This window comes from Novosphingobium sp. (assembly GCF_031424035.1).
Lineage (GTDB): Bacteria > Pseudomonadota > Alphaproteobacteria > Sphingomonadales > Sphingomonadaceae > Novosphingobium.
In genome coordinates, this window is the sequence record NZ_JANPGP010000050.1 from 1 (window position 1) to 85433 (window position 85433).

The following is an 85433-nucleotide window of genomic DNA, read 5'->3' on the forward strand; positions in this document are numbered from 1 at the left end:
CAGACAATCGAGGAGCCTCACAGTGACCGCCGTTCGGAAAAATAACCCGGCAGCCGGCTATGACGGACCGCCAGACTACCGCGTCATCGGCCGCCATGACCTGTTTCCCCAGACCAGCCACGACGAGATCGAGCGGGTCAACTACCTCGCCCAGATGAACCGCCACCTTGCCGCGCGGGTCGTCCCCGGCGTGCGCGCCGCGTACGATTCGCGGGTCGAGCCAAAGTTCGAAGCCGCCAATGGCCGAAAGATCGGCAGCCGCAACGAAGCGCGCAAAGCGATGCTGGAGGACCCGGCGTTCCAGACGTGGTCGGCGCTGCGCCGCATGACCATGGAACAGCGCCAGCAGGCCGGCCGCTGGACCGTGATCCGCCAGCGCGAAGAACTGAACGAAAAGGCCCGCGAACTGACCGAGGGCGACCCACGGCTGGTGCTCAAGCCCGGCTTGCCCGTGCCGCGCTATGTCGCCGCGATTGACCATCACTGCATGCCCGGAGGCTATACCAAGGAATATTGCCCCGGCGACGTCACCAACGGCGCGAATTACGATCACGCTGGCTTCGTCACCACCAGCGGGCTGCTGGGCGCCTATTCGGACGGCGGCGGCATGGCCGTGGTCAACTGGGTGAAGCGCAACCTGCCGGACTTCAAACCAAAGAAGATCCTCGAACTAGGCGGCACGGTCGGGCACTCCACCCTGCCCATCGCCCGCGCCTTTCCCGATGCCGAAGTGACCGTGCTTGATCTCGGCGCACCAGTGCTCCGCTATGGCCTTGGCCGCGCGAAGTCGCTGGGCGTGGGCAATGTCCGCTTCGTTCAGGGCGATGCTGAGAACATGGCGGAATTTGCCGATGGCAGCTTTGACTGGATCCAGACGACGATGTTCCTGCACGAACTGTCGTTCAGCGCGATGCGCCGCATCTTCGCCGAAACGCGCCGCCTGGTCAGCCCCGGCGGGGTCGTCATCCATGTCGAACAGCCGCAGTATACTGCCGACATGCCCTATTTCGAACAGGCGATGCGCGATTGGGATGCGTTCTACAACAACGAGCCTTTCTGGAGCCGGATGCACGAAATGGACCTTGATCAGGCCATGATCGATGCCGGGTTCCAACGCGACTGGCTGGTCCACGGCGATGTCTTCGGCGTGGTTGACCGCGACATTTTCCCTGACGCCCAGGAAGACGAAACCGAAGACTATGGCCGCAAGGCCGCCTGGCACGTGATCGGAGCTATCGTACCATGAGCTTTAACGACGCATTGAGCGAAGCCGGGGCAAAGCCCGCTGGCAAGCGCCCGTGGTTCCTCGACAACCGCGAAGCCGAACGCGTGCTCGCCATCACCATGGCCGTGGCGCAGGAACTGGCCGTTGCCCGCCAGCGGGTCGATACGCTGGAACGGCTGCTTGCCGCCAAGGGCGTGATCGAACCCGGCGAGATTGACGCCTTCCGCCCGGACGGTGACGCGATGACTGAGCGCGCGATGTGGAACCAGGAATATATCGCCCGCATCCTGCGTATCGTCCAGCAGGAGAACGAAGCTTCGGTCATGCCTGACGAGGCCACCTCTGGCGAACTCGTCGAGGAACTGGCGGTCACCTGATGACTTTCGAGTTCTCTGTGCCCGTACTGGTCGTGGGCGGCGGCGCATGTGGATGCGTCGCCGCACTGGCCGCGCGCGATGCCGGGGCCGAAGTGCTGCTGATCGAGGCTGATGCCCGTCCGCTGGGTTCGACCGGCATGACGCTGGGGCTGGTCTGCGCGGCGGATACCAAGGCGCAGGCGGCGGCAGGAATTGAAGACAGTGCCGATGCCTTTTTCGAGGACATCATGGCCAAGTCGCGTGGGCTGGCGAACCCGGTGATCGCACGCGCGCTGGCGGAACAATCCGGCCCGGCGCTCGACTGGCTGGCCCAGACGCACGATTTCCCGCTGGAGATCGATCTCGGTTTCCGTCCGGCTTACGGCAATCGCACGTACCGGATGCACGGCTGGCCGGGGCATGGTGGTGAAGATCTGGTTGGCCTGCTGCATCGCCGCCTTGCCGAAGCGGGAGTAGACGTGTTGCTTCAGGCGAAACTGGCCGATGTAGTGGCGGACGAGAACGGCAAGGTTCTGGGCGCGGTGATCGAACGTCCCGGCGGTGATCTGGAACGCGTCGGCTGCGACACGCTGATCCTCGCCTGCGGGGGCTTTGCCGCCAACCGCGCCATGCTGGTGCGCTATATTCCCGAGATGGCGGACGCGCGCAACAATGGCCACGAAGGTAGCCAGGGCACCGGCATCCGCATCGGCGAGGCACTGGGCGCGGCTATCGGCGACATGGGTTCCTATCAGGGCTATGCCATGCTCACCGACCCACAAGGCATCAGCGTTTCACCGCAAGTGCTGGTCGAAGGCGGGGTGCTGGTGAACTCTGCGGGCCTCCGCTTCACCGACGAGACCAAGGACATCGCCGGTATGGTCCATCCGGTGATGGCGCAGGATGGCGGCACGGTCTGGACAATCTACGACGAGCGGATCGAGGAGGCGACCGCCTATACCCCGGACATGCAGGCCCTGAATGCCCTTAACGCGGCGAAGCGGGCAGCCAGCGCCGAAATCCTGGCAGCGCAGATCGGCGTTCCAACAGAAGCCTTGTCCGCCAGCCTGGCCGATGCCTGTTCCGCCCGCAACAAGGGCGCAGCGGATTCAACCGGGCGCGTCTGGGGCGAGGAATTACCGCCGCACGGTTCGCTCCGCGCGCTCAAGGTGGTCGGCGCGATCTACCACACGCAGGGGGGGCTGGAGATCGACGGTCACGCACGGGTGCTGCGGCCCGATGACACGCCCCTGCCCAACCTGTTCGCCGGCGGAGGTGCGGCGCGCAGTGTTTCAGGGCCATCCTCATGGGGATACCTGCCCGCGATGGGCCTGTGCACCGCCGTCACGCTCGGTCGGATTGCCGGAATGTCGGCTGCCAAACAGGCACTTCATCCGACAGACAGATAATTGCAGGCCAATTGCGGTCATTTCGCGCCGGCCGTTCCAAGCCGGACCACGATGACTATCCTCTCTCCCTGCCCGCCCGACCTGCGCGACCGCTTTGCTCAACTTGTCGGTTCCGAAAACTGCCGCGACGACGAAGCCAGCCTTCGCCTGTTCAGCGAGGATATCTGGGCAGTGAGCGATCACGTCGCCTCGCTGATCGTCGCTCCCGAGACGACCGAGCAGCTGGCTGACGTGGTCGCCCTCGCCCATGTGGAAGGCCTGCCGATCTCGCCGCGCGGTGCCGGCATGGGCTATACCAGTTCCTACGTGCCGGCCGCGCCGAAGACGATTTCCATCGACACGACCCGCATGGACAAGGTGCTGGCGATCAGCCCTGAGGACATGACGGTGACGGTGCAGGCTGGCTGTTCATGGCTGGCGCTTAACGAAGCGCTCAAGCCGCATGGCCTGCGCACGCCGTTCTGGGGGCCTATGTCGGGCATCGCATCGACCATCGGCGGCGGGCTTTCGCAGCTCAACGCCATGTTCGGCGCGGGCCATTACGGCACGTCGAGCGAATCGATGATCGCGCTGACCATGGTGCTGGCCGATGGCCGCACCCTGCGCACCGGCGCGCGCGGGGCGGATGGCGATACGCCGTTCTATCGCCACTATGGACCGGACCTCGCCGCGCTGTTCTGCGGGGATAGCGGCACACTGGGCATCAAGGCCGAGGTCACCATGCGGCTGATCCGCACCCCCGCATTCGAGGATTGCGCCAGCTTCTCTTTCGGCACCGGCGAAGCCATGCTGGAAGCCCTCGCCGAGATCGCCCGCGCTGGCCTTGCCGCCGAAACCTGCGGTTTCGACCCCGGCCTCGCCCGCGTACGGATGAAGCGCATGTCGCTGGCTCAGGACGTCAAGACGCTGGGCAAGGTGATCGCCAAGGAAAAGAACCTCGGCAAAGGCCTGCTCGCCGCCGCCAAGGTGGCATTTGGCGGGCGCGATTTCATCGACGATGGCGACTATTCGATGCACATCGCCTGCGAGGGCCGCAGCAAGGCCGGCGTAGCGGATGACATCGCGCAGGTCCGCGCCATCGCCGCGCGCTTTGGCGGCACGGAAACGGCGAACACCATCGCCAAGGTCATCCGCGCCATGCCCTTCCCGCCGCCCAATTCGATGCTCGGGCCGGAAGGCGAAAGCTGGGCGCCGGTCCACGGCCACGTATCGCTCTCCAACGCGCCAAAACTGCTTGGCCGGATCGAAGCCTATTTTGCCGAAATGCAGCCGCGTTTCGATGCGCTTGGCATTTTCACCGGCTTCCTGTTCACCTCGCTGTCGACCAATGCGCTGACCATCGAGCCAGTGTTCTTCTGGCCCGAAGGCTACCGCCCGGTCCACGCCGCCATGGTTGAGCCTTCGCACCTTGCCCGGCTGAAACAGATGGGCAGCGCGCCTGAAGCTACCGCGCTGGTCACCGAAGCGCGCGATCATATCAAGGCGATCTGCGCCGAATTCGGTGCCGCCCATTTCCAGATCGGCCGCGCCTATGACTGGCGCCGCAGCCGCGACGAGGCATTCCGCGACGTGATCGACGCGGTGAAAGCGGTGGTCGATCCCAAGGGTCTTTTCAACCCCGGCGGGCTGGGCTTCCCGAAATGAGTGATAGCTACCGCGCGCTGAGAATGGATCGGCACGCCGACACGTTTCGCGCGGCGACCGATATCGTCACCCTGCCCGTCACCGCGCCCGGCCCGGGTGACGTGCGGGTGCGCAACCTGTGGTGCGGGATCAACGCGATTTTCGACACGCAGATTGCCCGCGATGCCGTGGACTACGTCAAGATCGGCCTGCCGACCTTCACTGGAGTCGAAGCGCTCGGCGTGGTCGAAGCCGTGGGCGCAGGCGTTGACAGTTTGGCCTTGGGCGATGCCGTTGTCACCACGCGCTTTACCGGTGGCTACCGCGAGGAAAACACTGGTCCGGCGGCGAACTTCGTGAAGGTCCCGGACGCACGCCCGGAATGGCTGGTGCTGGCATCGACCGGCGTTTCAGCGCTTGTCGCGATGGAGCAGATTGGCGAGATCAAGGACGGCGAAACGGTCGCCGTTTCGGCGGCGGCGGGCGGGCTAGGCCATCTGCTCATTCAGCTTGCGGTGCTGCGCGGCTGCCATGTCATCGGCATCGCCGGAGGGCCGGAGAAGTGCGAATTCGTCCGCGCGCTGGGTGCCGCGCGAGTGATCGACTACCGCTCGGAAGACGTCGCGCAGGTGCTGGCGAGCGAATATCCGAAAGGCATCGATCTCGCGTTCGACACGGTCAGCGGTGCGATTCACGACGCCTTCCTTGCCAACATCGCCAATCATGGCCGGCTCGTCGTCGCGGGCGCTGCCTCCGACCTTGATGGCAAGCCCGAACTGGTCACCGCCCCGCGCATTGCCCACGCGATCTACTACAAGAGCGCATCGGTGCGCGGCTTCATGAACGGGCTGCTCACCGCGCACTGGCCGGAAGCGCGTGCGCGGCTGTTCGATATGTTCCGGCAAGGTCAGATCAAGGTCTGCCTCGACGCCGGCCAGTTTGACGGCCTTGAAGGCATACACGATGCAGGGGAGCACCTGCTCTCGGGCAAGTCGATGGGCAAGGTCCTCGCCCGCATAGCCGCGCCATGACCGGCCCTCGCACCCTGTTCGACAAGATCTGGCAAGCGCACGAAGTGTGCGTAACCGCGTCCGGGGCGAGCCTTATCGCCATCGACCGGGTGTTCCTGCACGAACGCACTGGTGCGGCGGCGCTCAAATCAATGGCTGCTGCGGGGCGTCCAGTTCGCGATCCGGCGCGGGTCTTCGCGGTCATGGACCACATTGTCGATACTCGGCCCGGACGCGGCGATCAGACGCAGATGCAGGGCGGACAGGCCTTCATCTCCGAGACGCGCGCGGCTGCCCGAGCCGCCGGAATTACGCTGTTCGACGTGACCGATCCCGATCAGGGTATCACTCATGTGATCTCGCCCGAACTCGGCATTGTCCTGCCGGGGGCGACGCTTGTTGCGCCCGATAGCCACACCTGCACGCAAGGTGCGCTCGGCGCGCTGGCCTGGGGCATTGGATCGAGCGAAGCGGAACACGCGATGGCGACCGGCGTCCTGCGGCTGAGCCATCCCGGTACGATGCGGGTCAGTTGGACCGGAATGCTCGCGTCCGGGGTGACCGCCAAGGACATGGCGCTGCACCTGATCGCCGCACACGGATCTGCCGGCGGGAGCGGTCTGGCACTGGAATTTGCCGGGAGTGCCGTGCGCGCCCTCGACATCGAAGCGCGGATGACGCTGTGCAACATGGCAACCGAGTTTGCGGCGATGACCGCGATCATCGCGCCAGACGAAACCACCTTCGCTTGGCTTTCGGGACGGCGCTATGCTCCGGCGTCATTCGATCATCCCCATTGGGCCGGCCTCTTCTCTGACGACGAAGCGTGTTTCAACGCCGAGATTTCCATCAATGCCAGCACTATTGCCCCAATGGTCACCTGGGGTACCAGTCCTGAACAGGCGATCGCCGTAGACGGCACGGTCCCGCAAGGTCCGGCACGCGCGCACGACTACATCGGCATTGCCGCAGGCCAGCCGATCAAAGGCGTGCCCATCAATGCCGCTTTCCTCGGCTCGTGCACCAACGCCCGCCTGTCTGACCTGCGACGCGCCGCCATGCTGCTTAAGGGCCGCCGGATCGCGCCATCGATCCGCAAGGCGCTGGTCGTTCCCGGCAGCTCCGCAGTGAAGCGCGCGGCGGAGGCCGAAGGGTTGCATCACCTGTTTCAGGCTGCCGGTTTTGAATGGCGAGAGAGCGGCTGTTCGCTCTGCTTCTACGCCGGCGGCGAAGGTTTTGAACCGGGCAGCCGGACAATTTCCAGCACCAACCGCAATTTCGAAGGTCGCCAAGGCCCGGGCATCCGCACCCACATCGCCAGCCCCGAAACCGTCGTCGCCTCAGCGCTGGCCGGCGCGATTGCCGATCCGCGGGAGCTGGCGGCATGATACCCTTCACCACGCTCACCTCGCGCGCTATTCCGATCCTGCGCGACAATATCGACACCGATACGATCATCCCCAGCCGCGAGATGAAGAGCACCGGACGCACCGGTCTGGCGGACGGGCTGTTCGCACCGTGGCGCTACATCGAGGGCCGGACACCCGATCCCGCCTTCGCGCTCAACCAACCGGGATATGCCGGCGCGCAAGTCATCGCCGGCGGCGCGAACTTCGGCTGCGGATCGAGCCGCGAGCACGCCGTCTGGGCGCTGGCCGAATGGGGCATCCGCGCGGTGATCGCTCCAGGCTTTGCCCCGATCTTCGCCGGCAATTGCCTGCGCAACGGACTGCTGACCATCGCACTTCCCGCCGAAGCCGTAGCCAAGCTGGCAGGCCAACAGGTGGCCATCGACTTGCACGCCCAGACCGTCACTTGCGCCGGGGAAACATGGGCCTTCGACATCGGCGATGAGGCCAAGGCCATGCTGCTCGAAGGGCTCGACGCGATCGATCTGACGCTCAAATCCCTCCCTCAAATCGAAAGCTGGACCGCCCGTGACCGCGCTGCCCGGCCGTGGGTATATCTGACATGACCGCAATCCTCGTTTCCGAAGTCGGCCCGCGCGACGGGCTGCAATCGATCGACCGGGCGATGCCGCTCGAAGCCAAGAAGGCGTGGATCGCCGCCGAAGCCGCTGCCGGTGTGCGCGAGATCGAGGTGGGCAGCTTCGTGCCGCCATCGCTGCTGCCGCAGATGGCCGACACGGCCGCGCTGGTGGAGTTCGCGCGGTCGATCCCGGGGCTCAATGTCGTCGCGCTGGTGCCGAACGCCAAGGGCGCGGCGCGGGCAGCGCAGGCCGGCGTTCACGCCATGTCGATCCCCTTTTCGATGAGCGAAACCCATTCCTTGCGCAACGTCCGCAAGGACCATCCCGCCATGCTCGCCGAGATTACCGATGCCGCGTGCATCGCCAAGGACGCCGGCATTCACTTCGCCGTCGGCCTCGCCACCGCCTTTGGCTGCACCATCGAAGGAGCCGTTCCGGAAGCCACCGTCCTGCGCCTTGCCGAAGCCGCCGTGGCGGCGGGCGCGCAGGAACTTAGCCTGTCAGACACCACCGGCTATGCCGATCCGGCGCAGGTCAAACGGCTGGTGCGCGCGGTGAAGGCGGCCGTGGGCGGGGACATGCTGACAACGCTCCACCTGCATAACACGCGCGGGCTTGGTCTCGCCAACGCGCTGGCGGGGCTGGACGAAGGCATTACTACGATTGACGCCTCGCTCGGCGGTCTGGGCGGCTGTCCCTACGCGCCGGGGGCCTCGGGCAATCTGGTGACTGAGGACCTCGTGCTGATGCTCAATGCGATGGGCATCGAGACCGGCATCGATCTCGACAAGCTGCTGGCGGTGCGTGCCATCCTTGAAGAGGCGCTCCCGGGCGAGCCACTGTACGGTTTCACGCCGCTGGTCGGTCCGATGCTCGATTATCCCGAAAGGATCGCTCGATGACTGCCCCCACCCCGCTCGCCGGTATCCGGGTGATCGAATTCACCCATATGGTCATGGGGCCAACTGTGGGCCACATCCTTGCGGGGCTTGGCGCCGAAGTGATCCGCGTAGAACCCATCGGCGGCGATGCCACGCGGCGGCTACTTGGGTCAGGCGCGGGCTATTTTTCGATGTACAACCGGGGCAAGCAATCGGTCTGCCTCGACCTCAAGTCACCCGAAGGACCAGCCGTAGCCAAGGACCTTGCCGCCGGGGCCGACGTGCTGGTGGAGAACTTCCGCCCCGGCGCGCTCGACCGGTTGGGATTGGGCTGGGGCGCGCTTTCGGCGATCAACCCGCGCCTGATCTATTGCTCCGAAAAGGGCTTTCTGCCCGGCCCCTATGAAGAGCGCACCGCGCTTGATGAAGTGGCGCAGATGATGGGCGGCCTTGCCTATATGACCGGACCGCCGGGGCGGCCTCTACGCGCTGGCGCCAGCGTGGTTGACGTCACCGGTGGCATGTTTGGCGTAATCGGCGTTCTCGCCGCGATCGAGGAGCGGCACCGCACCGGCAAAGGCCAGAAGGTCGTCGCCAGCCTGTTCGAAACGACGATCTACCTCGTCGGCCAGCACATGGCGCAGTTCGCCGTCACCGGGAAAGCCGCCGCGCCGATGCCCGCGCGCATCTCGGCTTGGGCGATTTACGACGTGTTCGAGACGCGCGACGAGCCGGTGTTCATCGGCGTGGTTACCGATGCCTTGTGGAAGAAGTTCTGCGAGCTTTTCGCGCTTGATGACCTGTGGGCCGATGAAAGCCTGCGTGCCAACAACCAGCGCGTGCTCGCCCGCGATCGCATCTTGCCGCAGATCCGCGAGATAGTTGGCGCGATGACCCGGGATGAAGTGGTTGCCAAGCTGGAAGGCACCGGACTTCCGTTCGCGCCCATCGGCAAGCCCGAGGACATGTTCGACGATCCGCAACTGGCTCATGGCGGGCTGGAACCGGTCACACTCGACACCGGCGCGCAGACTTACCTGCCAACAATCCCGCTCGAAATGGATGGCAAGCGTCCCGGCGGCGACGTCACCCTGCCGCTACCCGGGGCCGACAGCCGCGTCGTGCTGACCGCACTCGGTTATCCGGCGGACAAGATCGACGCCCTGCTCGCCAGCGGGGCCGTGCAATCAACCTGACCTAGGAGAAACGCGATGACTGACAGCAATGACGAGATGTTCCTGCTTGGCCGCCGCGCCTTGATGATCGGTTCCGCTGCCGCAGGGGCGGCCAGCGCGATGCCAGCGCTCGCCGCCGCGCCAACTTCCGGGCTCATGCGAGAGCAGGGCATTCCCGCCGACCTTGCCTCGCGAGCGGCCATCGTCCGGCGGATGCGGCACCGCACCGATTCCGGACTGGTGTTCTGGTGGTTCCGCGGGCGCAATTATGCCCAGCAAGGTGCCAATCTAACCCCGATGTGCGAGCTGATCTTCGGCGCCATCGCCAAGATCATTCCCAACGCCGACGGTTCGATGGACATCGTCCAGTTCGAGCTTGGCTTCCGCACCGCGCCGGATTCAGGCGAACGCGCGGAGAAGCTGCGCAACCCGATCACCGGTGATTTGATCGACGTGCCCTTTGCGCCGGTCGGCCCGACGCGGGTACATTATTCGGCCGACAATGTCGTGCAACTGCCGCCCCAGATCGGGGGGTCGACATTTACCGCCGAACACGTGCCCGAACTCTTCTACCGCATGGGCGACCAGGTCTGCTTCCAGACTCACACCAAGGCCCGCTCGATTGTTCCGGGCGTGACCGACCGGGTGCTCAACGACATGAGCATGATCTGCAGCCCGGCCGCCGAAGCGCTTGACCCGCGCCGCAAGATAGCCCGTGCTTGGGCGCATGGCAGTGACGTTACCGACTATGCACGCTGGTGGAAGATGCCGGCCGGCATGGGGAGCCAGACCCTGCGCAGCGTCGGCGAAAAGGTCACGCGCTATGCCGACATGCCGGCAGATTGGCGCGCCATGGTTGCCAAGGCCGATCCCAAGATGGCTGCCGATCCGATTTCCGTTCTGGAACGCGCAGCGACCACCTACAAGAACTGAACCAGACAGCTGGACAACAAAAAGCCGGCCCTCCTTTTCGGGAGGGCCGGCCTTTTTGTGTGCGCCGTTCGGATCAAATCGGCTTTACGGTTCCCAGGAAGCAGATGCCTGAGATCGTGATCCAGTACACATAGGCCATCAGGCGGCCGTAAAGGAATTCCCGCTCAAGCGCGGCTTCCACTTGCGGGTTCGGACCCATGGCGAGCACACGGAAGCGCGCGGTCCACTGGCGCATGATCCAGCGCAGGCCAAGGCCAATGCACAGGGTGAAGCCATAGAGCGTAAACTTGAGCGAATACCAGCGCATACCCTCTCCCGCTTCGAACGGACCGTGGCCCAGCAGCGAGGAGATGCCGACGACGAAGATCGTCGGGATCAGCACCCAGCGGATTTTCTCGTCAAGCTTGGTCAGCATGATGCCGGTATCCGTTTCACGCTTGATGAAGGCGCCCCAGCACAGCGCCAGCCAGCCGGCGACAAACAGCCACATGAAGGTCAGGAACGACCCGCCATAGGGCTGAATGCCATAGATATTGCCCATGTGCAGGCCGAGTGGCAGCAGCATTATGATGCCGGTGCGCGCCAGAACATCAATGCGATAGGCGGTTTCCATGTGACGCCGCCGTTCGTCCATCGAAAGCGAGCGGTTGATCACGTTGAAGCTGGTTTGGAACACACCCCATTCGCCGCCCAGCCAATAGACCATCGCGATAATGTGGACCCAGCGCAGGATGAGCACTTCTTCCATGGCTATTCCCCCTGTTTATTTCTCAGAATTCTGCGAGCAGTCGGCCGAGCCCCTGCACCTTGTCGGTAATCCCGCAGGCACGCAGGCCGTGCCAGTAGGTCGCCGTGTTGATCGCAAGCACCGGCTTGCCGAGTTCGGTTTCCTTTTCGGCGGCGAGATCGACCATCGACAGGTTCGTGCCGACCTGGACGATGGCATCGACGTCCGGACCATCGAGATAGGCGATCACTTCGCGCAGCCGCTCAGGCGTGACCTTGGCGATGTCAGTCCAGCACCTGCACTCCAGCGGCACGTCGCGTACCACCGAAAAGCCAGATTCCTCCAGGAAGCGCCGTACTTCGGCGTTCGCCACCGGATAATAGGGTGAGACAAAGCTGACCGTCTTGACGTTGCCATAGGCTTTCAGCGCCGCGGCAATCGATTCCGCCCCGGTCGATGCGCCGATGCCGGCGACGTCCTCGACCTTGCGCTTGAAATCGAGCGAGCCCTGAACGCCGCCGTAAAAGGTGATCGCCGACATGCCGAGCACGAGATAGTCCGGCCGGCAGGTCATCACCGACCGCACCGCGTCCATCGTATTTTCAGCGATGGCAGTGGTGCCGGCAATGAAATCATCGTTGTTCAGCGCCACCGGATCTTCAACGAAGATCCGCGAGAAATGGTTGGTCACACCTTCGGGGCGCATCCTTTCCATGTCTGGCTGGACAACGGTGTTGGTCGAAGGGGCAATAACCCCCAGCATCCGGCGCCAGCCGAGTACGTCACCCATCACGATTATTCCTTGGCTTTCGGGCGATCACTGAATGGCCGCGGCTTGCGCCAGGCTTTCAAACATCGCCTGCTTGAGCATGTATCCGCGGCGCCGCTCATCATCGGCCTTGATCGCTTGCATGGCGTCGCGCCGCTTGCGATGCGCCTCATCAGAGCCGCCCGAAATGTAGGCCATGTTCTCGATCGTCTGGGCCTGAGTGAAGGCGTGAGTCACTGTGCGGCGCTGGCGGTCGTATAGTTCAAGCGCGCCATTGGGTTTGCCGGACCGCAGCGACGGTTCTAGCTTTTCGAACAGATTGAAGGCATCGTGGACGCCCGAATTCATGCCGAACCCGCCGAGCGGATTGTTGAGATGCGCGGAATCGCCAGCCAGGATGACCCGCCCCGTAAGGAACGATTTCGCAACCCGCTGGTGCACACGGTACAGCGTGCGATGCTGGGTCTGGACTGCTGAACCATCTCCGACAAGTCGATCGAAAATGCCGTTCTTCACCTTGTCCGAACGCAATTCCTCGTCACTTTGCGAAGCGTCGGTTGGCACCAGAACGCGCCATACCGAAGGCACGCGTAGCAGCACCAGCCATTCTTCCGGATCGCTGACGTAGTTGACGTAAGCGAGGTTTTTCAGGTGGTCCGCCAATTCATATTCGGTCGACAGGCAAAGGAACCGCTCGGGGTAGGTAAAACCATCGAATTCGATGCCCAGCCACTTGCGAACAATTGAATTCGCGCCGTCAGCCGCGATCAGGTAATCGCAGCGCAGCTGGTCGATCCCGGTCATCGTCTCAACCCACAGGTCGACGCCGTTATCGTCCTGTTCGAAGGTCAGCAGACGGCTGTTGAAACGCACCTGAGCGCTTTGGTGCTTTGCCAGACCATCGGCCAAAGCCCGCGACAGGTGGTACTGTTCGCACTGGATGCGGAATGGGTAGCGCGTGACATCGCTGAGTTCGCTCATATCAAACTCGATCACTTCGCCCGACTTGCGATCACGCCAGTGGTAGATCGGCGCTTGCAACCCGCGATCAAGCAGCATCGGCGTGATGCCGATCTGGTCGAGCATTTCCAGCGTTGGCGGATGGAATGTCGAAGCGCGCAAATCCTGGGCGCAATTTTCGCCAGCTTCGAGTACAACGACGTCGTAGCCGGACTGCGCGAGCAGCGTTGCAACGACGGTGCCAACAGGCCCCGCCCCGACAATTGCAACTTGGCACCTATCAAATGACATTCAGGCGAACTCCACCCAACTCTCTCGTCCTCCGGCTATGAACCGGCCCCGCCGGGCAAGACGGAAGAAGCAAAAACTATCCGCCTTGCGGTGATTGCACTTGGCGCAGGCCGGAATTTGACTGTCGCAAGGCAAGGAATAGACCCGATTATCCGCCTGCCGGAGAGCAATATGCGACGCTTGATGCTTGCCCCCATCGCCCTACTGTCCTGCGCTGCACATGCGGAGCCTTCGGCGGAGGAGATCTATCTCGAGAGGTTCGCAACATACCTCAAGGATGCGGGTAATTTTCCCTATGCGCCGATGGAACGGTTGCCCGGAGCCGGGAACTATCGACCATTGCCGGTAGCGACGCATCCTGCCATCGCGCTGGCATCGCTCGAACAGGCGCGCGGCTATGCTGTAGCCAATCGATCAACTGCTTATCTGGTCTGGCATGATGGCAAGATAGAAGATGCGTGGTTTGCCCCCGGCATCAATGCGCGCACACCGCTGGTATCTAAATCGCTTTCCAAGCCGCTGACCGCGATTGCCGTCGGGCGGGCGATCCAGCTCGGCAAGATCACGTCGCTTGACCAGCCGCTTTCAGAAATCCTGCCGGAACTTCGCGGCAAGCAGAAGGGACGCATACTGGTGCGCCACTTGCTCGACATGCGTTCGGGCATGCTCGATCAGGGCTTCAGCACTGATCCCGACCATCCGCTCAACCGTTGCTACCTGAGCACTGAACATGGGAGCTGCATCATCGACACATACCCGATGATCGCCGAGCCAGGCACGCGCTATGCCTATGCCAACGCGCCGAGCGACATGGTGGCGCTGGTGATCGAACGAGCGACCGGGCGGCGCTATGGCGAATTCATTGCCAATGAAGTGGTCCGCAAGATCGGCGCACTGGGCGGCGATATCTGGGTCGACCGCCCGGGCGGTCTGGCTCATTCGGGCTGCTGCACACTGATGCCGGCCGAAACGTGGTTGCGCCTTGCAGTCCTGCTGATCGATGATGGCAAATGGAACGGCAAACGCCTGCTGCCCGCCAATTTTGTTGCCACAATGCGAAAGGGCACTTCGCAAAACCCCAGCTTTGGCCTCGGCATATGGATCGGGGAACCCTTTCGCCAGCGTCGCGGTTTCGGTGCGCCGGGCGCGGCCGGCCCGCAGGTGCTGCATTCACAGCCCTATCTCGACCCGGACATGTTCCTGTTTGACGGTAACAACAACCAGACCGTGCACATTTCACCGAAGAACCGGATCATCGTGCTGCGGATGGGTCCGAACCCGCCCGCGAGCCCCGAGTGGGATAACTCGGTGCTGCCGAACCTGCTGATCCGAGGGCTGGCTGGTGGCGGTCAAGGAAAGCCTTGAGATCGCGGGTGAACAGATCCGGATTTTCCCACATGGGAAAGTGGCCTAACTGAGGATATTCAATCAGTTCAACCTTGGTATTGGTAAATCGCTTTACGGACGCCTCCGCGCCTTGCGAAATCACCGTGTCATAGCTGCACCATTGCAGCAGCACTGGCACGCGCACACTTTCCGCCACGGCGCCCACGTCGCTGGTCTTGAACAGCTTGGCATTGGCGGCGATGTATTGTGCTTGCCGGTTAAGCGCGCCGGGGAGGTTGTTCATGTCGCGCATGCGCTCGGCGATCTCGGGTCGGGGAGTAAAGCTCGGCGGGGTCGTATCCTTCAGCACCAGCCGCCAGAATTCCTTGTGCCGCCAGTCGGGGACCAGGTTCTTGTGAAAGGCCAGCATCGCCTTCAGCCGCCAATCGACCTTGCGCGTCTGGCTCGGCCGTTCAAGGGGCAACATCGAAAACGCCATCACCGTGGCATGACCGGGATAGCGCCGGTTATAATCCAGCGCGACGTTGCTGCCGTTGGACGTGGCCACGACAGCGAACTTGTCATGCCCCAGTGCCGTCATCAGGCCGTTCATCAGGTCGGCAGCCCGAGGGGTGGTATATTCGCCCTTCGGGTCCGGGCCGGAGAGGCCGTAGGGCGGCCAGCTGAACCGCACGATCCGGTAACTGCCCTTGAGCCGCGCGGCGACATCATCCCATTCGGCCAGATCGACAATGCTGCCGTGAAGCAGCACCACAACCGGGCCATGCCCTTCCTCGACGACATGGATCGGCACACCGTCAATAGTGACAAACTTCGAAGGCGGCCCGGCCCAGCGTTCTATCGCCGCCGATCGGTCCGTCGCGCCAAGGCCGGCGCGCAAGGCGAGGACACTTCCCGCTGCCAGCAGCAGCAGGACGATGACGACCCGGCCAAAAGCCTTCATTCTGGCAAGCCTAATGTGGCCCGCAGGGTGGTCCCCGAGTAAGACCGACGCAGCCGTCCGCGCTCTTGAAGGATCGGCACAACCTGATCGACGAACAGCGCCAGTTCACCCGGCATGTAGGCGGGCTGCAGTGTGAACCCGTCGCAGGCACCGGCATCAATCCATTCGATCATCATCGTCGCCAGCTTTTCGGGCGTGCCGCGGAACACGTTGTGGCCGCGCGGGGTGCGGACATAGCGGGCCGCGAAAGCGCCAAGGCCGAGTCCCTCGCTGACCGGACCGGCCAGAGCGCGAGCAATGTCGTCCCTTGGCAACAGTGTTCCGGCGAGGATGTCCGCTTCGGGGATGGGACCATCGGGATCGAAGGACGTCAGGTCAAAGCACAGCGATTCCGAGAGATATTCGATGCACAATGCTTCGTCGGCAAGCGCTAGCAGCGCCTCGTCCTTGGCTATCGCGGCTTCCTCGCTGTCAGCCAGAATGAACGACAGCCCCGGCATGATCCGCACGCCATCGGGATCGCGGCCAGCCTCGGCAATGCGGCGGCGCAGGTCTGACCGGAAAGCGATGCCTGCCTCGATTGTCGCTGCCGGGCAGAAGATCGCCTCGGCCGTGCGCGCGGCAAAGTCCCGACCGTCGCCCGACTGGCCAGCCTGAACCAGCACCGGGCGGCTCGCCGCATCCCAGGCATCGCAGCAATCGCTGACTACCTGCGCGGCGTGGGAATAGCGCACTGACTTGTCTGGCAAGTCGGGCTCGCCGAAATTGGGCGCGGTCGCCGGGTGGGCGGTGGTGACGATGTTCCACCCGGCCCGCCCGCCAGTGATCCGGTTCAGCGTGCCAAAGCGTTCGACCAGTTCTGGGACGTCGTTGTAGGTTGTCGATACCGTCGCGACGAGGCCAATGTGCCTGGTCACCGAACCGATCGCCGCCAGCAGGCTGACCGGATCAAGCGTCGGCATCGCCAGCCGCTCAGGCGTGCGCCCGCCCGCGCCGCGCGATTGCAGCTGGTCGCCATAGACGATGGCATCGATCATCCCGCGCTCGGCCAGCGCGCCGACCTTGCGGTAATAGTCCATGGTGAAGACGCCCGCCGGGTCCGCATCTTCATGTCGCCAGCCGCTGGGGTAATGACCGATGCCTTGCAGGAAAGCCCAAAGGTGGATCTGCGCGCTCATGCTGCCAACTCCGTCAGACCAAGCCTTGACCGCAGGGTGGTGCCATCACGCGGCGGCGCTTTGGCAAGGACGGCAAGTTCGGCGAGCGGATCGACCAGATCGATGTGACCGGCGCTCAGTCCAAGGTCCAGATCGACCTTGGCGATGCCCGGAATCGCGCCGGGCAGCCGCACCAACAGGGGATGGCCCTGCGGCGGGCGCATGGCATTGACCGGGCCGGCAACGTTGAAGAACGGCCCTTTGTAATTCGGCACCTTCACCTTCGATGAATCGAGATAGTGCCCGCTGGCCTTGTCGATGATCAGCGTATCGGCACCCCAGCCATCCCACAGCGCCTGCGCCGCGCGGACCATGTCTTCGGCCATGCCAGCCGGCGCGCCCGCTGCGACCGGGGCCCAGCCGGACAGGCCGGCGCTCAGGAAATCGATGGCGGAGAGCGCACGGGCAACGTGGAACGGGTGCGACAGCGAAGCGGGCACACAGGCTACGATGCCCAGCGCCGAAACCCTCGGCGCGGCCCAGGCGGCAATCACCAGCGCATCAAACGTCAGAGCGCCTTCGCGGCCCAGCACCAGCAGGTCGATCCCGGCAGCTTCCGCCCTTGTCAGCACCTCACCGGCAAAGCCCGGATCGTTCATCCGGATATCGCTAACCGCCGCGCTCAGGACTGCTTTCATCATATCACAATCACCGTTTCATGTTCTGAATGAATGCATTGCGCGCCATCGCTGGTAATCAGCATGAGGTCTTCGCAGTGCGCCGAGCCGCCAATCCCGGTGTCGAGCACCGGGCAATCGACTGAAATCACCATGCCTTCTTCAAGCATCAGGTCGGGCTTGCGCCAGAAGCCGCCGTGGTCCTCGCCCGGCTCGTCGGTATGGGCCAGGCCGACCGAGTGCGGGCCGAAACCGATCTGGGTTTCATAGCCGGCGGAACGCACGGCCTTTTGCCCGATCTCGACGATTTCCGAATAGCGCAGCCCCGGTTTGAGCTTCTCGCGTATCGCCTGCCACGCCAGCCCCGACGCCTCCGCCGCACGGCGCGCAGACTTGGGCGGGTCGCCGATAAAGACAGTGCGGGCGAAATCACCATGATAGTTCAGGAAATGGCTGACCCCGTCGAGGAACAGCGTCTGCCCATCCGCCAGTTCGGCGCGCGACAGGTCGGATGAGACGCGGTCGACATTAAGGAATACCGAGGTGTTGCCGCGCCTTGCCGCCTCTGCCCGAAACAGCGCCTGCAGCTCGCAATGCCGTGCCCCTGCCCGCGCTGTCTGCGCCGCTGCGATCAAGGCCTGCGCGTTGGCCTCGGCGGCGCGGGCCATCAGCGCCTGTTCGAGCGGCGATTTGATGAGGCGGATCTCGCGCACGATGTTGTCAGCCGGAACCGCCGCGCCGGGATGGTCATGGCGCGCCATCACCGCCGCAATCACCGGATCATCGAAGCCCACTCGCCCGCGCCAGAGGCCAATGCCTTTCATCGCACTGACCAGTGCAGCGCCGACATCGCGGAAGGCATCGCGTCCCGGCTCGACCACGGCGAGGACTTCGGCCCGGTGCACCTCAAGCGCGCTCAAAGGCGCTTCTCCGCTGTCAGGGCACATCGGGAAGGGATTGCCGGGTTCAAGGTCGCCCGCGTCACCAAGTTCACCGTAGAGCCAAGGCTGCACATCGCTGCGCTGCCGCCCATCGGCCCAGGTGTAGTAATAGAGGAACCGGCTGGTCACGAGGCCCCATTCGTCCGGGTGTTCCCGCGTCAACAGCGCGAACACGCCCGGCGGCTGGCCTATCCGGGTGCGGGCGATTGCCGGCCAGTGGCCCAGCGCGTGGAAGACGTTGACCGGCTGGCCAAGTACCAGCCCATCGAGCCCATGCCGCTCCATGACCTCGACCGCGCGAGCGAGGTTGATCGGCCCTTCACGCTCAAGGGCGGCGTACAACGCTTCGTCGGTGGATAAGAGGCGGGTCATGTCTGCACTATCACGCCGGCCCAGTGGACCTGACTGTGCAGGCCGCGCGCCTATCCGCCAGATGGACAAGCCCGCCAGCAGGCCCGCTCTCCCCCGCCCTTTGTCTAGCTTCCGATGATGAGTGATGGTGCAGGCAGCGCAGTGATCGAACGGGCCTTCGTACGGCTGGACGAAGGGCAGCTCCACTTGCGCCGCCTGCCCGCAAGCGGACCGGGAACGCCGCTGGTGCTGCTTCATGCTTCGCCGGCGTCATCGTGGTTCATGCAAGGGCTGATGATCGCGCTGCGGGCGGCGGGCCATGACGGCGAGATCATTGCGCCCGACACGCTGGGCAACGGGGACTCACCCGCGCCCGCAATTACAGACCCCGACATTCCCTATTTCGCTGGATCGGTCGCGCGGCTTGGTTCGGCGCTCGGGTTTGAACGCGTGGACGTTTACGGCACGCATACCGGCGCCCGGATCGCTTGCGAGCTGGCAGCCGGCCATCCCGGTCTGATTCGCCGCGTCGTGCTCGACGGGATCACCGAATATCCCGACGAATTCCGTGAGGAGGTGATCGCCAATTACGCCCCCACCGTGGTGCCTGACGAATATGGCCGCCACCTGATCTGGGCATTCAACTTTTGCCGCGATCAGGCGCTGTATTTCCCGCATTTCCGCAAGTCGCCTGAAACCCGGCTGGGCGGAGCCATGCCGCCGCCCGAGGTGCTGCACCGAATCACGCTCGACGTGCTCAAGGCGCTGGACACCTATCCGCTGCCCTACATCGCCGCCTTCCGTTACCGCGCGTTCGAGCGGATGCCCGCCATCACTGCACCGGTCCTGCTGTTCCGGCCCGAGAACGAACTGGCCCTGCTCAACGCCTCGGTCGCCCGCGCGCTCGATCTGCTGACCGATGCCTGCGACGTCGCTGTGCCGGCTGGCGATACCCCCAAGGCCGAAGCCATCGTCCGCTTTCTGAAGGAAACCCCATGACCGAGCGCCTCAGCCTGAAGACCTGCCTTGGCTTCAGCGTGGGCACGGTTGGCGTGTCGATCATGCTCAACGCGGTCACGGCCTATTATCCGGCCTTCATGTCAACCGTGATGGGGCAATCGCCCGAGATTGCCGGGTTCCTGCTGATGGCGTCCAAGCTGTTCGATGCACTGATCGATGTCGCAGTCGGCACCATGAGCGACCGCACCCGGTCTCGCTGGGGCCGGCGCAAGCCTTGGCTACTGGCCGGCGGTATCCTTTCGGCTGCCAGCTTCCTGATGATCTTCTCTCCGCCCGCGCTGAGCCAGGGCGCGGTCATGGCCTACATGGTTGCGGCATTGCTTCTCTACAGTCTCGCCTATTCGCTGTTCAACGTGCCCTACATGGCGCTTCCCGCCGAACTGACCGACGGCTTTCATGACCGCACGCGCCTGATTTCATGGCGCACCTTGTTCGTGTCAATCGGGCAGCTGTTGTCGATGGCCGGCACTGCCGCCCTGATCGAGCGCGGCGGCGGCGGGGCGGCTGGATATGCGACGATGGGCCTGGTCATGGCGCTGATCATCGGCGGGGCCATGACGGCGACCGCGCTCGCCATCCCGGTCACCGGGAACGCGCCGCCCCGCGCCGGGAAGCACATGCCGACATTTGGCCAGCTCCGCGCCATCGTCGCCAACCGGCCTTACATGATGCTGCTGGGCGCCAAGGTGTTCCAGTTCCTCGCCTTCGCTTCGATTGCCTCGTGCGGGTTACTTTACCTGCTCAACGTATTGGGCGTGGGCTATGGCGGCCAGATCGTCCTCGCGGTTACGCAGAACGTGGTTCAGGCGCTCAGCCTGCCGCTGTGGGTGCGGCTCGGCCGGCAGAAGGGCAAGCGCTTTGCTTATCTCTGCGGTGTCGTGCTGTTCTGCCTTGGCGCCCTGTCATGGCTCACGGCAACGCGCGACATAACGACAATGGGCATCGTCCTGCGCGGTGTGCTTAGCGGCGCGGGATCGGGAGCAATCATCCTCATGTCGATCTCGATGCTGGGCGACACGCTGGCCTATGACCGTTTCATAACCGGCGAGGGGCGCGAAGGCTTGCTTTCCTCCACCGTGGCAGTGATTGAAAAGACCAGCTTTGCGCTGGGCGTCGCGGTGCTCGGCCTGTTCCTCAAGGCGTTCCACTACGTCCCGACCTTCGGCGGCAAGATCGTCGAACAACCCGAAAGCGCGGTCATGGCGCTGAAGTTGGGTTTCGCCGTAGTCCCTGCGGCGCTCTACGCGATAAATGCACTGTTTATCGTTCGCTACGATCTCGACGAAGCAAAGCTCATCCAAGCCAAGGAGAATGCCGGTGCATGATCGCCGAAGCCTGATCGAAGGGGCGGCACTGCTCGCAATGCTGGGCCTGTCCGAAGGCGCATCGGCACAAGGGATCAAGCCGGCCTTCCCGCTCGATTTCCGGGGCACGGGCAAGATTCCGTGGTTCAAGCGGATCTTCCATCTCTATTCCGGAAGCGATGGACTGACCCGGATCGAAAACCTGCCCACCAATGCCCCGTTGTCAGGCGAAATTGGCCAGTTCCTGCGACGCAGTGCCGAGCGGGTTTCGATTGGCGGCACTTCGGCAGGCGCGGGATTCGATTTCCACGTTGCAAACCAACCGACCTTGCTGATTCCGATATTCGGTTCAATGCTGGTGGGACTGCATGATGGCTCGCTCCACGAATTTGGCCATGGCGACATGCTCTATGCCGAGGATTGCACCGGCAAGGGACATATCTCGCGGTCGGGGCCACGTGGCTCGTTCGTGGTGCAGGTGCAACTGCCCAAGAAGCTGTGCCCCGCCGTTGGCAGCAGCGACCGCGCGAAGCTCTGGAGCGACTGATGCTGCTTAACCGTACCCGCGCCGACGCGCTGATGGACCGCGATGGCATCGCCGCGATCATCGCGTCCTCGGCCGTGAATACCTATTACCTGTCGTCATGGGCGACCGATGCATCATGGGGCTTTGGCGACATCGCGCTGGCCGTCCTGCCGCGCAATCATGACCTTGAAGCCGCCGTCCACACGGTCGAAATCGATACCGGCCAGCCGCAACAGGGCTCCGGCACCTGGATGCGGATCGTGCGGGGCTATGCGCGCCGGTCCGGGATTGGTGCTGGCGGTGTTCAGGGCGTGATGACCAGTCAAGGTCTGCCGCAGAATCATCCTGAGGCAATCGCCGCCTACCTCGCCGAAATCGGGCTCGCCAATTCTCGCATCGCCTTTGACGATCTCGGGCTTGGCCAATCGGTCAAGGCTAAACTGGGCGGCATCAAAGTGGTACCCGCCCGCGAACTGATCCGCGACATCCGAATGATCAAGACCGCCGAAGAGGTCAGCCACCTGCGCGCAGCCGGACGCAAGACCTCGCTTGCGCTCGAGGTTTCCGCAGAGGCACTGGCAGCAGGCGCGACCTGCGCCGAGGCCGAGCGCACTTTCCATGCCGCAGCATCCGCGATCGGCGGCAAGGGCAAGTTCCTGCTGATCACGCCTTATCGTCCCGGCACCGGCAGACTTGAAAAGAACGCCGCGCTTCTTCCCGGTGACTGCGTGACATTCGATGCCACGGCGGAATTTGCCCATTACACCAGCGATATCGGGCGCACCGCCGTGATTGGTGAGCCGAGCGCTGACCAATTGCGCTGCTACAACGCGATCCGCAATGGCTGGCAGGCGGCGCTGCACGAATTCCGCGAAGGGCAGCATTCCACTGCGGTCGAAAAGGCGGTGACCACGGCCATCCAGCTTGCTGGCAATCCCGAATTTCGTGGCTGCTCGATCCATTCGGTCGGGCTGGAACACACTGATCACCCGCACCCGGACGGCGGCCTCCATCACTTCGATCTGGCCGAGGGAATGGTGCTGAGCTGCGATCTGCCCTGGATCGGGCCCAACATCGGCAAATTCCATTACGAAGATCTGGTCTGGATCGGCCCGAACGGCCCCGAACTGCTTAACGAAACCGACCCGCGCCTGATTTCCTGCATCGACGGAAGGACCCAGCGTGTTGGCTGAACCCGCAGCGCCTTATCCCGGCCCCACCCGCGCGCTATGGCCGATGGTCCTGCTGTTCTGGTCAGCGGTCCTCTATTCTATCGACAAGGGCATCGTCGGCGTTCTGGCCGAACCGATCCGCGCCGAACTGGGGCTCAGCCTCGGACAAATGGGGCTCCTTCTCGGCCTCGCCTACGTCCTGCTGAGCGGCGTGCTCGGGCTTGGTCTGGGATATCTGGTTGACCGCGCCGGACGGATCAAGCTGCTGGCAGGCTGCATCTTGCTGTGGAGCCTTGCAACGATCGCCTGCGGTTTTGCGGAAAGCTTCCGCTCGCTGTTTGTGTTTCGCATGCTCGTCGGCCTCGGCGAAGCAGGGCTGGCCCCTGCCGCCGTCTCGTTGATTGCCGACTACTTCAGCCCCGGGCAGCGCGGGCGCGCGCTCAGTGCTTACCTGATCGGCGCCAGCGTCGGTTCCGGCCTGTCGTCGATTTTGCCAGGCTGGATCGTCGGCCAGAACTGGCAAGTTTTTGGCCTGCTGCCGTGGCGCAGCGCTTTTGTTGTTTGCGGGTCGCTTGGCCCGGTGGTGGCCCTTCTGCTGCTGGGCATGAAGGAGCCGCCGCGCCGGCAAGCGCAGGGCGAAACAAGCCTGCTGAGGCTCAATGAAAAGACCGGCTGGCTGATCGCCCGCCGCCGCCAGATTGCGCCGCTTTTTGCGGGCTTCTGCCTGTTCTACATTGCCCTCATCGGCATCACGGCATGGACGGCCGCCTTTCTCGCCCGCCGCTACGGCGTTTCGTTGCCACAATTCAGCGGCACACTGGGCCTCATGCTGTTTGCGTCCGGAATGGGCGGCTACCTGCTGAGCGGGATCATCGTCGATTCCCCGATCGGACGCGGTTCGCGCGGGAAATTGACCATTCTTGCCATCCTGCCGATATTTGCCCTGCCCAGCGCCTTCGCCACATTCGCGCCCAATCCCTCGGCCGCGATTGCGCTCCTCGCGGCGATCGGACTGGCTATGCCAGCGGTCAATATCGCGACCAATGCCGCCATTCAGGACCTCATGCCCAACACCATCCGTGGCTTCACCCATACCTTGCTTGGCCTGTGCAGCGCCCTTGTCGCCGGTGCGACCGCGCCGTGGCTGATGGCCACCGTCTCTGCGGATCTTGGGCAGGCCTTCATTCTGGTCGGCGTTCCGGCTCTGCTGGCGTCCTGCCTGTCCTTCCTATTCGCCCTTCGCACACTGGAGTCCCAATCATGACAAGCCGCCGGATGGTCCTGGCCACCTTTATCCATAACAGTGGGGCGCATCCCGGCGGATGGCGTTATCCCGGTGCGGGCTCTTGCGATCAGCACGATTTCGAACACTACCTCAGCCTTGCCCGAACGGCCGAGCGCGGCAAGCTGCATGCCTTCTTTTCGGGCGACCAGCAGGGCTTTCCGAACATCAAGGGCAAGGACGCCTTTGCCGCAACCGACTACGCCGGAAAGCTTGAGCCGACGACGCTGCTGTCCGCGCTCTCGGTGCTGACCAGCGACATCGGCCTGATCGGCACGCTCTCCACATCGTTCAACGAACCCTATTCAGTTGCGCGCCGCCTCGCCTCGCTCGATCACATCAGCAAGGGTCGCGCCGGTTGGAACGTCGTGACCAGCGCTGGCAATGCCGAGGCGCGCAATTTCGGTCTCGAAAGTCTGCCCGAACATGACTTGCGTTATGAACGGGCCGAAGAATTCGTTGATCTGGTCCGTCATCTCTGGGATTCGTGGCAGGACGGCGCGGTGCTGCGTGACAAGGCTGCAGTGCAATATTTTGACCCCGCCAAAGTCAGGCAAATCAATCACAAGGGCCGCTTTTTCAACGTTGCCGGGCCGCTCAATATCGGCCGCCCACCGCAGGGCCATCCGGTGCTGGTCCAGGCTGGCGGATCGACCACGGGCCGCGCCCTCGCCTCGCGCACGGCTGACATGATCTTCACGGCGCAAAGCTCGAAGGAAAAGGCCCAGGCGTTTTACAGCGAGACCAAGGAACAGGGGCGCGGTTTCGGGCGCAATCCCGACCATATGACAATCCTGCCATCGGTCCAGCTTATGGTCCGTTCGACCGAAGCCGAGGCCAAAGCGGCCGAAGCCGAATTGATGTCACTGATTCCGCCTGCGTTGGCGTGGTCGACCCTGCAAATGCAGCTGGGCGCCGACCTTTCAGCCTATGGCCCTGACGACAAGATGCCCGATCTCGACCTGACGAATGGCGGCCAATGGGTGCAGCAGCAGCTTGTTGCCATGGCCCGTGCCGAGAACCTGACGCTGAGCGAACTTGCCCGCCGGGCGAGCGTATCACGCGCGTCTTTCGCCATGGCCGGAACCCCCGAGCGGGTTGCCGACATGATGGAAGATTGGTTCCTCGGCAAGGCTGCCGATGGATTCTCGCTGAGCCCTAATTACCTGCCCGGCGGGCTGGAGGACTTCGTCGATCAGGTCGTGCCTATCCTGCAAAAGCGTGGCCTGTTCCGTACCGAATACGAAGGTGCGACCCTGCGCGAGAATCTGGGCTTGCCGGTGCCGGAAAACAGCTTCATCGCACAGCCGGAACTGGGTGTTGAACCGGATATGTGGGCCTGAGTGCTGCGAACGAGATGTTGGGGCGCCCTCTTAAGGGGCGCCTCACTCAGGCAGCGTCGAAGAAGCGCTTGAGGACAGGGGCGGTTACCGCCGCGTTGTCTTCGATGACAAAGGCCCCGGAATTGGGGATGATCTCGGTCCGGCTTGACCGCAAGGCTGCCTCAGCGCCGGCGCGAAACCTGAGATAGGCCTTGTCGAACTGTCCATAGACCAGCAGCGTCGGCGCCTGCACCCGGCGCAGCGCTGTCGTGTAGTCATAGGAACCAACCCCGCGCTCGGATGGCTGAATCCAGCGCCCCGCAGCCTTGCGGCTGAGGTTGCCGGCAATCGTCAGTTCGTCCGCATGGACAATGCCGAAGGTGCCGGTCAATTGCTCGGCCCGCACTGGAAAAGGCAGGCCCCGGCGGTCATAGAGATTGGTCTGCTTGGCATCGATATTGGCGCGGATCTCCGCCAGTGAACGGCGTTCGCGCAGCGCGCTCGAGATGACGGCAAGCCGCCGCACGCGGTCGGGAAATGCCGCAGCCAGCACCACGCCAAGGCATCCGCCGAGCGATGTGCCGGCTATGTCGGCAAGGTCGATACCCAACTCGTCCAGCGCCCCGATGACCGCTGCAGCGCTTTCACCTTGAGTCTGGATGTACGGGACAGGTTCAGGCCATTTCGAGCCGCCGTGCCCGGGCAGATCAAAGGCTATGACTTGCCGCCGCTCGGCGAGTGCGGGAGCAACCTGACGCCAGTCTCCCATCCAGCCACCCAGCTTGTGCAGCAGAACCAGCGGCGGCTGTCCGTTTGCCTCACCCAGCGTGGCGTAATGCATCACTCCGCCGGCCCGGCGGATGGTCCCGGTTTTCGTCCAGACCGGCGCAGGCGCCGCATGGACGGCAGTGGACAGGGCCAGAGCCCCTGCTCCTATGGCAAAACCGCGGCGATCGATCATGGCAAGCGGCTCCACAAAACGGGAAGGACATCGCTGTCCGGCATTTCACCTTCAGGCATGGCATCAACTCCAGGAATTGCCGCCTTGTAATCGGCATTGCGCCAGCGCACGTCGTGGCCGAGCAGCCGGACCGCCAGCCCGATGCGCGACAGAGTGGCGGAATCGTTGCCCTTGGAAAAGTGCGGTGTGTGCGGATGGAAAATTACTGCATCGCCCGGCTCCATGTCGACTGCGATAAAGCGGAACGGAAAATCGGGGTTATCTCGCTCAGCCTCGAAGTTGGGGCACAGGCCGTCTGCCTGATCCGGCCGGAAGCCGAAGGTCAGGCCGGCATCGATGCAGTGGCGATGCCAGCCGCCAATATATTCTATCCGCCCGTTTTCCGAATTCACTGGAGAGAATGCCGTCCAGATGTTGGGTGCCATCTCGCCCGTCACCGGCCATGCCGTCTCGTCGCAATGCCAGGGCATGATCGAAGGAGAGCTTGGCGGTTTGATGAACAGGTGGTCGTGGTACAGCCGGATGAAATCGGAACCGATCACCCGCCCGGTCGCCTCGGCAATCGGGGATTCGCGGACAAAGGCATCGAAGTCGGCATCCTGCCGCGCGACGTAGCACACCGATACCATCGCTCCGTTCGATGGCCCGAGCAGACCATAGGTGCCGGGGTCTTTACTGACGCGGGCGATCGCGCCCTGCATCCGCTCGACCCATTCCGCATCGAGCAGACCTTTGAGCAGAACGACCCCATCGCGCTGATAAGTGGCGATGTGCTCGGCGGTGATTTCGTAGGGAAGTTGCCGGTTCAATGCAGGTGCCTTTCAGTTGCCTTGCAGGCGATGATGCTCTTCGGCCGCCGCACGCAGCAGCGGGAACAGGGTTCGCCCATATTCGATAGTATCTTCAACTGGATAGAAGCCGCGGATTAGAAACCGCGTCACGCCCATGCGATAATAATCCATCAAAGCCTCACAGACCTGCTCTGGCGTGCCAACCAACGTCGTCTGGTTGCCAAACTTCCCTTGCGCCGCCTCGGCTACGCCCATCCACAGGCAGCGGTCATGGCGGCTTCCAGCAGCAGCCGTTGCCAGCACCTGGTCACCGGCATGGGTCTTCGCGGCGAAGTTGGACGGGCCCTTACTGGCATCGCCTTTGCCCAGCATTTCCATGAACTTGCCGAGCACTCCTTCGGCCCTTTCCCATGCCTTCTGTTCCGTCTCGCCAAGGATGACGACGATGGTCATCATGAAATCGAGCTGACGACCAGCCTTAGCCGCAGCGGCATTTGCCCGCGCCTGATGTTCGGCGATGGTGGCAAGATTGTCCCCGCTCATCGCAAAAACATCACCCACCGCCCCGCAGGCATCGACCGACTCCTCCGACGTGCCCGCCCAGAAGATCGGGATCGACAATCCGTTCTGCGGCTTGATCGGCGCGAATGCTTGATTGAACCGGTAAAATGCGCCAGTAAAATCAATTGGTTCTGAGGCATTCCACACAGAACGCAGGATACCGACGTATTCCTTGGCGCGAGCATAGCGCTGCGGCTTGGTGAGGAAATCCCCGTCGGCTTCGAGCTCCTTGTCACTAGGGCCGGCGATGATATGCGCGGCCACCCTGCCGTCGCTCAGCCGGTCAATCGTCGCCAGCATCCTTGCGGCTGCCGTGGGTGCAATGAAGCCGGGCCGGTGCGCGAGCAGAACCTTGAGCTTCTCCGTGTTCGCCAGCACGTGGGTCGCGATCGTATGCGGATCGGGCATGAGCGCATTGTTGGCGATAAGCACCCGGTCAAATCCCGCCGCTTCCTGCGCCTTAGCGCCAGACACGATGGCATCGACGCTGAATTCGTCCTGCTGGGCGAAGGACAGCGGCGTACCGAAATTGTGGCTGACAAGCCCGCAGATCTCGACTGGCATTACTTCCTCTCAATCTTGAGGGTGTTGGCGACACAATCCTTCGCCACCATGCCGTCTGGGCAGGAACTGCTGCGGGTCCGCAAGGGATCGTCTTTGGGCAAGCGCACGGTCATCGCCATGACCGGCTCCTTGCCCACCATCCGGCTGGTGTGTCCCTGGCCGGTGGTGTCCATCGCAAGGGCCATGTCACCTGCCCGCAACCGATGAATCTTGCCATCTCCGGTGCCGATTTCGATCATGCCCTTGAGCACCACGAGCAAGCGCGGCGTGCTGACCGGGTGCCAGTCTATGAAAGTCCCCGGCTTTGAAACGCCGATTTCCGCGTCGGTGGTATAAAGCCTCGCAAGCAAGGCTTTAGGGCCTGCCCCCGCCGGACGCGGCAGGGTGAAAGGTTCGGCATAGGACTTGCCGTCAGGTGCGCTCAGCACCCGGGTAATGACGATGCCATCGCCCTCTTTTGCCCAGGGCGTTGCCGGGAAAGCCAGCACCAAAACAAGGATTGCCGCCGCAACCGGGCCGCCCCGCAAAGCTTTGCCGCGCAGGAAAAGACACGCCACCACTGCCGCCGCAGCCGGGATCAGCGACATGGCGATAACGATACCCGCCAGCACTTGCGGTGACTGCATGGCGCCCGCGTTCTTCGCCGAAACGAAGCCGACACCGCTCATGATAACGCTGAAGATAAAAGCGCCGAAAGCCGCCGTTGCCTTCTCGACCATGACGAACAACCCGGAAAGCACCCCTTCGTGCCCTGTCGCAGAATTGCGCCGGGCAAGGTCCATCGTATCTGTCAGGATTGCATAGAGTCCGAAGATCAGACCGCCGATGCAGATGCCTTCAAAACAGCCCAGCATTTGCACCCATGGGGTCGGAGCGCCGGCCGGCACCAGATACCAGCACAGCATCGCCACGGCATCGAGCAAGGCGGCGGCGATCAGGCCATTGGCGCGGCCGAACCGGCGGGCAACCCTGATCCACAGGAATTGCGACGCCATGGTTGCCAAGGTCTGGAAGAGGTAAAGTCCCGAGAGGCTGGTATCGGAAGCGTGCAGGACGTGGCGGGTGTAATAGGGCAAGGCCGCACCATGCACCGATAGCCCGGCAAACATGGTGATCTTGAAGCCGATCAGGCGTTGGAACGGTCGGTTCTGCGCCAGTGCGCGCCAGGCCTCGCGCCATGAGTGACTCTCGCGCGTCGTCGGCTGCGCGCCTTCCTCTTCGGCGCTGATCAGCAGGAACGTAGCCGTCCCGCCAAGGGCAACAAGAATGGCTACGATCCATGCGATCAACCCGTGCGCTGTCCGATCGCTCCCCAGCGACGCAAGCAGCCAGGGACCTGCCGACATGGCGGTCAGACTGCCAAGCGAGGAGCCATAGACGCTGAAGGTCATCAGGCGCGACCGCTCGTGAAAGTCCTGCGTGATTGCCCTCCCCAAGGCCAGATAGGGGATGCGAAACATTGTGTAGGCGGTTGAATAGAGCAGCAGTGCGCCACCGGAAAAGACGATGGTGCCGGTCATGCCCAGCCCCGCCGGGACGTTGAACAGCAGCACCAGCGCGAGCGCCGCGAACACCGCGCCGGCGACCAGATAAGGACGATAGCGTCCCCACCGCGTCGACGTGCGATCGCTGAACGCGCCCATCAGCGGATCAAGCACGGCGTCATAGACTCGCGAGAACACAACCAGCAGTCCGGCGACCCCAATCGCCATTCCCAGCGAATCGGTCATGAAGCGCATGTGCAAAAGCCCCACCGAGCCGACCAGCGCAGCGGTGGTGAACGAACCCAGCCCCCATCCAATCTGAGTGCGCAACTTCATGGCTTGGTCTCCCCGAAATGCAGGCGATCGAGGAAGGTTGCGGCGGCTACGGCACTTTGCGGACCACATTCCTGTGGCATCATGTGACCACAATCGGGGATCGTGACCAAGGCCTTGTCCGTCGACGCCAGTAACGCCAATGCGCGGCGACCATCGACTTCGACCGGGGTTTCAGGGTCGCGATCGGACCACAGGAGAAGCGTTGGCGCCTTGATCGCCGCAAGATCATCCGGCGTTCCGGAAAACGGCTTGCCGCTGGGCCAAGGTTTGCGCGGCCAGCCTTGGGTGCGGTTGTTCAGTTCAGTCCACTCGCGGACAAGTTCGGGAGTGACCTTGGCTTTGTCGACATAATTGGTCTCAAGCACACCGCGCCAGAGCGCCTGACTATGCCAGCCCTTTAACCAGGGATCGACCATTGCTGCCACCTTGAACATGGCGGACCGCTGCTGCGGGTGCATGACAAGCGGACCGGCGGCGATATTGGCCAAGATCACGGCATCGATCCGTTCAGGATGGAGTGCGGCAAAATGCGCCGCGCCTTCGCCGCTGCTGGACGTCCCGACCAGCGTGAAGCGGGTCAGTTTCAGGTGGTCGGCCAGCTTGCCAATCAGCTCGGCCTCGGCATCGCCGTCATAGCGTGCATCGCCATTGGGGCCGCTCAGCCCCATGCCCGGTCGGTCAAACCGGATTACCCGGTAGCGGCGCTTGAGCCTGTCGGCCCACTCGTTCCACATCCGCAGGCTGCCGTAAGAGCCGTGGACGAGGATAACTGCTGGTCCGGACCCTTCCTCGACCAAATGCAACTCCTGCCCGCCAATCGTGACGTATTGCGAGCCGGACAAGCCGTACCGGGCGCGCAGATCCTTGTCGTCAGGCCTCAGCCAGCCACTACGCGCGGCAAGGACAAACAGGCCGCAGCCGAGAAGTACAACCAGAAGGACAAGTCCGGCACGGCGCAGAAAGCGTTTCACCGGCCCGCCCGGAATGCGGCAGCACGGCGCATGGCATTGAAGCGAACATCCGCCCAGAACAGGCCGACATCGTGGTAATGCATCGAGCCGCCGGGCAGCGGCTTCATATCAAGCACCGGATCGACTTCGACCACCAGCAGGCCCTGTTCGCAGCGGGCGGCCACTTTGCCCCGAACCAGCGGACTCATGGCACCCGCGCCGGGATCGCCGGGTACTGCGCCCGTCGAGGCGGCGGCGCTCGCGGCAGGCTTGCGGCTGTCAAAAGTCAGCGGGTTGGAGCAGATCGTCTGCTTGCCCGGCAGGTCACCATAGGCGCTGACAAAAGTCGACTGCGCGCGCTTTGCCGCCGTAGCCACATCGCTGCCGGCAAGCATCGCCTCCCATTGCACCACGCAGCCGGTCTGGCTCGGCGTTTCGCAGGGTTTGACTTGCTTGAATCGTCGTCCGAAATCGCCTTCGGACAAGTTGATGCCAATGATATAGGCCGCGACCAGCCGCTTTTGCAGCGGAGTTCCCTCAATCCGCTTTTCCAGCAGGGTCGCGGCATGGAACGCGCCTTGGCTGTGGCCGGCGATGATAAAGGGCCGGCCCTTGCTGCGGTATTTCAGAAAGTGGTCGAAGGCCCGTTCGACATCGCTGTAGGCCAGCACGAAAGCGGCCTTCTGCTTCGTCGGATCGACAAACGAATTGTACGATGCGGCCCGGTAGCGCGGGGCAAACACACGGCAGCAACCGTTGAAGGCACTGCCCTGGCGGGACACGGCGCTTTCATCGACCCACTGGTTTGCCTTGGCGTCCCCTGGATCAGCATTCATCTGCCCATCGGGACTGCGAAAAGTGGTCGGGTGCAGGTAGAATACATCGACCTTCGGTGACTTTATGGATTTGCTTGCCCCAGCTGGCAGAGCCGAAGCGGCGGGCGACCAGTTGCCCGGCACCATATAGTCCGGCGGCAAGGTCTGGGCAGCGGCGGGAGAGACCGCCAGCACCAGACCCGCAAGAATCGCGAGGCTCCTCATCCGCGACTCACAATCTCGATAGCCGCGCGCTCACCGCTCTCCATCGCTGATTCCATGCCGATGTCGAGCCGCCTGGTGTGCTCGCCCGCGAAGTGCAGCACCGCCCAGGGATCGTTCATCCGCCGGGCATAGGCATTGACATGGCCGGGGGCGAGACTGAAGCCGCAGCCACGCTGCAGGGGGTCGCGCGCCCAATCCTTGTAGGTATCAAGCCGGATCAGGCCCTTTGATGCGGGCCGCAGGCGGGCCAGTTCGGCCATCACAAAGGCCTCGGCTTCGGGTCGGTCGCGTGACGCCATGGCGGCGGCGACCTGTCCGACCATGACGACCATCGCCCGGTGACGACCCTCGCCAGTGTGATTGTCGATACCCCAGAACATGCCGATAGGACCGTCACTTGAGAACGATGCCGGTAGGCAATCGTCCTTCCAGAAAGGCTTTTCGACCGTCATGTAGAGCCGCGCGGTGTTGGCGTATGGCATCGAGGCGATGGCCTTGCTCTGGTAAAGCCCGCCCGGCCCGGTGATCGCGACATCGCGCAACATCGTGAACGGAATGGCCGAAACAATGAACCGTGCCGAATACTCGGTGCCGTCGGTGCAGCGCACGGTACCCGCGCGGTTCGTCATATCGATCCGTGCCACGCGCTTGTTAAGCCGCACCACATCGCCAAGCTGTGCCGCCATACCCAGCGGCAGTTTCTGGCAACCGCCCTCGATATTGGAAATCATGGCAAGGCCATCGATCATGTTGCGATCGTTCGCCTCACCAAAAGGGTGATCCTTGTGACCGGGCGCAGCGGTGGCGGCCAGCTTGCGATCGATCTTGCCGCGGGTGTCTTCCTGCCACATGCGCAGGACCGACGTGGCGTCGATACTGATGCCCGGCGCCGAATACTGCGCCAGGTCGATCGCGGCATCGCTATGCCCCTTGCGGCGCATAAGTTCGCGCAGTGAGATGTCATAGTCCGCGTATTTCGGATCGAGCCACTCGTCGACTTCCTTGAGCGGGTTGTATTTGCCCACCAATGTCGAGCCGATCATCATCGGCGGGATCAGGCGCTCCTCACCAACCGTCTTGTTGAGCGGGTTGGATTCCCAAGTCTTGTTGTCGACCCAGGTATCGCGAAAATGATTGCCGAAGGTCAGCAGATCACGGTCTTCGGGGATCAGCTTCAGACCGAGTTTCTGACAAGTATCCAGCACCCGGGCATAACCGCGCCCGATCTGACTGGCACCGACATCAATCTTGCCATCGGCCGTATCGACCGTGTGTACCCGCCCGCCAATACGGTTGTTGGCTTCGAGCACGACCACCTTGTACCCCTGCTCCTTCAGGATCGATGCAGCGTTGAGTCCGGAAAGACCGGCGCCGATGATAACGACGTCGCTGCGTTCGGCCGCGAATGCCATTCCGGGCGCCAAGCCAGTGGCAGCGCCGGCGGCGATTCCCGAGGCGATGAATTTGCGGCGATCAAACATCAGCGGGCTACTCCGATAAGACTAATTGCAAGTCTGGCCAGCACAGGCGCGCTAGCGAGGTTGCAGGCACGTTGTTACCGCTGTGCGGATAGGATGCAGCCGCTCAAACGACCGCGCAGATGGTTTTCCACTCAAGGTAATTGTCGAGCGCCTGCTTGCCACTGTCACGCCCCCAGCCCGATTGCTTCACCCCGCCGATGGGCAGAGCGGCGTCGTACATGGCGTGGCAGTTGATCCACACGGTGCCGGCGCGGATGTCGCCGGCCATGCGGTGAGCGGTGGAAAGACTTTCCGTCCAGACACTTGCGGCAAGGCCGTACTGGCTGTCATTGGCGGCTGCGACGACTTCCTCGGCATCGTCGAAGGCCTGTGCAACAACCACCGGGCCGAAGACCTCTTCCTCGACGATTTCCATGCCCGGCTTCACGTCGACGACCACGGTTGGCGAGACAAAAGTGCCGGCATCGCCGAACCGCTCGCCCCCGGTGAGCAAGGTCGCTCCTTCCCCCTTGGCGCGCGTCAGAAAGCCTTCCACTCGCTCGGCTTGCCGCCGCGATACCAGCGGGCCCATCTGCGAATCGGCTGCCAGGCCGTGGCCCAGCTTCATAGCCTTGGCATAGGCGGCGACGCCTTCGACCACCTCGTCGTGGATCGAGCGGTGCACATAAAGCCGCGAACCGGCGATGCAGACCTGCCCTGCGTTGAAGAAGATAGCGTTCGCTACCCCCGGGATCGCCAGCGAGAGATCGGCATCGGGCATGACGATCGACGGGCTCTTGCCGCCCAGTTCCAGCGTTACGCGCTTGAAATTGGTCTTGGCGGCATCAAGCACGGCGCGGCCCGTGGCGGTTGAGCCGGTGAAGGCGATCTTGTCGACGCCGGGATGCGCCGCCAGCGCCGCGCCGGTTTCCGCGCCGATGCCGGTGACGACATTGACCACGCCCGCCGGCAGTCCGGCTTCCAGCATCAGTTCGCATAGGCGCAGCGCGCTGAGCGAGGTGTCCTCCGCCGGCTTCAGAACCACCGTGCAGCCAGCCGCCAGTGCCGGGGCGAGCTTCATCGCGGTGAGCACCAACGGCGAATTCCACGGCACGATGGCCGCAACCACGCCTACCGCTTCGCGCACGGTCCAGCTGCGCATCTGCTTGCCGGCGGGCTGGTAGCCGATCGAGCTTTCGATCGAGTTGCCCTCGATCGCCATGGCCTGTCCTGCGAAAAAGCGGAACTGGTTGATCGCGCCTGGAATCTCGGCCCAGCGGCCAATGAACAGCGGCTTGCCTTGATCGAGCGTTTCGAGCTCGGCCAGCGCATCGATCTCGCGCTCCAGGATGTCGGCGATAGCCCAGAGCACGCGGGCGCGTTCCACTGGCAGCGTTGCCCGCCAGCCGGGAAGCGCGGCCCGCGCCGCCTCGACCGCACCCGCAACGTCTGCTGCTCCAGCCGCCGCGATGCGCCCGGTTTCGATGCCCGTGGCGGGATCGAGCGTTGCAAAGGTCGCGCCGCCCGCAGCGCTGAGCCAGGCTCCACCAATTAGCAAGCCTTCGCCGCCGGCCCTGCGCGCCAGAAATTCGCGGTTGCTCTGGCCGAGCGACCCAAGATCGAAACTCACCGCAATTCTCCCTGTAAGCTGTCGTCGGGATGACTATCGCGCCCCTCCCATCATGTCAGGCGCCAAGCCCGAAAATTCGCCAGCCGGATAAGTCTGTCCGAAAACCATCGCGGAGGGAACCCGCCGCGCTACCCCGTCGCCAGTGAAATGAAGGCGGACCTAAACCGCGCAGCCAATTGGGGATAGCATGACCTACAGACTGGGTGTCGACGTTGGCGGCACATTCACCGACCTCTTGTTGCTCGATCAGGGCAGCGCCGCGTTCTGGCGGCACAAGACGCCCTCGACCCCGCATGACAGCTCCGAAGGCGTGCTGGCTGGTGTGGACGCGATCTGCGCCAAGGCGGGCATTACGCCGGCGGAGATCGAATTCTTCCTGCACGGCACGACGGTCGCCACCAATGCCGTGCTCGAAGGCAAGGGCGCCCGCGTCGGCCTTGTTACCAGCGAGGGTTATCGGCAGGTCATGCAAATCGCCCGTTCCTTCGTGCCGGGCGGCCTTGCCGGCTGGATCGTCTGGCCCAAGCCCGAACCGCTCGCTCGGCTGGAAGACACGGTAGAGATTGCCGGCCGCATGGACGCGCACGGCAACGAACTGCGCCCCATTGATGATGACGATATCCGCCGCGCGCTTGGCTGCCTGAAGGCGCAGGGCGTTCAGGCGCTCACTGTCTCGCTGATGAATGCCTATCTCAATGGCGCGCACGAAGCGCGGGTTGGCGAACTGGCGGCTGAGATCATGCCCGACGTTCCGGTATCACTCAGCCATGTCGTGCTGCCCGAAATGCAGGAATACGAGCGCACGCTGACCACGGTCGCCAACGCAGCAGTGCGCCCGGTGATGCGCAAATATATCAGCAACCTGCGCGAACGACTTCGCTCGGGCGGCATGGCGGGCAATATCTCGCTTCTGCGCTCGGACGGCGGCCTGATGTCGTCCGAAAAGTCGGAGGAGCATCCAGTTTCGCTGCTGATGTCAGGCCCGGCGGGCGGCGTGACCGGCGCGATCTGGGTGGGCCGCAATGCCGGCATTCCCAACATCCTGACGCTCGACGTTGGCGGCACCTCCACTGACGTCGCGCTGATCGAGAACCTGCAGGCGCGCCGCGTGCGCACCACCGAAGTGGGCCACCTTTCGGTTCGTGCCTCGGCGCTTGACGTAAAGACCGTCGGCGCTGGCGGCGGCTCGATTGCCTATGTCCCCGAACTCACCGGCGCTCTGCGCGTTGGCCCGCAATCGGCAGGCGCGGTTCCGGGACCGGTCGCTTACCAGAAGGGCGGCACCGAACCAACCGTGACCGATGCCAACGTGGTACTCGGCTACCTGCCCGAGAACCTGCTTGGTGGCACGTTCCGACTTGACCGCGAAGGCGCCAAGGCTGCCGTCCAGAAGATCGCCGACAAGCTGGGCATCGGCCTGATGAAAGCGGCGCGCGGCATCATCGATATCGTCAATGAGAACATGTTCGGTGCGCTGCGCATGATCTCTGTCCAGCAGGGCTATGACCCCCGCCACTTCGCCCTGATGGGCTTTGGCGGCGCCGGACCGCTCCATGTCAACGCGGTGGCCCGCCTGATGGGTTCGTGGCCGGCGATCTCGCCGGTCTCGCCCGGCGTGCTCTGTGCGCTGGGTGACGTGACGACGCGGATGCGCACCGAAACCGCGCGCAGCTTCTCGCGCCGGTTCTCCGCCACCGGACTTGCCGAAGTGCAGGCCGTGCTCAGCGAAATGGACGCCCAGACCCGCAGCGAACTGACGGCCGAGGGCGTCGGCGCGGACGAGATCACCAGCGTTTTCGAAATCGACGTGCGCTATGAAGGCCAGGCCTTCGAAGTGCCGCTGGTCGTCACCCCGGAAGAACTCGCCTCGGGCGGTCTGGAAGAAGTCATCGCGCGATTCAATGAAGAACACTTGCGCCTGTTCACCTTCAACATGGACAGCCCCCACGAACTGGTGAACCTGCGCGCCATCGCACAGGGGCCGGTGCTTGATCTGCCCGCGCCCAAGCTGCCCGAAGGCAATGGCGATCCTATCGCCGCCAAGTTGCGCGACCACGAATTGTGGGTCGACGGGGCGATGCGCCCGGCGGTGATCTATGACCGCGCGCTGCTGCGGGCAAACGACCGCATCGAAGGTCCCGCCATCGTCATCGAGATGGACTCGACCACGCTTATCGAAGCGGACTGCATCGGCATTGTCGATGCTTCCGGCAACATCCTGATCAACCTGCGCTGAGGACCAGAGCCATGCCAGCACGCATTATCCAGTCGAACAGCCAGCCCTTCAAGAAGGTCCCGGTTGATCCGGTAACGCTGGAAGTCATCGAAAACGCCCTGCGCAACGCCCGCATCGAGATGGACGCCACCTTGGTCCGCACCGCCATGTCCCCGGGCATCCGCGAACAGGGTGACGCCTTCCCGCTGATCGCCGATTCCAACGGCAAGATGATCGTCGGCCAGTTCGGCAGCTACATCGGACCCTTCCTCGAAGGGTTCGATGGTACGGTCGAAGATGGCGACATGATCTTCCTGTCCGACCCCTATTCGGTCGGAGGGGCGATCAGCCACTGCAATGACTGGCTGGTCCTGCTGCCCGTGTTCCGCGAGGGCCGGCTGGTCGCCTATACCTCGATGTTCGGCCATCAGAGCGACATCGGCGGCAAGGTCCCCGGATCAATGCCGATCGACGCGACCTCGATCTTCCAGGAAGGCGTCCGAATTCCGCCGGTAAAGATCTGGAAGAAGGGCGAATACAACGAAGACCTGATCAAGCTGGTCATGCATCAGGTCCGCACACCGGACTGGTGCAAGGCCGATCTCAACGCGCTGATCGCCTCGTGCCGCGTGGCCGCCCGCCGCGTGATCGAGATGTGCGAACGCTTTGGCGATGACGTTTACGCCTCGGCCACCGACCTGCTGCTCGATCGCAACTTCCGCGCGATGAAGCAGCTGATCGAAAGCTCGGTCAGTGAAGAACACGTCAGTTTCGAAGACTATGTCTGCGACGATGGTCTTGGCTTCGGCCCCTACAAGATCAAGTGCACCATGTGGCGTGAGAACGGGCGTGTCGTGCTAGATTTCGACGGCACCGATCCGCAGAGCCAGGCTTCGATCAACATGTTCCTCAACGAGAACATGATGCGCATGTTCTTCGGCATCTACATGATCATGGTCTTCGATCCGCAGATCCTGTTCAACGATGGCTATTACGACCTGATCGACGTGCGCATCCCCGAGGGGTCGCTGCTCAAGCCGAAGTTCCCCGCCGCGCTTTCGGGCCGCACCCACGTGCTGGGCCGCCTGTTCGACATCCTTGGTGGGCTGCTCGGCCAGAAGACGCCGGAGTTCCTCAACGCCGCCGGATTCAGCTCCTCACCGCACCTGTTCTATGCCGGCACCGACAAGACCGGCAAGTGGTTCCAGCTGTTCCAGATCGGCTTCGGCGGCATTCCGGGCCGTCCACTCGGCGACGGGCCAGACGGACACTCGCTGTGGCCGGGCTTCACCAACGTGCCCAACGAATTCCTTGAGCGCTATTTCCCGTTGGTCATCGAACGCTATGAAACCGTGGCGGACAGCGGCGGAGCGGGCCTGCACCGCGGCGGCAATGGCATCAACATGGTCTACCGCTTCCTCGAACCCGGCGTGATCGCGATCCACGATGACCGCTGGTTCGTGCCGCCCTGGGGCGTCAACGGCGGCGAGCCGGGCGCGCGAGCACGCAAGGTGCTGGTCAAGACCGATGGCACCGAGATCGTGCTGCCCAACAAGTGCGAGGACTACAAGGTCGAGTCCGGCGACCAGCTGCAATTCATCACCTGGGGCGGCGGCGGTTGGGGCGATCCGCTTGACCGCGATCCGGCGCTGCTGGCGAAGGAACTGAAGCAGGGCCTCGTCACTGCCAAGGGCGCGCTGCGCTATGGCGTGGTGCTCAAGGATGGCGAAGTCGACGCTGCAGCTACCGATACCCTGCGCGCTGAAATGCGTGACCAGCGCGGCGATGTCTCGGTGTTCAACTATGGCCCGGACATCGAAACGCTGCGCGCCAACTGCCTCGCCGAAACGGGCCTCCCCGCCCCGCAGGCGCCGAAGTGGCAGCACTTTGCCGTGGCGGCCGAGTAAGCGCCATGGCCAACCCGATCTTCAGGAAAAAGCTCGAATCCGGTCAGTTTTTCGTTGTCCCCGGCGTGCAGGACATGATTGCCGCGGTGATAGCCAACAAGGTCGGGTTCGATCTCGTTTACGGCACGGGCTACTGGCTCACGGCCTCGGCCTATGGCCTGCCGGACGCGGGAATCGCGACCTATACCGAGATGCTGAACCGCATGGCGACGTTGGTGAAAACCAGCAACGCCGCCGTCATTGCCGATGGCGATACCGGCTATGGCGGGCTGCTCAATGTCCATCATACGGTGAAGGGCTACGAAGCGGCAGGGGTCACGGCGATCCAGCTTGAGGACCAGGAATTCCCAAAGAAGTGCGGCCACACCCCCGGCAAACGCGTCATCGCCGCAGCCGACATGGCCGAGAAAATCCGCGTTGCCGTGGACAGCAAGGAGAGCAAGGACTTCCTTGTTCTTGCCCGCACCGATGCACGGCAGATGGAGGGCATGGACGGCGTACTGCGACGCCTCGAGGTTTATGCCAATGCCGGCGCCGACGTGCTGTTCCCCGAGGCACTGACCAGCGAAGAGGAAATGCGCAAGGTCTGCGAAACCTTTGACAAGCCGATCATGGTCAACTGTTCGAACCACGGGGCCACGCCGGTGCCGCACGCAAGTGTGCTGGCCGAGATCGGCTTTGCCTATGCCATCTACCCCTCGCTCACCAGCCTTGCCGCCAGCGCCGCGATGGAGAAGGTCCTGCGCGATCTGAAGGACAACGGCGTCGGCCAGCCGGACGGACTGTTCGATTTCAACGAGTTCTGCTCGCTGATCGGCTTTGAAGACGTCTGGGCCTTCGACAAGAAGTGGGCCCCCGCCCAGTGACCAGGATTGCCGCCGCCGTCCTGTCACAAAGCGGTGGAAACGCAGCGCCATACGCCACAAGCAACCCGATCGAGGTGCGCGCGCTGGAACTGGCGGATCCGAAACCCGGCGAAGTGCTGGTGCGGATCGACGCCGCCGGGGTCTGCCATTCCGACCTCTCGGTCATCAACGGCGACCGCGAACGTCCGATGCCGATGGCGCTGGGACATGAGGCGGCAGCGACCGTGCTGGCACTCGGCGATCCGGAAGAGCCGGGTCTCGCTGTGGGTGACCGTGTGGTGCTGGTTTTCCTGCCTTCCTGCGGACAGTGCACGTCCTGCCTGTCGGGCGAAGGCTACCTCTGCGCCACCGCAGCTGCTGCCAATGGCAAGGGCGAATTGCTGCGCGGCGGATCGCGATTGAGCTGCAATGGCGGACAGGTTCACCACCACCTCGGTGTATCGGCCTTCGCCACTCAGGCAGTGGTTGACCGGCGCTCGCTGGTGAAAATCGATTCCGATATTCCGCCTGAAACCGCCGCATTGTTCGGTTGCGCCGTGCTTACCGGGGTTGGCGCGGTGATGAACACGGCGCAGGTGCGGCCTGGCGAAAGCGTGCTGATCTACGGCCTTGGTGGCGTCGGCCTCGCGGCAGTCATGGGGGCCATCGCGGCGGGCGCGCAGCCGGTCTATGCCGTTGATCCGATGCCCGAAAAGCGCGCATTGGCGCTCGAACTGGGTGCGGCCGCAGCAGTTGCTCCCGGCGAGGAGGGCTCGCTCACCGGCACTGATGTGGTTATCGAGACGGTCGGCAAGGCCGGTGTCCTCGCCACGGCTTACAAGGCAGCCCGACGCGGAGGGCGTATCATAACGATCGGCCTACCTAACCCGGCCGAAGATCTGTCGATCAATGCCCTGTCGCTGGTTGCCGATGGCAAGACTCTGATGGGCAGCTACATGGGATCGTCGATCCCGGCGCGCGATATTCCGCGCTACATCGCTCTTTGGCGCGCAGGTCGGCTGCCGGTTGAGCGCTTGCTGACCTCGGTAAGCCCGCTTGAGGAGATCAACGAACTGATGGACAAGCTGGCCCAAGGCAAGGCGGTGAGGCAGGTTGTCGTGCCCGGCTGGTAAGGATATTTATCCGACTGTCGGATAAAATATTGCTCAAATCGGATTTTGCCGCTTCACAAGGCACTCTCTTGTCATTGAACCGACACATGGGGAGTCCAACGTGGAAAAAGGCGTTCCGATTCGTTCGATCACGCGGTCGATTGCGGCCCTGAAGGCTATTAATCGCCACGGTTCGCTGTCGATGATGGAAATCGCCAAGTCGGCCGAAGTCCCTTATCCCACCGCCTGCCGCATCGTGCAGACCCTGCTTTACGAAGGGTTGATCGAGCAGGAACCTGCCCGCAAGCGCTACCGCGCCACGGCGCTGGTGCAGACGCTGGCCACCGGCTTCCAGCATGACGACGAACTGGTCCGCCTCGCCCGTCCGCACATCGTGGCATTGACCCAGAAGGTCGGCTGGCCGGTATCGGTCGCCATCCGCGTCGGCCGTCAGATGATGCTGCGCGATTCTACTCATGCCAATTCATCGCTGACATTCGAACACTACTACCCCGGCTTCACTCTGCCGATCCTCGACAGCGCATCGGGCAAGGTTTCGATGGCCTATGCCGACGCTGACGAACGCGAGATGATCCTGCGCTTCATGCGCGTGTCGCAGGATATCGACCTGAACTATCTCGCCACTGCGGAAATTAGCCTCGATGTCGAACGGATCCGCGCTCAGGGCTATGCCGTCCAGGGGCGCAACCACTTCAACCTGACGCCGGGCAAGACCTCGTCGATTGCCGTGCCGATTTTCCGCAACGGCCACTTCGAAGCGGCGATGACGATGGTGTTCTTCATCGCCGCAATGAAGCTGTCGAACGCGCTGGAAATGTACCTCGAAGAACTCAAGGCCACCGCCGCAGCCATCAGCCACGACTTGTCAAACGGTGGCCCTGCCGGCAGCGCCTGACGATCAGGGCTGCGCGACGGCAAGGTATTCGAGGATATCCATCCGCTGCTTGGTCCAGCTTGCCGTGTCGAAGATTTCCGGCGTGTGCTTTTCCAGCCCCTTGCGCGCGGCCAGCGGAATCCCGTCAAGCGAGCGCAATTTCGCGCCATGCGAATTGCCATAGGTCCCACCTGGCCGCTGTCCCATGCCCAGCCAGGGATGCCACGATCCCATGTTCTGGAAATGGCAGAAGGCATCGGCGCAAGTCACGCTTTCGTCAAACGCCTGGCTGCGCGGCGCGGCATAGGTGGCCTGCGATTCCCAATACGACGTTGGGCCGGCATAGAGCTTGGGGTATTTCTGCGGATCGATCGGACTAGGCCGGGCCATGCTGGCAGCGGTCGGCACGATCACGGAAGACCCCACCGCTTCCATGCGCAGCGGCTTTGGCGATAGCTCCGCATTTTTGGTGACGATGCCGTCAGGCCCAATGGTGACATCGAACGGACCGCCAAGGAACTGCCAAACCTTGCGCTTTTCCTTGGTGAAGGGGTTTTCCCATTCCTCCAGCACTTCGTCGGTATCGAACTTGCAATAAACGCCGCATTCGTAAGTCTTGGTCACGAAGCGGTCCGGCGCGATCTGCTGCCACTGATTCACTGACAAGTGGTTCATGGTGAAGAACGGCACCAATTGGCCACCGTCATAGCCGTAGATGTTCAGCCGGTAGAACATGAAGACGCGCTCGCCCGCAGTCGAACCGATGATGCGTGCGCGCATCCGGGCGCGGGCTACCGGGTCTTGCGGAATCGCACTGCTGTCGGGGCTGGTCGCGGCCTGCGCAGCGCCGGCCATAAGCGAGAGGCCCATCATGCCCATCGGCGCCATCATCATCGCCGAACGGCGGTCCAATCCATAGCGCATGTCGTGCGTCCTTTGTCAGAGTCTTGCGGTGACCGCCTTGGTTTCGAGATAGGCGTCCAGCCCGGCATGGCCGAATTCGCGGCCCCAGCCCGACTGGCCGTAGCCGCCGAAGGGGATGTTCGTACCCACCGCGCCGTGGCAGTTGATCGACACTTGGCCCGCCCGGATCCGGCTGACGAGGCGGTGCGCGGTGGAAAGATCGCGCGTCCAGACAGAGCCTGAGAGGCCGTAAGGCGTATCGTTGGCCAGTGCCGCGATGGCATCAAGGTCATCGGTTTCAAAGCGCTGGACGGCCATGACCGGACCAAAGATTTCCTCGCGCATCACCGCCATGTCGCGGGTACAGTTTGAGAAAATCGTCGGCTGGATGAAGTTCCCGGGGCGATCCAGCTTTTGGCCGCCCGCGACCAGCGTCGCGCCGGCTTCCTTGGCTCCCTCGATAGCCAGCATGACCTTGGCGGCGTGAGCGTCGGAAATCATCGGGCCTTGCTGGGTCGCCGGATCAAGTCCGTGGCCGAGCTTCATCATCCCGGCAAAGGCTGCGACACCATCCAGCAGTTCGTCATGGATCGCCGCGTGCGCGAAGATGCGCGTTCCGGCCATGCAGTTCTGGCCCTGCAGGAAGAACGTCGCCTGCGCTACGCCGGGAACGGCCAGCGCCAGATCGGCATCGGGCATCAGGACAACCGGCGATTTTCCGCCCAGTTCAAGCGCCACCTTCTTGAGGTTGCCCAGCCCGGCTTCGACGATCTTGCGGCCCGTAGCGGTCGATCCGGTGAAGGAAATCTTGTCTACACCCGGATGCGCGGCGAGCGCTGCTCCGGCCTCTGGTCCGGTCCCATTGACGATGTTGACCACGCCCGCCGGGAAGCCGGCTTCAAGCACCATGCGGCCCAGTGCGAGCGCCGATAGCGGGGTCATTTCCGACGGCTTGACCACCACCGTGCAGCCCGCCGCCAGCGCCGGAGCGAGCTTCAGGATGGCAGTGGACAGCGGCACGTTCCACGGCACGATCAGGCCGGCGACGCCCACCGGCTCGCGCAGGGTATAAGTCAGCGCCTCGGTCTCGGCAGCGATATGGCGCGGCGGGGCGATGGTCTCGCCCGCGATCCGCATGATCGCGCCGGCATAGTAATCGACCATCTCGACGCAATTGGCCGTTGTCAGGCCGGCAATGAACGAAGGCATGCCGTTGTCGACGATGTCGAGTTCGGTGAGCAGACGCGCATTTGTCTCCATGATGCGGGCAAGCCGGAACATCAGCGCGGTGCGTTCGGCAACGGCCATCCGCCGCCAAGGGCCGCAGAAAGCCGCGCTTGCTGCTGCCACCGCACGGTCGACCTCGGCCGCTCCGCCGATCGCGAAAGTGGCCAGATGAAGCCCGGTCGCCGGGTCGGTCGAGACCATTTCGCCGCTGCCGTCGACCCATTCGCCATTGATCAGCAGCTGGTGCCGTTCAGCAAGGAAAGCCCCAGTTTCGAGGGCGATGGCGTGGCCGTCAAACGGCACCGGGGCGCTCATACCTCGACCGTCCGGGGGTCATAAGTGAACAGGCCGAGCGATTCCTCGTCCTTCATACCTTCGATACCGAACAGGTCGGTATCCTGTCCCTGCATCCGGTCTGCATTGGTGTTGCTTTCGAGCTGGATGAAGGTTGCGCGCTCATGCCGCGCCTTTTCATAACGCGCGAGGCCCTCTGCCGCAGTTGCTGACGCCGCCATCGCTCGGGCAAGGACGATGCCATCCTCGATGCTGCTGGTCGCACCCTGCCCCAGAAACGGTGTCATGCCATGCGCCGCATCGCCGAGCAGCGACACGTTGCCATCAAGCACCCAGGTGGAAAGCGGACGGCGGGCGTTGATCGCCCACTTGTACATCTTCTGCTGGCAGGCCGCTTCGATCAGGCGCTGGGCATCGTCGCACCAGCCGGCATAGGCACCGCGCATTTCGTCAGGATCGGCGGCGATGGCCCAGCCATCGTCGGTCCAGCCATCCTGCCGGCGGAAGAAAACGAGGTTGAGGATCGTCGAGCCGCGAACATTGTATCGCGCGATCATGCCGCCCGGGCCAATGATGATGCCCGGCCAATCAGACAGATCCTGAATTTCGGGCGTCACCGGCACCAGGCAGCGCCAGGCGACATGGCCGGTGAAATAGGGCGGCTCAGCCTCGAACCTCTGGCGGATGACCGACTTTACGCCGTCCGCCCCGATCAGCACTTCCGCCGAAATCCGGGTTCCGTCAGCCAAGATTGCCGTCGTGCCCTCGCTGGCCACGACCGGGCTGTTCGCCCGTAGATCAACCCCGGCTTCGCGCGCAACTTCAAGCAAAACCTCGTGAATGTCGGCGCGGTGGATGGTGATGTACGGTGCACCGTATTTCTCGCGCTGGGTGCTCCGGTCAACGGAAACGAGCGTGCGGCCATCCTGCCAATGCGTGAATCGCTGCTTGCCCGGCTCAACGCCCGCCGCCGCCACGCGCTCGCAAGCACCGATGAAATCGAGACCCTTCATGGCGTTGGGCGTGATCGTCAGCCCCGCGCCAATCTCGCCAAATTCCGGCGCGGCTTCGAGCAGAGTGACCTTGAACCCCTGCTGCGCCAGCGCCGCTGCTGAAGTCAGACCGCCAATGCCGCCGCCGACGATCAGGAAGGTCTCGCTGCGGCTCATTTCAGTTGTCCGGGAATGTGCGCTTCATGATTGGCGAGATACCACTCGGCAATCTCCTCGCGCGTCGCCCACCACACGCCCGGCAGCGACTTGGCGTGTTCGATGAATTCGCGCAGCGCCCGTACCCGGTGCGCGCGGCCCGATACGTGTGGATGCAGTCCGACGTTCATGATCCGGCCCGTGGTCGCACCCTCGTCGTACAACACATCCAGTTCCTCGATGAGCGCATCGCGGAACTGGTCGGTGGTGAAGTTCTTGCGGGTGATGAAGGTGAAATCGTTGATTTCGTTAGAGTAAGGCACCGAAACGATGGGCCCGTGCGGCGTACGCAGCAGATAGGGCTGATCGTCATTCATGATGTCGCAGTAGAAAGTGCAGCCATATTCGGCGAGGATGTCCGCCGTCTGCATCGTTCCGCGCAGCGAGGATGACAGCCAGCCCTTGGACTTGCGCCCGGTGTACTTCTCAAACTGATCAAGACTGCGCAGCACAATGTCGCGCTCCGCCGCCGGATCGTGGGCAAAGCTGGAGAGCAGCTCGCCCTGCTCCCAGTTGTGCGTCAGCAGCTCCCAGCCGCGCTCCAGCACCGCATCGGTCATCGCGCCGCGCCGTTCGAAGGTGACCGCGTTGGTCGTGCAGCTGGCCTTGACGCCCAACTTGTCGAACAGGTCGAACAGCCGCCAGATGCCCACCCGCTGGCCATATTCGCGCCAGGTGAAGTTGGGAAAATCGGGCGTGTTACCTGGCAGCACATCGGGCAGGATCGCCGGTCCGCCAGCATAATAGGGCTTGTCGGTGTCCTTGGTCAGGTCCCACGTTTCAAGGTTGAACGTCAGGATCAACGCGACCCGTGCGCCGTTCGGCCAGATGAGCGGTTTGCGCTGCGGCAGGGGAATGTAATCGTAATCCAAGATCAGGCTCCCAACACTTCTAGAGCGACGCGTTCGGCGGATTCAAAGGCCCCTTCAAGCCCGCGTGCGCCGGTTGCGGTGTGTTCCCCGCAGAAATGCACGCGGCCCGCCGGTTTCGCCATGTGATTGACCAGGCCAGAGATGTGGCCGGGACCGAAATAGGCCCAGTCGCCCAGATTGAAGCCCTCGTTCTTCCAGCTGAAGAATTCGGCGGCGCGCAGCTTGCCTTTGGTCGATGGGCGCATGGTCTCGATCGCGCCGGTGACGGCGGTAAACACGGCGTCGCGCCCCATCGCGTCCCAGGTGTTGGCGAGGCCACCCCGCGCCTGCGCGATGAAACCGGTGATCTCGTCAGGCGAGCTGCCAAAGCGCTGCGGCATCAGGTTGCCGGCCATGCCATCGGTCCACATACCCAGCGCCAGGCCGTCCTCGTCCCAGAACGGCGCGGTGGCGGTGAGGAAGACCATCGACAGCGGCTGGTATGGCAGGCTGGCCACGGCCTGCGCCTGCGGTCCCTTCAGGCCCGGCAGTATCTTGACCTTGCGCAGAGTCGAGAACGGCAGCGAGCAGATCACCTTGCGCGCGGTAAACTGCGAACCGTCGCGGCAATGGACCGTCGCCGAAGCCGCGCTGCTGGTGATCGCAATCACTTCCTTGCCCAGCAGGACATCGCCCTTGAGCAGCTTCGCCATGCCTTCGGCCAGTTGGATATTGCCGCCCTTCACCGCCATGGACCGCGGACCGGCAGCAAATTGCGCCTTAACGAAGCCATCGTTGTATTCAAGCATCAACGCCGAAACGTCTGCCGCTGTTGTGCCGTAATAAGGCGAAACATCGTTTCCGATCCGGATGGCCTCGTCTGTCAGGCCTTGCGCTTTTAGGAAATCTCGCAGCGGAATATCGAGCTTGGCGCTGGCCGGATCGTTCCACGCGGTCCAATCGGCAAGGGGATTTTTCTGGCCGATCAGCTTGGCGACCAGTTCTCCCGGCATAGTGGTCTTGAGCGCATCGGGGAACGGGTTACCGGGAAATTTCGCCCAATCCTCGCGGGTCATGGATTTGCCATTTAGCCAGAGCATCGGCGGCTTGCCGAGCCGATAGCGCGCGCCGACTTCGACCAGTTCAACGCCCGCACGTTCCGCCGCGTCGAAGCCGCGGCCATAGCCGTCCGCCATCGAATTGAAGCCCATTTCGGGATAGCCGGGCTGGTCCATCAGCGTCGCAATGCGGCCGCCGACACGGCCCCGCCCTTCAAGCACTTTGACCTTCAGGCCCTGCTGCTCCAGAATCCACGCCGCCTGCAGGCCCGAAGCGCCGGCGCCCAGCACGATGACATCGAGCATGCGCGCGGGCTTGCGCCGAACCTTCGCCTCAAGCGGTCCAGCCAGTGCGCCAAAGCCAAAGGCCGCAGCGCCGAGCGTGAATTTGCGCCTGTCGATCATCGCGGGCAGTCCTTTTCTTCCCGAAGGTCCGGGCCAGTGCCCGTTCCTCACCACAGCGAGCCTTGCCGTCGATCAAACGGCGGCTGGCTCACCACCAGTCGGATAGACGTGCAAGCCTTTCGGAAGCTCATTAAATGGCCGATAACCGGGATAACGAATTCTCACGGGGAGTCTCGGGATAATGGCACTTGGCAGGATCTTTACAGCGCTGGCGCTCAGCGTCGCCGCGCTTCAGCCGCTGCCGGCATGGGCGCAGGGTGCTACAGCGGCCAGCGAAGCGTTCCCGCGCCTTTCGGTGGCCGAACTGCGCAAGAAATATCAGGACGCGCAAAGTCGCTACATGACGATCAAGGGCGTCGAGATTCACTACAAGGACGAAGGTCCGCGCAGCGCGCCGGTGCTCTTCATGGTCCATGGCTCGCAAAGCTCGGTGCGGACGTGGGACCGGATCACCCAGCTGCTCAAGGGCCGCTACCGCGTGATCCGCTATGACATTCCGGGTTACGGCCTTTCCGGCCCGGCCACCGACGAAGCCGCCGCGAGCGTCCAGCCGGTGGAGATTGCCGAAGGGTTTGTCGACGCGCTGGGCGTGAAGAAACTGACCTTTGTCGGCGTTTCCAGCGGCGGCACGATGGGCATGTACCTCGCCGCCAAGCGCCCCGAACTGGTCGAGCGGCTGATCTTGTCAAACACGCCATCCGATCCGGTAAAGACCGACCACCTCGTCCAGCCGCAGAGCTTTCTCGATGCGCAGGCCCGGGCGGTGAAGACCGGTTATCAGGACATGACGTTCTGGAACGAATATCTGTCCTATTTCGCGGGTGATCCCGCGCGCATATCGGTCAGAACCCGCGCCGAGTACTATGATTTCAACCGGCGTCAGAAGGAAAAGCACCCGATCGCGCTGGTCGCGCGGATTGGCGATGGCAAGCAGGCAGCCATCGAGATGGCCAAGGTCAAGGCTCCCACCCTGCTCGCCTGGGGAACGGGCGATCCGCTGCTGCCCGAAAGCGCGGCCAATGCCATTGCGCGCTATCTGTCGAACGCGCAGATCTCGCGCCTGATGATGCCCGATGTCGGTCATTATCCGCCGCTGGAAATTCCCGACCGCTTCGCCCGCATCATCGCCGACTATGTCGAAGTCGTGATCCCAGCCAAGGCCCCCAAGTGACATGAGCCAGCCGCGTACACTTTACGAGAAGTTGTGGGACAGCCATGTCGTCGCCGAATTGCCCGGCGGTGAGGCGCTGCTCTATATCGACCGGCAACTGCTGCACGAGGTTTCCAGCCCGCAGGCTTTCGTCGCCATGCGCGAGGCGGGACGACGGCTGCGGCGGCCCGAAACTCATTTGTCTGTCGCCGATCACGCTGTCCCCACCCGCGCGCGCAGCACTGGCATCGCCGAACCTCTCGCCCGGGCGCAGGTGGCCGAGCTGGAGGAAAACGTCGCGCACTTTGGCATCGAATATGCCGCGCTTGATGGCCCGGATCAGGGCATCGTCCATGTTATCGGGCCGGAACTGGGCTTTACCCTGCCCGGCACGACGATCGTCTGCGGCGATAGCCACACCACCACGCACGGGGCCTTCGGGGCACTGGCCTTTGGCATCGGCGCAAGCGAGCAGGCGACCGTCATGGCCACCCAGTGCCTGCGGCAGGGCAAGGCCAGGACGATGAAGGTGGAACTGGTGGGTGAGCGGCATCCGCTGGTCTCGGCCAAGGACGTCTCGCTCGCGCTGATAGCCCGCATCGGTTCGAATGGCGCTGTCGGCCACGCGGTCGAATACGCCGGCGAGGCGGTGCGCGCCATGTCGATGGCCGAGCGCATGACCCTGTGCAACATGACCATAGAGGCCGGTAGCCGCATCGGTCTTGTCGCGCCGGACGAGACGACATTTGCCTATGTCCGGGGCCGCCGGATGGCACCCGAAGGCGCAGATCTGCAAGCTGCGACTGCCTATTGGCGCGGCCTTGTTTCTGACGAGGAGGCAGGGTGGGACCGCATCGTCACCATCGATCTCGCCGAGGTTGCCCCGCAGGTCAGCTGGGGTACCAGCCCGCATCAGGCGGGTCCGGTCACCGCCGCCCTCCCCGATCCCGCCACGCTTGGTGAGGGCGCAGAGCGGCGCGAGGCGGAGAAAGCGCTGGCCTATATGGGGCTGGAGCCAGGTGGGCAGATCGCCGGAACTCCGGTCACTCACGCCTTCATCGGATCGTGCACCAATGGCCGGATCGAGGACCTGCGCGCCGCCGCCGCCATCGCGCGGGGCCGCAAGGTTGCCAGCGGGATCAAGGCCATCGTCGTACCGGGCTCAGCTGCCACCAAGATGCAGGCTGAGGCCGAAGGGCTGGACCGGATATTCCTCGACGCCGGGTTCGAATGGCGGCTCGCCGGGTGTTCGATGTGCGTCGCGATGAACGATGACCGCCTGCAGCCGGGCGAGCGCTGCGCCTCCACCTCGAACCGCAATTTCGAGGGCCGTCAGGGCCCCGGCGGGCGTACTCACCTGATGAGCCCGGCCATGGCCGCAGCGGCGGCGGTAAGCGGCTGCATTGTTGATGTCCGGGACCTTGCATCATGAAACCGCAGCCCTTCACCACCGTCACCGGAACAGCCGCCGCGATGCCGGAGGACAATGTCGATACCGACATCATCTTCCCCGCGCGTTTCCTGTTGCTCACCCAGAAAAAGGGGCTCGGCGCCCATGCCTTCCATGACCGCCGGTTCAACCCGGACGACAGCGAGAACGCCGGCTTCGTGCTCAATCAGCCGCCGTTCCGTGAGACGAAGTTCCTTGTCTGCGGGGACAATTTCGGTTCCGGATCGAGCCGTGAACAGGCGGTCTGGACCATAGCGGATTTCGGCCTGCGCGTAGTCATCGCCACATCTTTCGGCGAGATTTTCCACTCCAACTGCATGCGCAACGGACTGCTACCGATCACGGTTTGCAACGCCACGGCAACGCAGTTGCAAGTGGCCGCCGCCGCAGGGCGCACATTTACCGCCGATCTTGAAGGCATGACCCTCACTGTCGAGGGCCTTGAACCCATTCCCTTCACCCTGCCATCCGAGCGGCGACTGGCGCTGATGATGGGTTGGGACGAGACTGACATGCTGCTGGAAAACCACGGCGCGGACATTTCCCGCTTCGAAGCGGCGCAAGCGCTCATCCAGCCCTGGCTCCATCACGAAAAGGCACCCGCATGAGCGACGACGAACTGCTGGCCAACTATGCCCGCGCCTACAACACCCGCGTCGGTTTCGGATCGCGCCCGGCACTGATCCTGATCGATTTCTGCCAAGGCTATTTCGACCCCGAATGCGATCTCTATGCCGGGGTCGAGGATGCCATCGCTTCTGCCCTGCGGATTCGCGAGGCTGCCCGCGCGGCTGGCGTGCCGGTGGTGCTGACCAATGTCGTATATCACCCCAGCGCCATCGACGGCGGCCGCTTTTTTGAAAAGGCCGCGCCACTAAAGAACTTCATCAAGGGCAGCCCGATGGGCGCGTTCGGGCCGGGGCTGGTCGCGCAGGACGATGAACTGATCGTCTCCAAGCAATACCCCAGCGCCTTCTTCGGCACCTCGCTGGCATCGACGCTGACGGCGGCGGGAATTGATTCCGTGCTGCTCACCGGGCTCACCACCAGCGGCTGCGTGCGGGCGACCTGCATCGATGCCATGTCCCACGGCTTCCGCACCGCTGTCGTGGCCGAGGCTTGCGGCGATCGCCACCCCGCCCCTCATGAAGCCAACCTGTTCGACATGAACGCCAAATACGCCGACGTCGTCAGCGAGGCCGAGACCGTCGCTTTCCTGAACGGTCTTCCGCGCTAGAATTACTGGCGCGCTAGACCGCTTGCAGCACTTCGAGCCGCGCGCCCCACGGCGTGCGGATCGATCCGGCGAGGCAGCGGCCATGCGGTTGCCAGTCGAGTTCGACCAACGGCGTCACCGTGCAATCGCCCTGCCCCGCCCGCTCCAGCATGCTCGCCGCATCGCTGACCATAAAGCGCAGACAAGCCCAGCCGCGACCGGGTGCGGCATCCGAAAAGTCGATGCCGCCGCAATCGAAGGCGATGATCTCGACCGATCCCTCCATCCGGCCATGGGGATGATAGATGCCGACCTGCGCGCCAATTCCCGGAGCCAGTCGAACAGGCAGGCCCATGCAATTGCGCCCATCCGGATGCTGCAGCTGTGTTTCCTGCACAACCTGCCAGCCCAGTGTCTCGCAATAGAACGCCCGCGCAGCCGCGAAATCCGGGACGATCTGGGTGGAATTGAACACCCACGATGCTGGCCCGCCGATGCCTTCATAACCTTGAAGCATCGGGGCCACCCGTTCCATCAGCGCGATGACCACGCCATCGGCGTCGGCCTCAACCACCTCACGAACCGAGAGCGGTCCGAAGTCCCAGTCAGTGATCGGCGCAGGCGAGGAAAAGCCGCTGAGCGACAGCGCCCGGTGCAATGGCTCAATGCCCTGCAAGGCGCGCATGTTGATATCGAAGATGCCGCCCGGATCCCAAGACTGCCCACCATCGCGTGTGCGCGGCAGCGGATCGCCGTGCACCTCGATAAGGCGGATTGCACCGCGCTCGCTGTCCGGATGGACGAGCAGCACTTCACTCCCTTCCCCGCCCGCAAAGCCGAGCAGATCAAGCGCCGGTGCCGGCACCGCGCCGCTATGGCTTGCTTTGAATTTCAAGGTATCCCGCAAGCGCGCGGAGCTTGCGCGCATATCCGCGACGATGGCGACGGCTTCCTGAAATCCGTTATCGAGCGAGATCATGCCGCTCCCATAACCTTATCGCTGTGCGGCAAACCAAACTTGCACCCTTGCTCCGCAGAGCGGAGAAAGCTGGATACGGGGGCATGATGATGGAATCACAATCAGGACAGCTCGCCAGACGATTGACCGGCAAGCTCGCGGCGGTCACTGGCGCAGGCCTTGGCATTGGTCGCGCCAGCGCCCTGCGCTTTGCCGAAGAGGGGGCGCGGCTACTGTTGATCGATAACGATGGCGTGCGATTGGCCGAAACTGCAACCCTGATCGGCAACGCAACCGACGTCACCTGCATTACTGCGGACGTGACCGACGAGGCACAGGTTGAGGCAGCCTTTGCTCAGGCCGGCGAGGTGTCAGTCCTCGTGAACAATGTCGGCGGCGGCGTTTCGGGAAGGATATGGGACCTGTCCGTTGCCGATTGGGACCGTACCATGGTGCTTTCGCTCCGCTCCATGTTCCTGTGCACCCGCGCGGTGGTGCCGGGCATGATCGCGCGCGGCTATGGCCGGATCGTATGCCTGTCGTCGGGCGCGCGGAACGGCACTGTGTGGAACGCCTTCCATACCGGCGCCTCTGCCTACTCGACCGCCAAGGCCGGCGTCGTCGGCTTTGTGCGAGATCTCGCGATCGAGCTGGCGGATCACGGCATCACCATCAATGCCGTTGCCCCCGGCCCGATCGACACCGAACTTGCCGGACCCTATTTGCAGGCGATGCACGACCAAGGCCTCGAATATAGCCCGCTCCGCATGGTTCCCATGCACCGTCTGGGAACGCCTCGTGAAGTCGCCGATGCGATCCTTTACCTTGCCTCGGACGAGTCGACCTACGTCACCGGAACGGTTCTCGATGTCGCAGGAGGGCGTTAACGCATTGTTTTTTATCAGAACGTGGCAGGCCCCAAATCCGACAGGCGAATAATCGGGGTCACTTCAGTTCAAATCATACGCCGTGAGGAGGACCTTCTGCACTGATTGAAACGGTACCGGGTTCCCAAAGCCAAAATGGCACCCCGGTCCACGCCCATGGGGGGAATTTATGACAACTCTTCGATTCCAGCGTCACCTTTCTGCGTCAATGTCACTGGCAGCCATCGCTACAACGCTTGCAGCAGCCCAGCCTGCTTTCGCCCAAGCAGCCGACGAAACCGTCGAAGAAGCCGATGCCGGCGCGATCGTCGTCACGGCGCGTAAGCGCGAGGAAGACATCCTCAGCACCCCGGTTACCGTGCAGGCCTTCACCGCCGAAAAGCTTGATGCCAAGGGCGTCACGACGATGCAGGATCTGGCCGCAAACACGCCGGGCCTTAACATCAACGACAGCTCGTCTGGCCACGCCGACCGCGGCTTCCAGCAGGTCGTGCTGCGCGGCTTCACCCCGGTAACGACGCTGGCCACCACCACTTCGCTGTTCATTGATGGCGTTCCGGTGTCCTCGCCTTCGGCCTTCACCTCGATCTCCTCGCCCGAGCGTATCGAAATCCTCAAGGGTCCGCAGAGCGCCTACTTCGGCCGCAACACCTTTGCCGGTGCCGTCAACGTGGTGAACCGCGAACCCGGGAACGAATTCCATGGTTCGGGTCTGGTCAGCTATGGCACGCACGGCAACCAGAAGTACCGTGCCGAAATCGAAGGCCCGCTGCTTGAAGACATTCTCTACCTGCGCGGTTCGTTCGACTATTTCGAAAAGAAGGGTTCGTGGGTCAATGCCGCTGCCGGCGGCGGCACGCTGGGCGACCAGTCATCGACCTCGGGATCGGTGACGGCCGTGTTCAAGCCAGTTACCGGGCTGAAGATCAAGGCCTTCATGCTGTTCTCCAAGGACGATGACGGCGCCCCCGCCAACGGCCGCTACGTTGCCTATGACGTGAAGAACGCTGCCGGCACGGTCATCCTGAAGAACTCGGCCAACTGCTCTTTCACGGGTGACAACCGGGGTGTTCTGGGCGCTGCCGGACTGGTTGCGGTGGTCAATCCCTACATCTGCGGCACCGTTGGCACACCGCCCAACCCGGTTTCGGCGAACGTTACCAGTGACGCGAGCACGGCGTCTTTCCTGGCCATCCCGGAAAACCGCCTCGTCCGCCCGCAAAATGGTGTTCAGGGCTATGGCCTGCGTCGCAATTACCACCACTATCACCTGACTGGCGATCTCGACATCACCGACCAGATCACGTTCTCGGCGCTTGCAGGCTGGGGCACCGAGGCATGGAACACCATGATCGACCTCGATGGCTTCGACGGCAGCCTGATCGCGGCGGGTTCGGGCGCATCGGTCCCGGCAACTTCACCCCGTGGGTACTATGATTTCCCGTTCCTCGTAGAGCGCAAGACGACGGACAATTCGCTCGAAGCGCGTCTGGCTTATGAATCCGACAGCCTGCACATGGTCGGCGGCTTCAGCTACCTGAACGCCACGGTCCAGTCGGCATCGCGCGGCACCACCGGCGTTCTGACCGCCGCTGGCACAACACCTCCGGGCGGCGTCAGCCAGAACAAGACCTATGGCATCTTTGGCGGCATCACTTACGACTTCACCGACCAGTTCTCGCTCAGCGCTGAAGGCCGTTACCAGACTGACAAGCTTTATGCCTACAACGGCGCGACTGCTGTAACTGTAACGGTTCCCGACTTGATCCCGGTCGGCACCTATGCGCCGCGTGCCCTGCTCGCCAGCGCCACGTACAAGAACTTCATGCCGCGCGTGATTGCCAATTTCCAGGTCACGCCTGACATGATGATCTATGCAAGCTGGGCCAAGGGCGTGAACCCGGCGCAGTTCAACTCCAACCTGATCACCCAGACGGCGGCAACGCAGATTGCGGCGGCGGCTGCCGGCGTGAAGGTTGCCGTTCTGCCTGAAAAGATCACCAACTACGAACTGGGCGTGAAGGGCAAGGCGCTCGACGGCGCACTGCGCTATGCCGTGGCAGCGTACTATGCCCAGTGGCGTGACCAGATCAACTCGGTCCAGCTGCTCATCCCGGTTGCCAACGCTTCGCCGATCCTGACCGGCGGTGTCCAGAACGCCGGTTCGGTCGACCTGAAGGGCATCGAGGCCGAAATCGCCTTCCGCGCGAATGACTATCTGACGATCGACATGGCCGGCGCACTCAACGACAGCAACATCAAGCAGTTCAAGAGCGTGACGCTGAGCCAGCTGACCGGCATCTACGACTATTCGGGCAAGGAAATGCCCTATTCGTCGAAGTACTCGTTCACCTTTGGCGCCCAGGTCGGCCATGACATTGAAAGCTGGGACAATGGCAGCTGGTTCATCCGTGGTGACTTGTCCTACAAGTCGGGCACCTGGAGCGGTCAGGCCAACACCTCGAAGTCTCCCGCCCGTACTGTCGTGAACCTGCGCGCCGGCATCACCAAGGGTCCGTTCACCATCGAAGGCTACGTGACCAACCTGTTCAACGACACGAACATCACCAGCCTGATCGACCAGACCGGGTTCGATCCGATCGGTGGCACCTTTGGCGTCCGCGCCAACGCCGCCCTGTTCTACAACCTGCCCGATCAGCGCACGGCAGGCGTGGTGGTGAAGGCCAAGTTCTGACCTGAAACCGGACTACCGTAACGAGACGGCCGCACGAAAGTGCGGCCGTTTTCGTATGTGCGGCCGATTTGGTTATGCGGAAGATATGCGGCGGGCTTGTCACAGCCCGCCAGGACGTCAATCTTGCGGCAATTCCCGCGCCACCCGGAATCCCAGGTGGCTATTGCGCGCTCCCGGCGGATCGCCGATGCGCTGGGCCGAGCGGACGCTCCAGCCTGAAAGGATCCAGCCGCCCCCGCGCACATTGCGCAGCTTGCAATCGCCGCTGACCCACGCCGATCCGTCATTCGGCGCACCAACATAATCGTCATGGTGGCAATCGCCGACCCACTGGGCGACGTTGGCGATCATGTCATGCAGGCCAAACCGATTGGGCGGATAGGAGCCGACCTCGCTGGTGCGATCGAGGTTGTTCCCGAAGTTCGCGTCGTCAGGCCCGAGGGCATTGCCCGAAGGATACCAGGTCTTCGTGCCAGCGCGCGCCGCATATTCCCACTCCGCTTCACTCAGCAGGCGATACCGCTGTCCCGTCTTCCGTGACAGCCAGCCGACATATGTCATGGCATCGGCATAGTTGACGTTGATCACCGGTCGCCGCCCGCGTCCCCAGCCGGCATCACCGGGGCGGTAGCCATTGCACCCGCCGTCGGCCGCGCAGGCGTCCCACTCGGCAAAGGTTACCGCATAGCGGCCCACGGCAAGCCGGTAGCCGATCGTCACTCGGCGGCGCGGCTCCTCCATCTTGTCGAACATCGCCAGCACACCCAGCTTCCGGCGCTCCCTCGCGGATGAACCCATCACGAAGGATCCCGGCGGGATCACCACCATCTCCGGACAATCACGGCATTCAGCAAAGGCTGCTCCGGGCAAGAGCGGCGGGAATGGCGGCGCAGGGGCATCACTGCGCGGTTGCGGGAAGGAGACTGGCTTGTCTGGTGGAGCGACAGCTACGGTAGTGGCAAGGGCAAGCAATAGCGACATGGCTATCCTTTCGGTGGTGGATCGATTTCCTCGGCTGAATTAGCCCGCAGCGATGCGCGCACCCGGTCAAGCAGTTCGATGCCGAGCGCGGCTTCCGCCCCGCTGGGGCAGCGATGCCCCTCGCGGCGCATGGCTTTGGCGAATTCGGCAAGCTGACCTCTGAAGTAATGCGCAAGATCGCGCCCGCCCATGCGGCCCGGGTCAGTGACCATCCCCGGCGGCGGCACGATCACCGGTGCGCCGTTCCACAGCAGGGTCTCGCCATGGATGATCTCCATCACGCCCTTTTCGAAAAACAGCACCTTGCGGTCATGGATAGGCAGCTGGTTATAGGACAGATGGAGCGTGGCCATGCGTCGGCCCGGATAAGCGAGCACGATCATCGCCTCGTCCTCGCCCTGCCAGCCTGACTGGTGGCGCGCGCCTTCGGCATGGACCCGCGTCGGCGCGACATCGCCCATGGCGAGCTGGATGAAATCGAGCGAATGCGGCGCGAACAACGAGACGATCAGGCCTTCCTCAGGCGTGCGTTCGGCCCACCACGGAGCTTGCGGACCATCCCAGAAGACACAGGAACTGACTTCAACCGCGCGCAACCGGCCAAGCTCCGCCACATGATCGAGCAGGTAATTGACCGGCGCGCAATGCCGGAATGTGTGGCCGGCGGCGAGCACCAAGTCTTGACGCTGGGCTTCGGTGGCCAATGCCCTCGCCTGCTCCCCGGTTTCGGCGAGCGGTTTTTCAACCAGCACGTGCTTACCGGCTTTCAGGCTGGCCATCGCCTGCTGGGCATGGTCGCCATTGGGCGTGCACAGGATCACGCAGGTCACCCCGGGCAGCGCCAGCGCGTGATCGAGCGATGCCAAGGCCATGGCACCAAATGGCGCCGCCGCTTCATCGGCCCGGCCAATATCGCGATCGACCGTCGCTATCAGGCGATAGTCCTCAGGCAATTCGGCAATGGCGCGCAGGTGCGATGCACTGATCCTGCCGCAACCAACCAATACGACTCCGGCTTGTTCACTTGGCATCGGTTTTTCCTTCCTGCTTGCCATCGACAAGCCGCCAAATCAGCGCAGCGGCCACCAATTTGGCGAGGCCGGGCAGCGTTGCGTAGGAGAACACGATGCCGGCCACGGCCTGCGCCGATTGCGCCGCTCCGCGCTGCGCGGCTGCGGCATCGAAGCCGCTGGCGGAAAGCAGCGCGCCGACAATCAGCGTACCGCCCAGCGCAATTCCCGCCTTCTCGATAATCGACCAGATCGCCGAATAGACGCCGGCGCGGTTCTCACCCAGCCGGGTCCGGGCATCGGCGATGGTATCCGACAGCAGCGAAAGGACAATCAGGCCCCAGCCCGCATTGAACGTCGCCATGATAGCGGCGAGGCCGTACGCCACCCAGATCGGCGCATCGACCAGTTGCCCCCAGGCCAGTGTCACCAGGCCATGACCGCAAGCTGCCAGCACGTACGTGTTTTTCTTGCCGAGCCTCCGCGCGACCCAGACCCACAAGGGTGATCCGCCCATCACCGCAAACGCCATGATTGCTGACATCACGCCAATCTGCGCGAAAGCGTCCGCGCGCTGCATCGCAAACTTCACGAAGAAGGCGAACGACGCATAGGACACGCCTGAGGCAACCGTCATGATCACCGCTGACAGGCACAGAACAGCAAAGCTGCGATCGCGGAAGGCATTTGGCAGGTCATGTAGCGACAAGGGCCGGCCGGTGCTCACACGGTCTGGAATGCGTGCCGCGAAACGCCAGGCAGTGAACAGGCACAGCAGGCACATCGCGCCAACCAGCGCAGCGGTAATCAGGTAGGCTGTCCGGTCCCCGCCGAGACGTCCGACCAAGGCCGGTGCCGCAGCCGAACTGAGCAGCACGCCGACGCCGGTGAAGCCGTGCTTCCACGCCATAAGTTCGGTCCGTTCCTGCGGATCGGGCGACATTTCGGTGAATTGGGCGAGGTAAGGCACCGAAAACATGCTGAAGGTCGCCATGTAGAGGCTGAAGGTCATGAACACCCAGGCCACCTGCACGGATTGCGAGGCATGGGGCACGGCGAAGACCGCCAGCATTGCCAGCGGTGCCAGCACCCCGCCGACCAGCAGCCAGCGCCGCCGGGGAAAGCGGTCCGCGATACGGTCCGATCCCATGCCGACGGCGAGGTCAAACACAGCCCCGAAGAAGACCTTGGGCAGGAAGATCGCCGAGCCCGCCACCGCTGGCGCTATCCCCATAACGGTAGTCAGGTAGAACAGCAGCAGCAGCGAAGGCACGTCGCGGAACAGCTGGCCGGCAATCTGGCCAACCGCGAAACCGGCCTTGGTCCCGGTCGCAAGTTTCGTCACGGTGTTCTCCCCAGGTTGATACCGCAATGGATAGGGAAACCCGGCTGTTTCCGTGATTAGCGGGAGCTTTGTCCGAATGGTGGATAGGCGGACATGACGCGAGCGAGGCATGCGAGCCTGCCTGCATGCTTGCGCCGCAAAGGAGAGCCCTGTGTCAATTCAACGCGCTTATACCACCTGCCGCTATGGACAGATGCATTACCGCACCGCCGGGGCGGACAGCGGCAAGCCCGTGCTGGTCCTGCTGCACCAGAATCCGTCGTCATCCTACGAATACGAAGCGCTGATCACTGCCTGTGCCGCCGACCGCCGGGTTATTGCTTTCGACACGCCCGGCTATGGCATGTCGGACGCGCCCCCCGCCCCGCCGGGAATTCCGGGCTACGCCGCCGCATTCTCCGACGCGCTCGACGCCCTTGGCCTGACCGGGCCGGTCGATTGCTACGGTTTCCACACCGGCACGCTGCACACGATCGAGCTTGCCCTTCTGCGGCCCGACCTGATTGGCCGGATCGCGCTGACCGGCGTGCCGATGTATCCGTCAGAAAGCCGCGCCGGGAAGCTGGCCGAAGCACTGGGCTACCCCGAACCCGATGAGGACGGCGAGGTGATCAAGGCGCTGCTGGCCAACTTGTGGACTTACGTAGTCACCAACCGCGATCCGGCCGTGCCGATGTCAAAGGCCGTGTGGAATTTCTCCGACAAGGCCAAGGTTCTGCACCGCTTCACCTGGGCCTACATGGGTGTCTGGGACTACGACTATTCCCGCCTGCCCGAAGTGAGCCAGCCCGCGCTTCTGCTTCAGCCCGAGGAAGACATCGCCGGCGTCTCGCGCGCCGCCGCAGCCCTGCTGCCGAACTGCAAAATTGTCGACCTGCCAGACCTCAACCGTGATATTTTTGACCTAGCCCCTGATCGGATCGCCCATGCTCTCTGCACCTTCTTCGCCTGACAACCCCCTCGTAAGCGCGGTCATTTCGCACTCGGTGCTGGACCCCGCGTTCATCGCCGCCGAAGTGGCGCGGCGTTATGACCTGCCGGGTCCGGTCGATGCCTTTCTGCTCTATCGCGGCATGAACGACGTCTACCTGATCAAGGACGGTTCGGGTACGCAGTTCGCCCTTCGCTCATGGCGCAAGACATGGCGCGATGTGGATTCAGTTGGCTACGAGCTGTCGTTCCTCGATTTCCTGCGCGAAAAGGGCTTCCCGGCTTCGGTGGCGGTCGCGCAAAAGGACGGGTGCCTGTGGTTCAAGGCCGCCGCCCCAGAGGGCGACCGCGCGCTTGCGCTCTATGACTGGGCGCCCGGCTGCAAGTTCGGCGAGTGCCTGAGCGAGGACACCGCCCACCGCATCGGCGCACTGTTCGCCGAAATGCACTTGCTGGGTTCGGAATGGATCGGCGCGGACCACACGTACTCCACGGATCAGGCCAAGGAATATTCGGTTTGGATGCCGGCGTTGATCGACTTCGTCTATGACCGGCCCGACGACTTGCGCGATTATCCGATCATCGCCGAACGCATGGCCGAACGGTTTGACAAGCTGGCCGCCGAAGGCCTGCCGATGGGCGTGTGTCACCGCGATTTCCACCCCAGCAACGTCCACGTCAACGAAGACGGCCAGATTACCCTGCTCGATTTCGACGCGCTGGGTGAGGATTTCCTCATGCAGGACGTCAAGAACTACACGTGGGGCAACCTGTTCTACGGCTATTCGCCCGCTTACGGTGAGGCCTTCGAGGCGGGCTACGCCTCGGTCCGGCCGTTTACATCGGCAGAGATCGAAAATCAGGAGCTGTTCCTGATGGCCAAGGCCTTCCGGCTGGTTTCAGGCATGGCCGATAGCTCGCGTTCGGTCGGTCGCGGGACGCTGCGCTTTCGCGGGCTGGACTGGCTGGGCGATTACATCAAGACCCGCGCCCGGGCACTGGAGCTTCTGTGAGCGAGGCCGCCTGGCCCTCCCCGCGCCGCGCATGGGGCTTCATCGCCCTGCTGTTCCTTGCCGGGCTGTTCTCGGTCATCGACCGCAGCGTGCTCAATGTCGTGGTCGATCCGGTCCGGCAGGACATCGGCATCGGCGACCAGCAGATTGGCTTGCTGCAAGGCCTCGCCTTCGGGCTGTTCTATGCCTTCGTTGGGCTGCCCATGGGCTTGCTGGCCGACCGCAAATCACGCCGCAACCTCGTCATGGGCGGGATTGCGCTGTGGAGCATGGCGACGATTGCCAGCGGGCTGGCGCAGACGTTCGGCCAGATCTTTACCGCGCGCTTGCTGGTCGGACTTGGGGAAGCGGCGCTCAGCCCGGCGGCGATCTCGCTGATCGCCGACCTGTTTCCGCCTGAACGGCGCGGACGGCCGCTCAGCGTCTTCATGCTCGGGCAGAGCCTTGCCAATGGCCTCGCCATCGCGCTGACCGGCCTGATCCTGTCGCACGCCGCGAGCGGGGCCTTTGCCGGCCTTCCGCTGATCGGCGCGCTGGCGCCCTGGCGTCTCGCCTTTGTGCTGTTCGGCAGTTGCGGCATTCTGGTGGCCGCCCTGATGCTGTTCTGCCGCGAGCCTGTGCGGCGCGGTTCGGTGGACCATGTCGCCGCCCTTCCCGGCAAGGACGAGCTGCACTTCCTGATCGCCCACCGCGCCGTGCTGATGCCGCTCTACCTTGGCTTCGCGGTGTGTTTCGCCGTGGTTTACGGCGCGGCAGCATGGGCGCCGGCGATGCTGGTCCGCCAGTTCGGCGCAACCCCGGCGTTCTTCGCAAGCTTCCTTGGGCCCGTGTCACTGGCCTTCGCCGCGATCGGCCCCTTGCTCGGCGGCTGGTTGCTAGATCGCTCGATGCGCGCCGGCAAGCCAATGGCGCGATTCACCATTCTGGCGCTGATCCCGGCCTGCGCGATCCCGGCAGAGCTGGCCGTGCTGACCGGACATCTGCCGCTCGCCGCGTTGCTGGTGGCGAGCGCAGGGACGGCCTTTGCCGTGCTGGGCATCGTCATGCTGGCCACGCTGCAGTCAATCGTTCCGCCCCGGATGCGCGGTGCAGCGGTGGCGCTGACGCTGGTGCTTAACACTATGATCGGCGCAACACTGGGCCCGCTGGCGGTCGCCTCAATCACTGAGCGGGTGTTCGGCGATCCCGCCATGGTCGGCTGGTCAATCGCCAACTTCGGCCTGCCCGCCCTCGCCGCCGGCATGGCGCTCTATGCGCTGGCGCGGCGCAACATCCGGCGCGATGCGGAACTGTTGGACCTGCTCGAAGGTTAACGCGCGTCCCACAGCGGCGCGAGCATCGAGGCCGGGTCCTTCAGCACTTCGGGCCGCCGCGCGCGGGTTGCCGCGATCCACTCGGGCGGGAACATGTCGAGCGAAGACGTGTGCTGCCCGGCGCCGGTCGCAGTCAGATGGCCGGGGTGATCGCCCATCTTCAGCCACGGCCGCCACGACACGACATTGGTGAAGGCAACATCACTGGTCACCCGTGTCGCGCCCTTGGCCTCTATTGCCGAACGCTTGGCCTTGAAGATGTTGCTTTCGGAATAGCGCATGGGCCTCGCCTGACCCGGAACCTTGAAGCTGCTGCGCGACCGCTCGGTCAGCCAGACGTCATTGCCGCGTGAGACCGGGCCGATGACCTCGTGGGCAAATTCCATCCCCGGAACCGACCGCGACAGGCGCATCGACAAGTCCGGCATGAATAAGATCTTCGAGGGCGTCAGACCTCCCGAGGGCACGTCGACCGTTTCCCCGGTATAGGGGTTACGGTAGGTATCCATCGCCTTGCCAGTATCCTTGTCGACAAACCACGCCAGTTCGCCGCTGACCCCTTCGAAGCTGCCATCAGGCAAGCGCCGGTAACGGGCAAAAACAGCGGCGACGACATCGAACAACGGCTCCATTCGATCATCAACGACGCCATAGTAATTGGCTGACATCCAGCTGGAGATCAGCCGTTCATCAAGCGCCCCGCGCATCAGCATGAAAGTCCGCATCCGGCTGGCCGGCGATGTGCCAGCCGCACCCGCCGCGCTCACTTGCGCGGCAATTGCCCCTGCGGCGAGCCCGCCCAGAACCATGCGCCGGTCGATATCCATTGGTTTCTCCCTGTGATCGCCAAAGCTCTGCCGGAGAGGCCCGCAGTGCCATGCACCCCGGCTGACTATCCGCTGACCGGAGAGGCTGGCAACCTGAATGGTCCGCTGCTCCACCCCGCATAGCCTGCTGCAAAGGACGGGGAGTCGGGAATGGCGAAGTGGGTCGGCGAGGCGTTGCTAGTTCTGTTGCTGCTGGTCGCGGGCGTGCGCGGCACGATGCGGCTGGGCTGGTGGAATCCTTCGTATGGGCAGGTGAAGGCAGATCAGGCTGCCGCGCCATCGCGCTTTGGACCGTCCGGCACGGTCCACCTGCACATCCGCGAAGAGGGCGAAAGCCCGGTAATGCTGATGCTCCATTCATCGATAACCAACCTCCGCGAATGGAACGCCTGGGCCGATGCGCTGAAGGGCCGCTACCGGGTCATCCGGTTCGACTGGCCGCGCGATGGCCTGGCGACTGATAGCGCGCCGTCGACCGGCATGCCGGGCGTGTTGTCGCTGATCGAACGGGCGATTGCGGTGACAGGCCTGAAGCCGTTCTCCTCAGCGCAGGTAACCGGGCGCGATCTAGGTGTGTGGCTCGGCAAGGTGCACGCCAAGTGACCCCTGATATCGCCGGAATCTGGGAAGTCGCAGGCACCGCGCTCGCCCCAGATGGCTCGGTTCTGTACACGTGGGAGGCGCAGGTGACGATCCGGCCGGACCTGGCGCTGACGCTGCAAACGCGCGGAGAACGGGTATCGCGCTCGCATTCCTACGCCGAGCGCCTGTCCGCGCTGCCATCGGGCGAATGGAAGCTGACCTATGGCTATGAGATGGAGCCAGACAGCGGCGCACCGGAGGGCTATAACTACTTTGGCATGAGCCAGCTGAAGTTCGCTGCGGACATGTCGAGCGCCAACGGCAATTCGTGCAACTGGAACGGCACGCGTTACGTGGTGATGGAACTGGCGCTGACTCGCACGTCATAGTCCAGCGCCTTGGCGTGCAGCAGCGGGGCGAGGTCCCTGCCGATGGCGGTAACGTCCTCGACGGGATTGAAACCGCGCAGGATGAACTTCGTCACGCCCTCGCGGTGATCGTCCATCAGCGCCTCGCTCAGCGTTTCCGCGCTGCCGAACAATGCGCCAGAATTGCGCTGCCCGCCGCGCAGCCGTTTCGCGGATGGCATCCGCTTTTGCGCAGTCGGCTTAGTCGGTGCCTGCGATAACACTGCGGGCAGAGGATGTGCTTCCGACGAGATGTTGTGGGTGAGCAGACCGTTGATCTAGGCAGGCTTGCGCTCAGTCTTTCACCGACGAACAGGCGTACCACGACCCCAACATCGTGCGCCCTTCCGGGTGGCCCTCGGTGAAGAAATCTTCCCGTTTGGGGTCAAGTTCGCGCACCCCGCGGCGGTAGCCGACTGCGGTCTTTTCCTCGGCAAAGCCTGCCGCCTTGGCAACCTCCATCCAGTCGGTGCGGGCAAGCACAGTCATGAAGGGCTCGTTGTTGTAGTGCGATTCCCAGTCAAGCCGCATCTGGTCCCACAGGCCCAGATGCTCGTGCCGCGCCGGTACGTCGACATGGACCATCACCCCGCCGGATCGCAGCAGGCGGTGACTCTCCTTGAAGATCGCCCGCATCCCCTTGGTCGAGGTTTCGTGAAGCACGGCGGCCGAGCAGACCAGATCGAAGCTGCCGTCCGGAAAGTCGGTGCATTCGGCGTTCTGTTGGCTGAGATGGATCGCCGCGCCCAGCGCTTCGGCGCGGGCGTGGCCATAGCGCAGCATCGGCGCGCCAATGTCTACGCCGTAAATCTCGGCATCCGGAAAGGCAGCGGACAGCGCCACGGTCGACTGACCGATTGAGCAACCGAGATCGAGAATGCGCTTGGGCTTCAGATCTGGATAGAAATCCATGACATGGCTGGCGACCGTGTGGCCGCGCCCATCGTTCTTCCAGCCACCATTGAACATGCGCAGATAGGTTGAGGAGAACCGGTCATAAAGCGCGCCGGCGCGGAAATCGTTGTCCGCCGTATCGACCGTGTAGGAACCGGGCATCCGGTGATTGTCGATTGCAGTGATATAGCGCGGAATCTGAAGGTCGGGATTGAGCCGCAGCGATCCCTTGGGGTTGGCCACATACTTTTCGACCTCGCCCGCCAGATCATCGAACTGTCGGTCAATGGCCTCGTCGATCGCGTGCCACATGCGGTCCTGATAGGCGAGCGTGAGTGTCAGCCAGTACTGATGGAAAGGCTCTGCCTCCAGCGCGCAGCGCACTTCGCTGCTCTTGCCCGGTACACGGCCCAGTTTCTCGCCAACCTCGGGCACCACGACCTCGTCCAGCAACCGCCGGTCGAGCGGATCGAGGTTGCGCGCGGTCCATTCACGCAGCGCGAGGAAGTGCTCCTCCAGCGCCTGCTCGTCATGGTTGGCTTGCGGCATGACGGCATGGCCATAATGTTCGGGTGCGTTCCTGATCATGGCCGGGTCCCTTCGGCTGCATCCGCCACTGCGGAGAGGGTTGCATCGTATTGCTGCTGCTCGGTCAGCAGGTCGGGCACCAGCTTGTCACGCCCGGCCCCCAGCACGCGGTTGTAGCTGGCGTTGCGGACTTCGGCGCGGCGCGCCTTGGCGGCGGCATCGGGCTGGAAAGCATCGACCTTGTCCGGCCCGTGCAATCCGGCATCGGCCAGCAGGCGTTCGTTGGCATCAAGCCGGTCACGCAAGACTGCGACCTCGCCCAGCAGAGCGATGACCATGGCGGCGAGCGCGTCCACCGTCTGGCTTTCGAACACCACCGGCTGGCTGCCCTTGGCACGCTGGATGCGGTCATGGTTGGTGCGTTCTGCCACTAGTTTACTCCATTGAACCTGTGATCGTAGTGCCGCTCCACATCTGCCGCAGCACGCCATCGCGCCGGATGAAATGGTGGTATAGCCCGGCAAGGCCGTGGATGGCTACGAGTCCCCCGCCAAACATCAGCATGTAGACATGCGCGCGGGCGAACAGGCCGTAACCGAGCAGAACCTTGGCGTTCCACGGATGTGGTTCGACCAGGTGCGGGATCATGCCTCCGGGGCCAAAGCCATCATGGGTAAAAAACCACATCTCGGGCGCCGGATAACCCCCGCCAGCACCCAACGCTGAAAGCGCGGCCCAGCCGCTGAGCGGAATGAGGAGCAGGAGCAGGTAAAGCCCCGCCTGCGTTCCCCGCGCGGCCAAGCGCTGCCATGCGACGATCCCTGCGGGCAAGGTCGCTGCGCCATGCTTCCAGCGCCAGAACAGGCGAAACAACACTGCCAGCAGCATCAGCATTCCCAGCGTGTGGTGAGTCTGGCTGGCGCGAAGGTGAATGGCCTGAGTTTCCAGCACCTTGCTGCCATAGGTCCAAGCCATGGCGAAACCGGCGGGCACCTCAATCAGCACAGCCAGCGCCATGCCCCAGTGAAGCAGGCGCGCGGTACGAGTCCATTCGATGGGTCGGGAAGCTTCCATTTTGCCATGATGGTACGCAGTTCGCCACTCCCATCGCTCCCAGCCCCAAGTCTCCGCTGTCCGGATAAGGCCGGGCGGGCTAAGCCGAAGCCGAAGGAGAAGTCGCAAGAGACGGCGGCAAAAATTTGACGGGGTTGACCATGGCGACAAAGACGAAGGCGAACACGGAAGACCTGGTCGCCGCGCTGCGCAATGCGCTGGGCGAAGCGGCAGTTTCAACCGACGCCGCCAGCCTCGATTATTACGCCAACGACGTTTACCGCACTGGCGGCGCGCCGCTTGCCGTGATCCGGCCTGCTACGGTCGAACTCCTTCAAGGGGCTGTGCGGCTGTGCGCCGATGCCGGCATCGCCATGGTCCCGCGGGGCGGTGGAGCCTCCTATACTGATGGTTACGTCTTGCCCGAAGGTGGCCACGTGCTGTTCGACACAGGCGCGCTCGACTCGATCGAGATTGAGGGGGCCAATGCCACCGTAACGGCAGGAGCCGGCGTCACCTGGGCGAACCTGAAAACCGCACTCGATGCCAAGGGTTTCCGCACGCCGTTCTGGGGGCCGTTTTCGGGCATTGCCGCCACGGTTGGCGGCAGCCTCAGCCAGAACACGGTGAGCCACGGCACGGCGGCGCACGGGATTTCGGCGCAGTCAGTGCTGTCGATGGACGTGGTGCTGGCCAGCGGCGAGCTGGTCTCGACCGGGACCGGCGGCGCTGTCCGCAACTATGGCCCCGACCTCACCAGCCTGTTCACGGGCGACTGCGGCGCGTTCGGGATCAAGGTCGCCGCGCGCTTGCCGCTGATCGCCTTACGCAATCATTTCGAATGCCTGAGCTTTGCTTTCGACGATTTCGCCAGCTTCCACGCCGGTTCGCGCGCTGCGCAGTTGGCAGGGATCGAGGATTCGCAGTTCGGGCTCGATCTCGCGCTGTCACAAGGCCAGATTGGCCGGCAGGACGGGATTGGTGCCAAGCTGGAGATTGCCGCACAGGTGCTGATGCGCGCGCCCAAGAAGCTGAAGGGCGTAGCGCAACTGATCCGCATGGCCATCGCCGGCGAGGACGCCATGCGCGCCGGGGCATACATGCTCCACTTCATCGTCGATGGCGCGGATGCCGAGGAAGCGGCGCTGCGGGCAAAACAGCTGCGCCGCGTGCTCTCTGCTCACGGGCGCGAGATTGCCAATTCGATCCCGACTTTCGTCAAATCGCTGCCCTTCGCGCCGCTGTTCAACATCCTCGGCCCTGGCGGCGAACGCTGGGTGCCGATCCATGCCGTTCTGGCGCACGATCAGGCCGTTGCTTTCGACGCCGCGTTCAAGGCGCTGATCGAAGCTCGCAAGGCCGAGATGGACAAGCTGGGCGTCTGGCTGGGGACGATGTTTTCACCGGTTGGTTCGACCGGGTTTCTCTATGAGGTTGCGCTCTACTGGCCCGATGCGCGCACATCCTATCACGAGCGAACGCTGGGCGCGGAGTACCTCGCCGGCCAGCCCGACTTCAAGGCCGACCCGGAAGCCCGCGCCTATGCCGACGAGCTGAAGAACGCGATCATTGCGGTGATGCAGGACCACGGCGCGGCGCACTTCCAGATCGGCCGCGCCTATCCCTATCAGGTTCGCCTCGCGCCGCAGATGCAAAGCCTGCTCGGTGCGATCAAGCGCGAGCTTGATCCCAGGGGACTGATGAACCCGGGCGTTCTGGGTCTATAGAAAAAGCTCCTCCCCGGCGGTCCACGCCCGGGGAGGAGAATTGCTTCAGCGCTTGGGCGGCTGCGGCGGCGTCCAGCCTTCGGGCACCGGCGCGGGCTTCTGCTCGCGCGCATAGTTTTCCAGGCTGGAGAGCGAAGGTCCGTAATCCTCGGTCGGCGCGCTAAGCCACTTATCGCCATACTTCCGGGCCGCGGCAACCAGATCCGCCGGCAATCCGGCCACGCCATTCGGTATGGTCTGGAAGTTGGTGAAATAGTTCACGTGGCCAGGCGCCTGCCCCATCAGCATCCACGGCAGCCACGGCGTAACGCGCGACCACGATCCGATGTGCGGGATGTGGGTGAGGTTCGGGTTCTCCACGTCCTTGCGCTTCACCACGTAGATGAAGTGTTCGGACACGCGGTTCATCGGGCCCGAGCTTTCGCGCGGCCACTTGTCGGGCTGGAGAGCGTTCGGATAGATCATGTCGATCCCGGTGCGCAGGATCATCGTGCCTTCCGGACCATGCTCCCATTCCTGCAGGAACGGCTTGCGCGGCGGCTTGTCCTTGTTGAGCCCGCCATAGCTCGGCGGTTCAGGCGCCCATTCGCCGATGGTGAAGTTGAACGGATCGTTGGCGATCGGCACTACCTTCACGGTCTCGTTCGTATAGGGATTATGCCAGGTTTCCATGATCTTGCCAGTTTCGAAATCGCGGTAGAACACGATTTCGCGCAGCATCCGGCGGTACGATCCATCGTCCAACCGCTTGGTCCGCACGAAGCTGAAACCTTCGACATCGAACAGCGGGCGCACCTTTTCGCCGTCACGCACGCCATAGGCGCGGCCCTTCAGCCAGCCGCACTTTTCCTTGGTCGGATCAATGTCGGCATCGATGCGCACATAGGTGTCGCGCGTCCACTTCGGATCCTTGAAATCGATCTTGGTGATGAAGCGCGGCTTGGCTCCCTTCGCCAGGGCAGGCGCTGCCGCCGCTCCGGCAGCGAGTGCCGCCAGCCCAAGGCTATCGCGCCGCGAGAACTTTGCTCCGTCCATCGTCCAGTCTCCAATTTGGTGTGCGCGTGGTTTTTCCGCTTTCCTCATTCGGCAGCAGGGCGATACCAAGGCATGACCGCCAAGCGGATAGCGGAGCTGCGTGGATCTTGCCCCGTGCGCGCTTCCACCGCAAGAACGCGCGAGCAAGCAGTCAGACGACCGGAGAAGCGGATGTTGAACACCTTCCAGCAGGCACCTCATGCCGCTTTACCAAAAGCCACCGCTGATGAGGCGTCGCGGCAGGAGTTCGCCAAGAGCTTCAAGGGTTTCATTCAGTCCACCCTGCTCCCCGGCCTGACCCCGATCTACCAGACGCGGGCCGCCCCGAAGTTTGAGCGCGAGAACGGCCGCGCCCCCGCCGATCGCCGCGACATTCGTGCCAGCATGGTCGGCGACATCTATTTCCAGCACTACGCCGCCGCAAACCGCATCGCGCAGGAATTGTTGTGGGAATCGGTCAATGTCTCGGTCGACCGCCAGCTTGCCGAACTGAATGCCAAGGCCAAGGAACTCTCGGCCAGCACCACGGCGCAACTGGTCATCCCCGAAGGCTTCGTGCCGCCGCGCTATGTCACGGCGCTGGACATTCATTGCATGCCGGGCGGTTATTGTTCTGAGGTCTGCGAGGACGACATCTCGGTCGGCGCGCTTTATGATCGGGGCGTCTACCTCTATTCGATGGGCTATACTGGGCCGAACAACGACGACATGGGCCGCTCGGTGGTCAATTACCTCAAGCGCAACCTGCCCGACTTCAAGCCGCGCCGCATCCTCGACATGGGCTGCACGGTGGGCCACTCGACCCTGCCCTACAAAGAGCTGTTTCCCGAGGCCGAGATCTGGGGCATCGACGTGGGCGGCCCCTGCGTGCGCTATGCCCATGCGCGGGCTGCCGCCTTCGGGCTCGAGGTCAACTTCGCGCAGATGGACGCGACCGCAACGACTTTCCCCGACGGCCATTTCGATCTCGTTGTCAGCCACATCCTGCTGCACGAAACCAGCGGCAAGGCTATGCCGAAAGTGTTCGAGGAGACTTTTCGCGTCCTCGCGCCGGGCGGCCTGATGATCCATGCCGACTTGCCGCCGTTTGATCTGATGGACCCGTTCACCCAGTTCATCCTCGACAATGAAACCTGGTACAACAACGAGCCGTTCTGGGGTGCGATGCGCGATATGGACCAGTACGAACTGGCCGTGAAAGCCGGGTTTGACCGCGCCGATGTCCGCTTTGACACGGCACCGATGGCGGTCATGGAATTCGCTGCAGCGGCCGAAGGCTACAGCCAGGAAGCATCCGAACACGTCGCGGAACGCGACTTTACGGCAGGCGAATTCGCTCCCGGCGGCGGCTGGGAAGTGTTCATCGGCCGCAAGGCAGAAGCAAAGGCAATCGCAGCATGACTGAACGCCCCCACGTGATCCGCCACGCGCGCGGAAAGCGGCCTGAATTTTACGAAACTCCGGGCCTTGATGAGGCGATGTCGATGATCATGGTGTTGGCCAGCGAACTGGCGACCCTGCGCGACCGACTCGATTCCGCCGAACGCGTGGCCAAGGCCAATGGCATCGATCTGGCGGCAGGCATTGAAACAATGGAACTGGATCAGGACGCACTGGAATCGCGTGAGGCTTGGCGGCAGGACTTCCTTGGCCGCCTGTTCTACCTGACGTCGAAGGACGCCGCCGAAGCCGCTGAGGCGCAGACGGCGGAAGCGTACCGCAAGACTATCGCGGAAGTCGCCGAAGGCTGAGCCCTATTTGCGCAGCAAGCGCACGGGAAGGCTATCGATGACCTGCCGATCCAGCATGCGCCGCGCTCCCTTGTCGCTTGCTCCGAAGCCGCGCATGAACTGCGAAGAGATGCGCATTGCATCCTCCAGTCGCTCTGCCTGTTTCGGCCCCGGCACTTCGTAACGGCAGATCAGCCCGCCGAAGTAATGGTCCACGCCTTCGAGCACGAGACCATAGCGGTTCCCACCGGGTAAAGCCGCATCGTAGGGTACGAGGTGCCCTTTCCACGATCCGGGAACGGGAGCCAGGCCCGGGCCTGCAGGGGGATTGTCCGCGGTGCCGGTCTGGATCAACGCCGGGACGGATATCCTGGAATAACCCTCGGCCGTGCACAGCACCGGAACTGGCGCCGGTGGTGAAAAAGCGACCACCGCGCTGACGTTGAGATCAGAGAGCGGCCCACTGATACCCGGTGGCGGCACGGCTGCGGCGCCGCCCATCGTCAGTGCAACCAGCCCGCCATAGCTGTGCCCGGCGGCGACCCATGGGCGATTGCCGACGTGGGCCGACAAGGCGCGCATATCTTCGATACGTGCCCCCCAACTGGCAAGGCCGGGAAAGTCCTTCGTATGGGGATGACGTTCGGAATCAACGTGCAGCGGCGCCATCACACGCCAGCCATCGGCCACCCAACGCCCGATCACGGCTTCGTAAAGCTGCGGCGCGGAAAGCGCACCGTGCGAGAACAGCACCAGCCCGCGCTCGCGACCCCGGGGACGCCAGTCGGTGATCTGGATTGTCCGTCCGCTGGCCCAAGTGAGGTCGAAATTTCGGACAGAAGCGACTCCTGCCGCCAGCGAAGAAGCCAGCGGCGTCAACAACGCTCCCCCGACGAAAGCGCGGCGACTGAAGTCCATCAGGGAACCGGCTTCCTGAGATAGGCGATCACCGCCGAACGGTCCGCCGGATTTGGCAGACCAGCAAAGACCATCGACGTGCCCGGAACCATTCCCGCCGGACGCGCCAGCCACTTGTCGAGCGCGGCGTCATTCCACTTGATCGGCGTCTTCTTCATCGCCGTCGAATAGCTGAAGCCCGGAACCGTTCCCGATGTCCGCCCAACTACGCCTTCAAGGTGGGGGCCAACCTTCTTCGGTGCCTTGGCCGATACAGCATGGCACGCGGCGCAGCGCAGGAAGATCAACTTGCCCTTGGCCGCAAGGTTTGGCGCAGGCGGAGCCGCTAAAGCCGGCGCGGCGGCGGCTAACATGGCGGCGGCCATCACTGGGATAGCGATCAGCGAACGGGACATGGCACGCATTTCGAACAACCTTTCAAAGGTTCAGGCTTTCAAATTATCTCGCGGATTTAGCGGTGGCAGCATGGCGCGAGGCTGAACGCGAGCATGCTCTCCGTCTGTCGGTCAGTCATGCGCTCTTGGGCAGTCGATAGCGGCTGAATACCGCCAGGGCGACCAGCTGAGTTGCCACCGGGAAGAGGCTGTAAAGCAGCACGATGCCCGTTATTGCCTCAGGCGTCTGCTCCACCATCCCGCCGGTCGATTCCCGGAAGCCGTAAACGCTCATCACCACGCCCGCGATCACCGGGCCAAGCGCGAAGGCCAGCTTTTCCGCTGCCGAGAAGATGCCCGAAAACACCCCTTCGTTGGCAGATCCGGTGCGGTCGCGCTCATAAGCAATTGTGTCGGTCAGCATCGACAGGGCGAGCATGATGAAAGAGGCGTTGAACACGCCGATCACCACGGCCCGCACCAGCACCAGGATATGCTGCGTGCCCAGCCCGGCGAAGATGACGTCGTCTGCAGGCTTCACGAAGAACCAGCTCGCCGTCACCAGCGTCCACCCCAGCATGGCCGCGACATAGCAGCGTTCCTTTCCGAAGCGGCGCGACATGGCGACCCACACCGGCTGGCTGGCAATCGCGACCACCGACATGACCAGCACGAAAGGCAGGATGATCCAGATCGCCTTCACCGCGTAAAGGTAGATGAAGGCAATGACGGTATAGCTCGATGCCTGCCCCACGCTCTGGATGAAGTGTGCGGTCAGCAGCACGCGGAACGGCGTGTTCTGACCCAATTGCTTCAACTGCGAGAGGAAATTGCCCGGTGCAGCCGCGCCTTCGATCAGTTTCACGCCCTTCAGGCCGATGGCGGTGACCATCATGGTGCCGATGCACAGCAGGCCGAACACCAGTCCCATCGCCCGCCAGCCAGCCGCCCCGCCGCCAAAGGCCGCCATCAGCGGCTGCGCCGCGCCCACGCCGACGACCACGCCGATGGTCATGAAATTGAGCCGGTACATCATTACCCGCGTGCGCTGGTGTGGATCGGGGGAAAGCTCTGACCCGATGGCAAGGTAGGGCACCGAGAACATCGAAAACGCCGTCGAGCCGACGAAAAACAGCGCACAGGTAACCACCGCCGCCATAGCCGCGCTGGAATAGCCAGTGTGCCAGAACAGCGCGACGAAGGTCAGGCTGGTCAGAATTGCCCCGGCCAGCAGGAACGGCGTACGCCCCCGGCTGGGCTTCACCCGGTCAGACCATGCCCCCATCAGCGGATCGCAAGCGATCAGCCACAACTTGGGCACCAGCACGACAAGTCCGGCGATCCACGGCGCCACGCCGAGCATGGTCGTCATGAACAGCGGCAGCAGCACTGCCGGCGTGTCGCGGAAAATCTGCGCGCCAAGCTGGCCCGTGCCATAGGCAAGCGCCACTCGCGTGGGCACTGCCGTGTCCGTGGTCCCCATTACTCCCCTTCCGCCCGTTCAGCCGGGACTAGATGATGCCGCGTTCCGCCAATTCGGCAAGGTCCTTTGCGCCCAGCCCCAGCCGTTCGCCCAGAACTTCGGCATTGTGTTCTCCCGGAAAGCGGGAGGCCGCGCGATGGATTGACGACGGAGTGTCCGAGAGACGGGGAAAACAGGCCTGCATCTTTACCGAGCCATGCTCTTCATTGGGCACTTCGACGATGGCCTGCCGCGCCGCGAAATGCGGGTCCCGAAGCATATCCGGCGCCTTGTAGACGCGGCCAGCAGGAATCGAATATTCGATCATCTTCGCCTCAAGCTGGTCAATCGTCAGCGTGGATGTCCAGGCATCGACCAGATTGTCGAGCTCCACCTGATTGACCCCGCGCGCGCCGTGCGTGGCATAGCGTTCATCGGTGGCCAGTTCGGGCTGGCCCATCGCCGTGGCCAGACGCGCAAAGATGGCGTCGCCATTGGCCCCGATCATGTATTCGCCGTCAGAGCATTTGTAGACGTTCGACGGGGCAATGCCCTTGAGCACCGAGCCTGACCGTTCGCGCATGATGCCATCGACATCGTATTCGACGACGAGGCTTTCCATGACCTGTAGCACGGCTTCGTACAGCGCGGAATCGACCACCTGCCCGCGCCCGGTCTGGTCACGCACGCGCAGCGCCGCCAGCGCGCCCATGCAGCCATAGGTCCCGGCAAGCGAATCCCCGATGGAAACGCCCATGCGGCTTGGCGGACGGTCCGGATCACCAACGATCGCGCGCCATCCGCCCATCGCCTCGCCAATCCCGCCAAAGCCGGCACGATCGGAATAGGGGCCCTCCTGCCCATAGCCCGAAACGCGCACGATGATCAGGCCGGGGTTGATCGCGTGGAGCGTGGCGGGATCAAGGCCCCACTTTTCCATCGTGCCGGGCTTGAAATTCTCGATCATGATGTCTGCATCGGCGAGCAATTTGCGCGCCAGCGCCTGCCCTTCGGCAACGCGCAGGTTGATCGAGACCGAGCGCTTGTTGCGGCCGATCACCTGCCACCACACCTTGTGCGTGCCATTACCCCATACGCGCATCGGATCGCCTACGCCGGGAAGCTCGATCTTGACCACGTCGGCGCCCATGTCGCCCAGCAGCTGGCCGCAGAACGGTCCGGCAATCAGCTGTCCCAGCTCGACCACCTTCACCCCTTTGAGCGCGCCGGTATTCTCTTTCAACATCACTTCGCCTCACCTTTTGGAAATCCGCCCGCCTTCGCCAGCTGCGACGGAAGCTGCTTGCCCATCACTCCGCCCAGCCAGTGCGACGTGGCCACCAGCGCATCGAAATCGACATTGGTTTGCAGGCCCGAACGGTCCAGGAGATAGACCACATCCTCGGTCGCGACATTGCCCGCCGCACCGGGCGCGAACGGACAACCGCCCAGCCCGCCGATGCTGGCGTCGATAGTGCTCGCGCCTGCCTCCACCGCCGCCCAGACATTGGCGATGGCGGTGTTGCGGGTGTCATGGAAATGCGCGCGCACCGGGATCGGGGCGATGGCCGCCTTGACCTGCGCCACCAGCCGGAAGACTTCCGCCGGTACGGCCACGCCGATGGTATCGGCCAGCACGATCTCGCACGGGCCAGCCGCCGCGAGCTGCCGCGCCATGGCGACAACCTTTGCCGGATCGACCTCGCCTTCGAACGGGCAGCCGAACGCTGCCGAAATCGTCACTTGCGCCGAAAGGCCCGCCGCCTTGCCCTGCGAAATGATGCGCTTGGCCACTTCGACGGATTCGGCGCTGGTCTGCTTCTGGTTGCGGATGCCGAAGGTGTCGCTGGCGAGCGTCACCGCACCCAGCTGATCGAGCCCGCAGGCAATCGCCCGGTCGGCGCCCTTTTCATTGAGCACGAGGCCAATCCGCGTGACGCCTTCGGGCCGGCCAAGCAGCTTCACCACCTCTTCGGCGTCGGCCATCTGCGGCACTCGCGCGGGGTTGACGAAGCTGGTCACTTCCAGCCGCCTGATGCCCGCCGCGATGGCGCGACGCGCCAGTTCCACCTTGTCGGCGGTGGCGATCATCACCTTTTCATTCTGTAGCCCGTCACGCGGGCCGACTTCGACAATTTCAACGCTGGCCATTGCGGCACTCCGCTCCTGCGAAACTCCATTTGCGTGTTGCAGCTATTGCGACAGGATGAAAGTCCGCTGGAATTCGCCCGAATGTTCGTCAGTCGGAGCGGGGGCTCCAGCGGTTCAGAACACCTCTGGCTTCCGGCAAAGCTCGGGATGCTCGGCGTAGAGATTGGCCGGAACGGCAAGCCCAAGGTTCTCGCGCAGCGTCATCCCTTCGTAAGACCGCCGGAACGCGCCCCGTTCCTGCAGGATCGGAACCACCTGATCGACGAAATCCTCGAGCCCTGCCGGCAAGAACGGCGGCGAGATGACATAGCCATCGGCCGCACCTTGTGCTTCCCATTCGATCAAGGTGTCCGCAACATCCTCGGCCGTACCGACGACAGTGTGGCTGGTGCGCCCGCCTGCCACCTGCCGGGCAAGTTCGCTGATCGTCAGGCCGCGCGCGGCCTGTTCGAGCACGCGGTCGCGGGTGGAGTTCTGCCCTGCCAGCGCTGCCTCGGGCAAAGCCGGCAGCGGGCCGTTCGGGTCTTCGCCGGAAAGATCGATCTGACCCAACAGGGCCTCGAGCTTGGAAACTGCGATCCGCGTCGGGATCAGTGCATCAAGCTCGTGCTGCAAGTCGCGGGCGGCTGCCTGGGTTTGGCCGATGATCGGCGTGATGGCCGGCATGATCTTGAGGCCTTCGGGTGCGCGGCCGATTTCGGCGAGCTGCGCGTGCATGGCGGTGCGGAACGCCTTGGCCGTCTCCATCGTCGGATGCGAGGTGAAAATCACTTCGGCATTGGCCGCAGCGAACTGCTGCCCGGTTGCCGATGCGCCGGCCTGTACCAGCACCGGATGACCCTGCGGCGCGCGCGGCACGGTCAGCGGGCCAGCCACATTGAAGTGCTCGCCGGCGTGGTCCACCGCGGTGATCCGCGAAGGATCGGTATAGTTTCCACTCGCCTTGTCGGCGAGCACTGCGCCTTCCTGCCAGGAATCCCATAACTTCCGTGCGACGTCGACGAACTCACTGGCCCGAGCATAGCGTTCGGCATGCCCAAGGTGCGCATCTCGGCCATAATTATGCGCCTCGTTCTCCATCGTCGAGGTCACGATGTTCCAGCCGGCCCGTCCCCGGCTGAGGTGATCGAGCGAGGCGAACCGGCGGGCTACGTCATAGGGGTGGCTATAGGTGGTCGAACTTGTACCGATCAGCCCGAGATGGCTGGTTGCAGCGGCAATGGTCGAAAGCACCACCAACGGATCGAGCTTGGGCGTCTCCATCCCGGCAAAGATCTCTGCGCCGCGTACGGGATGATAACCGACGTAATCGGCGAGAAACACGGCATCGAACAGCCCGCGCTCAGCGGTTTGGCCAAGGGTGCGGAAATAGTCGATGTCGCACAGCGCATTGGACGCCGCGCGGGGGTGCCGCCAGCCGCCGATATGTCCGCCGGTCTGCATCATGAAGGCGAGCAATTTCATTCCGGAACTCCAAGAAAGTTTTCAATGGCGGCCACGACGAGGTCGCGTTCAAGTTTGAGCACCCCGTGTTTCACGCCGGTGATGTCCATGCGCCGCCCGTTGCGGAACAGGTGCGACGTGGCGCGTGTCACTTTGCACAGGTCATCCTCGGGGTTCATCACCAGCACCGGCTGATCGACCTGCGCCATCGCCGCGAGAAAATCATAGCGGTAGACCGAGGAATAACCCCAGGGCATCCGCGAACCGAGCCGCAGACATTCGGCCATGTTCACGTGGCGCTCCTCATAGGGAATGCGAGGGTCAGACAGCACGCCGATGATCGACCACAGCTTCTCGACATGAGCCAGATCCGTGCCGGGTGGCGGAAAGGCGTTGGCGAGGTTCGCCAGCTTGGCGTCGCGCACATCCTGCGGATAGGCCGCAAGCCCGAACAGGACGAGGCGGCGGATACGCTCCGGCAGGCTGCGCGCCAATTCCGTGGCGATCACTGAACCGGTGTGAATACCCATTGCGTCAAAGGGGCCAGCCGAAACCAGGCCTGCCTCGGCAAGATCCTGCATCAAGCGGTCAGCGACCTGCGCGAAGTCCTCGATCGTCGCCGGCGCGGGCGGCGGATCGCTCATCCCGTAACCCGGCGTATCCATCGCGATTACCGTGCGGCCCTGTGCCAGCGGCTCCATCACCGGCAGCCACTCGCCGCCGTTGGCCGGGGTCTGGTGCAGGCACAGCAGGGGAATGCCTGCGGCGGCACCGGACCTAGCGGCGATGCGGTAGTGCACTTGCCCGAATGTGCTGTCAGCGTATCCGCGCCTGATCTCGATCATGGATTACCCCTTTTCAGCGTCGCGACCGCCGAGGCAGCGAGGAATGCACAAACCGCTGACAGCAGCAGCGACACCGTTCCCACCAGCGCCATCGACGAACCGACCGCGAGCGGGTCGGCAAAAACGGATTCGGTGAGCCAGGCTATCGCCACCGGCCCCAACGACCCCCCGATCATGGTCATGACAAAGGCATAGAGCGCCACGGCAAAACCACGCAGCGAGGGCGGCGCGATCTCGGATAACGAAGAGAGCATGGCGGTTCCGTAAACCGCCATGACGAACATGATTTCCCCCAGCAGCACGATGGCGAACGGGCCATCGGGGGCGAAGCGCGGCAGGACCGCAGGCACTGCAAGCAAGGTCAGGATCGCTGCGAAGCGGATCCGGCCAGCCACGCCAAAGCGCTTGCCCACCCGGTCGACGCCAAAAGCGGCAACCAAAGCGCCCAGCACCGACCACAGCAACTGGCTGACACCCAGCAGCTTGCCCGCCGAGCCAATATCGTAGGCAAAGGTCCGGGTCAGCAAGACCGCGCCCCAGCCGGTGGCCGCAACCGCGCCGGTGGCAAACAGGCCCAGCGCCAGATAGAACGGCACGAAAATCCGGTAATGGCGACCCATCTCTGCCAGCCCTGCCCTTAGGTTCAGCCTGGCCTCGGGATCTCCGGTGGCGGCAGCACGTTTGGGCTCAGATACGGTCGCGAGCAGCGCAAGCAGGACCACGCCGCTTGCTCCCACGAGTACGAAGACCATGCGCCACGGAGCCAATCCGCCGACCACCGGCCATGCCGCAAAGAAGCCCTTCGGCGCAAGATCGAGGATCAGGCCGCAGATCAGCGAGCCGAGCCCGAAAGCGATCATGGAGCCGAACACATAGAGCGCCACCGGCCGACCGCGTTTTTCAGGAGGGAACAAGTCGCTGATCATGGTCACGGCGCAGGGCCCCAGAACGGCCTCACCCACTCCAATGAAAATGCGCGAGGTGAACATCGAGCCGAAGCCCTCTGCAAATCCGCCCGCAACGGTCGCCGCACTCCACACGGCAATGCCGGCGAGCAGCAACTTGCGCCGGTTCACCACATCGGCCACCGCGCCCAGCGGCAGACCGACCGTGACGTAGAAGATCGTGAAGGCAATGCCTTGCAGCAACGCGATCTGCATCTCACTGATGCCAAGATCGTGGCGCACGGGATCGATGACCAGCGCCAGCATGCCGCGGTCGATCGTCGATATGATCTGCGCGAAGAACAGCACAAAGACTGTCAGCCAAGCGCGGGTATTCTGTCCAGAGGTCGCAGAGGTCATCGAATACTCCCTGATGCGCAGGATAATGCCCTGGCCGGCCCGGCTGGATGCGGGTTGGTTGATTGATCGCCAGACGGAACTTCCGCTGTCGATGCTATTTGAAAATTCGCAACGGCAGATATGCTTGATGAATGCACAAACTCCAGCCATTGATTAATCGCCCCGTCGCCGAACGTGTCCTCGCAGAACGCGGGGTCAGCGCGCTGGTCCTCACAGATCCGACGAGCATCTATCAGGCCTGCGGCTATTGGCCGCAGACGGTCGCCATGGGGCAATCCGGCGCGGCCTTTGCCGTGGTCCCGGCGCGATCCGACCTGCCGGTGACTCTGATCGCCAGTCAGTTCATCCATTACTTGCACGACATGGACGCGCCCGAGCCGGGTGGGCCGCTGGACATCGTGCTTTACACGGCACCGCACGGGCTTGAAGGACTGGCCGCACAGCCGATCTTCCTGCTCCCTGCACCGGGCGGGGAGACTGACCCGCTCGATCACTTCAGTCAGGCCAAGACGCGCGAAGTGCTTGGACGGCGGGCCGCACTTCCCGATGCTGCCACCGCCTTGCGCGAGGTTCTGACTGGTGTCGAAGGGACACTCGCAGCCGATTCCCCGATGGTTGCAGCCATCATGGGTCAGGGTTGCCCCACCTGCCCTGCCGAACCTCTACTGCGGCGCATCCGCATGATCAAATCGCCGCTGGAAATCGCGCTCATGCGCCGCGCTGCCCAACGTAATGCCGAGGCGGCGACAGCGGCGATCTCCTCGATGCAGGCGGGCAGCAGCTATGAAGACCTGCGCCGAGCGTTCTTTGCCGAGACCGGACGGCGGGGCGGCGTGCCGCTGTTCATGTCGACCGACAGCACGACCATCCGAAATCGCGACGGCATCATCCGCGATGGCCGCAGCTTCCAGATCGATGCGGTAAGCCACTATGCCGGATACCACGGCGATTTCGGGCGCACGGTCTTCGTCGGAGAGCCAGAGCCGATCATCATGCGCATGGTCGAAGCGGCACAATGCGCCAACGACGCCATCGCGGCTGCGCTGCGCCCGGGCCTGCGCTATTCCGACGTTCGCCGGATCGGACAAGGGGCCATCGCCCGGTCAGGCGCCGAGATCGCCGTCGCCTGCGGCGCACACAGCGTCGGCCTGTTCCACACCGACGAAGCCTACGAGGGAGATTCGCTCCATTTTCGCAAGGCCGATCACCTGATCGAAAAAGACATGGTGCTGAGCATCGATTGCCCGGTGCTGCACCTCGATGCCGCGGGGAATGTCCACCTTGAAGACCTGTGGCTAATCACGGCCGACGGCTGCGAGCCGCTCAATGAACGTGCAGACCCGTTCATACGGATTTGAATGCAGCAAGTCTGGATATGGGGGTAATGGTAGCGGAGGAGGGACTCGAACCCCCGACACGCGGATTATGATTCCGCTGCTCTAACCAGCTGAGCTACTCCGCCCCAAGGGGCAAATCCGGCGCTTTCGCGCTGGACAGGCGGCGCACATAGGGTGCGCGGCGGCGCGGGTCAACACCTCTGTTGCGGTCAATTCACCGGCGGAACGACCAGCGCCCCAGCGGCTCCCACGGGCCGCCCTTATAGAGGTGCAGGCCGATGCCGGTGAAGCGGAAAGCGCGCTCGATCGGCTGGGCAGCAAGCTCTGCCTGAAGCGCCCTTGCAGCGGCGCGTTCGACCTTGTTCTGGACTGTGACGTGCAGCCGTTTGGGGTGATTGTCCTGTGCGGTGAGTGTGCCGTGGAAATGCTCGGCAATGTCTTCGCGGAGCGCCGACATGGCGGGGCTCTCGATCCGCAGGGCAGTGCCGCCCCCCAGATCCATCAAGCCAGTAATCCGCGCCTCTGGTGCCGGATATTCACCCACAACGCGCGGCAGGTAGCGCAGGACCTCCTCGCGCAGCGAAGGCGCCAGCGCGTGGAACAGCGTGACGTGGGCGGAGAGATGGTTGCGTTCCGGCGGGAAATGCGCACGGCGCAGGCCGTCTGCCCACGAGAAGATTTCTCCGGGCAGTTCGGCGGTCACGATGAAGGGTTCGAAGGCCATATCGGGCCTGTGTAGGTGTGCGGGCGGCGGCAGGGAAGAGCGGGGGATGCCGCCGCCCGCAAGCCGAAGCGTGATTGGGGGATCAGGCCGCTTCGGCAGTTTCGTTGGTAAGGGCTGCGATCAGCTTTTCCGGGGCGCTTTCGCCATAGGGATCGCCGCCTTCGCCGTGATCGTTGATACCCGGCTCTTCAAACCAGTGCGTGATCTTGTTGTCGTCAACGATCATCGCATAGCGCCACGAACGCATGCCGAAGCCGACGTGATCCTTGTTGATCAACATGCCCATGCGGCGGGTGAATTCACCCGAGCCGTCCGGTAGCAGCTTCACGTTCTTGAGGCCGAGGTTCTGGCCCCACTGGTACATGACGAAAGCATCGTTGACCGAGATGCAATATACATCGTCCACGCCCAACGCCTGGAAGGCGTCGTAAAGACGGTCATAGTTCGGGCACTGCTCGTTAGAGCAGGTCGGGGTGAAGGCACCGGGGAGCGAGAAGACGACAACCTTCTTGCCGGCGAATTCTTCGCGGACCTTCATGTCCTGCCAGCGGAACGGGTTGGGTCCATCGACGGTTTCGTCGCGGACGCGGGTCTTCAGGGTAACGTCGGGGATTTCACGATTGAACAAAGTTGCCTCCTGTGCGGTTGTTTCAACGCGCAGGTAGGCGGATCGGTTTCATGCGTAAAACCGATTATTGCAAATATTGTAATCGGATTATCAGATCAGAAGTCGCCGCGTGCCTTGCGCAGGGTGTACCACTTTTCCACGTTAGCGTTGTGCTCGGCGAGGGTCGAAGCAAAGGCATGGCCGCCGGTGCCGTCAGCTACCATGTACAACGCTTCGGTCTTCGCAGGGTTCAGCACAGCCTCAATAGAAGCGCGGCCCGGATTGGTGATCGGTCCCTTGGGGAGGCCGACCATCGAGTAAGTGTTGTACTCGTTGATCGCCTGAATTTCCGACTGCTTGATGCGGCGGCCAAGCGGTTTGCCCTTGGTGATAGGGTAGATGATCGTCGGATCGGCCTGGAGCATGATCCCTTGACGGACGCGGTTGGAATAGAGGCCCGCCACCAGCTTGCGCTCGCTCGGCTTGCCGGTTTCCTTCTCAACGATCGAGGCAAGGATCACGGCTTCCTGCGGCGTTTTCACGACCGTATTGGGCGAACGCTTCTCCCACAGTTCGGCGAGCGTGCGCTGCATCGCGGTCTGCATCCGCAGCACGAGTGCCTGCCGGCTCTCGCCACGCTCGAAATCATAGGTGTCGGGGAGGACTGAGCCTTCGGGTGGCGGCGAGATCGCGCCTTCGAGCAGGGTCTGGCCGTTCAACCGCTCATAGACGAGGATCGAGGGCATGCCTTCGGGCACGGTAACGAAACGGCGCACCGCCTCGCCGCCCTGCAGAATGCCGAGAACCTTCGAAGGGCTGGCGCCAGCGGGCAGGCTGAATTCCCCGGCCTTGATCGATCCGCCCGCACCAAAGATGCGCGCGCGCAGACGGAAGCCCGAGGCGGAGGAGATCACCCCTTCCCGCTCCAGCTTGCCGGCAACCGACGACAGGCTCGCCCCGTCGGGCACGATGAACGCGGCATCCTTTTGCAGCGGCCCACCCATGTACCAGCCGCCGAGCAGCCATGTCAGGCTGCCCAGCGCCAGCACTATGGCGGCGATAATGCCCAGCAGGCAGCCGCGGCGCATCATGGGGTCAGTCGACCGCCTTGATGATCACGCTGGCATTGGTGCCGCCGAAGCCGAACGAATTGTTCAGTGCCGCGCGAACCGTGCGCTTGCGGGCAACCTTGGGGACGAGATCGACGCCCTCTGTGCCCTCATCCGGATTGTCGAGATTGAGCGTGGGGGGCACGATCTGGTCACGGATGGCGAGGATGCAGAAGATCGCCTCAACCGCGCCCGCGCCGCCCAGCAAGTGGCCGATTGCCGACTTGGTGCTGCTCATCGAAGCGCCCGACAGGTCATCGCCAAGCACGCGCTTGACCGCTGCCAGTTCGATCGTGTCGGCCATGGTCGAAGTGCCGTGGGCGTTGACATAATCGATGTCGCCCGGGCCCATGCCAGCCTTGCGCAGCGCCATGCGCATCGCCAGTTCCGCGCCCTTGCCTTCGGGATGCGGCGCGGTGACGTGATAGGCATCGCCCGACAGGCCATAACCGACAACTTCGGCGTAGATCTTCGCGCCGCGCGCCTTGGCGTGTTCGTATTCTTCCAGCACCAGCACACCGGCGCCTTCACCCATGACGAAACCGTCGCGGTCCTTGTCATAGGGGCGGCTCGCCTGTTCGGGGCGGTCGTTATAGCTGCAGTTGAGCGCGCGGGCCTGGGCGAAACCGGCGATGCCGATCGGGCAGACCGTGCCTTCCGCGCCGCCGGCCAGCATGATGTCGGCATCATCGTCGCGGATCATCCGCGCGGCATCGCCGATCGAGTGCGCGCCGGTGGAGCAAGCCGTGACGACAGCGTGGTTCGGGCCCATCAGGCCGTATTTGATCGATACCTGGCCAGAGATCAGGTTGATCAGGCGGCCGTGGACGAAGTGCGGCGAAACGCGGCCCGGGCCCTTTTCGGCGAGCACCAGTGATTCGCTTTCGATTCCCGGCAGACCGCCGATGCCCGATCCGATCGAGCAACCGGCGCGTTCTTTCTGAGCGTCGGTCAGGTCAAGCAGGCCGGCATCTTCCATCGCCTGTCCGGCGGCGTCGATGCCATAGATGATGAACGGATCGACCTGGCGCTGGACCTTGTGATCGACACGCTTGTTCGGATCGAAGCCGTATTCATGATCGGCGGGCTTTACCTCGCAGGCGATCAGGCACTTGTGATCCGTGGTATCGAACCGCGTGATCGGACCCGCGCCGGACTTGCCAGCAATGAGATTTGCCCAGGTGGTTTCGACGTCCGCGCCAAGCGGAGTGACAAGACCAAGACCGGTTACGACAACACGACGCATGCAGTGCTCCGAAAATACGACAGGCCCAGACCCGCTGAGGGACTGAGCCTGTCTTCAGATTGCTTCAACGAACCTCCCGCCATTCCATCCCAGA

Annotated in this window: 79 protein-coding genes and 1 tRNA gene; 37 read left to right on the top strand and 43 right to left on the bottom strand. The window is 63.5% G+C overall.

What is annotated here, in order from left to right; translation table 11 throughout:
• Positions 1-22: 22 nt before the first annotated feature.
• The 10 genes from RMO89_RS07440 to RMO89_RS07485 are packed head-to-tail and all read left to right on the top strand — an operon-like array spanning position 23 to position 10602.
• Positions 23-1246: a class I SAM-dependent methyltransferase gene (locus tag RMO89_RS07440; protein ID WP_310532220.1), complete on the top strand. Its 1224-nt coding sequence runs from the start codon at positions 23-25 to the stop codon at positions 1244-1246.
• Positions 1243-1602, top strand: a complete 360-nt coding sequence (locus RMO89_RS07445) for a hypothetical protein (protein WP_310532221.1) — start codon at positions 1243-1245, stop codon at positions 1600-1602. The genes RMO89_RS07440 and RMO89_RS07445 overlap by 4 nt, the downstream gene beginning before the upstream one ends.
• Complete coding sequence (locus RMO89_RS07450; RefSeq protein WP_310532223.1) at positions 1602-2990, top strand: FAD-dependent oxidoreductase; 1389 nt, start codon at positions 1602-1604, stop codon at positions 2988-2990. The genes RMO89_RS07445 and RMO89_RS07450 overlap by 1 nt, the downstream gene beginning before the upstream one ends.
• 51 nt (positions 2991-3041) lie before the next feature.
• Positions 3042-4634, top strand: a complete 1593-nt coding sequence (locus RMO89_RS07455; RefSeq protein ID WP_310532224.1) for an FAD-binding oxidoreductase — start codon at positions 3042-3044, stop codon at positions 4632-4634.
• A 23-nt stretch (positions 4635-4657) separates the two neighbouring features.
• Positions 4658-5644, top strand: coding sequence for a zinc-binding dehydrogenase (locus RMO89_RS07460; RefSeq protein ID WP_310532225.1), 987 nt, complete (start codon positions 4658-4660; stop codon positions 5642-5644).
• Positions 5641-7011: a 3-isopropylmalate dehydratase large subunit gene (locus RMO89_RS07465; protein ID WP_310532227.1), complete on the top strand. Its 1371-nt coding sequence runs from the start codon at positions 5641-5643 to the stop codon at positions 7009-7011. The genes RMO89_RS07460 and RMO89_RS07465 overlap by 4 nt, the downstream gene beginning before the upstream one ends.
• On the top strand, positions 7008-7598 hold the full coding sequence (gene leuD / locus RMO89_RS07470; RefSeq protein WP_310532229.1) for a 3-isopropylmalate dehydratase small subunit: 591 nt from the start codon (positions 7008-7010) through the stop codon (positions 7596-7598). Before RMO89_RS07465 ends, leuD (RMO89_RS07470) begins: the two co-directional genes overlap by 4 nt.
• Positions 7595-8515, top strand: coding sequence for a hydroxymethylglutaryl-CoA lyase (locus tag RMO89_RS07475; protein ID WP_310532231.1), 921 nt, complete (start codon positions 7595-7597; stop codon positions 8513-8515). Before leuD (RMO89_RS07470) ends, RMO89_RS07475 begins: the two co-directional genes overlap by 4 nt.
• Complete coding sequence (locus RMO89_RS07480) at positions 8512-9690, top strand: CaiB/BaiF CoA-transferase family protein (protein ID WP_310532232.1); 1179 nt, start codon at positions 8512-8514, stop codon at positions 9688-9690. Before RMO89_RS07475 ends, RMO89_RS07480 begins: the two co-directional genes overlap by 4 nt.
• Positions 9691-9705: 15 nt before the next feature.
• Positions 9706-10602, top strand: a complete 897-nt coding sequence (locus RMO89_RS07485; RefSeq protein WP_310532234.1) for a DUF1838 family protein — start codon at positions 9706-9708, stop codon at positions 10600-10602.
• A 73-nt stretch (positions 10603-10675) separates the two neighbouring features.
• Here the strand turns inward: RMO89_RS07485 and RMO89_RS07490 are convergent, their stop codons facing one another.
• From RMO89_RS07490 to RMO89_RS07500, 3 genes are read right to left on the bottom strand one after another with little or no spacing between them, the layout of a single operon-like run.
• On the bottom strand, positions 10676-11350 hold the full coding sequence (locus RMO89_RS07490; RefSeq protein ID WP_310532236.1) for a hypothetical protein: 675 nt from the start codon (positions 11348-11350) through the stop codon (positions 10676-10678).
• Between the two features lie 22 nt (positions 11351-11372).
• Positions 11373-12119 carry an arylmalonate decarboxylase gene (locus tag RMO89_RS07495; protein ID WP_310532237.1) on the bottom strand — a complete coding sequence of 249 codons (747 nt, stop codon included), beginning with the start codon at positions 12117-12119 and terminating at the stop codon, positions 11373-11375.
• A 27-nt stretch (positions 12120-12146) separates the two neighbouring features.
• A complete protein-coding gene (locus tag RMO89_RS07500) occupies positions 12147-13349 on the bottom strand; it encodes an NAD(P)/FAD-dependent oxidoreductase (RefSeq protein WP_310532238.1) in 1203 nt (400 codons plus the stop codon).
• A 171-nt stretch (positions 13350-13520) separates the two neighbouring features.
• Between RMO89_RS07500 and RMO89_RS07505 the strand changes: the two genes are divergently transcribed.
• Positions 13521-14714 carry a serine hydrolase domain-containing protein gene (locus RMO89_RS07505; RefSeq protein WP_310532239.1) on the top strand — a complete coding sequence of 398 codons (1194 nt, stop codon included), beginning with the start codon at positions 13521-13523 and terminating at the stop codon, positions 14712-14714.
• On the opposite strand, the gene RMO89_RS07510 is transcribed toward RMO89_RS07505, so the two are convergent.
• From RMO89_RS07510 to RMO89_RS07525, 4 genes are read right to left on the bottom strand one after another with little or no spacing between them, the layout of a single operon-like run.
• Positions 14602-15639, bottom strand: a complete 1038-nt coding sequence (locus tag RMO89_RS07510; protein ID WP_310532240.1) for an alpha/beta hydrolase — start codon at positions 15637-15639, stop codon at positions 14602-14604. The genes RMO89_RS07505 and RMO89_RS07510 overlap by 113 nt on opposite strands.
• Positions 15636-16817 (bottom strand): LLM class flavin-dependent oxidoreductase, encoded by a 1182-nt coding sequence (locus tag RMO89_RS07515; protein WP_310532242.1) that lies wholly within the window; start codon positions 16815-16817, stop codon positions 15636-15638. Before RMO89_RS07515 ends, RMO89_RS07510 begins: the two co-directional genes overlap by 4 nt.
• Entirely contained in the window at positions 16814-17494 is a 681-nt protein-coding gene (locus tag RMO89_RS07520) for an LLM class flavin-dependent oxidoreductase (RefSeq protein ID WP_310532245.1), read from the bottom strand. The genes RMO89_RS07515 and RMO89_RS07520 overlap by 4 nt, the downstream gene beginning before the upstream one ends.
• Positions 17494-18786 (bottom strand): M24 family metallopeptidase, encoded by a 1293-nt coding sequence (locus RMO89_RS07525; RefSeq protein ID WP_310532248.1) that lies wholly within the window; start codon positions 18784-18786, stop codon positions 17494-17496. The genes RMO89_RS07520 and RMO89_RS07525 overlap by 1 nt, the downstream gene beginning before the upstream one ends.
• Before the next feature lie 117 nt (positions 18787-18903).
• Here RMO89_RS07525 and RMO89_RS07530 point away from each other — a divergent pair, with 117 nt between their 5' ends.
• From RMO89_RS07530 to RMO89_RS07555, 6 genes are read left to right on the top strand one after another with little or no spacing between them, the layout of a single operon-like run.
• The gene (locus tag RMO89_RS07530) at positions 18904-19764 is read left to right on the top strand and encodes an alpha/beta hydrolase (RefSeq protein WP_310532250.1); all 861 of its coding nucleotides are present in this window, start codon (positions 18904-18906) and stop codon (positions 19762-19764) included.
• Positions 19761-21110 carry an MFS transporter gene (locus RMO89_RS07535; RefSeq protein ID WP_310532251.1) on the top strand — a complete coding sequence of 450 codons (1350 nt, stop codon included), beginning with the start codon at positions 19761-19763 and terminating at the stop codon, positions 21108-21110. Before RMO89_RS07530 ends, RMO89_RS07535 begins: the two co-directional genes overlap by 4 nt.
• Positions 21103-21636 (top strand): hypothetical protein, encoded by a 534-nt coding sequence (locus RMO89_RS07540; protein ID WP_310532253.1) that lies wholly within the window; start codon positions 21103-21105, stop codon positions 21634-21636. Before RMO89_RS07535 ends, RMO89_RS07540 begins: the two co-directional genes overlap by 8 nt.
• Positions 21636-22808 (top strand): M24 family metallopeptidase, encoded by a 1173-nt coding sequence (locus RMO89_RS07545; protein ID WP_310532254.1) that lies wholly within the window; start codon positions 21636-21638, stop codon positions 22806-22808. The genes RMO89_RS07540 and RMO89_RS07545 overlap by 1 nt, the downstream gene beginning before the upstream one ends.
• Positions 22801-24051, top strand: a complete 1251-nt coding sequence (locus RMO89_RS07550; protein WP_310532256.1) for an MFS transporter — start codon at positions 22801-22803, stop codon at positions 24049-24051. Before RMO89_RS07545 ends, RMO89_RS07550 begins: the two co-directional genes overlap by 8 nt.
• Positions 24048-25412 carry an LLM class flavin-dependent oxidoreductase gene (locus RMO89_RS07555; RefSeq protein WP_310532257.1) on the top strand — a complete coding sequence of 455 codons (1365 nt, stop codon included), beginning with the start codon at positions 24048-24050 and terminating at the stop codon, positions 25410-25412. The genes RMO89_RS07550 and RMO89_RS07555 overlap by 4 nt, the downstream gene beginning before the upstream one ends.
• A 46-nt stretch (positions 25413-25458) precedes the next feature.
• Here the strand turns inward: RMO89_RS07555 and RMO89_RS07560 are convergent, their stop codons facing one another.
• From RMO89_RS07560 to RMO89_RS07595, 8 genes are all read right to left on the bottom strand, one after another.
• Complete coding sequence (locus RMO89_RS07560; RefSeq protein ID WP_310532258.1) at positions 25459-26352, bottom strand: alpha/beta fold hydrolase; 894 nt, start codon at positions 26350-26352, stop codon at positions 25459-25461.
• Complete coding sequence (locus tag RMO89_RS07565; protein ID WP_310532259.1) at positions 26349-27161, bottom strand: phytanoyl-CoA dioxygenase family protein; 813 nt, start codon at positions 27159-27161, stop codon at positions 26349-26351. Before RMO89_RS07565 ends, RMO89_RS07560 begins: the two co-directional genes overlap by 4 nt.
• Before the next feature lie 12 nt (positions 27162-27173).
• Positions 27174-28268: an LLM class flavin-dependent oxidoreductase gene (locus tag RMO89_RS07570; RefSeq protein ID WP_310532261.1), complete on the bottom strand. Its 1095-nt coding sequence runs from the start codon at positions 28266-28268 to the stop codon at positions 27174-27176.
• Positions 28268-30088, bottom strand: a complete 1821-nt coding sequence (locus RMO89_RS07575) for an MFS transporter (RefSeq protein WP_310532262.1) — start codon at positions 30086-30088, stop codon at positions 28268-28270. The genes RMO89_RS07570 and RMO89_RS07575 overlap by 1 nt, the downstream gene beginning before the upstream one ends.
• Positions 30085-31059 carry an alpha/beta hydrolase gene (locus RMO89_RS07580; RefSeq protein WP_310532263.1) on the bottom strand — a complete coding sequence of 325 codons (975 nt, stop codon included), beginning with the start codon at positions 31057-31059 and terminating at the stop codon, positions 30085-30087. Before RMO89_RS07580 ends, RMO89_RS07575 begins: the two co-directional genes overlap by 4 nt.
• The gene (locus RMO89_RS07585; RefSeq protein ID WP_310532265.1) at positions 31056-32078 is read right to left on the bottom strand and encodes a DUF3089 domain-containing protein; all 1023 of its coding nucleotides are present in this window, start codon (positions 32076-32078) and stop codon (positions 31056-31058) included. The genes RMO89_RS07580 and RMO89_RS07585 overlap by 4 nt, the downstream gene beginning before the upstream one ends.
• Positions 32075-33559 carry an NAD(P)/FAD-dependent oxidoreductase gene (locus RMO89_RS07590; RefSeq protein WP_310532266.1) on the bottom strand — a complete coding sequence of 495 codons (1485 nt, stop codon included), beginning with the start codon at positions 33557-33559 and terminating at the stop codon, positions 32075-32077. Before RMO89_RS07590 ends, RMO89_RS07585 begins: the two co-directional genes overlap by 4 nt.
• Positions 33560-33662: 103 nt before the next feature.
• Positions 33663-35168, bottom strand: coding sequence for an aldehyde dehydrogenase family protein (locus RMO89_RS07595; RefSeq protein WP_310532267.1), 1506 nt, complete (start codon positions 35166-35168; stop codon positions 33663-33665).
• Between the two features lie 187 nt (positions 35169-35355).
• Here RMO89_RS07595 and RMO89_RS07600 point away from each other — a divergent pair, with 187 nt between their 5' ends.
• The 5 genes from RMO89_RS07600 to RMO89_RS07620 all read left to right on the top strand — a co-directional run bounded on the left by RMO89_RS07600 (position 35356) and on the right by RMO89_RS07620 (position 42163).
• Positions 35356-37404: a hydantoinase/oxoprolinase family protein gene (locus RMO89_RS07600; RefSeq protein ID WP_310532269.1), complete on the top strand. Its 2049-nt coding sequence runs from the start codon at positions 35356-35358 to the stop codon at positions 37402-37404.
• An 11-nt stretch (positions 37405-37415) separates the two neighbouring features.
• The gene (locus RMO89_RS07605) at positions 37416-39290 is read left to right on the top strand and encodes a hydantoinase B/oxoprolinase family protein (protein ID WP_310532271.1); all 1875 of its coding nucleotides are present in this window, start codon (positions 37416-37418) and stop codon (positions 39288-39290) included.
• A 5-nt stretch (positions 39291-39295) separates the two neighbouring features.
• Complete coding sequence (locus RMO89_RS07610) at positions 39296-40156, top strand: isocitrate lyase/PEP mutase family protein (protein WP_310532272.1); 861 nt, start codon at positions 39296-39298, stop codon at positions 40154-40156.
• Complete coding sequence (locus RMO89_RS07615) at positions 40153-41268, top strand: zinc-binding dehydrogenase (RefSeq protein ID WP_310532273.1); 1116 nt, start codon at positions 40153-40155, stop codon at positions 41266-41268. Before RMO89_RS07610 ends, RMO89_RS07615 begins: the two co-directional genes overlap by 4 nt.
• A 100-nt stretch (positions 41269-41368) precedes the next feature.
• The gene (locus RMO89_RS07620; RefSeq protein ID WP_310532275.1) at positions 41369-42163 is read left to right on the top strand and encodes an IclR family transcriptional regulator C-terminal domain-containing protein; all 795 of its coding nucleotides are present in this window, start codon (positions 41369-41371) and stop codon (positions 42161-42163) included.
• Positions 42164-42166: 3 nt separating this feature from the next.
• On the opposite strand, the gene RMO89_RS07625 is transcribed toward RMO89_RS07620, so the two are convergent.
• From RMO89_RS07625 to RMO89_RS07645, 5 genes are read right to left on the bottom strand one after another with little or no spacing between them, the layout of a single operon-like run.
• Positions 42167-43066 (bottom strand): DUF1838 family protein, encoded by a 900-nt coding sequence (locus RMO89_RS07625; RefSeq protein WP_310532277.1) that lies wholly within the window; start codon positions 43064-43066, stop codon positions 42167-42169.
• Positions 43067-43081: 15 nt separating this feature from the next.
• A complete protein-coding gene (locus tag RMO89_RS07630; protein ID WP_310532278.1) occupies positions 43082-44587 on the bottom strand; it encodes an aldehyde dehydrogenase family protein in 1506 nt (501 codons plus the stop codon).
• Positions 44584-45735, bottom strand: a complete 1152-nt coding sequence (locus RMO89_RS07635) for an FAD-dependent oxidoreductase (RefSeq protein ID WP_310532279.1) — start codon at positions 45733-45735, stop codon at positions 44584-44586. The genes RMO89_RS07630 and RMO89_RS07635 overlap by 4 nt, the downstream gene beginning before the upstream one ends.
• Entirely contained in the window at positions 45732-46646 is a 915-nt protein-coding gene (locus RMO89_RS07640) for a polysaccharide deacetylase (RefSeq protein WP_310532281.1), read from the bottom strand. The genes RMO89_RS07635 and RMO89_RS07640 overlap by 4 nt, the downstream gene beginning before the upstream one ends.
• 2 nt (positions 46647-46648) lie before the next feature.
• Positions 46649-48088, bottom strand: a complete 1440-nt coding sequence (locus tag RMO89_RS07645; RefSeq protein WP_310532282.1) for an NAD(P)/FAD-dependent oxidoreductase — start codon at positions 48086-48088, stop codon at positions 46649-46651.
• A gap of 181 nt (positions 48089-48269) precedes the next feature.
• Here RMO89_RS07645 and RMO89_RS07650 point away from each other — a divergent pair, with 181 nt between their 5' ends.
• From RMO89_RS07650 to RMO89_RS07665, 4 genes are read left to right on the top strand one after another with little or no spacing between them, the layout of a single operon-like run.
• Positions 48270-49259 carry an alpha/beta hydrolase gene (locus tag RMO89_RS07650; RefSeq protein WP_310532283.1) on the top strand — a complete coding sequence of 330 codons (990 nt, stop codon included), beginning with the start codon at positions 48270-48272 and terminating at the stop codon, positions 49257-49259.
• A 1-nt stretch (position 49260) separates the two neighbouring features.
• Positions 49261-50670: a 3-isopropylmalate dehydratase large subunit gene (leuC, locus tag RMO89_RS07655; RefSeq protein WP_310532284.1), complete on the top strand. Its 1410-nt coding sequence runs from the start codon at positions 49261-49263 to the stop codon at positions 50668-50670.
• Positions 50667-51296, top strand: a complete 630-nt coding sequence (leuD, locus tag RMO89_RS07660; protein ID WP_310532287.1) for a 3-isopropylmalate dehydratase small subunit — start codon at positions 50667-50669, stop codon at positions 51294-51296. Before leuC ends, leuD (RMO89_RS07660) begins: the two co-directional genes overlap by 4 nt.
• Positions 51293-51925 carry an isochorismatase family protein gene (locus RMO89_RS07665; protein WP_310532288.1) on the top strand — a complete coding sequence of 211 codons (633 nt, stop codon included), beginning with the start codon at positions 51293-51295 and terminating at the stop codon, positions 51923-51925. Before leuD (RMO89_RS07660) ends, RMO89_RS07665 begins: the two co-directional genes overlap by 4 nt.
• 13 nt (positions 51926-51938) lie before the next feature.
• On the opposite strand, the gene RMO89_RS07670 is transcribed toward RMO89_RS07665, so the two are convergent.
• A complete protein-coding gene (locus tag RMO89_RS07670; protein ID WP_310532289.1) occupies positions 51939-52883 on the bottom strand; it encodes a VOC family protein in 945 nt (314 codons plus the stop codon).
• A gap of 83 nt (positions 52884-52966) precedes the next feature.
• Between RMO89_RS07670 and RMO89_RS07675 the strand changes: the two genes are divergently transcribed.
• Together RMO89_RS07675 and RMO89_RS07680 are read left to right on the top strand one after the other, a co-directional pair.
• Positions 52967-53749, top strand: coding sequence for an SDR family NAD(P)-dependent oxidoreductase (locus tag RMO89_RS07675; protein WP_310532291.1), 783 nt, complete (start codon positions 52967-52969; stop codon positions 53747-53749).
• 208 nt (positions 53750-53957) lie between these two features.
• Complete coding sequence (locus RMO89_RS07680; RefSeq protein ID WP_310532292.1) at positions 53958-56444, top strand: TonB-dependent receptor domain-containing protein; 2487 nt, start codon at positions 53958-53960, stop codon at positions 56442-56444.
• Between the two features lie 117 nt (positions 56445-56561).
• On the opposite strand, the gene RMO89_RS07685 is transcribed toward RMO89_RS07680, so the two are convergent.
• From RMO89_RS07685 to RMO89_RS07695, 3 genes are read right to left on the bottom strand one after another with little or no spacing between them, the layout of a single operon-like run.
• Positions 56562-57425, bottom strand: coding sequence for a formylglycine-generating enzyme family protein (locus RMO89_RS07685; RefSeq protein WP_310532293.1), 864 nt, complete (start codon positions 57423-57425; stop codon positions 56562-56564).
• Positions 57426-57427: 2 nt separating this feature from the next.
• Positions 57428-58456 carry a Gfo/Idh/MocA family oxidoreductase gene (locus tag RMO89_RS07690; protein WP_310532294.1) on the bottom strand — a complete coding sequence of 343 codons (1029 nt, stop codon included), beginning with the start codon at positions 58454-58456 and terminating at the stop codon, positions 57428-57430.
• Positions 58446-59780 (bottom strand): MFS transporter, encoded by a 1335-nt coding sequence (locus RMO89_RS07695; protein WP_310532296.1) that lies wholly within the window; start codon positions 59778-59780, stop codon positions 58446-58448. Before RMO89_RS07695 ends, RMO89_RS07690 begins: the two co-directional genes overlap by 11 nt.
• 151 nt (positions 59781-59931) lie before the next feature.
• Here RMO89_RS07695 and RMO89_RS07700 point away from each other — a divergent pair, with 151 nt between their 5' ends.
• From RMO89_RS07700 to RMO89_RS07710, 3 genes are read left to right on the top strand one after another with little or no spacing between them, the layout of a single operon-like run.
• A complete protein-coding gene (locus RMO89_RS07700) occupies positions 59932-60732 on the top strand; it encodes an alpha/beta fold hydrolase (RefSeq protein ID WP_310532297.1) in 801 nt (266 codons plus the stop codon).
• A gap of 34 nt (positions 60733-60766) precedes the next feature.
• Positions 60767-61723: a phosphotransferase gene (locus tag RMO89_RS07705; protein ID WP_310532299.1), complete on the top strand. Its 957-nt coding sequence runs from the start codon at positions 60767-60769 to the stop codon at positions 61721-61723.
• Positions 61720-63036 carry an MFS transporter gene (locus RMO89_RS07710; protein WP_310532301.1) on the top strand — a complete coding sequence of 439 codons (1317 nt, stop codon included), beginning with the start codon at positions 61720-61722 and terminating at the stop codon, positions 63034-63036. Before RMO89_RS07705 ends, RMO89_RS07710 begins: the two co-directional genes overlap by 4 nt.
• Here RMO89_RS07710 and RMO89_RS07715 read toward each other — a convergent pair.
• Entirely contained in the window at positions 63033-63863 is an 831-nt protein-coding gene (locus RMO89_RS07715; RefSeq protein ID WP_310532302.1) for a DUF1838 family protein, read from the bottom strand. The genes RMO89_RS07710 and RMO89_RS07715 overlap by 4 nt on opposite strands.
• Before the next feature lie 150 nt (positions 63864-64013).
• On the opposite strand from RMO89_RS07715, the gene RMO89_RS07720 reads away from it, so the two are divergent.
• Positions 64014-64466 carry a hypothetical protein gene (locus RMO89_RS07720; protein WP_310532303.1) on the top strand — a complete coding sequence of 151 codons (453 nt, stop codon included), beginning with the start codon at positions 64014-64016 and terminating at the stop codon, positions 64464-64466.
• Positions 64463-64834 carry a hypothetical protein gene (locus RMO89_RS07725; protein ID WP_310532304.1) on the top strand — a complete coding sequence of 124 codons (372 nt, stop codon included), beginning with the start codon at positions 64463-64465 and terminating at the stop codon, positions 64832-64834. Before RMO89_RS07720 ends, RMO89_RS07725 begins: the two co-directional genes overlap by 4 nt.
• Here RMO89_RS07725 and RMO89_RS07730 read toward each other — a convergent pair.
• From RMO89_RS07730 to RMO89_RS07745, 4 genes are all read right to left on the bottom strand, one after another.
• On the bottom strand, positions 64795-65034 hold the full coding sequence (locus RMO89_RS07730; protein ID WP_310532306.1) for a hypothetical protein: 240 nt from the start codon (positions 65032-65034) through the stop codon (positions 64795-64797). The two genes, RMO89_RS07725 and RMO89_RS07730, sit on opposite strands and share 40 nt — an antisense overlap.
• A 112-nt stretch (positions 65035-65146) precedes the next feature.
• A complete protein-coding gene (locus RMO89_RS07735) occupies positions 65147-66334 on the bottom strand; it encodes a class I SAM-dependent methyltransferase (protein ID WP_310532308.1) in 1188 nt (395 codons plus the stop codon).
• Positions 66331-66705, bottom strand: a complete 375-nt coding sequence (locus RMO89_RS07740) for a hypothetical protein (RefSeq protein WP_310532310.1) — start codon at positions 66703-66705, stop codon at positions 66331-66333. Before RMO89_RS07740 ends, RMO89_RS07735 begins: the two co-directional genes overlap by 4 nt.
• 4 nt (positions 66706-66709) lie before the next feature.
• Positions 66710-67348 carry a cytochrome b/b6 domain-containing protein gene (locus RMO89_RS07745; protein ID WP_310532311.1) on the bottom strand — a complete coding sequence of 213 codons (639 nt, stop codon included), beginning with the start codon at positions 67346-67348 and terminating at the stop codon, positions 66710-66712.
• Positions 67349-67488: 140 nt separating this feature from the next.
• Here RMO89_RS07745 and RMO89_RS07750 point away from each other — a divergent pair, with 140 nt between their 5' ends.
• Positions 67489-69054 carry an FAD-binding oxidoreductase gene (locus RMO89_RS07750; protein ID WP_310532313.1) on the top strand — a complete coding sequence of 522 codons (1566 nt, stop codon included), beginning with the start codon at positions 67489-67491 and terminating at the stop codon, positions 69052-69054.
• A gap of 45 nt (positions 69055-69099) precedes the next feature.
• Here RMO89_RS07750 and RMO89_RS07755 read toward each other — a convergent pair whose 3' ends face one another.
• On the bottom strand, positions 69100-70089 hold the full coding sequence (locus RMO89_RS07755; protein WP_310532314.1) for a DUF1838 family protein: 990 nt from the start codon (positions 70087-70089) through the stop codon (positions 69100-69102).
• 171 nt (positions 70090-70260) lie between these two features.
• Here RMO89_RS07755 and RMO89_RS07760 point away from each other — a divergent pair, with 171 nt between their 5' ends.
• Positions 70261-71490, top strand: a complete 1230-nt coding sequence (locus tag RMO89_RS07760; RefSeq protein WP_310532315.1) for a class I SAM-dependent methyltransferase — start codon at positions 70261-70263, stop codon at positions 71488-71490.
• Entirely contained in the window at positions 71487-71840 is a 354-nt protein-coding gene (locus tag RMO89_RS07765) for a hypothetical protein (RefSeq protein WP_310532316.1), read from the top strand. The genes RMO89_RS07760 and RMO89_RS07765 overlap by 4 nt, the downstream gene beginning before the upstream one ends.
• A gap of 3 nt (positions 71841-71843) precedes the next feature.
• On the opposite strand, the gene RMO89_RS07770 is transcribed toward RMO89_RS07765, so the two are convergent.
• The 8 genes from RMO89_RS07770 to RMO89_RS07805 all read right to left on the bottom strand — a co-directional run bounded on the left by RMO89_RS07770 (position 71844) and on the right by RMO89_RS07805 (position 80316).
• Positions 71844-72737, bottom strand: coding sequence for an alpha/beta hydrolase (locus RMO89_RS07770; protein WP_310532318.1), 894 nt, complete (start codon positions 72735-72737; stop codon positions 71844-71846).
• The gene (locus RMO89_RS07775) at positions 72737-73141 is read right to left on the bottom strand and encodes a c-type cytochrome (RefSeq protein ID WP_409035522.1); all 405 of its coding nucleotides are present in this window, start codon (positions 73139-73141) and stop codon (positions 72737-72739) included. The genes RMO89_RS07770 and RMO89_RS07775 overlap by 1 nt, the downstream gene beginning before the upstream one ends.
• 106 nt (positions 73142-73247) lie before the next feature.
• Positions 73248-74594 (bottom strand): MFS transporter, encoded by a 1347-nt coding sequence (locus tag RMO89_RS07780; RefSeq protein ID WP_310532320.1) that lies wholly within the window; start codon positions 74592-74594, stop codon positions 73248-73250.
• Positions 74595-74622: 28 nt separating this feature from the next.
• The gene (locus tag RMO89_RS07785) at positions 74623-75819 is read right to left on the bottom strand and encodes a CaiB/BaiF CoA-transferase family protein (RefSeq protein WP_310532321.1); all 1197 of its coding nucleotides are present in this window, start codon (positions 75817-75819) and stop codon (positions 74623-74625) included.
• Positions 75819-76724: a hydroxymethylglutaryl-CoA lyase gene (locus RMO89_RS07790; protein ID WP_310532322.1), complete on the bottom strand. Its 906-nt coding sequence runs from the start codon at positions 76722-76724 to the stop codon at positions 75819-75821. Before RMO89_RS07790 ends, RMO89_RS07785 begins: the two co-directional genes overlap by 1 nt.
• Positions 76725-76838: 114 nt before the next feature.
• Positions 76839-78188, bottom strand: a complete 1350-nt coding sequence (locus RMO89_RS07795) for an LLM class flavin-dependent oxidoreductase (protein ID WP_310532323.1) — start codon at positions 78186-78188, stop codon at positions 76839-76841.
• Positions 78185-79012, bottom strand: a complete 828-nt coding sequence (locus RMO89_RS07800) for an alpha/beta fold hydrolase (RefSeq protein ID WP_310532324.1) — start codon at positions 79010-79012, stop codon at positions 78185-78187. Before RMO89_RS07800 ends, RMO89_RS07795 begins: the two co-directional genes overlap by 4 nt.
• Positions 79009-80316 carry an MFS transporter gene (locus RMO89_RS07805; RefSeq protein WP_310532325.1) on the bottom strand — a complete coding sequence of 436 codons (1308 nt, stop codon included), beginning with the start codon at positions 80314-80316 and terminating at the stop codon, positions 79009-79011. The genes RMO89_RS07800 and RMO89_RS07805 overlap by 4 nt, the downstream gene beginning before the upstream one ends.
• Before the next feature lie 131 nt (positions 80317-80447).
• On the opposite strand from RMO89_RS07805, the gene RMO89_RS07810 reads away from it, so the two are divergent.
• Positions 80448-81674, top strand: a complete 1227-nt coding sequence (locus tag RMO89_RS07810) for a M24 family metallopeptidase (RefSeq protein ID WP_310532326.1) — start codon at positions 80448-80450, stop codon at positions 81672-81674.
• Positions 81675-81701: 27 nt separating this feature from the next.
• Here the strand turns inward: RMO89_RS07810 and RMO89_RS07815 are convergent.
• The 5 genes from RMO89_RS07815 to fabF all read right to left on the bottom strand — a co-directional run bounded on the left by RMO89_RS07815 (position 81702) and on the right by fabF (position 85339).
• A tRNA-Met gene (locus RMO89_RS07815) sits at positions 81702-81778 on the bottom strand.
• 89 nt (positions 81779-81867) lie between these two features.
• Positions 81868-82377 carry a 2'-5' RNA ligase family protein gene (locus RMO89_RS07820; protein WP_310532327.1) on the bottom strand — a complete coding sequence of 170 codons (510 nt, stop codon included), beginning with the start codon at positions 82375-82377 and terminating at the stop codon, positions 81868-81870.
• Between the two features lie 82 nt (positions 82378-82459).
• On the bottom strand, positions 82460-83005 hold the full coding sequence (locus RMO89_RS07825) for a peroxiredoxin (protein ID WP_310532328.1): 546 nt from the start codon (positions 83003-83005) through the stop codon (positions 82460-82462).
• A gap of 95 nt (positions 83006-83100) precedes the next feature.
• On the bottom strand, positions 83101-84075 hold the full coding sequence (gene mltG / locus RMO89_RS07830; RefSeq protein WP_310532329.1) for an endolytic transglycosylase MltG: 975 nt from the start codon (positions 84073-84075) through the stop codon (positions 83101-83103).
• 4 nt (positions 84076-84079) lie between these two features.
• Positions 84080-85339, bottom strand: coding sequence for a beta-ketoacyl-ACP synthase II (fabF, locus tag RMO89_RS07835; RefSeq protein ID WP_310532330.1), 1260 nt, complete (start codon positions 85337-85339; stop codon positions 84080-84082).
• Between the last annotated feature and the right edge of the window lie 94 nt (positions 85340-85433).

Excerpts from the sequence above, each read along its gene's own strand:
- RMO89_RS07485 (WP_310532234.1), top strand. The coding sequence starts at position 9,706 with ATGACTGACAGCAATGACGAGATGTTCCTGCTTGGCCGCCGCGCCTTG.
- mltG (WP_310532329.1), bottom strand. The coding sequence starts at position 84,075 with ATGATGCGCCGCGGCTGCCTGCTGGGCATTATCGCCGCCATAGTGCTG.
- RMO89_RS07495 (WP_310532237.1), bottom strand. The coding sequence starts at position 12,119 with ATGGGTGACGTACTCGGCTGGCGCCGGATGCTGGGGGTTATTGCCCCT.
- leuD (WP_310532229.1), top strand. The coding sequence starts at position 7,008 with ATGATACCCTTCACCACGCTCACCTCGCGCGCTATTCCGATCCTGCGC.
- RMO89_RS07560 (WP_310532258.1), bottom strand. The coding sequence starts at position 26,352 with ATGATCGATCGCCGCGGTTTTGCCATAGGAGCAGGGGCTCTGGCCCTG.
- RMO89_RS07625 (WP_310532277.1), bottom strand. The coding sequence starts at position 43,066 with ATGCGCTATGGATTGGACCGCCGTTCGGCGATGATGATGGCGCCGATG.
- RMO89_RS07765 (WP_310532316.1), top strand. The coding sequence starts at position 71,487 with ATGACTGAACGCCCCCACGTGATCCGCCACGCGCGCGGAAAGCGGCCT.
- RMO89_RS07610 (WP_310532272.1), top strand. The coding sequence starts at position 39,296 with ATGGCCAACCCGATCTTCAGGAAAAAGCTCGAATCCGGTCAGTTTTTC.
- RMO89_RS07760 (WP_310532315.1), top strand. The coding sequence starts at position 70,261 with ATGTTGAACACCTTCCAGCAGGCACCTCATGCCGCTTTACCAAAAGCC.
- RMO89_RS07545 (WP_310532254.1), top strand. The coding sequence starts at position 21,636 with ATGCTGCTTAACCGTACCCGCGCCGACGCGCTGATGGACCGCGATGGC.
- RMO89_RS07685 (WP_310532293.1), bottom strand. The coding sequence starts at position 57,425 with ATGTCGCTATTGCTTGCCCTTGCCACTACCGTAGCTGTCGCTCCACCA.
- RMO89_RS07720 (WP_310532303.1), top strand. The coding sequence starts at position 64,014 with ATGGCGAAGTGGGTCGGCGAGGCGTTGCTAGTTCTGTTGCTGCTGGTC.
- RMO89_RS07735 (WP_310532308.1), bottom strand. The coding sequence starts at position 66,334 with ATGATCAGGAACGCACCCGAACATTATGGCCATGCCGTCATGCCGCAA.
- RMO89_RS07755 (WP_310532314.1), bottom strand. The coding sequence starts at position 70,089 with ATGGACGGAGCAAAGTTCTCGCGGCGCGATAGCCTTGGGCTGGCGGCA.
- RMO89_RS07730 (WP_310532306.1), bottom strand. The coding sequence starts at position 65,034 with ATGCCATCCGCGAAACGGCTGCGCGGCGGGCAGCGCAATTCTGGCGCA.
- RMO89_RS07785 (WP_310532321.1), bottom strand. The coding sequence starts at position 75,819 with ATGTTGAAAGAGAATACCGGCGCGCTCAAAGGGGTGAAGGTGGTCGAG.
- RMO89_RS07750 (WP_310532313.1), top strand. The coding sequence starts at position 67,489 with ATGGCGACAAAGACGAAGGCGAACACGGAAGACCTGGTCGCCGCGCTG.
- fabF (WP_310532330.1), bottom strand. The coding sequence starts at position 85,339 with ATGCGTCGTGTTGTCGTAACCGGTCTTGGTCTTGTCACTCCGCTTGGC.
- RMO89_RS07770 (WP_310532318.1), bottom strand. The coding sequence starts at position 72,737 with ATGGACTTCAGTCGCCGCGCTTTCGTCGGGGGAGCGTTGTTGACGCCG.
- leuC (WP_310532284.1), top strand. The coding sequence starts at position 49,261 with ATGAGCCAGCCGCGTACACTTTACGAGAAGTTGTGGGACAGCCATGTC.
- RMO89_RS07530 (WP_310532250.1), top strand. The coding sequence starts at position 18,904 with ATGAGTGATGGTGCAGGCAGCGCAGTGATCGAACGGGCCTTCGTACGG.
- RMO89_RS07820 (WP_310532327.1), bottom strand. The coding sequence starts at position 82,377 with ATGGCCTTCGAACCCTTCATCGTGACCGCCGAACTGCCCGGAGAAATC.
- RMO89_RS07800 (WP_310532324.1), bottom strand. The coding sequence starts at position 79,012 with ATGATCGAGATCAGGCGCGGATACGCTGACAGCACATTCGGGCAAGTG.
- RMO89_RS07630 (WP_310532278.1), bottom strand. The coding sequence starts at position 44,587 with ATGAGCGCCCCGGTGCCGTTTGACGGCCACGCCATCGCCCTCGAAACT.
- RMO89_RS07500 (WP_310532238.1), bottom strand. The coding sequence starts at position 13,349 with ATGTCATTTGATAGGTGCCAAGTTGCAATTGTCGGGGCGGGGCCTGTT.
- RMO89_RS07455 (WP_310532224.1), top strand. The coding sequence starts at position 3,042 with ATGACTATCCTCTCTCCCTGCCCGCCCGACCTGCGCGACCGCTTTGCT.
- RMO89_RS07475 (WP_310532231.1), top strand. The coding sequence starts at position 7,595 with ATGACCGCAATCCTCGTTTCCGAAGTCGGCCCGCGCGACGGGCTGCAA.
- RMO89_RS07465 (WP_310532227.1), top strand. The coding sequence starts at position 5,641 with ATGACCGGCCCTCGCACCCTGTTCGACAAGATCTGGCAAGCGCACGAA.
- RMO89_RS07535 (WP_310532251.1), top strand. The coding sequence starts at position 19,761 with ATGACCGAGCGCCTCAGCCTGAAGACCTGCCTTGGCTTCAGCGTGGGC.
- RMO89_RS07775 (WP_409035522.1), bottom strand. The coding sequence starts at position 73,141 with ATGCGTGCCATGTCCCGTTCGCTGATCGCTATCCCAGTGATGGCCGCC.
- RMO89_RS07460 (WP_310532225.1), top strand. The coding sequence starts at position 4,658 with ATGGATCGGCACGCCGACACGTTTCGCGCGGCGACCGATATCGTCACC.
- RMO89_RS07510 (WP_310532240.1), bottom strand. The coding sequence starts at position 15,639 with ATGAAGGCTTTTGGCCGGGTCGTCATCGTCCTGCTGCTGCTGGCAGCG.
- RMO89_RS07505 (WP_310532239.1), top strand. The coding sequence starts at position 13,521 with ATGCGACGCTTGATGCTTGCCCCCATCGCCCTACTGTCCTGCGCTGCA.
- RMO89_RS07635 (WP_310532279.1), bottom strand. The coding sequence starts at position 45,735 with ATGAGCCGCAGCGAGACCTTCCTGATCGTCGGCGGCGGCATTGGCGGT.
- RMO89_RS07715 (WP_310532302.1), bottom strand. The coding sequence starts at position 63,863 with ATGGATATCGACCGGCGCATGGTTCTGGGCGGGCTCGCCGCAGGGGCA.
- RMO89_RS07795 (WP_310532323.1), bottom strand. The coding sequence starts at position 78,188 with ATGAAATTGCTCGCCTTCATGATGCAGACCGGCGGACATATCGGCGGC.
- RMO89_RS07445 (WP_310532221.1), top strand. The coding sequence starts at position 1,243 with ATGAGCTTTAACGACGCATTGAGCGAAGCCGGGGCAAAGCCCGCTGGC.
- RMO89_RS07570 (WP_310532261.1), bottom strand. The coding sequence starts at position 28,268 with ATGCCAGTCGAGATCTGCGGGCTTGTCAGCCACAATTTCGGTACGCCG.
- RMO89_RS07575 (WP_310532262.1), bottom strand. The coding sequence starts at position 30,088 with ATGAAGTTGCGCACTCAGATTGGATGGGGGCTGGGTTCGTTCACCACC.
- RMO89_RS07690 (WP_310532294.1), bottom strand. The coding sequence starts at position 58,456 with ATGCCAAGTGAACAAGCCGGAGTCGTATTGGTTGGTTGCGGCAGGATC.
- RMO89_RS07480 (WP_310532232.1), top strand. The coding sequence starts at position 8,512 with ATGACTGCCCCCACCCCGCTCGCCGGTATCCGGGTGATCGAATTCACC.
- RMO89_RS07555 (WP_310532257.1), top strand. The coding sequence starts at position 24,048 with ATGACAAGCCGCCGGATGGTCCTGGCCACCTTTATCCATAACAGTGGG.
- RMO89_RS07520 (WP_310532245.1), bottom strand. The coding sequence starts at position 17,494 with ATGAAAGCAGTCCTGAGCGCGGCGGTTAGCGATATCCGGATGAACGAT.
- RMO89_RS07645 (WP_310532282.1), bottom strand. The coding sequence starts at position 48,088 with ATGATCGACAGGCGCAAATTCACGCTCGGCGCTGCGGCCTTTGGCTTT.
- RMO89_RS07515 (WP_310532242.1), bottom strand. The coding sequence starts at position 16,817 with ATGAGCGCGCAGATCCACCTTTGGGCTTTCCTGCAAGGCATCGGTCAT.
- RMO89_RS07665 (WP_310532288.1), top strand. The coding sequence starts at position 51,293 with ATGAGCGACGACGAACTGCTGGCCAACTATGCCCGCGCCTACAACACC.
- RMO89_RS07450 (WP_310532223.1), top strand. The coding sequence starts at position 1,602 with ATGACTTTCGAGTTCTCTGTGCCCGTACTGGTCGTGGGCGGCGGCGCA.
- RMO89_RS07590 (WP_310532266.1), bottom strand. The coding sequence starts at position 33,559 with ATGTTTGATCGCCGCAAATTCATCGCCTCGGGAATCGCCGCCGGCGCT.
- RMO89_RS07650 (WP_310532283.1), top strand. The coding sequence starts at position 48,270 with ATGGCACTTGGCAGGATCTTTACAGCGCTGGCGCTCAGCGTCGCCGCG.
- RMO89_RS07585 (WP_310532265.1), bottom strand. The coding sequence starts at position 32,078 with ATGAGGAGCCTCGCGATTCTTGCGGGTCTGGTGCTGGCGGTCTCTCCC.
- RMO89_RS07490 (WP_310532236.1), bottom strand. The coding sequence starts at position 11,350 with ATGGAAGAAGTGCTCATCCTGCGCTGGGTCCACATTATCGCGATGGTC.
- RMO89_RS07780 (WP_310532320.1), bottom strand. The coding sequence starts at position 74,594 with ATGGGGACCACGGACACGGCAGTGCCCACGCGAGTGGCGCTTGCCTAT.
- RMO89_RS07805 (WP_310532325.1), bottom strand. The coding sequence starts at position 80,316 with ATGACCTCTGCGACCTCTGGACAGAATACCCGCGCTTGGCTGACAGTC.
- RMO89_RS07790 (WP_310532322.1), bottom strand. The coding sequence starts at position 76,724 with ATGGCCAGCGTTGAAATTGTCGAAGTCGGCCCGCGTGACGGGCTACAG.
- RMO89_RS07605 (WP_310532271.1), top strand. The coding sequence starts at position 37,416 with ATGCCAGCACGCATTATCCAGTCGAACAGCCAGCCCTTCAAGAAGGTC.
- RMO89_RS07675 (WP_310532291.1), top strand. The coding sequence starts at position 52,967 with ATGATGATGGAATCACAATCAGGACAGCTCGCCAGACGATTGACCGGC.
- RMO89_RS07680 (WP_310532292.1), top strand. The coding sequence starts at position 53,958 with ATGTCACTGGCAGCCATCGCTACAACGCTTGCAGCAGCCCAGCCTGCT.
- RMO89_RS07525 (WP_310532248.1), bottom strand. The coding sequence starts at position 18,786 with ATGACCCGCCTCTTATCCACCGACGAAGCGTTGTACGCCGCCCTTGAG.
- leuD (WP_310532287.1), top strand. The coding sequence starts at position 50,667 with ATGAAACCGCAGCCCTTCACCACCGTCACCGGAACAGCCGCCGCGATG.
- RMO89_RS07600 (WP_310532269.1), top strand. The coding sequence starts at position 35,356 with ATGACCTACAGACTGGGTGTCGACGTTGGCGGCACATTCACCGACCTC.
- RMO89_RS07670 (WP_310532289.1), bottom strand. The coding sequence starts at position 52,883 with ATGATCTCGCTCGATAACGGATTTCAGGAAGCCGTCGCCATCGTCGCG.
- RMO89_RS07745 (WP_310532311.1), bottom strand. The coding sequence starts at position 67,348 with ATGGAAGCTTCCCGACCCATCGAATGGACTCGTACCGCGCGCCTGCTT.
- RMO89_RS07810 (WP_310532326.1), top strand. The coding sequence starts at position 80,448 with ATGCACAAACTCCAGCCATTGATTAATCGCCCCGTCGCCGAACGTGTC.